Raw genomic sequence first — 112,381 nt, forward strand, 5'->3', positions numbered from 1 at the left:
CCAAGGCACGCGATGCGCGCACCGCCTACGCCAATGCAACTTGACAACAGAGATAGTCGCTCACCCGTCTCGCCGCTGCGCGGCGAGCCACCCTCTCCCACAAGGGGAGAGGGGAACGCACCGCCTGCGCGGCAAATCTACTCATGCCGATCTGCCTGCTTGCGTGCCTTCGTCAGCTTCGCTTCATCCGGGCTGCGCGCATCTTACCGCGTTTCGTGAGCGATGCGAGAGAGAAGGCGCTCGCTCACAGCCGCGTTGCCCGTAGCCGCAGCGCGTTTCCAACGACGCTGACCGAGGACAGCGCCATCGCGGCAGCGGCGATGATCGGCGAGAGCAGCACGCCGAAGGTCGGATAGAGGATGCCGGCCGCGATCGGAATGCCTGCGGCGTTGTAGATGAAGGCGAAGAACAGATTTTGCCGGATGTTGCTCATCGTCGCCTGCGACAGTTTTCGCGCCCGCACGATGCCGGTGAGATCGCCCTTCAGCAGCGTGACGCCGGCGCTCTCCATCGCCACGTCCGTGCCGGTGCCCATGGCAATGCCGACTTCGGCAGCGGCCAGCGCCGGCGCGTCGTTGACGCCGTCGCCGGCCATCGCGACGCTGCGGCCGGCCTTCTGCAGCTTTGTCACCACCGCGCTCTTCTGATCCGGCAGCACCTCGGCCTCGACGTCGGCGATGCCGAGCCTGCGCGCGACGGCCTCTGCCGTGGTGCGGTTGTCGCCGGTCAGCATGATGACCTTGATGCCTTCGGCCGCCAGTGCCTTCAGCGCCTCCGGCGTGGAAGCCTTGACCGGATCGGCGATCGCGAACAGGCCGGCAAGCCGGCCGTCGACCGCCATGTTGATCACGGTCGCGCCATCGCCGCGCAGCCGTTCGGCCTCGCTATCGAGCGCTTGAGTGTCGATGCCGATCGACGTCAAATATTTGGCATTCCCGAGCACGATGGTTTTGCCGTCGACCTTGCCGGTGGCGCCCTTGCCGGTCGGCGAATCGAATTGCTCGATCTGGCCCAGCGCGAGCTGCTTCTCCTTCGCCGCGCGCATGATCGCGTCGGCCAAAGGATGCTCGCTGGCGCGCTCGACGCTGGCGGCCATGCGGAGGATGTCGTCTTCCGCGAAACCGGCGGCCGGCACGATCGCGACCACCTTCGGCTTGCCCTCGGTCAGGGTGCCGGTCTTGTCGACCACCAGCGTGTCGATCTTCTCCATCCGCTCCAGCGCCTCGGCATTCTTGATCAGCACGCCTGCCTGCGCGCCGCGGCCGACGCCGACCATGATTGACATCGGGGTCGCGAGTCCCAGCGCACAGGGGCAGGCGATGATCAGTACGCTGACGGCGGCGACGAGGCCGAAGGCCAGCCGCGGCTCCGGCCCGAACCAGGCCCAGGCAGCGAAAGCGGCGACCGCGACCGCAATCACCGTCGGCACGAACCAGCCCGCGACCTGGTCGGCGAGACGCTGGATCGGCGCGCGCGAGCGTTGCGCGTCCGCGACCATCTGCACGATCTGCGACAGCAGCGTCTCGCGCCCGACCTTGTCGGCGCGCATGATGAAGCTGCCGGACTGGTTGAGCGTGCCCGCGATCACCTTCGCGCCCGTCTCCTTGGTCACCGGCATGGATTCGCCTGTGACGAGCGACTCGTCGAGCGAGGAACGGCCCTCGAGGATAATGCCGTCGACCGGCACTTTTTCGCCAGGGCGCACGCGCAAGCGGTCACCGGCATGAAGTGCGTCGATCTCGACCTCGTGCTCGCCGCCGTCGGTATCGACGCGGCGCGCGGTCTTGGGGGCGAGCTGCAGCAGCGCCTTGATCGCACCCGATGTCGCATCGCGGGCGCGCAGCTCCAGCACCTGCCCGAGCAGCACCAGCACGGTGATGACGGCCGCTGCCTCGAAATAGACCGCGACTGCGCCTTCGTGGACGCGGAATGTTGCGGGGAAGATCTGCGGCGCGATGGTGCCGATCAGGCTGTAGACATAGGCAACGCCCGTGCCCATCGCGATCAGCGTGAACATGTTGAGGTTGCGCGTCAGCAGCGACTGCCAGCCGCGGACGAAGAACGGCCAGCCGGCCCACAGCACCACGGGCGTGGCGAAGACGAGCTGGATCCAGTTCGACAGCGTCGCATCGATCCAGTTGTGCGGGCCCGCGAGATGGCCGCCCATCTCCAGCACGACGGCCGGCAAAGCCAGCGCGCCGCCGATCCAGAACCGCCGCGTCATGTCGGCAAGCTCGGGATTGGGGCCGGTCTCCAGGCTCGCCACTTCCGGCTCCAGCGCCATGCCGCAGAGCGGGCAGGTGCCGGGCCCGGCCTGGCGGATCTGCGGATGCATCGGGCAGGTGTAGATCGTGCCGGCCGGCATCTCGGGCTCGGGTGTCTTGTCCTTGGCGAGATATTTTGCGGGATCGGCGGCGAATTTGGCGCGGCAGCCGGCCGAGCAGAAATGGAAGGTCTCGCCGTGATGGTCGAAGCGGTGCTTGGACGTCGCGGGATCGACTGTCATGCCACAGACGGGATCGCGGATTTTTGCCGCGGCGCCGTGGTCATGCGCGTGACCGCCGTGCGCGCCGCAGCAGGACGCAGCCGCGGGCTGGTCGACCGGGGCAGCCTTACTGGAACAGCCGCATCCGGAATGTGTTTCCGCGTTGTGACGGTGCTCGTGTTCCGCGTTGTTCATTGCCACGCTCCGGCCTTGCAAGCTATACCCTGGGGGGGTATATAGTCCGCATGCGCAAGGACATCAAGGCATCTGTCGGAAAACGTCTCGGCCGGATCGAGGGGCAGGTTCGCGGCCTCTCGAAAATGGTCGAGGAGGACCGCTATTGCATCGACATCGTCACGCAGATCTCGGCGGTGCGCGCCGCGCTGCGCCGGGTCGAGGAAGAGGTTCTGAAAGATCACGTCGCCCATTGCGTCGAGCATGCGATCGCGAGTGGCGACAAGGCCGACCAGCGCGAGAAGATCGCAGAGCTGATGGCGGTGATTGGGCGGGCAGAGCGGTAGGTTTTACGCGTTTCGCCAATACTGGCGCGCGCAATCTCCCTTCACGTCGTCCCGGCCTTCGCCGGGACGACAGAAGTCCTACGCCGCCCTTTCGCACGCCCGACCGCGCCGCCTTGGGCGCTCCATGGCCAGCTTCTTCAGCCGCCGGAATCGCTCCGAGACGGTGATGCGATCGACTATCTCCGCTGGGTGCACGCTTACTTCTTCAGCCGGAAGCGGCGCCTCTTCGTCAATCGCTTCAGGAACGAGCGACGGCGCACGGAACGTTTCTGGAAACACACCGAAGGTGCCGGCTACCTCCTCGAGCGGCTTCTGCTTATCGGCCCAGTGCAAGGCGGTGTAGTCGAAACCGTGCACGATGGTGGGTTTGACGACTTCGAAATAGGGCGAGATGTCGAAGTCGCGGGGCATGTAGAGCGAGGAATCGCGGATATGCAGGATCTCGCGGCGGGCAGCACGGCTGCCGGCCTTGGTGATCTTCGGCAGGATCGGATAGCGCACGGCGTCGAAGGCCTGCGCGATTAGCGCCGAGCAGATGATCTTGGTGGGATCGCCCGAGCCGATCGAGATCATGCGGCGCCGCCAGCGTTGCGGGATCGGCAGCGGAAACAGAAAGCGCATCAGGTCGACGATGTTCTTGGTGTCGTAGCCGAAGCCGATGCGATTGATCGCATAGCGGCAGACCGTGGTGCGGTCCTCATAGGACAGCCCGACCGGGCGGCAAACGCGGGTATGATAGGGGAAATATTTCGACAGCGGCGCAGAGGTGACGCCTTCGCCGATATTGGCCTCGATCAGCACGTGCGGCTCGCCGTCGGGCTCTTCCGCGCCCTCGATCGGGCCGACATAGAGTGCGCCGTGGGACCAGGTCGACTGCGTCAGATATTTGATGATGCCCGAGATGCGGTTGTTGCCCTCGACCAGCAGCACGTCGCCGGGCTCGATGACGCCGCGCAGATGCTCGGGGTCGCTCGGCGTGAACGGCTCATAGCCCGGCACCTCCTTCGAGAGGTACGCGGCAATCAGCTTGCCGACTGAATCCAGGACCGTCCCCATTTCGAAACTCCCCCACGGCCTTTTCCGGCCGTCTTTTTCTCTTCTCTACCATGGTCGGAACGTGTTGCAATTCGGTTCATTGATCCGTGACGTCAAGTACGATTGATTCACCATGATGGTTGCCGCGCAACATCAGATACGGCAAGGTTCGCTAGCTGTTCCCGTTTGCTGCAAGTCTCCGGAAACCATGCCATGACAATCACGCGCCGCAGCTTCCTATCGGCATCGGCGGGCCTTGCCGCGATGCCGGTCCTGCGCGCAACCGCCGCAACCCTGCCGCGGGAGGCTGACATCGTCGTGATCGGTGCGGGCGCGGCCGGAATTGCCGCGGCGCGGCGCATCATGGCGGCCAATCGCAAGGTCGTGGTGGTGGAAGCTGCGTCGCAGATCGGCGGCCGCTGCATCACTGATACGACCACCTTCGACACGCCGTTCGATCGCGGCGCGCGCTGGATGCACAATCCCGACACCAATCCGATGATCCGGCTGGCGCGCAGCGCCGGGCTCGACGTTCTGCCGGCGCCATCAGGCCAGAAGATGCGCATCGGCCGCCGCAACGCACGGGCCGGCGAGACCGAGGAGTTCCTGGCGGCGCTGGTGCGTGCCAACCGCGCCATCGACGAGGCCGCGCGTGGCAAGCTCGATACCGCCTGCGCCTCGGTGCTGCCGAAGGATCTCGGCGACTGGGCCGGCGCGGCCGAGTTCATGCTGGGCGCGAGCTTCGCCGGCAAGGACCTGAAGGAGCTGTCTGCGATCGACAAGGCGCGGGCACAGGATCGCAACGCCGCGATCGCCTGCCGCCAGGGCCTGGGGACCCTGATCACCAAACTCGGTGAGCAGGCGCCGGTCGCGCTGTCGACGCCGGCGAGCCGGATCGTCTGGAGCAATCGCGACGTCAGCGTGGAGACACAGGCCGGCAGGATCGCCGCACGCGCCGCCATCATCACGGTCTCGACCAACGTGCTGATTTCGGGCGCGATCAAGTTCGGGCCTGACATTCCCAAGCGCACGCTCGATGCCGCCTCGAAGCTCACGCTCGGAAGCTACGATCACATCGTGCTGCAACTGCCGGGCAATCCGCTTGGTCTCGCGCGCGACGACATCCTGATCGAGCAGAGCAACTCGACGCGGACGGCGCTGATGTTCGCCAATATCGGGGGATCCTCGCTGTGCTCGATCGATGTCGGCGGCTCGTTCGGCCGCGATCTGTCCGGGCAAGGCGAGAAGGCGATGACGGCCTTCGCCAGAGAATGGATCACGAAGCTGTTCGGCAGCGAAGTCGCCGCCGCCGTGCAGAAGGCCAGCGTGACGCGCTGGAACGCCTCGCCTTTCGTGATGGGCGCGATGTCGGCGGCCTCGCCCGGCGGTCAGCTCTCGCGAAAAATCCTGGCCGAGCCGATCGGCAACATGTTCCTCGCCGGCGAAGCCACGCACGAGACGCTCTGGGGCACCGTTGATGGCGCCTGGGAAAGCGGCGAGCGCGCCGCGGACGCAGCGCTACGCAAGATCGGCGCGCTGAAGGACAAGCCGGCCGACGTGCCGACGCAGTCGACGAAGAAGCGGCGCGCGCCGCGGCAGCAGAGGAACTAATTCAGTCGTCGTCCTGGACAAGCGCAGCGAAGCGAAGCGCAGATCCAGGACCCATTACCCCAGGGCGCAGTTTGGCGAAGACTTGGGGCTGTCAGCTTCGCGCTATAGCGCTGACCGGGGTAATGGGTCCTGGCTTTCGCCAGGACGACTGTGGATGGCTTAGCGCAACACCCCATCCAGCGCCGGCAGCCCGGCGATCACCGCTATCGCGATCAGCCCGTAACAAATCGCACGAAACATTTTTTCGCTGGCACGGCCGAACAGCGACGCGCCGAAGGCGACGCCGATCGCATAGACCGGCCCGACGATGAGCGAGAGCACGAGCGATTCGCGGCTGATCAGGCCCGTCGTCGCGTAGCTGACCATCGAGAAAAAATCTGACGCGCCGAAGAACAGTAAGATGTTGGCGCGCGCGACGATCGGGGCGATGGGGCGACCGAGCCAGTAGCCGACGATCGGCGGCCCACCGGTCTGTGCGAGGCCGCTACAGAAGCCGGACAGGCTGCCGATGCCGACCGAGAGCCACGCGTGGTCCTTGCCGCGATAGCGCCAGCCCGACAGCAAGAGAAGCAACAGCGCGGCGACGAAGCAGGAGATGATCCATCGCGTCGTGACGGGCTCGAGCACGCTGAGGAAATAGGTGCCGACGGGGACGCCGACCAGCGCGCCCAGCACGATCACGGCGGTGGCCTTGCGGTCGGCCTTGCGCCAGGCGTCGGGCAGCAGCGGCGCGGCCGCGACGAAATCGATCACGAGGAGCAGCGCGGCAACCAGACGCGGCGCCGCGATGCTGCTCGCCAGCGGCATGAAGATCAGCGCCGAGCCGAAGCCGGAGAAGCCGCGCGCGGTGCCCGAAACGAAAGCGACGGCGCAGAGCGCCATCGCAATGGTGAGGCTGACGTCCTTCGGAAGAAAGTCAGTGAGATTCATGCTCTATGATTTCTCAAGCATGATCATGCTCTCAAAGTGCCGCCGGTCTTCTTCGTCACCTCCGCCACAATCTTCGCGGCGACGGCCTCGATCTCCTGGTCGGTCAGGGTCTTTTCGCGCGGCTGGATCGTCACTGCGATCGCGATCGACTTCTTGCCGTCGTCGATGCCCTTGCCTTCATAGACGTCGAACACGTTCACGGCGGTGATCAGCTTCTTGTCGACGCTCTGGGCCGCGCGCACGATGTCGCCGCCCTTCACGGTGCGGTCGACAATGAAGGCGAAGTCACGCGAGACGGGCTGGAAGGCCGACAGCTCGATCACGGGCTTGGCACGGGTCGGCTTCTTCTTCGCCTCGGGGACGCGGTCGAGAATCACCTCGAACACGACAAGCGGGCCGCCGGCGCCGAGCGCCTCGAGCGCGCGCGGATGCATCTCGCCGAAATAGCCGAGCACGTTCTGCGGCCCGATCTGGATCGTGCCGGAGCGGCCGGGATGCAGCCAGGACGGACCGCCCGCGACGATCTGAAGGGCCTGCATCGGCGCGCCGGCAGCGGCGAGCACCGCGAGCGCATCGGCCTTGGCGTCGAACAAGTCAGCCTGCGCCGAACCCGACCAGTGCCGTCCGAGACCTTGCGACGACGCAAAGCCGCGGCGGACGCCGCTTGCCGCCATGAATTGATCCTGCGGGCGGTCGCCCTTGAACACCTGCCCGACCTCGAACAGCGCGACATCGCCAAAGCCGCGGTCGGCATTGGCCTGCGCCGCCGCGATCAGGCCGGCCAACAGGGTCGGGCGCATGTCGGAGAGGTCCGCCGCGATCGGGTTGGCGACTTCGAGTTCGCGCTGGCCGCCGCCGAACAGCTTTGCGGCAGACTTGGTGATGAAGGACCAGGTCACCGCTTCGATGATGCCGCGGCTCGCCAGCGCGCGCCTGGCGCGGCGGGTGCGGAGCTGGAGCGGGGTCAGTACAGGTTTGCGTGCGTCCTCGCCGCGCTCGAACGGCGTCATCGGCACCTTGTCCACGCCGTGGATGCGGACGACTTCCTCGACAATGTCGGCCTTGCCGTGCACGTCGGTACGCCACGACGGCACCGCGACCTTCACGACCGGGCCCGGGCCCGCCATCATGAAGCCGAGATGGGTCAGGATACGCTTCATCTCCGGCATCGGCACCTCGATGCCCGACAGCCGCTTGACCTCGGTGACCGGAAAATCGATCACGCGGTCGTCGCCGAAGGTCTTGCCGACCACGACGTTCTCGGACGGCGTGCCGCCGCACATCTCCATCACCAGTTTCGTCGCAAGCTCCAGCCCCGGCACCATGAAGGCCGGATCGACACCGCGCTCGAAACGATAGCGCGCATCCGAATTGATACCGAGCTTGCGCCCCGTCTGGGCGATGTTGATCTCGTTCCACAGCGCCGATTCGATCAGCACGTCGGTGGTGGTCTCGTCGCAGCCCGAGGCCTCGCCGCCCATGATGCCGGCGAGCGATTCGACGCCGTGCTCGTCCGCGATCACGCAAATCGCGGGATCGAGATTGTAGCTGCGGCCGTCGAGCGCGAGCAGCGTCTCGCCGTCACGGGCGCGGCGCACCACGAGATTGCCCTTCACTTTCTTCGCGTCGAACACGTGCAGTGGCCGTGCGCGGTCGTATGTCATGAAGTTGGTGATATCGACCAGCGCGTTGATCGGGCGCAGCCCGATCGCAGTCAGCCGCTTCTGCAGCCATTCCGGCGTCGGGCCGTTCTTCACGCCACGCACGAGGCGCAGCGCGAAGCCCGGGCAGAGCGCGGCGTCTTCAACCGTGACCTTCACCGGACACGGGAATTCGCCCTTGATCGGCTTGATGGTCGGATCCTTGAACTTGCCCATGTCGGCGGCGGCAAGATCGCGCGCGATGCCGTGCACGCCGGTGCAGTCCTGCCGGTTTGGGGTCAGATTGATCTCGACCACGGGATCGCCGAGGCCGGCCCATGCGGCGTAAGCAGCGCCGATCGGCGCGTCCGCGGGCAATTCCATGATGCCGTCATGGTCGTTGGAAATCTGCAATTCGGCCGCCGAGCACAGCATGCCGCGGCTCTCGACGCCGCGGATGGTGCCGACACCGAGCGTGATGTCCTTGCCGGGAATGTAGGTGCCGGGCGGCGAGAACACGCTGACGAGACCCGCACGCGCATTCGGCGCGCCGCACACGACCTGCACCGGCGCGCCACCGTCGCCGGTATCGACCATGCAGACGCGCAGCCGATCCGCATTCGGATGCTGCTCGGCGGAGATCACCTTCGCGATGGTGAACGGCTTCAGCGCCTTCGCCTTGTCCTCGATGTTCTCGACCTCGAGCCCGATCATGGTGAGCTTCTCGGCGAGCTTCTCCAGCGGCTCGTCGGTGTCGAGATGTTCCTTCAGCCAGGAGAGAGTGAATTTCATGGCTGCGTGCCTCGGCTCTTGTCGGTTGAATTGCTTTGGTCGGTATTAGTGTTCCCTCCCCCCTTGTGGGGGAGGGTCAGGGAGGGGGGTAAGCCGCGGGCTCCGCCGGAAGCCGCTTGGCGAATTATCTCCACGACTCCCTCTAAACTCGTCATCACCTGCTCGTTGGTGAAGCGCAGAACCTGAAATCCTTCGGCAGCGAAGAACGCGTCGCGACGCTGATCTGCCTTTTGGCGCTCCTCGAAGTCGTGAGATTCCCCATCGACCTCAATGATGATCTTTGATGAGAAGCACACGAAATCGGCGATGTAGTTTCCGATCGGCGTCTGACGACGAATACCAACGCCATCCATCCGGTTAGCTTTTAGATATCGCCACAGCAGCGTCTCGGCGCGCGTCATCGCGCGGCGAAGCTGTTTCGCTCTGCTGCGCTGACGATCGCTGACGACTGCGTGCGGCATCCGCGGCTACCCCCCTCCCTGCCCCTCCCCCACAAGGGGGGAGGGAACGGAGAGAGCTTTCGTCGACGCAGATCCCATCACGAGCTCAGCCCTCCCGCGAGGGTCGGTACTTCGAGCGGCTTGAAGCCGTAATGGGACAGCCAGCGGACGTCGCTGTCGAACAGTTGGCGCAAATCGGCGATGCCGTATTTCAGCATGGCGATGCGGTCGATGCCCATGCCCCAGGCGAAGCCCTGGTACTCGTCGGGATCGATGCCGCAGGCGCGCAGCACGTTCGGATGCACCATGCCGCAGCCGAGAATCTCGAGCCAGTCCTCGCCCTCGCCGAAGCGGATCTCGCCCTTGTCGCGGCGGCACTGGATATCGACTTCCAGCGACGGCTCGGTGAACGGAAAGAACGAGGGCCGGAAGCGCATGTTGATGTGATCGACCTCGAAGAACGCCTTGCAGAACTCGTGCAGGATCCATTTGAGGTGGCCGAGATGGGAGTGCTTGTCGATGACGAGACCTTCGACCTGGTGGAATTGCGGCGTGTGGGTCGCGTCCGAATCGATGCGATAGGTGCGGCCCGGGCAGATCACGCGGATCGGCGGCTTCTGGCTCAACATGGTGCGCACCTGCACCGGCGAGGTGTGGGTTCGCAACAGCATGCGGGAGCCGTCCTCCTTCGGATGGAAGAAGAAGGTGTCGTGCATCTCGCGCGCGGGATGGCCTTCCGGAAAATTCAGCTTGGTGAAGTTGTAGTCGTCGGTCTCGATATCGGGGCCTTCGGCGACCGAGAATCCCATGTCGGCAAAGATCGTGGTCAGCTCGTCCCAGACCTGGCTCAGCGGATGGATGCGGCCGGCCTCAGCCGGCGCCTCGCGCAGCGGCAGGGTGACGTCGATGGTCTCCGACGCAAGCCGCGCGTCGAGCGCCGCCGATTTCAAGACGTCGCGCCGCGCGGCCAGCGCCTCGGTGACCTTGTCCTTGGCCTGGTTGATCGCAGCGCCTTGGGTCTTGCGCTCGTCCGGCGACATTTTTCCGAGCGTGGCAAGCAGCGCCGAGATCGAACCCTTCTTGCCGAGGGCAGCGACGCGTACCGCTTCGAGGGCGGCCTCGTCGCCGGCGGCGGCGATCTGGTCGAGGATGGATGTTTCGAGCATTGCGAGGTCGGACACGGTCAAATCCCTGCTGCCAAATTCGGCTGGGTTGTCGCCGCCAGAAGGCCGTAACGTCAAGCGAAAAGCCGGTCATTTCGGGCTGACGAGCGGCTGGGTTGAACCTCGCGCGGGGGCCTGGCACCAGGGGGATGCAAGGAGGCTTTCGCGATGCTCTCAAGATCCGGTCTGGCTGCTCTCGCGGTCGTTCTCTTGGTCGCGAGCACCCCGGCGCGCGCCATGGTCTGCATGGAGAAATCCATGACGCTGGACGAGGTCGTCGACACCATCGCTGCCCAGAAAGGCTGCGAAAGCGCGATGAAAATGTTTCAGGATTGCCAATTGACCGCGAGCGGCGATGTCCAGCTCGGTGCCGCCGTCGAGAAGAAATGCGAGGCGGACTTCATGCCCGGCCTCAACATGGCGCGGAAACAGGCTTACCAACACGAGATGCGCGTGTGCGACCGGAAGTACCGGAATAAATCCGGCACCATGTATCTGTCGTTCACGGCATCCTGCCGGGCGGAGATCGCCCAGCGCTACTCGCAACGCGTGCTGAAGGCCGGCGGAGCCGGCCGTTAGGCTTCAGGCCGCCAGAGCGGCCTTGGCCTTCTCGGCGATCGCCTGGAACGACGCCGGCTCGTTGATCGCGAGATCCGACAGCACCTTGCGGTCCACGGTGATCCCGGACTTGGCCATGCCGTCGATAAAGCGGCTGTAGGTCAGGCCGAACGGACGCACGGCAGCGTTGATGCGCTGGATCCAGAGCGCGCGGAACGTCCGCTTCTTGCGCTTGCGATCACGGAAGGCATACACGAGAGCCTTCTCGACCGCCGGCTTGGCGGTGCGGATCGTGTTCTTGCGGCGGCCACGGAAACCCTTGGCGGCCTTGTAGACTTTCTTGTGCTTGGCGTGGGCGGTCACACCGCGTTTGACGCGAGCCATGACAAAAATCCTTCGAAAGGTGACTTGATGTTCGGATCGCCGCGAAAGCTGCGGCGCGGGTGGCAATGATCTTGAACGATCTTGGACGCGATCAGGCGTTCGGCAAGAAGTACTTCTTGACGTTGTCGCCGTCGGTCTTGAACAGCACGGCGGTGCCGCGCAGCTGCCGGATCTGCTTCTTCGTCCGCTTGATCATGCCGTGACGCTTGCTGCGATGAGCGAACATCACTTTGCCGGTGGCAGTCACCTTGAAGCGCTTTTTAGCGCCCGATTTGGTCTTCAGCTTGGGCATTTGGCTCTCCTAATGGCCATAGAAATCCGCCCGCAAAGGCGGCTGGCCGTCAAAATGCTCGTTAGAGCGTTGATTGTGCTCAGGTTTTACGAACAAGCGCGAAACCCGCACGGACACCGCCACGGCAGCCCTTAATCAGCCGGGCAATGAAGGCTGGGCTTATGACAGAGGACGGGCGAATTGGCAACGATGAACCGGTGGAACCTAGCCGCCGACTATCCGGAATTGCTAACCTCATGTCCGAGCCGTGTCGCCCGGAGCAGGACCCAAAATGGCCCATTTTTCCCGATTGCTTTCGTTTTCGACTGATGTTGCCCGTCCACGCCGCTTGGCGCTATTGGCCGTGCTCGCCACGGCCGCCTTTCCTGCCACCGCCGACGCTCGCGGCTATGACGGCGTCTGGAACGTCACCTTCGCCACCACCCGCGGCAATTGCAGCTCGGGCTACAGCGTCCCCTTCACCGTCACCGGCAGCCGGGTGTCGTCCGCTGGCGGCGGCCGGGTCTCCGGCAAGGTCAATCGCAGTGGTGCCGTGGCGGTCCAGGTCTCGGTCGGGGCATCCCATGCCAGCGGCGGCGGCCGGCTCGCTGGTGTGAACGGCGCCGGTTCGTGGAGGGGTATCATCTCCGGCGATCAGTGCAGCGGCACCTGGCAGGCGACGAGAACGTAACTATCGCCAACAGGACGGGTGCCCATGAAAACAAAACGGCCCGCCGGACATCCGGACGGGCCGTTGAATTTGCGAATTCAAAGGATCGGCGTCAGCGCGGCGCCAACACCATGACGACCTGACGGCCCTCGAACCGCGCGTCCTGCTCTACCTTGGCGAGCTCGGCGACGTCGGTCTTGATCTTGTCGAGCAGCTTGGTGCCGATCTCCTGGTGCGCCATTTCGCGGCCGCGATAGCGCAGGGTGATCTTGACCTTGTCGCCTTCTTCGAAGAACCGCTGCATGGCGCGCATCTTCACTTCGTAATCGTGGTCGTCGATCATCGGGCGGAGCTTGATCTCCTTGATCTCGACGATCTTCTGCCGCTTGCGGGCTTCGGCGGCTTTTTTCTGCGCGGAATACTTATACTTCCCGTAGTCCATGATCTTGCAGACGGGAGGGCTGACGTTCGGCGAGATCTCGACCAGATCCATGCCGGCTTCCTGGGCCAGGCGGATAGCCGCGACGGTCTCGATGGTGCCCTTGTTGTCACCGGTCTGATCGATCAGCTGGATCTGCGCATTGCGAATATCGTCATTGATGCGCGGCCCGTCTTTGGCGGCAGTGGGCGGGGCTTTATTGGGACGGCGAATGGGTGGTTCTCCAAAGTTATGAAAAGAGGCGGCTATTTTGCAGGAAGATACGGTTGCCGGCAAGCAATCGCTCGTGCGGCGGTCGAAAAAGCCTCAAATGCGAGGCATTTTGGCCACGGCGGGGCACGCAGACCGACATAGACACCTTGCTTCTGTTCCGCAAGCGTCCCAAAGGGCGAATGTCGACCTCCGGCGGCGCTGCGGAGCACGACCGGACAGCTCAAACTGCATAGCCAGAGTAAACGTTCCATGACCCCTGCAATTCCCGATGCCGTGCTCGACTTCATCGATGTGGGCGAGGGCCCGTCCGCACGCCGGATCGCGGTGCGCCGCCGCGCGGCCCAAAAATCTGATCAAGAATCTGCTCAAGGACCGGGGCTGGTCTGGCTCGGCGGGTTCAAGTCGGACATGCAGGGCAGCAAGGCCGTCGCACTGGACGAATGGGCCCGGGACCACGGCCGCGCCGTGGTCCGTTTCGATTATTCCGGCCACGGCGAATCTGGCGGCGATTTCGTCGACGGAACCATCGGGCGCTGGCTCGAGGAAAGTGTCGCGGTATTCGAGCGGTTCTGCGACGGCCCGCAAGTCCTGATCGGCTCGTCCATGGGCGGCTGGATGGCGCTGCTGCTCGCGCGCGAGATCAAAAAGCGTTCTGGCAAGGCCTCGCTGGCGGGCCTGGTGCTGATCGCGCCGGCGCCCGACTTCACCGAGGAGCTGATGTGGAAGAATTTTCCGGCCGCGGTGAAGAAAGAGATCGAGACCAAAGGCGTCTGGCTGAGACCGTCGGACTATGGCGACGGCTCGCCCTATCCGATCACGCGGAATCTGATCGAGGAGGGGCGCAACCATCTCGTGCTCGGCAGCGCCATCGATCTCGGCTGTCCCGTTCGCATCTTGCAAGGCGCGCAGGATCCTGACGTACCCTGGCAGCATGCGTTCGCGCTGACCCATCGCCTGCCGGCCGACGACGTCGTGCTGACCATGATCCAGGACGGCGATCATCGCCTCTCGCGCCCGCAGGACATCGCCCGCATTCTTGCCGCCGTGGCCGAGATCGGGTGAAATCGCCACCTAGCACTCGGTGTCATCGCCCGACTTGATCGGGCGATCCAGTATTCCAGAGGCGCCCGTGCTCGAGCCGAGAAGCCGCGGCGTACTGGATGCCCCGGTCAAGCCGGGGCATGACTGAGAATGGGAGGGGAGAATCGCCGATGACCACCACCGCCATGCTGCGTGCCTTCTGCGACGCCGTCGAACAACGCAACGGAAAAGCCTTCGCGGATCTCTTCACCGAGGACGGCGTCTATCACGACGTGTTCTATGGCGCCTTCGCCGGCCGCGAGAAGATCGCCGCGATGATCGACGACTGGTTCTATCGCACGGCGACCGACTTCCGCTGGGACATGCACGACCCGGTGTCGAACGGCATCACGCTCTATGCGCGCTACACGTTCAGCTATCGCTCGACCTTGCCGGAGGCGAATGGCGCGCGGGCAATGTTCGAGGGCGTGGCAATCATGACGCTTCGCGACGGCAGGATCGTCAGCTATCACGAGGTCGCCAACACCGCGCCGGCGTTTGTCGATCTGAAGTTTGCGCCTGATAGAATCGCGAAGATCGTCGCCAGGCAGGGCGCGGAGCTCAAGGCGCGGCCGGAAATGAAGCGGCATTTTGGCTAGCCGTCGTTCTTGCGCACCTACCGCTTCGACGGATTTACCATCGGCTTGCGCTGCGCCAGCGCCGCGACCGTGGCGGTGCCGATCGGGCCCTGCTCGTCATAGAGCCAGCATTCGCCGATCGCGACACCGTCGGTGGCCTGGTGGTTCACCACCTCGAAGCCGATCCAGTTCGTCACCGGCAGGCGGTGCAGATAGATCGTGACGTCGCTGTTGATGTAGCCGAGCCCGTTGTCGCCGGCGTTCGCGAACGGACTGGCGAAGTCCGCGCTGGTGGCGACATGGACGAACGGCGTCATCGGCACGCCCGCGACCAGCTCGCGCACCTCGCTCATCCAGAGTTTTCGTGGCCCGACCGAGCCCATCTGGCCGACGATCGGTCGCGTGGTCCATTTGCCGTTCATACCGAGCCTGGGATCGGTGGGCTTGGGAATGTCGGCCGGCTTCGGCACGTCCCAGTTCGGCGGCGACCAGACATTGCCGTCCGGATTCTGTGTTCGCCGCAACAGCTGGCACGAGGCGCGCGCCATGCTGACGCCGCCGGAAAAGAACTCTGCTTCCACGATGCGGATGCGCAACCCGTCGCGCACCAGCCGTGTCGTCACCTCGATCGGCTTGTCGATAGTCGGCAGCCGAAACATGTCGACGGTCAGCCGCGCCGGCACGAGTTCGGGGCCGGAATGGCGTTCCTCGATGGCGAAGCCGAGCAGGCCGACGATGACGCGTCCGTGCAGCGATTTCGGATCCCAAGGGCCGTTGGCGACTTCCGTCGGATGGAATGTGTCGCCGTCGCGGGTGAAGAAAGGCATGTTTGTCATGATGCGCGAGCTTGAAGGAACGCGTGGGGAAATCAAGGGTGGCGGCGAGATGTCAGGGGCGCAGCACTGCGCTCTACACAACTGCTGTCATCGTCCGCGAAGGCGGACGATCCAGTACTCCGAGGCGGTTGTGATTGCATCGAGACGCCGCGGCGTACTGGATGCCCCGCTTTCGCGGAGCATGACAGCAGAGGATTAGGAGGCGGTGCGCCACTCCTCGCGCACGCTATTGTCGGACTCGCCAGCAATCGCATTCGTCTTGATCGCCTCGAACTCATCCCGTGGCACCAACTGCCCCAGCGCCCACACCGCGGCCCCGCGCACCAGGGCGCTCTCATCCTCCAGCAATCGCCGCGCCTCGTCCGCCAGTGCCGCATCGCCGGAGTTGCCGATCGCGATCAGCACGTTGCGCAAAAAGCGGTCGCGGCCGATGCGCTTCACCGGTGACTTCGTGAACAGCGCGCGGAACGACGCGTCGTCGAGCCGCGCGAGCTCGGCAAGACCTGGCGCGCGCAAAGCGTCACGTGCGGCGAGCTTGGCTTCGCGGCCCTCCTGCGCGAACTTGTTCCAGGGACAGGCGGCGAGGCAATCGTCGCAGCCATAGATGCGGTTGCCGATGCTTTTGCGAAATTCGCGCGGGATCGGTCCCTTGTTCTCGATGGTGAGGTACGAGATGCAGCGCCGCGCATCGAGTCTGTAGGGCGCGGGGAAGGCCGCGGTCGGGCAGATGTCGAGGCACGCCCGGCACGAGCCGCAATGATCGATCTCGCCATCGTCGCGCGGGAGCTCCAGTGTGGTGTAGATCGCGCCGAGAAACAGCCATGAGCCGAATTCGCGCGAGACCAGATTGGTATGCTTGCCCTGCCAGCCCAGATGCGCGGCTTGCGCCAGCGGCTTCTCCATCACGGCCGCGGTGTCGACGAACACTTTCACTTCGCAAGGCTTCACCTCAGAAGTTGCGGTCGCGACCAGCCATCGTGCGAGCGCCTTCAGGCGCTTCTTGATGAGGTCGTGATAGTCGTCGCCCTGCGCATAGACCGAGATCGCCGCGCGCGTGCGCTGTTGCAGGATCGCGAGCGGATCCTGGTCGGGGCCGTAATTGACGCCGAGCATGATGACGCTGCGCACGTCCTGCCACAGCCCGCGCGGATCGACCCGGCGCTCCGGCCGCGCGGCGAGCCAATCCATGTCGCCATGGCCGCCGGATGCGATGAATTCGAGAAAATGTTTTCCGGCGCTTTCGATCGTGCCGGGCTCCGTGATGCCGATGCAGTCGAAGCCGAGCGCGCGTGCTTCGTTTGCCAGCGCCGTACGAAGCTCATCAATGTCGATGCTGGATTTGATCATCGATGCATCCACGCTCGTCATGGCCGGGCTCGTCCCGGCCATCCACGTCCTTGCGTCGCATAACTGAAAGAACGTGGATGCCCGGGACAAGCCCGGGCATGACGTTCACCATCAGAAGTCGAGGTCCACGTAGGTCCGCGACGCCGGCACGCCGGCCAGCCATTCGCTCAGCAGCGGACGGAACGACGGGCGGGATTTCACCCGCGCGTACCACGCCTTTGCTGCGTCGTCCTCGCTCCATGGCACGTCACCCAGATAGTCGATCGCCGAGAGGTGCGCCGCGGCGGCGAGATCCGCGTAGCTGAGCCGGTCGCCGGCGAGGAAATTACGCGTCTGCGCCAGCCAGCCGATATAGGCCAGATGATAGCGCACATTTGCCTTGGCGGCGCGCATCACGTCGGCCGAGGGCGGGCCGCCGCCATTGTCCTCGCTCATGAAGCGCTTGTAGATGCGCTCGGTGACGAGCGGGTGGGAGACTTCCTCGAAGAACTTTTCGTTGAACCAGGCCATCAGCCGGCGAACCTCGACGCGCTCGCCGATCGTGTCCGGCATCAGGCGCTTCAGCCCCATCTCGGAGCCATAGGCCTCGTCGACATATTCGGCGACGATCGCCGCGCCCGGGATCGGCGGCTGCTCGTCGTCCACCAGGACGGGCGTCGTGCCCGCCGCATTGAGCAGCAGAAACGCTTCGCGCCGCTCCCAGCTGCGCTCTTCGATCAGCTTCAGCTCAAGCCCGTATTCTCCCGCGATCAGGCGGATGAACCGCGAATGCGGACAGAACGGATGATGAAACAGCGTAAACATGAAGCCTTTGACTATGTGATGGTGCTTAAGAATCCATCAATGTTTTGTGCGGCGCCACACTAGTCATTCAAAACCGCGAAGCAAGGGCGCGACGCCGCATTTTGCGATTGCAGCAAGGGAGCGGATGGGCGAGAAGAGCCCCGCTTTTCCAGCCGAAATGGACCGTAAATATGTCAGATGCAATACGGGCAGTGATCCTCGGCATCATCGAGGGTGTGACCGAGTTCCTTCCCGTGTCCTCGACCGGCCATTTGCTGCTCGCGGAGCGCTTTTTCCATCTCGGCGAGGGCGCGTTCTGGGATTCGTTTACGGTCCTGATCCAGCTCGGCGCGATCCTCGCGATCGTCGTGCTGTACTTCAAGAAATTGTGGGACGTCGCGATCGGCATGTTCACGGGCGACGCCTATGCGCGTCGCTTCGTGATCGGCGTGCTGGTGGCGTTCCTGCCCGCTGTCGTCGTCGGCCTCGTCGCCGGCAAGTACATCAAGAGCATGCTGTTCAATCCGTGGGTGGTGTGCTTCTCGCTGATCGTCGGCGGCGCCATCCTGCTCTGGGTCGACAAGCTCGATCTCAAGGCGCGCGAGCACGACGCCACCCGGTTTCCGCTGCTGATGTATCTCTATATCGGCATCGCGCAGTGCATCGCGATGATCCCGGGCGTGTCGCGCTCCGGTGCCAGCATCGTCGCGGCGATGTTCCTGGGGGCGGACAAGCGCGCGGCGGCGGAGTTCTCGTTCTTCCTCGCCATTCCCACCATGATCGGCGCGTTCGCCTACGATTTCTACAAGAACCGCTCCGAGATGACGATGGACCACATGGGCATCGTCGCGATCGGCTTCGTGGTGTCGTTCGTCACCGCGATCATCGTGGTGAAGACGTTCCTGGAATACGTCACCCGCCACGGCTTCGTGGTGTTCGCCTGGTGGCGCGTGATCGTCGGCACGCTCGGCCTGATCGCGCTGGCGCTGGGGCGGTAAACCCGAACGTCAAACGGCTGCGTTCCGGACGCGGAGCTCGTCATGCCGGGACAAGCCCGGCCATGACGGCGGAGATGGTTACGCGCTCTTGCGCTGGAACTGCCCGGCGGCGCGGAAACGCCAGAGATATTGCGGGGCGATCGCTTCCAGCGAGTCGGGCGTGATGCCGAGGCCTTCCAGCGTCAGGCCTGCGGCCTTCGCCGCGTCCGATACGACATTGTCGCGCGCGAGCAGCGTGACCTGGTCCGGGGTCAGCTTCAGCGCGCCCGGCGCGAATTGCAGGAAGTTGGCCTTGAAGCGGGCGAGGCCAAACGGCAGCGGCATTAGCATCCGCTTGCGATCGGCAATCTCGAGAATGGACTCGATGATCTCGCGCATGGTCAGCACTTCCGGGCCGCCGAGCTCGTAGGTCGCGCCCGCCTTGGCCTTGCCGTCAACGGCATCCGCGATCGCGGTGGCGACGTCGCCGACATAGACCGGCTGCATCCTGGTTTCACCGCCGATCAGCGGCACCACCGGCGACATCCGCGCCAGCGCCGCGAAGCGGTTGGTGAACTGGTCCTCGGGGCCGAACATCACGGAGGGGCGGAAGATCGTCGCCGACGGCACCGCGGCCAGGACCGCCGCTTCGCCGGCCGCCTTGGCTCTGGCATAGCGCGAGGGCGATTCCGCGTCGGCGCCGATCGCCGAGACATGGATCAGCTGTGCCCCCGCGGCAGCGGCCGCCTTGGCGATGGTCTCGGCGCCCTTGGCCTGGACCGCGTCAAAACTCTGCGCGCCGCCCTCGGCGAGGATGCCGACCAGATTGATCACGACCTGCGAATCACGCAGCGCCGCCTCGATCGAGGCCGGATAGCGCACATTCGCCTGCACGGTGTGGACCTGCCCGACCTTGCCGGAGGGCTGGAGGTACCCGGCCAGCTCCGGCCGCCGCACCGCGACCCGGACCCGGTAGTCGCGCCGGCACAGCGCGCGGACGACATTCCGGCCCAAAAACCCCGATCCGCCGAAAACCGTGACGAGCGTGTCCAGATTCGATGCCATGGGATCCATTCCTAGGGTCATTCCTGCGGGAAGAGTGCGTCTCGTCAGGCTTGTATCGGGCCGGTTTGCGATGCGCAATCCGCATCCCGAAGCGGGGTTCAAGCATGAATTGACAACCGCGTCACCGAACCGTAGTAACCGCCTCCGTGCCTAACCGGCATGCCCAGGTGGTGGAATTGGTAGACGCGCTGGCTTCAGGTGCCAGTGGCTTAACGGCCGTGAAGGTTCGAGTCCTTTCCTGGGCACCACCTCCTACTCAAGCGATTGAAATCGCTTTTGCAGGGAAATTTGAGCTGCTGACCGGTACACAAAACCGAGGCACGGCGCTCATGGCGTACCGAATGGCCTACATCGCTCGTCGGGTCGGCTCGGATCGCAGGCGATCTGGAGGCGGCTGGCTCCAGTCGCTCAGGCAAGCGCTACGCGCCGACAGCCGTTGCCCGGATGCTAGTTGAGCTATGAACGACGTCCACCGCGCTCGCGGCCGAAGCCGTCTTCGCTATTTGGGAAAAGGTCGGCAAAGCTGATGGCCCCAAGCGCCTGAGAGGTCTCAGTGCTCGTTGACCGCAGCGCCGAGCTTGATCAGGCTCAGCGAGCGGTTCGCGGTCTCGCGCAGGCGGCAGTAGCTCGCGTCGCCCGGGTACATGCCGGGCTCGACTTTGTCGAAGACCGCGCAGAAGCGATCACGCGAGGCGGCGAAAGTTTTCTGCGAGTCATTAACCGCCTGGATCACGTCGGCGAACCCGCCGGCCTGAACCTTCTTTAGCGCCTCACTGGTTTTCTGCGTCCAAATGGCGAGTTCGCGCGCCGCGCAGACTTTCCATTTGGCGACGTCGTCATTCGCGCCCTTTGCCGCTTTGATGCAGGGGTCGGCGACGAGCCCGACGCACGCGGCGCCGAAACCGCCGGTTTTCTCCGCGGTCTTCAGGCAGGCATCGATCACTGCAAGGTCGACTGGCGCGGTGCCTTGGGCGAAAGCCATCGATGCGAGCGGGAGGCTTGCCGCGAGCATCGCGGCGGCAAGTTTAAGCTTCATTGGAGACCTCCGTTCGGCGCATCGAAAATATGGAACACAATACCACTGCGAGCGCATGAAGCTCAGCGAGACGGTAGACCGGCGGGTGTGGCGGAAGGGCCGCACGGCGAGTGCGAAGGGAAAACGAGGGGGTATGCGGCTTCGGCTACGCCCTCTCCAATCAATGCCTTTGAATGCGCCTTGACCTGACTTGCGAGATTTTCGACCAATAGGTGATACATGCAACTTTGGTCATCGAAGGCCCAGCGTTGGTTCACCTGAATGTGGAACAGGAGCTACGCTGACGAATAATGACGGCGGGACCGGTTAAGGCACGCACGGGCTCTGCCTCTTGGCGTTGAAATTTTCAAGTCGGAACAGCCGCTTGGAGGCTTTCGAAGCCGGCCGTGGGGCCGATTCCGCCAAACCCCATCGATCGCACCGTCCGAATTTACCCCACTTTAGACAAACTGGCCCTAAGTCAGCGGGCAGGCTCGCATCCGGCCGTCGGCGAGCACGGAGCCATCGGGCTCGCTTTGTCGTGAGGGAAGCGGTGGATCAGCACCAGGTCTGGCACGAGCCGGCATTCGACAGGGTTGCGAACGCGATCAGCCCGTTCTTCCTGAGATCGGGAATTTATCTGTTCCTGGTCTCGTTCATCTGCCTGTTCTACGTCTTGAACGCACCGCTTCTGCTCGGTCACTACGATCTGGGCTGGCATCTGGCGGCCGGGGATCTGATCCGGGAACGCAACGCCATTCCGCTGCAGGACCCCTGGTCGTTCACCCACGGCGACAAGCCGTGGTTCAATCTGTCCTGGCTCTGGGACGTGCTTGCCAGTGCGACGCTTCAATACGCAGGCTTCGGCGGCCTCGTCCTGTCGACCGTGGCCTGTGGCGCAGCGATCGCCGGCATCCTGACTGCGATCTCTCTCGGCTATGGTGCGTCCGCGGTCGCGGTTTGCGTCTCGGTCTTCCTGGTCTGCCTGCTCTATCCCGCTTACGAAGTTGCGCCGAACATGTATCTCGCGGTCGCGCCGAATACATGCACGATGTTGTTCTGCGTCGTCTTCTATCGCGAATGCCTGCGACGAACGCGATGGTTCGTGCTTCCAGTGTTGATGGCGTTGTGGGCCAATCTGCACGGCGGCTTTCTGCTCGGTTTTTTCGTGATCGGCGTCTTCTGCGGCGCCGCCTTGCTCAGAGCGGCCTGGGCCGATCTCAGGGTCCTTGCTCTCGCGGGGATCGGGTGCCTTGCTGCGACATTCGTCAATCCGCTCGGCTGGAATATCTATGCCGGGGCCGCCGCGACGATGGGGCACTTCGTTCAGGGTAATATTACCGAATGGCGGTCCTACTACGACAACATTGAAATACCCGGCAGCATTCCGGGTATCCTGTACATGCTGGCCTTCGTCGCGCTCGAGCTTCGCTACAGAAACTCCAGGCCAATCCCGCTCGAACCGAGATTGATGTCCTGGCTGTTCCTGATTCTCGGACTGTATCAGTTCAGGTACATCGCGTTCTTCTTCATCTTCTCGACTGCGCCGATGGCGCTTCACCTCAGCCGCCTGCTGCCTCGGCGTCTCACCGCCGTTGACGTGCGGGGAGCGTTGCTGGCCGCCGGCATCGTCGGTCTCGGCACCTTGCCGCTGGCTTACTTGCGTGTCGCGCCGGCGCTCGCACTTCCGACGATGCTGTCGAGCGAAGATGCCAGCCATCTGCAAAAGCATTTCGCCGATGCGCGGGTCCTGAACCATTGGAATATCGGCGGCTACCTGATTTTCGCGACGCACGGCACCGTTCGCCCGTTCGTCGATGGCCGCGCCGCGACCGCCTATCCGGACGATTTGCTGCACGACTATTTCAAGCTGGTGAGCTGGGAGATCGACGAGTCCGCGTGGGACATGGTGCTCGACAAATACCGGATCGACGCCGTGCTGTGGGTCAGGGCACACGAACAGCTGCGGCAGTTCCTGGTGGAGCGACGAGGCTGGCGTGAGCAATACACTGGCGCTTACGTGACCGTTTACGTCAGGCCGCGATCCGGTTTCGATGGCGAAGCCAAGAGACAATGACGACCAGCGCCGCAGCTCTGTCCGCCATCGCGCCCGCCGTCAAAGCCGAGAGCTTCGCGACGCGGTACGGCGCCTTGTGCGCATTGCTGCTGCTGGCTGCGGCAGTCCGGCTGCCGCTCGCCTTCTGGCCGAACATCGTTCACGTCGACGAGCTGTATCAATATCTGGAGCCGGCCTGGCGCCTGCTTGGCCATCAGGGGGTCGTCACCTGGGAATGGCGCGACGGCATCCGGAGCTGGTTTCTGCCGACCTTGTTCGCAGGGCCGGTCGCTCTCGGCGACTGGCTTGCGCCGGGCGGATGGGGCGCCTTCGTCGTGCCTCGCCTGGTGGTCGGGCTTGCCTCGCTCTCGATCGTCGTGACGGCCTGGCATTTCGGCGAACGCATCTCGAGGTCGCATGCCGTCGTTGCGGCGTTTGCCGCCGTGGTCTGGTTCGAGCTGGTCTACTACGCGCCTCACACGCTGAGCGAACCGCTGGCGACGGCCGCGATCCTGCCGGCGGCTTATCTGCTGACCGGCGAGCTCGCGCGAAACCGGCTCTTCGCCGCAGGCGCATTGCTCGCTCTCGCCTGTGTCTGGCGCTTTCAATATGTGCCGGCTTGCGCGGTGTTTGCGTTGGCGGCGTGCTGGCGCGACCTGCGAAACGCGATTGCCCTGGTCGCGGGCGGATGCGCCGTCCTGGTGCTGTCCGGCGCCATCGACCTGGCCCACGGCTCAACGCCGTTTGCGTGGCTCGTCTACAATATTCAGCAAAATCTCCTGCATGACCGCGCATCGGAATTCGGTGACGCGCCGGCGGCCGCTTACGTTCTGCAGGCTTCGATTCTATGGTCGGGCACGACGCTGCTGATGCTGCTGGCGCTCTGGCGCGGCTGGCGACATGCCCCCCTGCTGATCGTCGCGGCTGTCGTGAACGTCGCGTTTCACAGCATGATCGTGCACAAGGAATACCGGTTCATTTTCCTGTCGATCGCGCTGCTGATCATCGCGGCGGCACTTGGCTCCGCCGATTGGGTCCGGATGATGCGTCGGCAAAGCGCATGGCGCTCCCGGGCACTTGCCGTCGTGTGTGGCGGCTGGCTGCTGCTCTCGCTCGGTCTGTCGGGCGCAACGCTCATCATGCGTGACAACTGGATGCGCGGCATCGGCGTCGCCCAGCTGATGGCGGAGCTCGAGGCCGATCCTGAATTTTGCGGGCTGGCCCTGTACGCGATCAACTATCCCTTTGTGCCCGGACGTGGGCAGCTCGCGGCCCGCAAGCCGATCTATTCCTTTTATCGGGACGACCCGCTGGCCAAGGGGCGACTTCCGGCTGTGGTGAAGACGCACCAGGCCGGGTTCAACCGCATCATCGGCCCGGCGAGCCTGGCCAGCGAATTGCCGGCGGATTTCTCGCCACGAAGTTGCGCAATGATGAGCGATGACAAGCCGGCCTGCGTCTTCGCGCGGCGCGGCGCTTGCGATGCGCCCGCTAGCCCCTTCGGCGTCAACGACGTGCTCGTGCGCGTGAACTACTAGCCGCGTCTGACGCTTGCGCCGGCGGCTGCCAGCGGATACATCGCGGCCGGCCCTCGCCAGCGTCTGTCCCGGGGATTAGCCTGCAACGCGCACCGATTCGATTGAGGTTTGAAACGCCATGACCGTACGCCTGCACCGCGGTGACCTGCCCGATCTGTCCCGCTACACCGGAGCGGTGGCGATCGACACCGAGACCATGGGCCTGAACCCGCATCGCGACCGGCTTTGCGTGGTGCAGCTTTCGCCCGGCGACGGCAGCGCGGACGTGGTGCAGATTCCCAAGGGTCATACCGATGCGCCGAACCTGAAGGCCCTTTTGGCCAATCCGGCGAACACGAAAATCTTCCACTTTGCGCGGTTCGACGTCGCTGTGCTGTACCAGACGTTTGGCGTCATGACCGGGCCGATCTACTGCACCAAGATCGCCTCCCGCCTGATCCGCACCTATACCGATCGCCATGGCCTCAAGGACCTCGTGCGCGAGGTGCTCAATGTCGACCTCTCCAAGCAGCAGCAATCGAGCGATTGGGGTTCCGACAGCCTGACCGAACCGCAGCTCGCCTACGCCGCCTCCGACGTGCTGCATCTGCACGGCCTGCGCGAGCGGCTCGATGCCATGCTGGTGCGGGAAGGCCGCACCGCGCTGGCCAAAGCCTGCTTCGACTTCCTGCCGACCCGCGCCTTGCTCGATCTCCAGGGCTGGGCCGAAGAGGACATTTTCGCGCATTCCTAGCGTTTCCCGTGGCGGCAGGTGGGGCGCCGGATTGGGCGATCGCCCCGTTTCAGACACTTTCGTAACGGCCTGTCGCTGGCTGCATATTTTGGCGTTGCCGGCTACAATGGGGCGCCCGCCAGCCGGACAAGGCGGGCGACACCTCAGGAGCCCAGGTGAATTCGGCCCATAATCCCACCTACGACGCCGCGCTTGCGGCGAAGTTCGCCAGCGCGGCGCGCCACAGCCGCCTGGTGCGGATTCTGCGCGTCGCGGTGCCGGCGACGGTGGCCGCGGCAATGGGTCTGCTCGTCCTCATCTCGACCATCTTCAACCCGTTCCAGATCCCCGTGAAGCTCGACTCCGGAAATCTCGTGGTGACAGGCACCAAGATCACGATGGAATCGCCGCACATGTCCGGCTTCACCCCGGACCAGCGGCCCTACGAGCTCTGGGCCAAGACCGCGACCCAGGACATCACCGATCCCGATCATGTCGATCTCCACGATTTGCGCGCGAAGGTGCTGATGGAAGACCAATCGACCCTGTTCCTCGATGCCCGCACCGGACGGTTCGACAACAAGCAGCAGCAGCTCGACCTGCACAAGGACATCTTCCTGCGCACCTCGAGCGGCTACGAGGCGCGGCTGAACTCGGCCTTCGTCGACATGGGCAAGGGCACGGTCTCCTCGGACGAGCATGTTGACGTCAAGCTGACCAACGGAACGCTGACCGCGGACCGGCTGCGGATCACGGAGGGCGGAGACGTCATCCGCTTCGAAGGCAATGTGGTGATGCACCTCGACAAGCTGGACGACCCCGCCGCCGCCCAGCCTGCGCCGGCCGAGCCTGCGTCGCCGGCGAAGACACGTACGCCTCAGAACAAGTCTGCCAATTCAAAGTGATTTTCATGATCAGGTTTTTTCCGCGCAACAATGACAAGCGGCGCGTCCTCCCTGGTGCGGCCGCGCTCGCCGTCGGCGTCGCGCTGATCGCAACGGGTGCGGCGATCGCGCAGAGCACGATGCAAGGCGTGCCCAACGCCATGCAGGGCTTCTCGCAGAACCGCGATCAGCCGATCCAGATCGAAGCCGCCTCGCTCGAGATGCGCGACAAGAAGAAGGAAGCGACCTTCTCCGGCAATGTGAAGGTCATCCAGGGCGACACCACCATGACCTCGAAGACGCTGGTGGTGTTTTACGATTCGGGCGGCGACAAGCCGGCCGCGCCGCAGCCTGCGGCGAAGACGGCAAAGGGTGCGCCGATGCAGTCGGCGACGCCGGGGCCGGGGGGGAACTCCTCGATCAAGCGGCTGGAGGCGCGCGGCAATGTCGTCGTCACCCAGAAGGACCAGGTGGTAACGGGCGAGACCGCCGTGTTCGACACCCGGACCAACCTCATCACCATGCTTGGGGGCGTCGTCTTGACGCAGTGCAAGAACGTGCTGCGCGGCGACCGGCTGGCGGTCGACATGACCACGGGCGTGTCGCGTGTGGAATCCGACAGCGGCCGGGTGCAGGCGCTGCTGCCGCAGGGCGGCGGCAATGATTGCGGATCCGGAGGCGCGGGCAAGCCCGGCGCGGGACCTCTGCAATTGCCTGGCGCAACCAAGCCCAAGTGAGCTGAAGCCAGTCAAAGTAAATTTGAAGAATGATTTCAGATGCTTGGGTTGATCACTCCCGATCCGAGGTTGAAGCTTGCGCGCCGAGACTGTATCTAGCGCGAAGGGCTTTCGAAGCGGGGTTCGCCGCTTTTCGGGCGTGTTTCACTGGGCATGAGACATCCCTTCATTCATGCTGCGTCGGCGAATCCTGAGGCCGGCGCGGCAGTTCGCGCGAAAACCGCGCAGGATCGTCGCGAAAGGCTAGAAGGCGGGGATGGTCGATCTCTTCAGCATGTTCCGTCGGCGCCCCGCCAAACGCGGCCGGCCAGGATTTGCGCGTCAGGACATCACCGCGCTCGGTGACAGCGTCGGCGGTCTTGTGGCCAGCCCGGTCAGGGACGCGCCGCCGATCGCCCGTAACCAACCGATGCATGCACCCGATCAGTTCCAAGGGGACTATCAGGGCGACTATCAGGCCGAGCCGCCCCGGGCTCAGGCGGTTCACCCGGTCAGGGCTGCCGGCAGGCCCAACGGTTCCGGCGGGCCTCAGCTCTTGAAGCGCCCGGGCTTCCTGGCTGTGCATAGCGTGGAAAAGAGTTTTGGCAGCCGCCAGGTCGTGCGCGGCGTCAGCATCTATGTGCGCCGCGGTGAAGCGGTCGGCCTGCTCGGCCCCAACGGCGCCGGCAAGACCACCGTGTTCTACATGATCACCGGCCTGATCAAGGCGGATCGCGGCGCGATCGAGCTCGACGGCCACGACGTCACCAAGCTGCCGATGTATCAGCGCGCGCGCCTCGGCATCGGCTATCTGCCGCAGGAGGCCTCGATCTTCCGCGGTCTCACCGTCGAACAGAACATCCGCGCCGTGCTCGAAGTGGTCGAGCCCTCGCGCAAGAAGCGCGAGCAGCAGCTCGATTCGCTGCTCGAGGAGTTCAACATCACGCGCTTAAGGAAATCGCCGTCCATCGCGCTGTCCGGAGGTGAGCGGCGCCGCGTCGAGATCGCGCGCGCGCTGGCGACGCGTCCGAACTACATGCTGCTCGACGAGCCCTTTGCCGGCATCGATCCGATCGCGGTCGGCGACATCCAGGACCTCGTCCGCCACCTCACCAACCGCGGCATCGGCGTGCTGATCACCGACCACAATGTGCGCGAGACGCTCGGCCTTACCGATCGCGCCTACATCGTCTATGCCGGTGAAATCCTGACCGAGGGCAGCCCGGAGGAGATCGTCGCCGATCCGGACGTGCGCCGCCTTTACCTTGGCGAGGAATTCCGCCTCTAGCCCGTTTTTCGATTTCGTCAAGACGTGTACATCGGGCTCGGACTAAGATAAGCAAAAATCGGACCAACTTTTTGGGATCGGTTCTTGCTTCATGGCGCTTTCGCAGAGATTAGAGTTCCGGCAATCGCAGTCGCTGGTCATGACGCCGCAGTTGATGCAGGCGATCAAGCTGCTGCAATTGTCCAATCTCGATCTCACGACGTTCGTCGAAGAGGAACTCGAGCGTAACCCGCTGCTAGAACGGGCCAATGACGAGCCGCCCGCCGGCGAGGGCCCGGCCGAGACCGGCCAGTTCAACGACAGCGACGGTGGCCACAACGACGAGCCCGGCGGCGGCCCGGGCGAAGCCTTCGAGCCAGGCCAGGAAGAGTGGATGAGCAAGGATCTCGGCACCCGCGCCGAGATCGAGCAGACCATGGACACCGGGCTGGACAATGTCTTTTCCGAGGAACCGGCCGAAGCGGCCGCGCGCAACGCCCAGGATGCGGCGCCGACCACCTATACCGAATGGGGCGGCGGCGCCTCCGGTGACGAGGATTACAATCTCGAAGCCTTCGTCGCCGCAGAGACCACGCTCGGCGACCATCTCGCCGAGCAGCTCTCGGTTGCCTTCACCGGGGCCGCGCAGCGCATGATCGGCCAGTATTTGATCGACCTCGTCGACGAGGCTGGCTATTTGCCGGGCGATCTCGGCCAAGCCGCCGAACGGCTGGGGGCATCGCAGCAGGACGTCGAGAACGTTCTTGCCGTGCTGCAAAAATTCGATCCGCCCGGCGTCTGCGCGCGCAATTTGAGCGAATGCCTGGCGATCCAGCTCCGCGAGCTCGACCGCTACGATCCCGCGATGCAGGCCCTGGTCGAGCATCTCGACCTCCTCGCCAAGCGCGACATCGGAGCCTTGCGCAAAGTCTGCGGCGTCGACGACGAGGACATCGCCGACATGATCGGCGAGATCCGCCGGCTCAATCCCAAGCCGGGCATGAAGTTCGGCTCGGCCCGGCTCCAGACCATGGTGCCCGATGTCTATGTCCGCCCGGGTCCCGACGGCGGCTGGCATGTCGAGCTCAACAGCGACACCTTGCCGCGCGTGCTGGTCAACCAGACCTACTATTCGCAGCTCTCGAAGAAGATCGGCAAGGACGGCGACAAATCCTATTTCACCGACGCGCTTCAGAACGCGACCTGGCTGGTGCGCGCGCTCGACCAGCGCGCCCGCACCATCCTGAAAGTCGCAACCGAGATCGTGCGCCAGCAGGACGGCTTCTTCACCCATGGCGTGGCGCATCTGCGACCGCTGAATCTGAAGGCCGTCGCCGACGCCATCCAGATGCATGAATCCACGGTGTCGCGCGTCACCGCCAACAAATACATGGCGACCAATCGCGGCACGTTCGAGCTGAAATATTTCTTCACGGCCTCGATCGCCTCGGCCGATGGCGGCGAAGCGCATTCGGCCGAAGCCGTGCGTCACCACATCAAGCTGCTGATCGATGCGGAGGCGCCGTCCGCGATCCTGTCCGACGACACCATCGTGGAACGCTTGCGCGGCTCGGGCATTGATATCGCCCGCCGCACGGTCGCGAAATACCGCGAAGCCATGCGCATTCCTTCCTCGGTGCAACGCCGTCGCGACAAGCAGAGCGCTCTTGGTAACGTCCTCTCCACCGCCATGGCCGATCGCTCCCGCAATCCCGAACCGGCCTGATTGCGCCGGCGCCAAATCGCGCTACTCTCGATCCGCTATCGGGCCCGATCCTGGCCAGGCACGAACCAAGCGAGGTTCACATGACTCTCCGCATCTCGGGAAAGAGCGTCAATGTCGGCGAGGCCCTGCGCGGCCGGGTCACCGACCGGACTGAAGAGGTCCTGCGCAAATATTTTGATGGCAATTATTCCGGCCACATCACGCTGAGCAAGGACGGCTTCGGCTTCCGCACCGACTGTGCGCTGCATCTCGATTCGGGAATCACGCTCGAGGCCGACTCGAACGCGCCGGACGCCTATGCCAGTGCCGACCAGGCGCTTCTGATGATCGAGAAGCGGCTCAAGCGCTACAAGAGCCGGCTCAAGGACCGCTCTGCCCGCAAGGCTCATGTCGCCTCCGCGGCGCTGGCCGCCATGGATGCCACCAGCTACGTGCTGGAGGCACCGGGCGAAGGTGAGGACGAGGACGAGATCACCGGCTACAGCCCCGTCATCATCGCCGAGGCCACCACCTCGCTGAAGCCGCTGTCCGTGAGCGAAGCGGTCATGGAACTCGACCTCAGCGGGGCGCCCTGCCTGGTGTTTCAGCACGGTTCCTCGGGCCGGGTGAACATCATTTACCGCCGGGCGGACGGCAATGTCGGCTGGATCGACCCCCCGGGGGCCAAGGCGGATGGCAAGGCCTGAGGGGCCATTGGGCGGCACCCTGGAACCCCGCCCCGGGGCTCCTTTCCGCCTTAACAATGACCGGGGCAAAGCTGCACGCGGGAGTTGGCACCGGGATTGCGTTGGAGTAGAAGCCCCCCACATCAGGGGCGAGCTAAGTCCGCCTCCTGCTTGAACTTCTCGACGTCGGCCCGCCCAGGTTCTTTGTCCAGGCTGGCCAATTCGGAACCTGACGTTTTCATTCACCTCGGAAGACTTCCATGCCGATTACCGATCTGGTCGCGCCCGAGGCGATTCTCCCGGCATTGAAGGTCAACAGCAAGAAGCAGGCGCTTCAGGAACTCGCGGCCAAGGCCGCCGAGCTGACCGGGCAGAACGAGCGTTCCGTGTTCGAGGTGCTCCTGCAACGCGAGAAGCTCGGCACCACCGCGGTCGGCTACGGCGTCGCCATCCCCCACGGCAAGCTGCCCAAGCTGGAAAAGATCTTCGGCCTGTTCGCCCGTCTCGATCGTCCGATCGATTTCGAATCGATGGACGGCCAGCCGGTCGACCTCGTCTTCCTGCTGCTCGCCCCCGAAGGCGCCGGCGCCGATCATTTGAAGGCGCTGGCCCGCATCGCCCGTCTCCTCCGCGACCAGGACATCGCCAAAAAGCTCCGCGCCTCGCGCGATGCCCAGGCGATCTATTCGGTGCTGGCGCTGCCGCCGGCGACTGCGGCGTAACCCTTCTCCGTCGAACCGACGCAGCGCCGTCTGCGACCTATTGTGCAGCCGGGCGCTGCGATATTTCGTCTCCGGCACTGTTTCGGCGCGGGGATTTTGCAAGATGATTTGCGGTTCGATCGGGCGGGTCTTCGGTCTGCTTTGCTCCGTCACCATTGTCGCCACCGCCGTGGCCCGCGCCGACGAGGCGTCCAACGACCGCGTCATCGCGGAGAAGACCGAGATCATTGCAGCCGATGCGACCAATGCGGTTGCTTACGAGCTGCGCGGCGAAGCCTGGTACATGAAGCGAGACTGGAATCGCGCCTTCGAGGATTGCAGCGCCGCGATCCGGATCGATCCAAATTTCGGGCGGGCCTATCACTGCCGCGGGCGGGCCTATTCCGCCAAAGGCGATCGCGATCACGCCATGATCGACTACAACGAGGCCATTCGCCTCGACCCAAATTATGGGCCGTCCTATACCTCGCGCGCCGAGGAGTATTTCAACAGGGGCGATTTTGATCGCGCGATCGCAGGCTTCACCGAGGCCATCGAACGCAGCCCCAAGCAGGCTTACCGTGCGCTCGTCATGCGAGGGGAGGCGTATGCAGCGAAGGGCGACACCGATCACGCCGTCGCCGACTACAGCGAGGCGATGCAGCGCAATCCGGCCGCCGCCTGGCCCTACGAGTTGCGAAGCACCATTCGCTCCCACAAGGGCGAGATCGATGCGGCTCTGGACGACTGCGACAGCGCAGTCCGTCTGGAGCCCGGAAGGGCCGGCGGCCACTATTGCCGGGCCATGGTGTTTCTGAAGAAGGACGATGCTGACAGCACCATCCGGGAGCTGGATGACGTTACCAGGATTACGCCGTCTTTCGCAAAGGCCTATCTCGTTCGCGGCGTCGTCCTGCACGGAAAGGGCGACGACAAACGTGCCCTTGCCGATTTTGACGAAGTGATCCGGCTACAGCCGGGGAATTCGGAGGCCTACAACAGTCGCGCCGGTCTGTTTCGGGACATGGGACAGCACGATCGCGCGCTCGCCGACTATAACGAGGCGATCCGGCTCGATCCCAAAAGCCAGCTCGCCCTGGTCAATCGTGCCCTCCTCTACATGATGATGTCCGACCCAAAACATGCGCGCGCGGATTTCAACAGCGTGCTCGCGCTGCCACTGAGCGACAAATGGGCCGTGGACACGGCGCGCGAAGGACTTGGCTTTGTGAAGTGATGGCGGAGCCGGGCTGCTAAAAGCAAAACGGGCACGCCTTCCTGCGAAGGCATGCCCGCTTGAAACCCTATTCGTGCGACGTGCGCGTGCTCAGTGCACGCTCACCGCTTGCAGCTCGTTGCTCCAGGCGTTGGCGATCGCGGCTTCGCGGCTGTCGGTCAGCATGATCGGCGTGCCGTCGGCGGCGTGGAGCGCGAAGAGCTTGAGGCCCGGCGCGATCTTCGGCGCTTCGGGAAACAGGCCCGGCACATCCTCGGAGCGGATCTGCTTCACATAGGCGATATGGCCTTCGCCGAGGGTTGCCAGCGTCTCTGGCGAGACGTTCTTGGCTTCGTATTCGAACGCAACGTGACCTTCACTCATGGTCTCGACTCCTCTGGAACACTAAGCGGTCGAGTCCGCTACTCGTTCCATTATTCGTGCTCATTGATAGCGATTGTCTTAACGATCCTCTCCGGTTCCGGCCGGGCAAGATCGATCGCCAGCAATCCGTTCTTCAGATCCGCACCCAGCACCAGCATCCCCTCTGCCAGCACGAAAGTGCGCTGGAAGTGGCGCGCGGCGATGCCGCGATGGATGTATTGCCGGGTCTTGTCGTCCTGCTGCCGTCCGCGAATGACGAGCTGGTTTTCCTCAATGGTTACATCGAGTTGGTCGCGGGTGAATCCGGCGACCGCCAGCGTGATTCGCAAACGCTCGGGCTGGCCCTCCGATCGGTCGCACCTCTCGATATTGTAGGGAGGGTAACCGTCGGCGCCTTTGACGACCCGATCGAGCACGCGCTCGATCTCGTCGAAGCCCAGCAGGAACGGACTGGAAAGCGTGGGAACACGAGACATAGTTTACAAAGTCCTCTCGAAGCGACTTTGGTGCATCAGGGCCCGTACAGGCACCCCTTGATCAGCAATATGGGCATATCCGCGTGTAGGTTCAAGGACGTAGCGGGGGGCTGTGGATGGGCAGCTCACCCGCTCTGCCATGCACGAAAGCTGACTTGTCGTCATGGCGCGAAACGCCTGCGACAGGCCCGGCACGACGAAATCGCGGCGCGATTTTTCTCAACAAAAACAAACCCCCTTCTACTGTGCATGGGGTTGTTTTCGCGGTTTTTAATCGACGGCCCTGTGGAACCAGGTCAGGCCTCGATCCGCGTCCGGCCGTCGCCGCTGAACAGATGCAGCTTTTGGCGCGTCGCTGCGACGCGGATCTTCGCGCCGATCGGCGGCGCCTCGGAGCCGGGAATGCGCACGATGACCTCGCCGGGCGGCAGTTCGCCGGGGTTGGCGGCGATGCGCTGCTCGTCCTGAGCCCGCGTGCCGTAGACGAAGGTTTCGGCGCCGACGCGCTCGATCGCTTCCACGGTGAGCGGGAGCGCGACGCCGCCCGCCGGGGTCTGGTCGGTGATGACGAAGTCTTCCGGGCGGATGCCGAGGATGCCGGCGTCGGTGCTGCCGAGCTGCGATTTGATCTCGTCGGCGCGAATTGACATCAGATTCATCGGCGGCGCGCCGATGAAGGAGGCGACAAAGGTCGTCGCCGGCTTCTCGTAGATCGCGAGCGGATTGCCGACCTGCTCGACCTGGCCGCCGTTCATCACCACGAGAATGTCGGCGAGCGTCATCGCCTCGAGCTGGTCGTGGGTGACGTAGATCGACGTGGTGTTGAGCCGGCGCTGCAATTTGCGGATCTCGACCCGCATCGCGATGCGGAGTTTGGCGTCGAGGTTGGACAACGGCTCGTCGAACAAAAACACTTTGGGCTGGCGCACGATGGCGCGGCCCATGGCGACGCGCTGGCGCTGGCCGCCGGAGAGCTGGCGCGGTTTGCGCTCCAGCATCGATGTGAGCTCGAGCACGCGCGCGGCTTCGTCGACGCGGGTCTTGACCTCCGCCTCCTTCATGCCGCGGTTGCGCAGGCCGTAGGCCATGTTGTTGAAGACGCTCATATGCGGATAGAGCGCGTAGTTCTGGAACACCATCGCGATGTCGCGGTCGGCGGGCTCGATCTGGTTGACGATGCGGCCGCCGATGTCGATCTCGCCGCCGGTGACGGTTTCGAGGCCTGCGACCATGCGCAGCAATGTCGACTTGCCGCAGCCGGAGGGGCCGACCAGCACGCAGAATTGGCCGTCGCCGACATCGACGTTGACGCCCTTGATGGCCTCGAAGCCGCCGGGATAGGTCTTGCGGACGTTGCGCAGGGTGACGTTAGCCATGGGATTTACTTTTCCGTCTCCACGAGTCCGCGCACGAACAATTTCTGCATCACGACGACGACGAACACCGGCGGCAGCATCGCCAGCACGGCCGTCGCCATCACGATCGGCCATTCGGTCAGCGCGTCGGTGGTGGTGATCATCTTGCGGATGCCGACCTGGATGGTCTGCATGTCGTCGCGGGTGGTGATCAGCAGCGGCCAGAGATATTGATTCCAGCCGAGGATGAAGAGGATCACGAACAGCGCCGCCATATTGGTGCGCGACAGCGGCAGCAGCGTATCCCAGAAGAAGCGCAAGGGACCGGCGCCGTCGATGCGCGAGGCCTCCAGCAGCTCGTCCGGCACGGTCATGAAGAACTGGCGAAACAGCAGCGTCGCGGTGGCCGAGGCGATCAGGGGCAGCGCCAGGCCCGCATAGCTGTCGAGCATGTGCAGATCTGCGACGATCTTGTAGGTCGGATAGATGCGCACCTCGACCGGCAGCATCAGGGTGATGAAGATGATCCAGAAGATCGGCATCCGGAACGGAAAGCGGAAATAGACGATCGCATAGGCCGAGATGATCGAGATCGCGATCTTGCCGACCGCGATCAAGAGCGCCATCACCAGCGAGTTCAGCATCATGTTGCCGACGGGCTCGCGGGTGGAGCCGCTCGTGCCGACGAAAATGGTCTGGTAGTAGACCTCGAAGAAATGACCGCCCGGCAGCAGTGACATCTGTCCGTTGGCGATCAGCGCGTTGTCCTGGGTCGAGGCGACGAACGCGATGTAGACCGGGAAGGCGACGATCGCGATCCCGATCCAGAGGATGATGTGGGCGATGTAGCGCCGGAAGCCCTCTTCCTCGACCATCAGTAGGTCACCTTGCGTTCGACGAACCGGAACTGGATTCCGGTGAGCACGATGACCATGACCATCAGGATCACCGACTGCGCCGCCGAGCTGCCGAGATTGCCGCCGAGCAGGCCGTCGGAATAGACCTTGTAGACCAGCGTGACCGTCGACGTTCCCGGACCGCCGCGGGTCATGGTGTCGATGATGCCGAACGTGTCGAAGAAGGCGTAGACGATGTTGACCACCAGCAGGAAGAAAATGGTCGGCGACAGTAGCGGGAAGGTCACGGTCCAGAAACGCCGCATCGGGCGGGCGCCGTCGATCGCGGCGGCCTCGAACACGCTCTTCGGGATCGCCTGCAGGCCGGCGAGGAAGAACAGGAAATTATAGGAGATCTGCTTCCATGCGGCGGCGAGGATGATCAGCGCCGCGGCTTGGTCGCCGTCGAGCAGCGGATTCCAGTCGATGCCCATGTTGCGCAGATAGCGCGAGAGCACGCCGAGCGAGGGATGCAGCATGAAGATCCAGAGCACGCCGACCACGGGCGGCGCCACCGCATAGGGCCAGATCAGGAGCGTGCGGTAGAGCATCGAGCCACGCAGCGGCTTGTCCGCCATCACGGCGAGCAGCAGCGCGAAGGACAGCGAAGAGACGGCGATCGCGAACGAGAACAAGAACGTTCGGACGATCGCCTCGAAATAGGCTGCGTCCTTGAACAGCTCGATGTAATTCTCGAACCAGACAAAGGTGGTCGACAGCCCAAACGCATCCTGCAGCAGGAAGGACTGGATCACCGCCTGCAGGGCCGGCCAATAGAAGAAAATCAGGACGATCGCGAGCTGCGGCGCAACCAGCGCGTACGGTAACAGCCTTGACTGGAAAATGGCTTGCTTTTGCATGATGCCAGCAGAGCGGCAGGCCGGGTCGCGGCCTGCCGCTCATTGCCTCACTTGACGGCGGTCTTTTCGAACTGCCGCAGCATCGTGTTGCCGCGCTCAACCGCGGAGTCGAGTGCCTGCTTGGCGGTCTTCTTGCCGGCCAGCGCCTGCTCGATCTCTTCCGACCAGACGTCACGCAGCTGCACCATGTTGCCGAGGCGCAGACCGCGCGAGTTCTCGGTCGGCTCCTTGTTGGTCAGCTCGAGCAGCGGCGTTTCGAGATAGGGCTGATCCTTGTAGAAGCCCTCTTCCTTTGCCTTCGCATAGGCCGCCTTGGTGATCGGCAGATAGCCGGAGGCCTTGTGGATATAGACCTGGCGATCAGTGTCCGAGAGGAAGGTCAGGAACTTCGCGACGCCCTTGTATTCCTCGGCCGACTTGCCGCCCATCACCCACAGCGAAGCGCCGCCGATGATCGAGTTCTGCGGTGCGCCCTTGACGTCGGGATAATAGGGCATCGGCACGGCTGTGAAGTTGAACTTGGCCTGCGCCTTGACGTTGCCGAAGAACGCGGACGAGGTCAGGTAGATCGGGCATTCGCCGGAGGTGAAGCGACCCTCGCCGGTGTTGGTGCGGCCGGCGTAGTCATAGGTCTTGGTCTTCTGCAGCTCGACCAGGGTTTCGAGATGCTTGACCTGAAGCGGTCCGTTGAACTCGAGCACGGTGTCGAAGCCGTCGAGGCCGTTGGCCTTGCTGGCGAGCGGCAAATTGTGCCAGGCCGAGAGCTGTTCGAGATTGACCCAGGTGACCCAGGAGCCCGAGAAGCCGCAGGTGTCGTGACCCGCAGCCTTCAGCTTCTTGGCGGCCTCGAACGTTTCGGGCCAGGTCTTCGGGATCTCGACATTCGCCTTCTTCAGCTCGTCGAGGTTGACCCACATCACGGTCGAGGACGAGTTGAAGGGGAAGGACAGCATTTCGCCCTTCGACGTCGAATAATAGCCGGTGATGGCGGGCAGGTAGATCTTGGGGTCGAACTTCTCGCCGGCGTCGGCCATCAGCTTGTAGACGGGCTTCACGGCGCCGGTCGCGGCCATCATGGTCGCGGTGCCGACTTCGAACACCTGCATGATGTGCGGGGCATTGCCGGCGCGGAACGCCGCGATGCCGGCGTTCATCGTATCGGGATAGTTGCCCTTGTAGGTCGGGATCACCTTGTAGTCGCTCTGCGACGCGTTGAAGTCGGTGGCGAGCTTGACGATGACGTCGTTGTTGGCCCCGGTCATCGCGTGCCACCACTGGATTTCGGTCGCGGCCAAGGCCGGCGAGGCCGATAGTCCTACCGTGAGTGCAATAGCGGCAGCCGCTCCAAACTTTCTAAGAGCCATCAAGTAAACCTCCCTTGGCCGTTCTCTTGGGCCGTCAAAAATGATCGCTTGCGCTAGCAGCGCCATATGACGTTCACATGACTGTGTAAGCGGGCGAAACGAAAGCGGCAAGCGCTGGAAAAGGGAAGCCGTCAAATAGGCGAATGCCGCGCGCGCGGCGTCCTCCATTCGCGTTGCACAGAGCGCCCGCGCCGCAGTGCGGCATTGGACGTCATCGCGGAATGGCAGTGGAAGATCGCCGATGCCGCTGCGAGCTCGAAAACCTCTCCCGCTTGCGGGAGAGGTCGCGCCGAAGGCGCGGGTGAGGGCTCTCTCCGCTTGGGGATTGTCCCGTTGCGGAGACACCCTCTCCCCAACCCTCTCCCGCAAGCGGGCGAGGGAGCGCGCCTACGGTGAGGCTCGATCTTCGTCTTATCTCAGCGCTTGCGTTCCGGGCCGCAGACCGTGCCCTGCTCGACCATCGCGTCGATCTCGGACCTGGAGTAGCCGAACTCGCCGAGCACCTCGGCTGCGTGCTGGCTGAATTTCGGCGGCAGGCGATGCAGGCTCGGCTTGCTGCGGTCGAGCCGGATCGGGGACGCCACGCCCTTGTACCAGTCCTTCTCGATAATATCGCCGCGCGCGATCGTGTGCGGATTGGTCAACGCCTGGTCGATCTTCTGCACGGGGCCTGCGGGCAGGCCCGCGGCGAGCAGGCGATTGCACAGCGGCTCGGCCTCGTGCTGGCTGAACACGGCGGCGAGTTCGGCCCGCAGCGCTTCGCGATTGGCGATGCGGTCCTTGTTGCGCGCAAAGCGTGGATCGGTGCCGAGCTCGGGCTTGCCGATCTCCTTGGCGAGCTTGCGGAAGGTGCCGTCATTGCCGACGCCGATGAAGATGTCGTCGGTCTTGGTCGGGAAGATCGCATAGGGCACGAGGTTGGGATGCTCGTTGCCGGTCAGCGCCGGCGGCTTGCCATGCATGAAATAATTCGCGGTGTGCGGATGCATGATGGCGAGACCGGTCTCGTACAGCGTGGTCTCCAGGAACTGGCCCTGGCCCGAGCGCTGCCGCTCCGACAGCGCCATCAGGATGCCGATCGCCGCATAGAGGCCGGTGCCGATGTCGACCAGCGGCACGCCGATCCGCATCGGTCCGCTCTCGGGCGAGCCGGTCGCCGCGATCATGCCGGTCATGGCCTGGATGATGGCGTCATAGCCGGGATTGCCGCCGCGCGGGCCGTCGGCGCCGAAGCCGCAGATCCGGCAATGCACGAGGCGCGGGAATTTCTCGCGCAACACGTCGTTGCCGATGCCCCATTTCTCCAGCGTGCCCGGCTTGAAGTTCTCGATCAGGACGTCGGCGCTCTCCAGCATCTTGAGCAGCACGGTCCGGCCGCCCTCGGAGGCGAGGTCGAGGCCGATCGAGCGCTTGTTGCGGTTGATGCCGATGAAATAGGCCGCGTCTTCCTCGTGGAAGGGAGGGCCCCAGTCGCGTACCTCGTCGCCTGCGGGCGGCTCGACCTTGATCACGTCGGCGCCGTGGTCGGCGAGGATCTGGGTGCAATAGGGACCGCCGAGCACGCGCGTGAGATCGATGACGCGCAGGCCGCTCATTGCACCCGTGGCGGCTCCAGAACTGGCGGCTTCAGTCATGCCTTCGCGTCCCCTGTGTCGATGTGATCACAGGCCTAACGAGGTTCGTCCGAGCCGGCAATGGCTTCCCGCGTAGGGCCTCATGCAGGCCCGTCGCCGCAATCCCGTGGGATGGCAAATCAAGGGAAGCGGCCGGCCCGAGGGATCCCGGGTCGGCCGCTTCAGCTAACCGATCAGACGACCGTCAGGCGAACGTCGACATTACCGCGCGTCGCGTTGGAATAGGGGCACACCTGGTGCGCCTTCTCGACCAGCGCCTCGGCTTCCGCGCGGGCGAGGCCCGGCAGCGATACGGCAAGGTCGATGTCGAGACCGAAGCCGCCGGCCGCGCGCGGGCCAATGCCGACGGTCGAGGTCACGGAGGCGTCGGCCGGAACCTTGGGGCCGCCCTGCGAGGACACGAACTTCATCGCGCCGATGAAGCAGGCGGCATAGCCCGCCGCAAACAGCTGCTCGGGATTGTTGCCGGCGCCGCCGCCGCCGCCGAGCTCCTTCGGCGTGGTGAGCTTGACGTCGAGCGCGCCGTCGAGGGTCGCAGCATGGCCGTCGCGGCCGCCGGTGGCCTTAGCACTGGTCTTGTAGAGGACATTCACTGACATTTTCGTCTCCCTGTGTTTTCGGGTGGGGTGCGATCCTTATTGCAAACAATTAGATTGTGGGCAATTGAAATCATGGCGTCTCACATTTAATTGTTCGCAATTGAATGTGGCGACGGCCGGCCCCAGAATGGAGCTGGTCCTGTGAGATTCTCGATGCCCCGGAAACATTCTGCAGCGGACACGCCGCTTCGCCTCGACAACCAGATCTGCTTCGCGGTCTACTCGGCCGCGCATGCCTTCAACCGCGTCTACAAGCCGCTGCTGGACCGGCTCGGCCTGACCTATCCGCAATATCTGGTGATGCTGGTGCTGTGGGAGCGCGACGACGTGCCGGTCAAGACCATCGGCGAAAAGTTGTTCCTGGATTCGGGAACGCTGACGCCGCTGCTCAAGCGGCTCGAGGCGGCCCACCTCGTCAAGCGCACGCGCTCGAGCGAGGACGAACGTCAGGTGCTGATCGCGTTAACCCCGCAGGGCCACGCCCTGAAGGACAAGGCGCGCGCCGTGCCGCAATCGATCCTGGCGGCGTCGGACTGCTCGGTCTCGGAACTGGTCGCGATGAAGGATGAAATCGTGGCGCTGCGCGATAGGTTGAATGCGGTGATCGGGGAGTAGGGTTAGAAGTGCTTCTTCGCGAAAGCGCGACCCGAGCCAGATTTCAGGTATCGCTCGAAGGCGACAGCGCGTGCCGCGTCATCAAACGCGAAATAGGTCCGAATTCGCCAAGGTCCGTACTTCGACGTGTGTGGCACCTCACCGGCGTTATGTTTTGCCAAACGGGCTCGTAAGTCGTCGGTAATGCCAACGTAGAAGTGCTCGGAATCAAGGCTTTCGAGAATATAGACGTATTTCATTCCGCTTCCTCCCTGAGGGCAGGATAGCAGTTCCCAGGAGCCTTGAGGTGCTTGCCTCGTCCGCCGTCGCCCTCCGGGCTATGGCGAGACAGCCTTCGCTCACTTCGCTACGAGGGACTTCCCGGGCTTGCCCAGCCGAAGCTCGCGAAGCGAGCGAAGGCTGGTGGAGCCAGGCGGGATCGAACCGCCGACCTCTTGCATGCCATGCAAGCGCTCTCCCAGCTGAGCTATGGCCCCTTAACCGTCCGACGCGCCTTGGGCGACGCGTCGGGAAAGACCCAGAACCACAGTTCTGGAATTATCTCAAGTCTCTTCGTCACCGCCGACATCACCAATGATGTCGGTGACGTCCTCATCGCCTTCTTCGTCGTCGGCGATAAAGGTCGAATCATCGTCGTCATCGTCCTCGATGGTCTCATCGACTTCGATGTCGTCCTCGGATTCGGGCACGACCGCCTTGACCTTGCCGGTGTTCTCCTCGGCATCGGCCTCCTCGAGCGAGACCTCCTCGACCTCCGCCGGCTCCGGCGTGGCGTCGGCGGCAGCGGCTGCGTGGCGGGCTTCGGCGCCACGGGGTGCGCGAGCCGGCGCGATGGGCGCGATCGGCACGACTTCTCCGGTATAGGGCGAGATCACCGGATTCTTGTTGAGGTCATAGAACTTTTTGCCCGTGGTGGGGCAAATACGTTTAGTTCCGAGTTCGGACTTGGCCACGGCAGAGGAATCCTGGGAATGTCTGAAAAGCGGTGCTTCACTTGGCTAGTTGGCGGCCCGCTGTCAATAGCGCATTACGGGAGAACGACATGCCCGTGACGGCGGGGAGACCATGTGGTACCTGCCCCGCGACTCCCGCAGGGACGTTTCGGGCCTATCCAAGGACACAAACTTGACCGATTCCGACAAGCCGACGCCGCTCCAGTCGCGCGCCAGCGGTCCCCTGACCGGGAAAGTACGGGTGCCCGGAGACAAGTCGATCTCCCACCGTGCCCTCATCCTCGGTGCGCTCGCGGTTGGAGAGACGCGGATTTCGGGCCTCCTGGAGGGCGAGGACGTCCTTAACACCGCCAAATCCATGCAGGCACTTGGCGCCAGGGTCGAGCGCACCGGAGATTTCGCCTGGAAGGTGAACGGCGTGGGTGTCGCGGGCTTCGCGGAGCCCAAAGCGCCGCTGGATTTTGGCAACTCCGGCACCGGCTGCCGGCTCGTCATGGGCGCCGTCGCCGGCTGCCCGATCTCTGCGATTTTCGACGGCGATGCCTCGCTGCGCAGCCGGCCGATGCGCCGGATCCTGGATCCGCTGGAAAAGATGGGTGCGAAGGTCGTCGCCGGCGGCGAGGGCGGTCGTCTGCCGCTGACCGTCCAGGGCGCGCGCGATCCGCTGCCGATCACCTACAAGACGCCGGTGGCGTCGGCCCAGATCAAATCCGCCGTCCTGCTCGCGGCCCTGGCCGCGCCGGGCACCACCACCGTGGTCGAGACCGAGGCCAGTCGCGACCATACCGAGCTGATGCTCAAGCATTTCGGCGCCGAGATCACCTCGGTGCAGGAAGGTCAGCACGGCCGCCGTATCACGCTCGTGGGCCAGCCTGAGCTGCATGGCGCCAATGTCGTCGTGCCCGCCGATCCCTCGTCGGCGGCGTTCCCCATCGTTGCTGCGCTGATCGTCGAAGGCTCCGAAATCATCCTGTCCGATGTCATGACCAATCCGCTGCGGACCGGTCTTTTCACCACGCTGCGCGAAATGGGTGCCTCGATCGAGGAAAGTGAAGTTCGCGGCGACGCCGGCGAGCCGATGGCGAAGCTGCGCGTACGCGCCTCGAAATTGCGCGGTGTCGAAGTGCCGCCGGAGCGCGCACCGTCGATGATCGACGAATATCTGGTGCTGGCGGTGGCGGCCGCCTTCGCCGAGGGAACGACCATCATGCGCGGCCTCCAGGAGCTGCGTGTCAAGGAATCCGACCGTCTCGAAGCCACTGCCGCCATGCTCCGCGTCAACGGCGTCAAGGTCGAGGTCTCCGGCGACGATTTGATCGTCGAAGGCCGCGGCCACGTTCCGGGCGGCGGCGTTGTGGCCACCCACATGGACCATCGCATCGCGATGTCCGCGCTGGTGATGGGCTGCGCGTCGGACCAGCCGGTGACCGTCGACGACACCGCCTTCATCGCCACCAGTTTTCCGGATTTCATCCCAATGATGCGTTCGCTTGGGGCCGATTTTTCATGAGGAAGCTGCCATGAGCGCAGCCTTCGATCGCGATGCCTTGCTGGACGCTTTCGATTCGATAGGCCGTGCTGCGGCCGAGGCTGGAACGAAGCTTCAGATCGCGGTCTATGGTGGCTCCGCCCTCATGCTTGCCAGCAACTTTCGTTTCGCGACGGAAGACGTCGATGTCTCGAAGCTCGAGCGTCCGCTGCCGGATTGGCTGGAGGGGATCACAGCCGAAATCGCCGCAAGGAATGGATGGGGTGCCGACTGGTTCAACGATCACGTGGTGTTTCATCTCAGCCCACTGGCCGACCGGGCCGCGGATCATCTCGAATTCGGCACTTTCCCGCGTGACGGCACGCCACCGGGACTTGAGGTCTCAGTGCCCTCCGCTGCATATCTTCTCGCGTTGAAACTGAAGGCTTTCCGGGTCACGGATCCCGTTCTCGGGGAGACGGAACGGCTCGATATCCTGAACTTCATGAAAGTGGTTGGAATCGCGACCGTAGAGGAAGCCATCGCACTGCTTGGCCGGTATTTTCCGGTGAGCGCGGCCTCCTCGGAAAAGCAGCGCTTCCTTTTGAAGAACATGAACCCGGAGGGAGGAGCGGATGCGCCCAAATACCCTCGCTGAGGCCGTCGATCGCATCCGCGCCGGCGCGCCGCAGGACGTCACGCTGGCCGAATTCATCGACACATTCGATCTTGCCGGGACGAGCAGGGCCCAGTACCAGGCCATCGAAGACGAACCAGTATTGACGCGAAACGATCGGCTGGACGCCCTTGTCGGCGCGATCGCCGAATATCTGGCAAAGCAGCGTCGCCTCGGGCGGGTGCCGGCGTGGGTCTGCGATCCGGCGCGGCGTCTCGCCGAGCCGTGGTTCACCGCGTCATCCCCATCGGATGCGATGCGAGAATATTTGACTTACGCGAGCCCCGCCGAATTCGCGTCCCGCAACATCTTCACGGAGGAGCGGCCATTGCGACGCGCCCGTAGTCCCCACGCAGTCAAGGTTTGAGTGATATGATCATCGCCATCGACGGGCCCGCGGCTTCGGGCAAGGGCACGCTCGGCAAGCGCCTTGCCCACCATTACGGCTACCGTCACCTTGATACCGGCGTGATCTATCGCGCGGTGGCCTATTCCCTGATGCAGTCCGGGCATGATCTCCGGGACGAGGCGGCGGCGGTCGCTGCGGCGCTGGAACTCGATCCCGAAAAGTTCGGCAATCCGGCCCTGAAGACCCAGAAGGCGGGCGAGGGCGCCTCCATCGTCTCGGCGATCCCCAGAGTGCGCGAGGCCCTGATCAACTTTCAGCGGCAATTCGCCGCCGATCCGCCCGGCGCCGTGCTTGACGGACGGGATATTGGAACCGTGATCTGCCCCCATGCCGACGTGAAGATCTTCGTCGTCGCCGATCCCAAGGTCCGCGCCCGCCGCCGGACCATGGAGGCCAAGGCGCGGGGCGAGGAGGCCGATGAGGCGGCGGTGCTTGCCGACATCATCCAGCGCGACGAACGCGACAAGAACCGCCCCATTGCGCCTTTAAAACCGGCCGCGGATGCTTACTTGCTAGATAACTCCCAACTGGATATAGAAGGCGGCGTCCGGGCCGCCATCGACATTATCGAGGCTGTCCGAGCGGGCCGGTCGCGGGGTTAAGCCGCTGCCGTCATTGGAGGAAGCGCCCGCTCCCGCTCTTTGAGGTCGATACTCTCGGTCCCTGCTTGGGGCCGACGCGATCCAGGCTCCGGACAAAAGATTTCCACGTATCGCACGCGCGGGCCTCAGCCGGCCCGCTTCCGCTGTTCCGCCTCCAGGTCGGAGCAGCGAGCGGTCGCTCGAAGGTTCTGCGGACCTTCCGACACTGCGCGTACGATGCGCCCAAGAACCCAACGGCCGGCATGACATCCGCAACTGGAGAACAAATGGCTTCGACTTCTGCTGATACCTATAGCCCGTCGCGCGACGATTTCGCCGCGATGCTCGACGAGTCCTTTGCAGGCGGCAACCTGCAGGAAAGCTCAGTCATCAAGGGCAAGGTTGTTGCAATCGAAAAGGACATGGCCGTCATCGACGTCGGCCTGAAGACCGAGGGCCGCGTTGCCCTGCGCGAATTTTCCGGCCCCGGCCGCGACAGCGAGCTCAAGGTCGGCGACGAGGTGGAAGTGTTCCTCGACCGGATCGAGAACGCCCTCGGCGAAGCCGTGCTGTCGCGCGACAAGGCGCGCCGCGAAGAGAGCTGGGGCAAGCTCGAGAAGGCTTTCCAGAACAACGAGAAGGTCAACGGCGTCATCTTCAACCAGGTCAAGGGCGGCTTCACCGTCGACCTCGACGGTGCCGTGGCCTTCCTGCCGCGTTCGCAGGTCGACATCCGTCCGATCCGCGACGTTGCGCCGCTGATGAACAACTCGCAGCCGTTCCAGATCCTCAAGATGGACCGTCGCCGCGGCAACATCGTCGTGTCGCGCCGCACGGTTCTCGAAGAGACCCGCGCCGAGCAGCGTCAGGAGCTGGTGCAGAACCTCGAAGAGGGTCAGGTCATCGACGGCGTGGTCAAGAACATCACCGATTACGGTGCGTTCGTTGATCTCGGCGGTATCGACGGTCTGCTGCACGTCACCGATATCGCGTGGCGCCGCGTCAACCATCCGACCGAGGTGCTCTCGATCGGCCAGACCGTGAAGGTCAAGATCATCAAGATCAACCACGAGACGCACCGCATCTCGCTGGGCATGAAGCAGCTGTTGGACGATCCGTGGCAGGGCATCGAAGCCAAGTACCCGCTGGGTGCCCGCTTCACCGGTCGCGTCACCAACATCACCGACTACGGCGCGTTCGTCGAGCTCGAGCCGGGCATCGAAGGCCTGATCCACGTCTCCGAGATGTCGTGGACCAAGAAGAACATGCACCCCGGCAAGATCGTTTCGACCTCGCAGGAAGTCGAAGTGCAGGTGCTGGAAGTGGATTCCGTCAAGCGCCGCATCTCGCTCGGCCTCAAGCAGACCATGCGCAACCCGTGGGAGGTCTTCGTCGAAGGTCATCCGACCGGTTCGACGGTCGAGGGCGAAGTCAAGAACAAGACCGAGTTCGGTCTGTTCCTGGGCCTCGAGGGCGACGTCGACGGCATGGTCCATCTCTCCGACCTCGACTGGAAGCAGCCGGGCGAGCAGGTGATCGACAACTACAAGAAGGGCGACATGGTGAAGGCCGTGGTGCTCGATGTGGACGTCGAGAAGGAGCGCATTTCTCTTGGAATCAAACAGCTTGAAGGCGACCCCTTCGCCGAGCCGGGCGATGTCAAGAAGGGCGCGGTCGTGACCTGCGAAGTGATCGACGTGAAGGAGAGCGGCATCGAGGTGAAGATCACCGGTACCGACTTCACCACGTTCGTGAAGCGCTCGGAGCTCGCCCGTGACCGCAACGATCAGCGCGCCGAACGCTTTGCCGTCGGCGAGAAGGTCGATGCCCGCGTGATCCAGTTCGACAAGAAGGCCCGCAAGGTGCAGGTGTCGATCAAGGCGCTCGAAGTCGCCGAAGAGAAGGAAGCCATCGCGCAGTATGGCTCCTCCGATTCGGGAGCGACGCTCGGCGACATCCTGGGCACGGCGCTCAAGAACCGCGACACCAAGTAAGCGAACCGCAGGTTTCGCTGCATCAAAGCCCCGGCGTGAGCCGGGGCTTTTTTGTTGTTGAGGTCGTAGCCCGGATGGAGCGAAGCGAAATCCGGGATTCGTGCGGCTGGGGGGATTCTCTCGGATTGCGCTTCGCTCCATCCGGGCTACGCGGCTACCGGCCTTGTTTTCTTCTAATTGCGCCGCAATTGATGTATCCAGATAAGCCAATGGTGACGCTGCGACGGCAACAACGCGCCTGGCCTTTCACTTGGAGACATTGAGATGTCGCTCGATTCGGACATCATCGTCGATCGCCGCAGGATCCGCCGCAAGCTGACGTTCTGGCGCGTATTGGCCGCGCTGATCGCGATCGCGGCGATCGCAGGCTTCGCGCTGGTCGCGACGCCGGGTGCGCGCGGCACGTTCGCGTCCGCCGGCTCGATCGCGCGGGTCCAGATCGATGGCCTGATCCGCAGCGATTCCGATCGCACGCAGGCGCTCGAGCGGCTGGAGAATTCGCAGGCCGCCGCCGTCATCGTTCACATCAATTCGCCGGGCGGCACCACCGCCGGCTCCGAGCAGCTCTACGATTCCCTTGTGAGTCTGAAGGCAAAGAAGCCGCTCGTCGTCGTCGTCGAAGGCCTCGCGGCTTCCGGCGGCTACATCACCGCGATCGCCAGCGATCACATCATCGCCCAGCAGAGTTCGCTGGTCGGCTCGATCGGCGTGCTGTTCCAGTTTCCGAACGTCTCGGAGCTGTTGAAGACCGTCGGCGTCAAGGTCGAGGAGGTAAAATCCACGCCGCTGAAGGCCGCGCCCAACGGTTTCGAGCCGACCAGCCCCGAGGCACGGGCCGCGCTCGATGCGCTGGTGAAGGATTCCTATGCCTGGTTCAAGGGATTGGTGAAGGACCGGCGTGGCATGGATGACACGCAGCTCGAGAAAGTGGTTGATGGCCGTGTCTTCACCGGACGCCAGGCCATCGATCTCAAGCTGATCGACCAGATCGGCGACGAGAAGACCGCCGTAACCTGGCTGGTCGAGCAGAAGGGCGTCAAGAAGGGGCTCTCCGTGCGCGATTACAAGCTGCAGCCGCGCTTCAGCGATCTGCCGTTCCTCAAGACAGCGGCCGCAGTAACGCTGGAAGCACTGGGTTTAGGCTCGATTGCGCATCAAATCGGACAAACCGGCGTCGCACAGGCGGTCGATCGGCTCGGAATGGATGGAATGCTCGCCTTGTGGCAGCCGGCGGCGTCGAACTGACGGAACCGGGCGAGTCCCGGAGGTTTTTCCCGTTCGGCGCGTGCAGGGCCAGCCTGCTTTTTTGGCATTTGTCACGTATTTTCACGACGCTCAACCTTCATTTAGCGTCTTGACAGATCACGGTATTTTCACGGAAATGGTCGTCCGCACGCTCCCGGGTCCTATCTCTCGATGATCAAATCCGAACTTGTTCAGCGTATCGCCGAGCACAACCCGCATCTGTACCAGCGGGATGTCGAGAACATTGTGAATGCGATTCTCGAAGAGATCGTAGCGGCTCTCGCGCGCGGTGACCGCGTCGAGTTGCGCGGCTTCGGTGCCTTCTCGGTCAAGCACCGCCCTGCACGCGCAGGGCGCAATCCGCGCACCGGCGCCCATGTCCCTGTCGATCAGAAGAGCGTTCCGTTCTTCAAGACCGGCAAGGAAATGCGCGAACGGCTGAATCGCGACCATCCGGATCCAGGCGCGCCAGACTGAGGTCCACCTCAGGGTTTCCCGCGGTCGCCAGTGATGCGGCCGCAACCTTGATTCAAGGCGAGCGAGCCGAGATGCGAAAATTCCTGACCGCACTGGTTGTGATTCCGCTGGGCCTGATCCTGATGGTCTTTGCCGTCGCCAACCGGCATTTCGTCACGGTCTCGTTCGATCCCTTCGTGTCCAACGACCCGTCATTCTCGGTCACGCTGCCGCTGTTCCTGCTCCTGATCGTGGTGGCCGCGCTTGGGGTCCTCGCGGGCGGTTGTGCCGTCTGGTTCGGCCAGCGGCACTGGCGGCGTGCGGCGCGCCGACATGACGCGGATGCCCGCGCCGCGCGAGGCGAACTGGCCGATCTGCGGGCCCAGGCGGCCGCAGCAAGGCCCGAGTCCCAGCGCCTCCCCGTTCCCTCCGGGGTGGGGCTTTACGGGCCCGTCGGGCGAGACAAGCAGCGCGCGACGTTGTAGAAGCGGCCGCAACCGAAAAGCCCGTTTTCCGGCCGCGGACCTGCGGCCTCCATTTGCTTTGAGCCCATATCCCTCGAGAACATGTCCCTGCTCGTCAAAATCTGCGGCCTGTCCACACCCGAGACGCTCGAAACGGCGCTCGATGCGGGTGCCGACATGGTGGGCTTCGTGTTCTTCCCGCCGTCGCCGCGGCATTTGTCGCTGGAAGCCGGCCGGGAGCTCGGACGACAGGTGAAGCGGCGCGCGCTCAAGGTCGCGCTCACCGTCGATGCCGACGATGCGACGCTCGACAACATCATGGACGCGCTGTCCCCGGACATTTTCCAGCTTCATGGCACGGAGAGCGTGGCCCGGCTGCGCGACATCAGGCAACGGTTCGGTCGTCCGGTGATGAAGGTCGTGCCGGTCGCAACGTCAGCCGATCTCGCTGTGCTGCCCGGTTACGCAGAGGTTGCCGAGCGCATCCTGTTCGACGCGCGCGCACCGAAGGACGCGACGCGGCCGGGCGGCCTCGGTGCACCGTTTGATTGGCATCTGCTCGGAAACCTGGAGCTTGCGTCGCCGTATATGGTTTCGGGTGGCCTCAGCGCCGACAACGTCGCCGAAGCCGTTCGCGTCACCCGCGCCGGTGGTGTCGACGTCTCCTCCGGTGTCGAGAGCGCCCCGGGCCTGAAGGATCCCGAGATGATCAAGGCCTTCATTCGCGCCGCGCGCGCAAGCCAAGATGCAAGTCAAGAGTTGAGCGTCCGATGAATGTTGTAAAACCAAATTCCTATCGCAGCGGTCCTGACGAGCGCGGCCATTTCGGCATTTTCGGCGGACGTTTCGTTGCCGAAACCCTGATGCCGCTGATCCTCGATCTGGAGAAGGCCTACACCGAGGCCAAGGCCGACCCGGCCTTCCAGGCCGAGATGAACGGCTATCTCAAGAATTATGTCGGCCGGCCTTCGCCGCTCTATTTCGCCGAGCGTCTGACCGAGCATCTGGGCGGCGCCAAAATCTATCTCAAGCGTGAAGAGCTGAACCACACCGGCTCGCACAAGGTGAACAACGTGCTCGGCCAGATCATGCTGGCGCGGCGGATGGGCAAGAAGCGCATCATCGCCGAGACCGGCGCCGGCCAGCACGGTGTTGCCACCGCGACGCTGTGCGCGCGTTTCGGGCTTGAATGCATCGTCTATATGGGCGCCGTTGACGTCGAGCGGCAGCAGCCCAACGTCATCCGCATGGAGATGCTGGGCGCAACGGTGGTCCCGGTGCAGTCGGGCACCCGTACGCTAAAGGACGCCATGAACGAGGCGTTGCGCGACTGGGTCACCAACGTGCACAACACCTTCTACTGCATCGGCACGGTCGCGGGTCCGCATCCCTACCCGACGCTGGTGCGCGACTTCCAGTCGATCATCGGCAACGAGACCAAGGCGCAGATGCACGAGATCGAAGGCCGCCTGCCGGATTCGCTGGTCGCCTGCATCGGCGGCGGCTCCAACGCCATGGGCCTGTTTCATCCGTTCCTCGACGATTCCACCGTCGAGATCTTCGGCGTCGAAGCGGCGGGCCACGGGCTGACGCAACTGCATGCGGCATCGATCGCGGGCGGCCGTCCCGGCGTGCTGCACGGCAACCGCACCTATCTCCTGATGGATGCCGACGGCCAGATCCAGGACGCGCATTCGATCTCCGCGGGCCTCGACTATCCCGGGATCGGCCCCGAGCACTCCTGGCTGCACGAGATCGGCCGCGTGAACTATCTCTCCGCGACCGACGACGAGGCGCTCGCAGCGTTCCAGTTGCTGTCAAAGCTGGAAGGCATCATCCCCGCGCTCGAACCGGCACATGCCATCGCCAAGGTGATGGAGCTCGCGCCGAAACGGACGAAAGATCACCTGATGGTCGTCAACCTGTCCGGCCGCGGCGACAAGGACGTCCCGCAGGTGGGCGACATCCTGAGGGGCAAGAGCAAGTGACCACGCGTATCGACACCCGTTTCGCCGAGCTGAAAAAACAGGGCCGCGCGGCCTTCGTGACTTATGTGATGGCCGGCGATCCCGATCCCACGACATCGCTCAATATCGTCAAGGCGTTGCCCAAGGCAGGAGCCGACGTCATCGAACTCGGTATTCCCTTCACTGATCCGATGGCGGATGGTCCCTCGATTCAGGCTGCCGGTCTGCGCGCGCTCAAGGCCGGCATGACCTTGAAGAAGACGCTGGAACTGGTGCGTGATTTCCGCAAGGACGACAACGTCACGCCGCTGGTGCTGATGGGCTATTACAATCCGATCTACATCTACGGCGTCGACAAGTTTTTGGCTGATGCCAAGACGGCCGGGATCGACGGTCTGATCATCGTCGATCTGCCGCCGGAGGAAGACGAGGAGCTCTGCGTTCCCGCGCTGAAGGCAGGCCTGAACTTCATTCGCCTCGCGACCCCGACCACCGACGACAAGCGCCTCCCCGCGGTGCTCGCGAACACGTCAGGCTTTGTCTATTATGTCTCTATCGCCGGCATCACCGGTGCAGCGGCGGCGGACGCCGATGCCGTCGGCGAAGCGGTCGCGCGCATCAAGCGGCATACCAAGCTGCCGATATGCGTCGGTTTTGGCATCCGCACGCCGGAGGCGGCGCGCGCCATTGCCGAAAAGGCCAATGGCTCGGTAGTCGGCACCGCGCTGGTCGATGCGCTCAAGAACAGCCTCGATGCGGACGGGCGCGCCACCGGCAAGACCGTCAACGCCGTCGCTGAGCTGACGGCGGCACTGGCCCAGGGCGTCAAAGGCGCGCAACAGGCGGCGGAATAGGCCATAATTCCGCTGCCAAGTCCGATGAGCAAGTCCGACGATACGGCGGCTTGCCGGGCCGGGTCCCGGCCGCCATATATCCCTTCAGGCGGTCCCCAGGCGGGATCGCACATCGGAGCAAACCATGAACTGGCTTACCAATGTGGTCCGGCCGAAGATCCGCAACATGCTGCGGCGGGAGACGCCGGAGAATCTGTGGATCAAGTGCCCGGATTCCGGACAGCTCGTGTTCTACAAGGATGTCGAGGCCAACCAGTTCGTCATTCCTGGCTCGAACTATCACATGCGCATGAACGCGGTGGCGCGTCTGAAGTCGATTTTCGACAACGAGACCTGGTACGACGTCGCGCTGCCCGACGTCACGCCCGACCCGCTCAAGTTCCGTGACGAGAAGAAGTACGTCGATCGCATCAAGGATGCGCGCGCGCGAACCAACCTGAACGACGCGATCAAGGTCGGCTACGGCAAGCTCGAAGGTGCCGCCGTCGTCGTCGCCGTGCAGGATTTCGACTTCATGGGCGGCTCGCTCGGCATGGCCGCAGGCGAAGCCATCGTGCGCGGGCTCGAGCTTGCGGTCGAGAAGAAGTCACCCTTCATCGTGTTCGCCGCCTCAGGTGGCGCGCGCATGCAGGAAGGCATCCTGTCGCTGATGCAGATGCCGCGCACCACGGTCGCGGTGCAGATGCTGCGTGAAGCAAAACAGCCCTACATCGTCGTGCTGACCAACCCGACCACCGGCGGCGTCACCGCGTCCTATGCGATGCTCGGTGACGTGCAGATTGCCGAACCGGGCGCGCTGATCGGTTTTGCCGGCGCGCGCGTGATCGAGCAGACCATTCGCGAAAAACTCCCCGAGGGTTTTCAGCGCGCCGAATATCTCAAGGAGCACGGCATGGTCGACATGGTCGTGCATCGTCACGAATTGCGTCCGACCCTGGCGCGGCTCTGCCGATTGTTGACCAGGGCGCCGGCGCTTGAGACCGCGTCAAAGCCGGTACAGCCGGTCGTCAGTCCGGCGCAGATCGTATCGGCTCCCGAAACGGCGCCGGCCGCGCCGCACGCGTGAACGCTTCCTCTGAGAGCGCAAAGCCGCCGCTCGACGAATTGATCGGGCGGCTGTCGGCGCTGCATCAGAAACGCATCGATCTCGGGCTGGAGCGGATGCACCGCCTGCTCGAGCGGCTCGGTCACCCCGAGCGCAAGCTGCCGCCGGTGATCCACATCGCCGGCACTAACGGCAAGGGCTCGACGCTGGCTTATCTGCGCGCGACGCTGGAAGCCGCCGGCCTGCGCGTCCACGCCTACACGTCGCCCTATCTCGTTCGCATCAACGAATGTTTCCGGCTCGGCCGCGTCGGTGGCGGCGTGCTGGTCGGTGACGACGAGTTGCGCGCGGCGCTGGAAAAGGTCGAGCGTGTCAATGCCGGCGAGCCGGCCACCGTGTTCGAGCTCAAGACGGCGGCTGCATTTCACCTGTTCGCGCAGAACCCGGCCGATGTGGTTCTGCTGGAGGTCGGCCTTGGTGGCCGGCTGGATTCAACCAACGTGGTCGATACACCGGCGGCCTGCGTGATCACGCCTGTCAGCATGGACCACATGGATTTCCTCGGCGACACCTTGACGTCGATCGCCGGCGAAAAGGCCGCGATCATCAAGCGCGGTGTGCCCGTGGTTTGCGCCGAACAGCCGACTGAAGCGATGGCCGCGATCGAGGCGCAGGCCAGGCGCATGCGCGCGCCGTTGTTTGCCGCGGGCGAGAGCTGGCATGTCAATGTCGAGCATGGGCGGCTGGTTTATTCCGATGAGCGCGGCTTGATGGACCTCACCGCGCCGCGTCTGTTTGGTCGCCACCAGTTCGACAACGCCGGTCTCGCCATCGCGGCGTTGCGGGCCACCAATGCCTTCAAGGTCAACCAGGCGGCGTTCGAGGCCGGGATTGTCGGGGCCGAATGGCCGGCACGGATGCAGCGCATCGCTTCGGGCGAGCTACTCGCTCTCGGCCCGCAGGGGTCGGAGATCTGGCTCGACGGCGGCCATAATGCGGAAGGCGGCCGCGTCGCGGCGGCCGCGCTCGGCGATCTCGAAGAACGGGTGTCGCGGCCGCTGGTCGTGATCGCGGGTATGATGGCCAACAAGGACGCGCAGGGTTTTCTCGCCAATTTCGCCGGTCTGACCCGCCACATCATCGCGGTGCCGATTCCCGACACCGACAACGCCATGCCGGTCGACCGCCTCACGGATGCCGCCCGCAACCTCGGCATGCGCGTCGAGCCCGCGCCCGGCATCGAAGCCGCACTGCGCGCCTTGGCGAAGCTCGCCTACGAAGTGCCGCCGCGCATCCTGATCACCGGCTCGCTCTATCTCGCCGGCCACGTGCTCGCCATCAACGGCACGCCTCCTACATAGAAGTTGCGTAGCCCGGATGGAGCGGAGCGCAATCCGGGACTGTACAAGCGATAAAGGCCCCGGATCACGCTTCGCTCCATCCGGGCTACAGGAATCTCCATGCGCTTTGCAGCGATCGCCGACGTCCACGGAAATTACCTCGCGCTGGAAGCTGTGCACGCCGACATCCGCGCGCAAGGCGTCTCCGACATCGTCAATCTCGGCGACATGCTGAGCGGCCCGCTCGATGCGCGCCGGACCATCGAGATCCTGATGCAGCTCGATGCCGTGCACGTGCTCGGCAATCACGACCGCTATCTGCTCGACCGTCCGCCGGAGAAGATGGGTTCGTGGGATCGCCCGGCCCATGCAGCGCTCGATGCCGCGCAACTCGACTGGCTGCGTGCGCAGCCGATGACGCGCGTCTTTCGCGATCAGGTGTTCCTCTGCCACGCGACGCCCGACAATGACGAAGTCTATTGGCTCGATACCGTGCATCCCGATGGCGCGATGGCGCTGTCGCCGCTCGATCGCATCGAGCAATTTGCGCAAGGCATCGCGCAATCGCTGATCCTGTGCGCCCACACCCATCTCGCCCGTGCCGTACGACTTCGCGACGGAAGGCTGATCGTCAATCCCGGCAGCGTCGGCAGCCCCGGCTATCGCGACAAGCATCCGTTCCCGCATGTCGTGGAGGCCGGTACGCCGCACGCGCGTTACGCGATCCTCGAGCTGGCCGATGGTGCCTGGCAGGTCACGTTCCGCCATGTCGTCTACGATCATGAGACGATGGCCGCGCTCGCTAGCCGCAACGGCCAGCCGGAGCTGGCGAACGCGCTGGCGACGGGATGGCTTGCCTAGCGGCTACCGGCTACAGCTGTTTCAGCAGCTTCTTCGGGTCCACCGCCTTCTGCTTCAGCTGTTCGAAGCTGCATTGTCGTGGGGCCTTGTCGGGACGCCAGCGCAGGATCGAGGTGCCGTGGCGAAAGCGCTCGCCGCTGAAATGGTCGTAGCAGACCTCGATCACGAGCTTCGGCTTGAGCGGACACCATTTTGCCGAGCGCTCGGTGGACCAGCGGCTCGGGCCGCCCGGCGCGTTGCCGGTGAAGCCGGGCTCGCCGATCAACGCCTCCAGCCGATCGGTCAGCTCGGGCTTTTCCGTCGCCTTAATTGCCGAGGTAAAACCGACATGATGCAGGAGACCTTCGTCGTCATAGAGTCCGAGCAGCAGCGACCCGACCACCTTGCGGCCGGCGATCTTGTTGGTGGCATAGCGGAAGCCGCCGACCACGCAATCGGCACTGCGGAATTTCTTGATCTTCTGCATGCCGTCGCGATTTCCCGCCTGGTAGGGCAGGTCGATGCGCTTGGCGATGACGCCGTCCGAGCCGCCGCCGGATTGCGCCAGCCATTTCTTCGCAACGGCATAGCTCGTCGTCGCCGGTGAGAGGCGGAAGAGACTGCTTTTCAGATTGGCCTTGGCAAACGCTTCCAGCGCCGGTCGTCGTTCGCTCAGCGGCTGCCCGGCAAGCTGCTTCTCCCTGGCCGTCGCAAGCAGATCGAACGCGAGATAGAGCGCCGGCGTTTCCTGAGAGAGCTTATTCACGCGGCTCGAAGCGGGATGAATACGCTGCAGCAGCGCATCGAAGGAAAAACCCTTGCCCTGCGGCACCACGATCTCGCCGTCGAGCGTGAAGCGATCCGCCTTCAGCTTCAGCGCTGCGGCGACGATCTCGGGGAAATAGCGCGCGAGGTCCTCGCCGGATTTCGAGCGCAGATCAATGCTGCCGCCGTGGCGCGACAGCAGGCAGCGGAAGCCATCCCATTTCGGCTCGTATTGCCACTCCTTGCCGCGCGGGATCGCGTCGACCGAGCGCGCCTCCATCGCCACGAGAGATGTCGATTTTCGCGCGCGTCTTGCAGGGGGAGGCACAGGCAGGGACTCGTCTTACGCTGGAACTGTCCCATCAACGCAAAACGGCCGGCTTTCGCCGGCCGTTTCCAAAAATTATTTTGTGCGAGGCGGATCAGACCGCAGAGGTGATCCACTGCTGCAGCTTCGCCTTCGGCGCCGCGCCGACCTGGCGGGAGGCCATCTCGCCACCCTTGAAGATCATCAGGGTCGGGATCGACATCACGCCATATTTCGACGCGGTCTTCGGGCTCTCGTCGACGTTGAGCTTCACGATCTTGACCTTGTCGCCCATCGCGCCGGCGATCTCGTCGAGCGCGGGTGCGATCATGCGGCAGGGGCCGCACCATTCGGCCCAGAAATCGACGACCACGGGGCCGTTTGCCTTGAGCACTTCGGCTTCGAAATCGGTGTCAGAAACCTTACCAACGGCCATGGGAGTACCTCGTACCTGAGAGAAGGGCGCGACGGGAATCGCGCCCGAGATCATGGCGTCAACCTATGAATGGCTCCTTGCCGGGTCAAGGACGCTCACACCGAGATGAAGAGATGCCAGCGCCGCGTCCAGCGCGGGCGCCGAAATCTCCATATATTCAAGGGCCTCGGTCCAGAGCAGGACGGCGCGGACTGGCTTTTGGGGATAAAGCCTCGATAGCACCGCCCGGTACAGCGCCAGCTGCCGGACATAGGCGACGGGCGCCGCGGCGGCGCTCTTGGGAGCCGCCTGATTGGTCTTGAAATCGACGATCAGGATCTCATCCGGCCGAACGACCAGCCGGTCGATCTGGCCCGACACCAGCGCTGGGGGACGGCCCGGCCGCTCCAGCCTGCCGACGATCGCGACCTCCGCCCGGCTGCCGGCGGCAAACACCGGCGCGAATCGTGGCTCGGCGATCAAAGCGAGCACCTTGTCGACCAGCGCGGCACGGTCGGCCTCCGCCCAGTCCGCGGCATTGCGCGCCATGAAGCCGAGCGCGGCGTCGCGTCGGCGCTCGGTGGCGATGTCGGGGAGCGATTGCAGCAGCCGATGCACCAGCGTGCCGCGTTGCAGCGCGAGCGCGCGGGACTGCACTGATTCGCCCGACAGCACGGTGCGGCCTTCCCCGGACGGCTGGCCGGAGGGGCGCACCGGATCGTCGTCGATGGTCTCGTGCGGTGCCGGCGTCCGCAGCCAGTCCGGCAGCGCGGTCGTCTGGTCCAACGAGGTCGCGGGCGTGCCCAGCGCCACGACATCCTCCGGTCGGGAGAAGCGCGTCACTTTTCCCAGCGGCGTCCCGATCGTCTCTTTCGCCAGGCCCGAGCCGGCGAGCCCGGTGTCGACCAGATCGTACCAGCTCAGCTTGCGGACCGTCTTCATGTTGCCGGGCATGCAGCCGCCGACGATGAGCCGGTCGGCGGCGCGCGTCATCGCGACGTAGAGCAGGCGCCGGTATTCGTCCTCGGTCTCCTCGAGCATCGCCTTGCGGGCGTCGGCGACGGGCTTGGGATCGTCCGCCTTGCGTCCGGCCCAGACCACCACCTCGCCGCCATTGCCGCGCGGGACGTGGATCAGCCGCAGCCGCTGCGAATCCGCAGGCGACGATGTGGTGTCCACCATGAACACAACCGAGGCTTCCAGGCCCTTGGCGCCGTGCACGGTCATCACCCGCACCTCGTCGCGCGAGATCTCCATGTCGCGCTTCACCTCGGTATCGGCCGAGCGCAGCCAGGCCATGAAACCCTGCAGCGAGGCCGGCGCCTTGCGCTCGTAATTCAGCGCCAGCTCCAGGAACTCGTCGAGCGCGTCATTGGCCTCATGACCGAGCCGGCGCAGCATGCGCGCGCGTCCGCCGTCGCCTCCGAGCAGCCAGGCGTAAAAGGCGAACGGCGTCTCCTCGCGGGCGCGGATTTCGCAGGCTTCGAGGCGTCGCAACGCCGCGGTGAATTTTTCGCTTGTCGCGGCATACTCGCCAAGCGCGCGGCGCAGCGATCCCTTGCGGTCATGGGCCAGCTGGAACAGATCGTCGTCATCGAGCCCGAACAGCGGGCTCTTCAGCGCCACCGCGAGCGCGAGATCGTCCTGCGGCAGCAGCAGCGCGTCCGCAAGGTTCATCAGGTCGATGATTCCGATGTGCTCGGTCAGCTTGAGCCGATCGGCGCCGGCGACCGGAACATTGGCGTGTTTCAGCGCCTGGATCACCGCGTCGAACGCATTGCCGCGCCGGCGCACCAGGATCAGCATGTCGCCATAGCGTAGGGGACGCCGCTCGCCCTCGTGCCCGGTCAGCGTGCCGCTCTCGACCAGCCGCTTGATTTCGGTCTGGATGCGGCGCGCGAGCTTCACCTCGGGGCTGGTGGCGGCGACGCCGTCGAACGGCGCGCGCCAGCCCTCGATCTCCTGCCTGTCGTCGGCTTCCGCAAGGTCCCATAGTTCGATCACGCTGGGGGCGGCATCGCCGAGTGCATTGTGCAGGGGATGGCCGGTCTCGATCGAATGAATGCTCTTGTAGATCGCGGGCTCACGGAAGACGTGGTCCACCGAATGCAGGATCGCGGCGCCGGAGCGGAACGAATAGGTGAAGGCGACCGGATCGAATTTCAGTCCAGCCGCCGTGAACTTGCGGTGCAGCTCGCGCCGGCGTGCGTCGAACTCTCGGGGCTGCGCGCCCTGGAATGAGAAAATCGACTGCTTCTCATCGCCGACAGCAAAGACGGTGCGGTTCAGCCCCTCGCGCGCGCCTTCGCCGGAGGTGAATTCCGAGATGATGTGCGCGACGATGTCCCATTGCCGCGGGCTGGTGTCCTGGGCTTCGTCGATCAGCACGTGATCGACGCCGCGGTCGAGCTTGTAATGCACCCAACCCGAGGAAACGCGATCCAGCATCGCCAGCGTCTTGTCGATGAGGTCGTCATAGTCGAGCAGCCCGCGCTCCTGCTTCTCGCGGCGGTAGTTCGCGGCAGCCGCCGTCGCGATATGCAGCAGGGCCGCGGTGCGGTCCCGCATGGTCACCGCACGGCGCTTCTCGATCAACCCACTGACGCGCTGCGCCTCGTTCTCGAACAGGCGGGCGACGGACGGGTTGTGATCGCAGAATTTCTTGGTCAGTACCGCCTTGCGCGGCAGCTTTTCGTCGGTCAGGAAAACGCTGAGATAGGCATCGACCTGCGCGGCGCCGGAAAACACCTTTGCCTCGCGGAGCCGACAGGCCTGGTCCTTGTCGGACTTGCTGCCGTCCTCCAGTGCAAAAGCGATGTCGTCCCAGCGCGATCGCGGCAGGAACGGACCGTCGACAATCTCGGTCTCGATGTCCTCGATGCGATCGTTCGCGTCCACGCCCAACGCCGCTGCCATCTGCGCGGCAGCCAGCTCTGCGCTGCCGGCTTCATCGGTCCAGGCCATGAAATGATCGCGGCTTAGACATGCCTCGCGGACGACTTCCTTGAAGGTGACATCGGCGGCGCTCGCCATCGCGGTCAGCAGCGCGCGGCCGGTCACGCTGTCAGGGTCGCGGGCTGCCTCCAGCAGCACCTTCAGATTGGCGCGTTCCATCATGTCGGTCTGGTCGCGCTCGTCGATCACGGCGAAGCGCGCGGGGACATTGGCCTCGAACGGAAACTGCTGGAGCAAACGCGTGCACAGGGCGTGGATGGTCTGCACCTTCAGCCCGCCCGGCGTCTCCAGGGCACAGGCGAACAGCTTTCGTGCGTCGCGCCGCAATTTTGCAGTGGGATGCGGGATGCCGACCGCCTTGATCGCTGCATCGAGTGCGGTATCATCGAGCGTCACCCAATGCCCGAGCGTGGTGAACACGCGCTCGGCCATGTTGGCGGCAGCCGCCTTGGTGAAAGTGATGCAGAGTATCTTTTCCGGCGGCACGCCCGAGAGCAGCAGGCGGATCACCCGCTGCACCAGCACGTGCGTCTTGCCCGAGCCGGCATTGGCCGACACGAAGGCCGATGCGGTCGGGTCCGATGCGCGCGCTTGCCTGGCGCGCACCTCATCCGGGATGGGGCGTGGTGCCTTCACCATTCCTCGATCCCCAATCCGCCGGCCGCGGACCATTCCTTGATCCGGGCGAGATCGTCATAGGCGCCGTAGCGGTTGGTCCACATCGGCAGGTTCAACGAGGTGTAGGGCTGGTTCTCGTCCTCGAAGGCGCGGATGAGCGCCTCGAGCTTTGCCCGTGCTTCGGCGGCAGCCGTATCAGGCGGCTGTGGCTCGTCACCCTGCTTGAACTTGAGCTCGAGAATGCGTTCTTCGCCCGGCGGATTGTTGCCGCTCAGGCGAACATAGACGAGCTGGCTCACGGACGCGCCGGCGTCGATGTCGGGAAAACCGCCCTCGCGCAGGATCGCGGCTTCCAGCGTGAGCTGCGGCGACAGGCCCATGCGGACCTGCTTGCCGGTCGGTGGCTGGCCGGTCTTGTAGTCGAGGATGGCGTAGCCGCCGCCCTGGCGCCGTTCGATGCGGTCGGCGCGCGCGGAGAGACGGAAGCTGCGCCCATGGTCGAGCGGGATCGAGATCTCGCCGCGGGTTTCCGCGGCGATCGCCTCGATCACGCCGCGCCGCGCTGTCTCCCATTCGCCGAACCAGCGCGCGATACGCTGGAAGCGCGGCCACCAAAGCGCCCGCGCCTCGGGTCGCTCCATCAGCGGCCCAAAGTATTTTTCGCCGATCGCGCGCAGCACGGGCGCGGGATCGTCGGGCAGATTCGTGGGGTAGCGTTCCGTGAACTCGCCGAGTGCATCATGGATCGCCGAGCCGCGGTCGGCGGCCGACAGCGGCATGTCGACGGGATCGAGCGCGTCGAGCCGCAAAATGTGTTTTGCGTAGATCGTATAGGGATCGCGCAGCCAGTCCTCGATCCCGGTCACAGACATCCTGAGCGGCCGGGTCGCGCGTGGCGGTCGCGGCTCCGGCTGCTTGATCGGTCTGACCTCGTCGGGCTGGTCCAGCGCGGCTGCGAACTGCACGTATGTCTCGCCCGCGCGAATCGCGGCCTTCCAGTGCGCATCGCCAGCGACCGCCTCCAACCGGTGCAGGAAGCGCGAGGCGACCGCGGGCGCACCGCCGGCCTTGGCGGAGTGGGTGAGGATGACCTCGTCGCCGCCGAGCAGTTGCGCAAAGTCGTGCGCGGAGAGGCCGATACGGCGTTCCGGCAGATCGAGGCCCAGCTGGTGCCGCATCGGCCGGCTCAACCACGGATCGATACGCGGCGCCGGTGGCCAGACGCCCTCGATCAGCCCACCGACGATGATTCGGTCGGCTTGCATCAGGCGCGATTCCAGCGGACCGTAGATCTGGAGCCGCGCGCCCGGCCTGTCCCGCCGCCGCACCGCGCGATCACCGAACGCGGTCTGGAACACGTCTGCGTAGTCGGGCAGCGTGACCATCAATCCGCTGGTGGTGCCGCCGCGCAGGAGATCGTCGAAGGCGCTGGCGAGTGCGAGGCCTTCGCGCTCCTCGAACGCCAGCGGGATGCCCTGCTCGTCGCGCGACAGCTCGATCATGATCTCGCGATGCCGATGCGCGAGTTCGGCGAAGTCATACGGTCTTGATGACGCAAGACTCTCGATCGGCGCCAAGGCTTGTCGCAAGCCATCGATCAGCGCCTGAATGCGATCGAGGTCTTCCGCCTTGAGACGTGCACGCGGCTCGGCCTTATGCAGCGCGGAGACCTCGCTGCGCCACAGCTTTGCCAATTCCTCGCGAAAGCGATTGAATTCGCGCAACAGGCCGGCGGTGCCCGCAGGCGGACGCGTGCCGCGCAACAGCGCGAGCTCCAGGCTTTCGATCGCCGCCTTCCATGCGCCAGGCGCCCGGCCGAGCCGACACAGCGGATGCTTCAGCATCGCGAGCAGCGTCGGCGGCTCCAATCCCTTGGTCGTAGCCTCCGCTGTCAGTCGCGCAAAGACGCCGGCGGAGGTTTCCATCAGGACGTCGCCGCCGGAATCATCGAATGCGAGATCCCACCGGGTCAGCGCAGCCATCACCCGCCGCGCCAGCGCGCGATCGGGCGTGACCAGCGCTGCGGATTTATCGAGGTGCCGCGCCTCGCGCATCGCGATTGCGATCGCGAGCGCTTCCATCTCGGGGTTGGGAGCTTCGACAACCGCGAGGTTCTTCATGCCGCCGGTGATCTTCGCGGCCACATCCGGCTGCTTCAGCCGGTCGTGCCAGATCTCGGTCTTGGCTGATGGCCGCATCGATTCGGAGGCGAGCAGATCGCGACCGCCTTCCGCCGGCGGCTTGAGGATATCGACGTCGCTGCGCTTGATACCAAAACGATCCAGCAGCGCGTGCATGGCATATTGCGGATGGTTCGAGACCGGGTGCTCCGCGAACTTGCCGAGCGAGTCGCGTACGCCGCCGATGCTGCGCCAGGCATCGTCGTCGAGATCAGTGTCGAGGCCGGGCAGCACCACGGCCCCATGCGGCAGCGAGGCGACTGCGTGGAGAAATCTTGCCGTGGCCGGCATCGAGCCGGTCGAACCGGCCGCGATCACGGGGCCATGGGGATGCGCGGTCAGCCGCCTGGCTTCGGCATCGATCAGAAGGTCGCGGCGGGCAGCGGGCTCGATCCGATTGATCTCGGCGAGATGACCGGGCCAGGCGATGCGCGCGATGCGCAAAAATTCAAGCGAGTGCTGCCAGTAGCGGTCGAGCATATCTGGCACGAGGCCGTCGAGCGCGCTCCAGTCGACGCCGCGCGTGACCATGTCGTCGATCAGGCGCGCGAGATCGGACGCCAGTGCCAGCGTCGAAGCGGGGCCGCCGACGACCAGCGGAGACAGCACCGGGCCCTTGGCCCAGGCTGCGACGAGCTGCGCCAGTGTCAGCCGCCGTTCGAGCTCGCCGAGCCGCGGCGGAATGTCGAGCTGCGTTGCGCCGGAAAACTGTTCGCCCTCATCGGCGAAAGCGAGCTCATCCTCGTCGATGTCGCCGAGCGCGACGATGCGCGGCAGCACGACGGCGTCCGCCTTCATCTCGTCGAGGAAGATCTCGCGGACGACACGCATGGCGCGCCGTGTCGGCAGGTACAGGGTGACATCCGCCAGCCGTGCCGGCTCGTTGCGCGCCTCGAAGCCCTCGACGAGCCGGCCGTCGAGCAGGCTTGAGACGACGGTGCGCAGGAACGGAACTGAGATGGGAACGCTGAAAACGCGCATGAGCTGCCTGATTCGGGAATCAGGCGCCAATATAGGGAGGCGGACTCAAATGGATATGGGTGGAGGGGAGATAGTCCCCGCTGTTCGCCGGACCTGGACTGGTGTCATCATCCGCGAAGGCGGATGATCCAGTATTCCAGAGACGGGGGAGATTCAGCCGAGAAGCCGCGGCGTACTGGATGCCCCGCTTTCGCGGGGCATGACGGCGCAGTCCTACGCCACGCTCTCCAGAAACGCCTCTTCGGCCGCGTGGACGGCATCAGGCGTGCCGACATGCATCCAGACGCCGTCGAGGCGAAGGCCGAACAGCCGCTCCTGCTCGTTGGCACGGTCGAACATCTTGGTCAGCGAGAACTCGCCCGTCGGGGCATCGGCGAAGATCGACGGCGACAGGATGGCCGCGCCGGCATAGACGAACGGAACGACTTCTTTTTCCTTGCGCTTGCGCAGGGCGCCGTCGGCCAGCATGCCGTAATCTCCGCGGCCGCTATAGCCGATGCTGGTTGCCGTCGGCGCCATCAGCAGCAAAATGTCCATCCGCGCGGGATCGAAGTTTTCGGCGAGCCGCGTCAGGTTCGAGCGCACGCCGTCGATCCATAGCGTGTCGGAATTGACGTGAAAGAACGGTGCGTCCCCGAGCAGCGGCAGTGCCTTGACCACGCCGCCGCCCGTGCCGAGTACCTGGTCGCGCTCGTCCGAGATGGTCACGCGCGGATGCTGGCGGGATGCGGTGTGATCGATGATCTGGTCCGGCAGGTAGTGCACGTTGACCACCGCCTCGCTCACGCCGGCCTGGCCGAGCTTGTCGAGCACGTGGTCGAGCAGCGGCTGGCCGGCCACCGGAACCATCGGTTTCGGCATCTTGTCCGTCAACGGACGCATGCGCAGGCCGAACCCCGCGGCGAGCACCATGGCTTTGGTCGGTTTGACGGACATCCTTCGCTTTCTCAGACCCACTGATTTCGCGTTCGCAGCAATCCTAACACGAGGTTTGACTGACCGCACCGCGTCTTAACCGCCTTAACCATCTGCCGTGACGCTTGTACGACGGGTGTTGCCGTTACGCCCCGATGGATGTGGAACGCGCCTTTTTCTTCTTGTCGCCGAGCTTGAGAAAGTTGACGCCGATCTGGTCGCCATTGACCCAGGCGAGCTCGCAGCGTCGGTACGCAAGTCCGGTGGACGACAGCAGCAGAAAAAACTCCTTCAGATGCAAGCCTTCGACCGAGCCCTCGATGGTCAATTTGGCGCCGCTGTCGGAGACGTCCTCCATGGTGCAGTCGCGCCGCCAGGTGCCGTCGATACCCATCATCTGGGCCGCGATCCCGCGCTCGAAAACAACCCGGCTGTTGCCGCGCTGGTCCGTCTTCACCGCCATCTGCCCTGCTCCAGCCCCGTATTCATCCGGCTGCCTCGCCGCCAGATTACCGGTCTCTTGGCTAACAGCCGGTAAATCGGCCCCCGAATCAGCCCCGACTAGCCTTTTCAGCCTTGGGCCTCAGGCTTGCGCCGGCCTTTGGGGCGGCGGGACGTTGGCGAGATACCAGTCGCGCAGATGGGCGAGCGCGGGATGCGCCAGGGAGCGCTGGAGATAGGTCCAGATCCGCGGCTGGTGACGCAGATAATGCGGCTTGCCGTCGCGGCGGTTGAGGCGGGCGAAAGTGCCGAGCAGACGCGTGTTCCGCTGCGCCGACATGATGGCGTAGAGCTCGGCGAAGCCGGCCGCGTCGAAGCTCCCGTCGCTCGTGCGGCGCGCCTTGATGTAGCGCGACAGCAGCGTCAGTTCGATCGCCTCGGGCACGTCGATGCGGGCGTCCTGGAGCAGCGACACCACGTCGTAGGATTGCGGCCCCAGCACGGTGTCCTGGAAATCGATCACGCCGACGCGTTCGATGTCGGTGCGATTCCCGAGCCAGATCAGGTTCGGCGAGTGATAGTCGCGGATGATCCAGGTCTTCGGCGAGGCCTGCGGTTTCTGCAGCAGCTCCCGCCACATCGCGAAAAACTCGGCGCGCTTCCCCTCGTCCAGCGGCGCGTTGCGATCGGGCAGGTACCATTCCGGCATCAAGCCGATTTCGATCAGCAGCGCCTCGGCATCGAAGACGGGAATGGCATAGGACTGCCCCGCGAGCGGCAGCGTTTCCGGCAACGTCTTGCCGTGCAGCACGGCCAGCAAATCGGTTGCGGCTTCGTAGCGTTCGGCGATCGGGCGCGGCGGATCGCCCTCGATCACGCCTTCGCTGCCGAAGTCTTCGCTGATCAGGAATCCGTGGTCGAGGTCGCAATGATGGATCGCGGGTGCGGAGATTCCCTGCGCGCGCAGGCCCTCGTCGATGGCGACGAAGGGTTTGATGTTTTCGGCGAGATGCACCGCGGCGCTGTAGGATTTTCCGTTGTACATCGCAGCACCATCGGGGCGCTGCGGAGAATTCATGAGGATCACGACCTCGTCGCCGCGCAGCAGCCGCGCATAGGAGCGCGTCGAGGCGTCGCCCGCCATCCGTTTGCGCGTTGCCTCCATGTAGCCGGATGCATTGAGGAAATCGCGCAGCGCCTGCAGCCGCGCGACGATGGCGGCGGCCTTGCCATGGCCGGTGATGTCGGCGGCGCGCGCATTCGAGCCCAGCGCCGGCCGGTGCGTCAGCGCGATGTCGATGCGGTCTTGAGGCATCGCCGACGGTGCGCGCTCCGGCCATTCGATCAGGACGAGGGTTGCTTCCGGCAGCGGCGACAGCCCGATCTCTTCGAGCTCGCTCTCGTCCTCGACGCGGTAGAGGTCGGCATGCATCACCGGGAATGGCGGCAGCTCGTAGCCTTGCACCAGCGTGAACGTCGGGCTCGGTACTTCCAGTGCATCATCGCCGGCGAGGTAGCGGATCATGGCCCGCGCCGCCGCGGTCTTGCCGGCCCCGAGATCGCCGGTGAGCGTGATGACATCGCCGGGGCCGACCAGCAGCGCGAGGTCGGCCATCAGTTGCGCAGTGGCCGTCTCGTTGTGGAGCGCGACGGAGAATGTGGTTGGCGCAGTCATTCGGCGGCGTCGCGATGCGCCGCCTGATCGGTCGGGAAATCACAGATCACGACCGTGCCCCTGCCCACGATCGAATCGACCCGGATGTTGCCGCCATGCAGCTCGACGAAGGAGCGCACCAGCGACAGGCCGAGCCCGGCGCCGCGATGGCGCGAGCCCTGCGAGCGGCTTTCGAACCAGTTGAACACCTTGTCCTTCATGTCGGCAGGTATTCCAGGCCCGGAATCTGTCACGGTGAAGACCACACTGCGTTCGGTGCGGCGGGCGCTGATGCCGACGGTGGAATCCGGTGGAGAAAACCCGACGGCATTGGCAAGGAGGTTATAGAGCACCTGCACCACGCGCTTCTCATCGCCGGTGAAGCTGCCGACATCGGGCGCGATCTCGACCTTGAGGCGGATGCGGTCGGTGGCGAGCCGGTCCTGGAGACCCTCGGCGGCGAGCTCGATGGTCTTGCTGACGTCGACCGGGCCGAGTTCCAGCTTCATGGCGCCGGCGTCGATGGTGGCGAGATCCAGGATGTTGTTGGTCAGCGCCAGCAGTGCATTGGTCGATTTGGTGACGTAGTCGAGATATTCGGCCTGTTTTGGCGTCAGCGGCCCGGTCGAGGGATCGCTGAGGAAATGCGCGAAGCCGATGATGGTGGTGAGCGGCGACCGCAGCTCGTAGGAGACGTGGTGGACGAAATCCACCTTCATCTGGTCGGCGGCCTCCAGCGCCTCGTTGCGCTCGCGCAGCGCGCGCTCGACGTTCTCGGTGTCGGTGATGTCCTGGAACGTCAGCATCGTGGCGCCGTCGTGCAGGGGCCGGATCATGCCGTCGAGCACGCTGCCGTCCTTGCGCTCCAGCTTCAGCGGAATGTCGGCGCGGCTCTCGATCGAGGTGACGGCCTCGCGGATCTGGCGCCAGACGATCGCGTCGTCGAACAGCTGATGGCACCAGCCCTCGACCGTCTGGATGTGCGGCTCGTCGCGCATGGCGTCAGCGGACAGCTTCCACATCCGCACGAAGGCCGGGTTGAACAGCTGCGCCTTGCCGTTGCTGCCGAACACCGCGACGCCCTCGGCGAGGCTGTCCAGCGTCTCGCGCTGGACCCGGATCATGCCGTCGAAGCGGCGGGCAAGCTCAAGGCTCTCGGTGACGTCGTCGAACAGATAAGTGACGCCGCCTTCGGGATTCGGCGTGGTGACGACGGAGAGCGCGCGCCCGTCGGGCAGGTACCAAGTGTCCTTGGCGGCCTCGACCGCGCGATAGGCCTCGTGCAGCTTGGCCTTCCAGGCGCGGAAGTCCGGCTGCTCCGGCAATTTGCGCGCGGCGCGGAGCTTGTCGAGCACGCTGGAATCGTCAGGGTTGGCGTCGAGAAAGCTGCGGTCGAGGTCCCACAGCTGGCGGTAGGAATCATTGTAGAACGCGAGCCGCCGCTGGCCGTCGAACACGGCAACGCCGGAGGAGAGCTGGTCGAGCGTGCGGCGATGCGCTTCCGCCATCCGCACCAGCGCCGAGCTCAAGGCATCCGCCTCGCTGGCATCGATGGCAACGCCGACATTGCCACCGCCGACATTGACGGCGCGCACGTCATAGATGCGCCGCTCGCCGCCGATCACGATCGGCAGCCGCGAGGTGAAATTGGCCGCTTCCTTCAGTCCCCGCTCCATCGCGGTCCGGTCGGCGCTGTCGAGCAGTTCGAGCTTGCGCTCCTGCGCGTCGGTGATGCTGGCCGCCTCGGTCGCACGGACATAGGCGGGGTTGGCGTAAGCCAGCGCGCCGTTCTCGCCCTTGGCCCAGATCGGCCAGGGTGCGGCGGTCGCGAAACCGCGCAGCATTTCCGTCTCGTCGGAGAGTGCCTTGTAACGGAGATTGGTCTCGGCGAGATCGCGGCGGAGCCCTGAGAGTTCGCGAATCCTGACGATGGCCTGGCCGCCGATGGCGCGACCGATAGCCTCCAGCGTGTGGCCATGCGCGGTGGTGAGCGTCAGCTGGAAGCCGTCGCCGCGGTCGCGCAGCGCATCGACGGCGTGATCCATCCGGAGCGCCGGTTCCGGCGGCAACCAGGTTCCAAACGCCAGCACGCGCTGTGGAGAGGAGTCGCGCGGCAGCACCATGGAGGTGTCACCGGAGATCTGCGCGCGATTGTCGCCGGCCGGCCAGGAGATCAGGATCTGCGGCTCGGCGAACAGCAGTGCGCCGAAGCGGTCGGCCTGGAGCTGGAGTTCCCCGATCCGTGCGCGCAGCCGCGCCTCGTTCTTCGCCGTGCGCACGCGCGTGCGCATCAGGAGGATCGCGGCCACCACCGAGAAGCCGAGCAAGGCCAGCGCGGTGGCCAGCACCGCGAGCTCCTGCCGGTTGAAATCCAGCAACGATGAGAGTGTGTCGACGAGGTCGGCGGCCTCAGCCGGCGCAGCCGGCAGCAGCGCCGCGAGAGCGCTTCCCAACAAGCCGTTGCGCACGAGCGATGTGCACGACAGCAGCGTCCGACGCATCGACACGATCACGCCCGACATAGTTGCCCCAAGATCGCACGAATTTGCGCGCGGCGACCCCCGTCGCGCGCGAATCAAACGACAATACCCTCACCGTGACTCCACCGGTAAGAGTCCAGATCGTGAACGCAAAGGCGACCCCAAAAAAATGCGGGCGCGGTGTTCCAATTCACGTAGTTCCTCGGGTGATTCGGCGGGAATTGCCGAGCGCTAGCGGCCGGTCGAGCCGAATCCGCCGGCGCCGCGGTCGGTCGCGGATAATGTCGCCACTGGAACCAGCGCGGCCTGCACCATTGGCGCGATCACCATTTGCGCGATGCGCTCGCCGCGCTTGACCACGAAGGCGGTCTGGCCGTGATTGATCAGGATCACCTTGATCTCGCCGCGATAGTCCGCGTCGATCGTGCCCGGTGAGTTCAGCACAGTGATGCCGTGCTTGGCGGCAAGCCCCGAGCGCGGCCGCACCTGCGCCTCGTAGCCGGGCGGCAACGCGATCGCGAGGCCCGTCGGCACCAGCGCGTATTGGCCGGACGCGAGCGTCAGGGGCTCGTTTTCGGGCACCGCCGCCATCAGGTCGAGACCGGCGGCATCATTGGTCTGATAGGCCGGCAGCGGCAGCCCCTCCGCATGGGGCAGGCGTTGCAGTTCGACGGTGATTTTGGTGCTCAAGATGCGGGCTCCCGGGATTTGCCGGTCACGCTTTTTGCGATATGCGCGACCAGTTCAATGGCGACCTGTTCCTTGGTCATCGCCGGCCAGGAATCAACTGCAATCTCGCCATCCTTCTCATCGTTCTTCTCACCGCCCTTGCGACTGATGAGGTGCACGGTGTTGCGGTCCCCGCCCATCACGCCGGTTGCGGGAGAGACGTCGTTGGCGACAATCCAGTCGCAGCCCTTGCGGGCAAGCTTCGACTTGGCGTTGTCGATGAGGTGCTCGGTCTCGGCGGCAAAGCCGATCACCAGCGGCGGCCGCTTATCGGTCAGCTTGGCGATCGTGGCGAGGATGTCGGGGTTCTCGACCAGCTGGAGCGGCGGCATGCCGGCCGAACTCTTCTTCAGCTTCTGCTCGCCTTCATTGGCGACCCGCCAGTCGGCGACGGCGGCGGCGAAGATCGCGATGTCAGCGGGAAGCGCGGCCTGCACCTGCTCCAGCATCTGCCGCGCCGATTCCACATGCTTGACCGTCACGCCGGGGGGATCGCTGAGATCGACCGGGCCGCTGACCAGGATCACCTCGGCGCCGGCGGCCTGTGCGGCGGCAGCGATCGCAAAGCCCTGCTTGCCGGAGGATCGATTGGCGATGTAGCGCACCGGATCGATCGGCTCGTGGGTCGGACCCGCGGTGATCAGCACGCGCTTGCCGGCGAGGGGGCGCGGCACCGGCGGCCGCAGCAGGCGCTCGGCGGCGGTCGCAATTTCGATCGCCTCGGACATGCGGCCGATCCCGGCTTCACCGGCTTCCGCCATCTCGCCGGAATTCGGCCCGATCAGCATGATGCCGTCGCGTTGAAGCTGCGCCACATTGCGCCGGGTCGCCGCGTTGTTCCACATCAGCGGATTCATGGCCGGCGCGAGCAGGACCTTGCGGTTGGTCGCGAGCAGGATGGCGCTGGCGAGATCGTCGGCATGGCCGTTGGCCATCTTGGCCATCAAATCCGCGGTCGCAGGCGCCACAATGATCAGGTCGCACTCGCGCGCCAGCCGGATATGACCAGCGTCGAACTCGCTCTGGGGATCGAACAGGTCGGTGTAGACGCGCTCGTGCGAGAGCGCGCTCACGGCCAGCGCGGTGACGAATTGCTGCGCCGCCTTGGTCAGCACGCAGCGGACCTCGATCCGCCGCTCCTTGAGCCTTCGGATCAGGTCGAGCGATTTGTAGGCCGCGATCCCGCCTCCGATGATCAGGGTGACACTGGCTTCTGGAACGGCGCCGGTGCGTTGGGGCATCGCGGCGGTGGAGGCCGCGGGCGGCGCCGTGAACGGCGTCAGGGGCTCCTCACGGCCTTCGATCAGCTCTCCGAGGATGACCCGGACCTCTTCCTCGACCGACCGGCGGTTCTTGGCCGAGCGCAGCCTGAGGTAAGTTTTGATGCCTTCATCGAGCTTGCGGATGGTCAGACTTGCCATGGCACTCTCCGGCGCGAAATGATAGCGATGCTATCATTCGTATGATTGCACTGCAATCAAAGATTCCGGACGGCGATCAGGATGCCGATGAATGTCGCGGCGATGATCCAGAGCGCCACGGTGCGCCAACGGTTCTTGCGGCCCTCGCTGCGGCCCATCGCCGCGATGCTCTCCGGCGACAGCCGGATGCCCTCCCGGGTCATGGTCTCCAGCTGTTCGAGCACCGCAACCGAGCGCGCGGCGATGTCAGGCAGACGCATCAGGATGCGCGCGAGATCGCCGGTGCCGGAGATCGCGCCCTGGACCCGGCCGATCGGACCGAGATTGCGCTCGATCCATTCCCGCACCACGGGGTCGGCGACTTTCCAGATGTCGAGCTTGGGATCGAAGCCGCGTGCCACGCCCTCGACCACCACCATGGTCTTCTGCAGCAGGATCAGCTCGGGTCGCGTGGTCATGTCGAACAGGCCGGTGACCTCAAGCAGCAGCGTCAGCAGCCGCGCCATCGAGATCTCTTCCGCCGTGCGGTTGTGAATGGGCTCGCCGATGGCGCGGATCGCTTGCGCGAAGTTCTCGACCGAGTGATGCGCGGGCACATAGCCTGCCTCGAAATGCACTTCCGCGACGCGGCGATAGTCGCGGGTGATGAAGCCGAGCAGGATTTCGGCGAGGAAGCGCCGCTCCTTCATGCCGAGCCGGCCCATGATGCCGAAATCAACCGCGACGAGACGGCCCGCGTCATCCAGGAACAGATTGCCCGGGTGCATGTCGGCGTGGAAGAAGCCGTCGCGCAGCGCGTGGCGCAGGAAGCTCTGAATCACCTTGCGACCGAGATCGGGCAGGTCGACCTGCGACTCCGCCAGGCGCTTGTGATCGTTCAGCGCAATGCCGTCGATCCACTCCATCGTCAACACGTTGTGCGTGGTGCGGTCCCAGTCCACGGTCGGGACGCGGAAATCAGGATCGTGGCGCGTGTTCTCCGCCATCTCCGATAGCGCCGCAGCCTCGAGGCGCAGGTCCATCTCCATCGCGACCGAGCGCGACATGGTGTTGATGACCTCGATCAGGCGCAGGCGCCGCGCCTCGGACGAATAGGATTCGGCCTTGTATGCGACAAAGAAGAAGTCGGAGAGGTCGCGGCGGAAGCGTGCGGCCACGTTGGGCCGCAGCACTTTCACGGCGACCGCCTTGTGGATGCCGTCGCGCAGGACCTCTCCGCGATGCACCTGTGCGATCGAGGCGGCTGCGACCGGCGCACTGAGGCTCACGAACACGTCGGTCAGCGGCCGTTCCAGCGACGTCGCGATCACGGCTTCCGCTTCGACTTGCGAAAACGGCGGCAGGCGATCCTGCAGGCTTTCCAGATCACGCGCCATGGCAACGCCGACCACATCGGGGCGAGTCGCCAGAAATTGTCCGAGCTTGAGATAGGCCGGGCCCATCCGGGTCAGCGCGCGCGACAGCCGCGGGCCGTGCTTCGGGCCGCGCCGCTCGATGATGCGCGCAAGCTTCAGCGCGAGCTGTCCGGGCGGCGGCACCAGGCTCGGATCGACGGCGCCGAACACGCCCTCGCGCGCAAAGACGAACGCGGCGCGCATCAGGCGCGCACTATGGGTTATGGCAGAGATCACAAACGCCAGCCCGAATGCAGTGCGACGATGCCGCCGGACAATATTTGCCAGTTCACGCGGGCGAAGCCGGCGTCACGGATCATGTCGGCGAAGGCGTTGGGTCTTGGAAACTTGCGGATCGACTCGACCAGATATTGGTAGGACTCGGCGTCACCCGTAATCATGCGGCCGAGCGGCGGGATCACCTTGAACGAGAACAGGTCATAAAGGCGATCGAGCCCGGGCATCTCGACGGTGGAGAATTCCAGACAGAGGAAGCGGCTGCCTGGCTTGAGCACGCGATAGGCCTCGGCCAGTGCGAGATCGATCCGCGGCACGTTGCGAATGCCGAAAGCGATCGTATATGCGTCGAAGCTGCGGTCGGCGAAGGCGAGCGCTTCGGCATTGCCCTCAACGAAATCGACCTGCGTCTCGAGACGCCGCTTTGCGGCGCGCTCGCGGCCTACCTCCAGCATCCCGGAATTGATGTCGCAGACGGTGGCATGGAAACCCGCGCCTGCGGCCTTGGTAGCGCGGAACGAGATGTCGCCGGTGCCGCCGGCAACGTCGAGCAGCGCGAACGGCCGGTCGCCTCTGGGCGGGTCGAGCGCGGTGATCATGATGTCCTTCCAGACCCGGTGCAGCCCGCCGGACATCAAATCGTTCATCAAATCATAGCGCGACGCCACGCTGTGAAACACGTCGTTCACCAGCGTCTGCTTGTCGCCCAGGGGAACGTCCCTGAAGCCAAAATGCGTGGTTTCGCCCGGCCGATCCATTACTCTACTCCACGAGGCGGACCATAGCGCGCCCGCCGCAATGGCGCTATCACACCGCCCTCATAAGGTGAATGCCTGACCATGCCCGAATTGCCCGAAGTCGAGACCGTCCGCCGCGGCCTTCAGCCTGTCATGGAGGGTGCGAAAATCCTGGCCGCGGAGGCCCGCAGGCCCGATTTGCGCTTTCCCTTCCAGCCGGATTTCGTGGCCCGGCTGAAGGGGCAGGTCGTCACGGGGCTCGGCCGCCGTGCAAAATATCTCATGGCTGATCTCGCCTCCGGCGACGTGCTGTTGATGCATCTGGGCATGTCGGGCTCGTTTCGCGTCATCAAGCCGGACAACGAGGCGGCGCCCGGCGAGTTTCACTATCCGCGAGCCAAGGACTCCACGCACGACCACGTGCTGTTTCGGATGTCCTCCGGCGCCGACATCGTCTTCAACGATCCGCGCCGCTTCGGTTACATGAAAGTGATCGCGCGCAGTGCGCTCGACGAGGAGCCGCTGCTGCGCGGGCTCGGCCCCGAGCCGCTCGGCAACGAATTCGACGCTGCGATGCTGGCACGGTCCTGTGCGGGCAAGACCACGAGCCTGAAAGCCGCGCTGCTCGATCAGCGCGTGGTCGCCGGGCTCGGCAATATCTATGTCTGCGAAGCCCTGCATCGCTCCCATCTGTCGCCGCGCCGGATCGCCGCGACACTGTCGACCAAAAAGGGTGAGACGACGGACCACGCAAAGCGGCTGGTCGGTGCGATTCACACCGTGCTGAACGACGCCATCAAGGCCGGCGGCTCGTCACTGCGCGATCATCGCCAGACCTCCGGCGAGCTCGGATATTTCCAGCACTCGTTCAAGGTCTATGATCGCGAAGGCGAGAAATGCACGACGCCGCGCTGCGGCGGCACCGTCAAGAGGTTTACGCAGAACGGCCGGTCGACGTTCTGGTGTCCGAAATGTCAGAAATAACGATCAAGTCCGCAGCCGCGAGACCGCGAGTTTCTGCGCTCACAATGATGGTGTGAAGGCAATACGCCCCTATTTATCCCCGTCATCCTGAGGTGCTCGCCTCTTCGGCGAGCCTCGAAGGGCGACGGCCCAGCTGCATCGGGGCCGCTCATCCTTCGAGGCTCCGCTCGCGATGCATTCGCATCACAAGCGTCGCATCTCAGGATGACAGCACGACTATTTCGATATTGCGATGGAGCATTCAAGAACGCGAAGCGAAGCAATCCGGCCGGGCTGGTGGCCGGATTGCTTCGTCGCTAAAGGCCCTTCCGGATGGCGAAGGGCCGCCTGGCGTCTGAGCGATTGCCCCGCTCAGGACGCTAGTGTCGTGGTCTCGTCGGCCGCCAGCTCGGCGGCGACGTGCAACATGCCGTCCGCGGCCGCGATGACCTGGTCGATCAAGACGTTGGTGGTGGCGGCGAGCTCGAGCCGGGTCTCGATCCAATGCCAGAGGCCGCGGATCTCCTCGGTCGACTTGCCGTTCCGTGCGAATTCGCTGACGGCAAGGCCGCTTGCGAGCGAGTCCTGGTGGTCGTTGCGCATCACGATCAGGGGACGTGCAAGCACCTCGACGAGATCGAGCGCCGCTTCCTCGGCGAGTGTGTTGGCGGCGTTGTCGATGCGCTGACCGCGGATCGGAGTCTGGTTCAACACGAAGCTGTAAGGCCGCTTCCAGGCGCGCGCGACGCTGAGCGTCGAAACGGTCGCCTCGATGTCGGCGACGCTCGGGCGGGCCGGGATCAGGCAGAGGTCGCAATGGCGGATCGCAGCGGTAGTCGCGGCGCTGAGGCCGGCGGCGGTATCGACGATCGCGAGCTGGAGGCCGCTGTCGGCTAGCATTTTCAGGCGCGGCTCGATGTCGGCGGCGTGATAGATCGGCTCGACGACGAGATCGTCGGCGGTGCGGCGGCGCTGCCAGTTGGACAATGTGCCCTGCGGGTCGGTTTCGATCAGGCGAACGGTGAAGCCGGCCTGCTTGGCTGCCAGCGCGAGGCCGATGGCGAGCGTGCTCTTGCCGCTGCCACCCTTTTGGGTGGCCAGTGCGATCGTGTGCATTGAAGATCAATCCTTTGGAGTGCTTGGGTCTCGGGAAACGCCACGCGAACGTGCATCGATCTCGATGCTGAGCTCTTCTCGCTCAGGACGTGCCGGCCCGATCCAAAGGGGATCGCGTAGGTCCGAATCAGCAGTCACGATGATGGCGCAATCGGAAATGCCAGCGAATCCGTACCATTACTGGACCCGTACTCGTACGTATGATGTGCTTGCTGACGAGTTGATCGCGTGCCCCCGACGCAGCGCAGGGCTTCTTCAGCGGTGCGCTGCAGAGCCGGGGCCCAGCACTTGGTGCATGCGGTGTGGATGCATGGGTCCCGATTCAGCGAAGCGGCATTCATGCCGCATCGCGCCCGGGACATGAGAGTTACTTGCGCACGCAGATCACGCGCACGACGGCGGCTTTCGCATCCGCCGAGGTGCCGTTCGCGGTGACACCGTTTGTCTTCAGGAAATCGCGCACCGTCTCCGCGGAGACCATCACCGCCTGCGACGCCGGTACCGACGTCGCGGCGCCCGCAACCATCGCCGGCTTCAACAACGCGATGCCGGCGAACTTGCCGTCGCCGTCGATGGCGGCGCTGCCGGAGAAGCCGACAGCCGGTGGGGGTGAGAGCGGGGAATCGCCGCCACCGACAGATGCCAGCGCAGCCTTGAGGCTCGACACACCGGCGGCTCCGCCCTGGCTCTGCGGATCCGCGATACCGATGATATCGACACTCGTCTTTGCCGCGCCGCTACCGAGGCCGAACGGGTTCAGACCGCGGGCCCCGTAGATATGCAGCAGCGCGAGATCGTGTTCCCGGTCCTCGGCGAGACGGTCGGCGCTGCCGTAGCCGGCGATCGTGATCGCGAGACAGGAATCGGTCACGAGGCGGTCGGTGATGATCGCGCCATCGTCGCTGACGACGAGACCTGTGCCATATTCAACGGTCTTGCGCGGCGGCGGCCCGGCTTGCGGCCCCGACGGAAATGCATTGAACGCGCTCGACATCGCGATCACGACCGGCTCGACCGTGTTCTCGGTCGCTTGGTCGTAGAGGATCGTCATGATACGGACTTCGTCACCCCGAGAGGTGCCGCGCACGTAAAATTTCTTCAGGCCCTGCAAACCCGACAGCACGAAGAAGTCGGGCTTCACCACGGTGTAGTCGACCTTGCGACCCGGCTCTTTCTTCTCCGCTTCGGCAAGCTTGGCTGTGGTCGGGTTCGCCTCCTTGCGGCGGCTGAGCAGCACCTGCACCGTGCCAGTGGGCGATGTCCATTTCGAGCCGTTGGCGTCGGTCGCCTGCTGCGGCACCAGCTTTGAGGGAATGCCAAGCCGCGCGCCGCTGGTCATCTCCGTCACGATCTTCCAGCCGACGCTTTCCTGCTTTCGCCGCGCGGTCTCGGCCAGCGCGGCGCGTTCCTGCGGATTGAGCACGCCGGTCGGCTTGCCGCCCTTGGCTTTCTGATACTCCTTGATCGCCTCGACCAGGCGTGCGCTGACGTCGCCGGTGATGGCGCCGTTATATTGGCCGACCCAGGCAAGGTCGGACTGCAGCGACAGCCGCTCCGCCTGCGCCATGGCATCGGCCGTCGCAGCCGGCGTCTGCAATGCAGGAGGCCGGATCGGAACGGTCTGAACCGGCTTCGGCTTGGTGCCGGAAATCTGCGGTGTCGTCGTCTGGGCGTGTGCGCCTGTCGCAGCCGCAAACATCAGTGTTGCCGCAAGCATCGATCTCATGACAAATCCAGCCAGCCCATTGAACGCGATGCCATTGAAGCACATCTCGTTGGTCGCGAACAATCTCGGGGTGGTTCAGCCGGGCGATATCGGTGCCTGCATGGTTCGAGACGCGCGTTCCGCGCACCATGAGGGTTGAGAGAACGAAGGATAACGATGCTGAGCCCGGACGAACTCGAACGTTATGCCCGCCATATCGTGTTGCGCGATGTCGGTGGTCCCGGCCAGGCTGCGCTGAAGCGGGCCTCTGTGCTGGTGATCGGCGCCGGCGGGCTTGGTGCGCCCGCCTTGATGTACCTGGCGGCCGCCGGCGTCGGGACGCTCGGCGTGGTCGATGACGATGTGGTATCGCTGTCGAACCTCCAACGCCAGGTCATTCACACCACACCCGATATCGGCCGGCACAAGGTCGAGAGCGCGGCCGAAAGGATCATGGCGCTCAACCCGCATGTCCGCTTCGTCGGCCACGCCACCTGGCTCAATGCCGACAATGCGCTGTCCCTGATCGGTGACTATGACCTCGTGCTCGACGGCTCCGACAATTTCTCGACCCGCTATCTGGCCTCGGACGCCTGCTTCTTCGCCAAGAGGCCGCTGATCACAGCGGCGCTCGGCACCTTCGATGGCTCACTGACCACCATCCGCGCGCATGAGAAGAACGAGCAGGGCGAATTCAATCCGACCTATCGCTGCCTGTTTCCGGAGGCGCCACCGCCCGGGACCGTGCCGGCGTGCGCCGAAGCCGGCGTCATGGGCGCGCTGGCGGGCGTGATGGGCTCGATGATGGCGCTGGAGGCGATCCGCGAGATCGTCGGCTTTGGCGATGGCCTGGTCGGCCGTCTCCTGATGATCGATGCGCGCGCGATGCGCTTCGAGACGCTGCGCTACGCGCGCGATCCGGCCAATCCGCTCAATGGCGATGGGCCTGTGATCACTGACCTCAGCGCCCATCGCACCTGAGCGCAGCCGCTACGCCGTGGCCGGCTTCTCGCTATCGAGGTGCGCCATCTGCTCGGCGGCGTAGCGCGTACCGGCGGCGACATCGGGCGGGAAGGCCTTTGCCAGCACCGCGAGATGAGCTGGCGTCAGCGTGACCCTGGCCGCACCGAGTGCCTCGCTGAGGCGGTTGCGGGTGCGGGCGCCGACCAGCGGCACGATCTCCTTCCCTTGCGCCGCCACCCAGGCGATCGCAACTTGTGCCGGCGTTGCGCCAATCTCGGCGGCGATGGCGCGCAGCTGCTCCACCAGCGCCAGATTGGCATCGAGATTCGACCCCTGGAAGCGCGGCGTCATCAGCCGGTAATCCTTGCCTGTCTTGCCGGAGTCCTTCGACCAATGGCCGCTGATGAGGCCGCGCGCCAACACGCCGTAACCCGTGATGCCGATGCCGAGCTCACGGCAGGTCCTCAGGATGTCGCGTTCGATGCCACGCTCGATCAGCGAATATTCGATCTGGACATCGGCGATCGGGTGCACGGCATGCGCGCGGCGGATGGTGTCGGAGCCGACCTCGGACAGGCCGATATGTTTGATGTAGCCGGCCTTCACGAGATCGGCGATGCAGCCGATGGTGTCCTCGATCGGAATGCTAGGATCGAGCCGCGCCGGACGGTAGATGTCGATGTAGTCGGTGCCGAGCCGCTGCAGTGAATAGGCCAGGAAGTTCCTCGTTGCGGCCGGCCTCGTGTCCATGCCGGTGAATTCGCCGGCAGGACCGCGCAGCGCGCCGAACTTGACGCTGATCTGCACCTTGTCGCGCGGCACGCCCTTGAGCGCTTCGTGCACCAGCATTTCATTGTGGCCCATGGCGTAGAAATCGCCGGTGTCGACCAGGGTGATGCCGGCATCCAGCGCCGCGTGGATCGTGGCGATGCTCTCGCCGCGATCGGCGGGGCCGTAGACCTCGGACATGCCCATGCAGCCGAGACCGAGAGCGGAGACGGTGGGGCCGGTTGAACCGAGTTTGCGTTGTTCCATGGTGGCTCTCCTCGAAAGGGCGCTGACTGCGCCGGGTGACGAGGCCTGATATGCCCCCGATGGATTGCGCCGATAAGCTGGACAATCGAGAATGGCTTGTTCACATTGGCGAACAATGGCCGAGCCTGACCTGCGCGATCTCGATGTCTTTGTGGCGGTGGCCCGTACCCGCAATTTCCGGCGCGCGGCGATCGATATTCGCGTGTCGGTGTCGAGCCTTAGCCAGCGATTGCGGGACCTGGAGGAGCGCCTCGGCGTTCGCCTGATGAACCGCACCACCCGCAGCGTCGCCCTGACCGAGGCGGGCGAGTTGCTGCTGTCGCGCGTGGCGCCGGCGCTGCGCGATGTCGGCGATGCCCTGGATCAGGTCCGGGGCCTGCGCGAAGTGGCCTCGGGCCGGCTGCGCATCAACGCGCCGCCGCCCGCGGTCGATCTCGTGCTGGCGCCGATGATCGGGCCGTTCCTTCAGGCCTATCCGCAGGTCGACCTCGACATCGTCTCCGAGAGCGGGTTCGTCGATATCGTCAGCGCGGGCTTCGATGCCGGCGTGCGCTATGGCGAGCATCTCGCGCAGGACATGGTCGCGATCTCGCTCAGCGGCCCGCAGAGCTATGTCGTGGTCGCTTCACCCGATTACCTCGCTCGCCGCGGCAAGCCTGAGCATCCGAAGGATCTGCTCGACCATGATTGCATCCGCGCCCGCTACTCCAGCGGTGTCATGCATGATCTGGAGTTCGAGAAGGCCGGTCAGCTGGTGAAAGTCGATCCGCCGGCAAAGCTGATCTCGACCAACATGGGCCTCTCCATGCGCGCTGCGCTCGACGGCGCCGGTATCTGGGCGACGCTTGATGGATATGTCGGCGAAGCCCTGAAGTCGGGCGCGCTGGTCAGGCTGCTTGAAGACTGGTGCGAGCCGTTTCCGGGCCCGTTCCTGTATTATCCAAGCCGGCGCCAGACGCCGCCGGCGCTGCGGGCCTTCATCGATTTCGTCGCCGACTGGCGCAGGCGCGAAACTCGCAGCAAATAGACGTCAAAGCATGCTCGGCAGCACGCGATCCGGCGGCTTGTGCGCGTCGAGGAAGGTGCGGATGTTGATGATCACCTTCTCGCCCATCTCGACGCGGCCCTCGATCGTGGCCGAGCCCATATGCGGCAGCAGCGTCACCTTGCCGGCCTTGGCGAGCCGCACCAGCTTCGGGTTCACCGCGGGCTCGTGCTCGTACACATCGAGGCCGGCGCCGCCGATCTCGCCGCCTTCGATCAGCTTGATCAGCGTGTCCTCGTCGGTGACGCCGCCGCGCGCGGTGTTGACGATGTAGGCGTCCTTGCGGATCAGCTTCAGCCGGCGCGCCGACAGCAGATGGTAGGTCGCGGGCGTGTGCGGACAGTTCACCGAGATGATGTCCATCCGCGCCAGCATCTGGTCGAGGCTTTCCCAATAGGTCGCGCCCAGCTCTTCGGCGATCTTCGGCGCCACCGGCCGGCGGTTGTGATAGTGGATCTGCAAGCCGAAGGCGCGGGCGCGGCGAGCGACCGCCTGGCCGATGCGGCCCATGCCGATGATGCCGAGGCGCTTCCCGCCGATGCGATGGCCGAGCATCCAGGTCGGCGACCAGCCCGGCCAGGGTTTTCCTTCCGTCAGGATCGAGGCGCCTTCGATCATCCGCCTGGGCACGGCGAGGATCAGCGCCATGGTCATGTCGGCGGTGTCTTCGGTCAGAACTTTCGGCGTGTTGGTGACGGTGATGCCGCGGGCGTGCGCGGCCTCGACATCGATGTTGTCGACGCCGTTGCCGAAATTCGCGATCAGTTTCAGCCTGCAGTCGGGCTGGTTGACGATATCGGCGGAGATGTGATCGGTCACGGTTGGGACCAGCACGTCGGCCGTGCGTGCGGCTTCCGCGATCTGCTCGCGCGACATCGGCGTGTCGTCGAGATTGATCCGCGCGTCGAACAGCTCGCGCATCCGGGTCTCGATCGAGTCCGGAAGCTTGCGCGTCACCACGACGAGGGGCTTTTTCTTCACCGACATGTCCTGCCCTCATGAGGCGTTGCGAGCCGCCTCTGTCGCCAAAGGCCGGCCGTTGAGGCCTCATTAACCCGGTTGTTCGACACTGCGTTTGCCGTGTCGTCCCCGGCGTTTCCTTCAAGCTCTCCCGACATTTCCGGCCGGAAAATCGGGACAAACCGGTTGTTCAGACGTCCGTCCTCTCTAGCAGAAGGCCGGGCCAAGACAAGAACCACGGGCAAAGGGCTCGGGAACACCCGCGTGGGGCGGGTCAGGGGCGACAGCGGCCTGGTTTTGGAATTTTGAAGTGAGGGGGCCCGGCTCGGCCGGACCTTCGACAGGAGACGGGTTGATGGCGTTGGGGCGTTTTTGTTCTGTGATGGCGCTCGTTTGCACCTGGTTGAGCGCTTCGGTCAGCCCCGGGCATTCGGCGAAGGACAACACCCCTCAGACGGCCTCGGGCCTCCCGGTGCCGCGCTACGTCAGCCTGAAATCGGATCACGTCAACGTCCGCGCCGGCCCGACCAAGGACAATGACGTCGCCTGGGTCTACACCCGCTCCGGCCTGCCGGTCGAAATCACCGCCGAGTTCGAGAACTGGCGCCGGGTCCGCGATTCCGAGGGCGCCGAGGGCTGGGTCTATCACTCGCTGCTGTCGGGTCGCCGTACCGCCGTCGTCACGATGAAGCACAAGGACGAGCTTGCGCCGATCTACGATCGCGCCGATCCCGACAGCGCGGTTGCGGCGAGGCTCCAGGCCGGCGTCGTCACACAGGTGAAGAAGTGCACTGCAAACTGGTGCCACGTCCTCGGCAACGGCTTTGACGGCTGGATCCAGCAGGAGCGCCTCTGGGGCGTGTACTCCGACGAGCAGGTGAACTGACGGGGTTGGGAGCGGAGCTGTTGATCCACCGTCATGCCCGGGCTCGTTCCGGGCATCCACGCGCTTCTCGACCAGTCCAAAAACGTGGATGGCCGGGACAAGCCCGGCCATGACGACGAATTCAGCAGTTTTAGACGATCTCAGCGCTTCTTGCGCAGCCGCACGACCATGTCGATGCGGGCGATCTCGTAACCCGCGGGCACCTCCGGCATCTTGGACAGCGCCAAATGCGGATCCTCGATGTCGACCAGCTCATGGCTGTTCTCGAGGTAGTAGTGATGGTGGGTCGTGACGTTGGTGTCGAAATAGGTTTTGGTGCCGTCGACGCTGACCTGACGCAGCAGACCGGCGTCGGTGAGCTGGTTCAGCGTGTTGTAGACGGTCGCCAGCGAGACCGGCACCTTGGCCAGCGTCGCTTCTTCGTAGAGCATTTCAGCTGTGAGGTGACGTGCACCCTTGCCGAACAGCAGCCAGCCGAGCGCCATGCGCTGGCGCGTCGGGCGAAGCCCGGCGGACTGGAGCATTTCGTTGACGTCGTGCCACGGGCAACCGGTCAAAGCCGGCTGGCGGCCGGACATAAGAGCCGCCGCATGGGCCTCTTCGTCGCGATGGGGCGCGTTATTTTCGTTCATTTCCAGCTTCGGGCACGCGTGAACACTGTGATCCTGCAACATATATGGAGAGATAGATGCAGATGCAAGTTTCTCGCAACTAGAGTGGTTCTAATCAGCGAGGGAACCGGTCCCGCGGCCCGTCATTTTACCTTCATGAGAGCGCTTTGCTACCCGAAATGGCCTGTGTTAGAGAGCCCGCGGTTCCGCTTAACCGATTTTGGCGCGACCCGGCATTGAGGGCCGCTCGCTATCCATCCAGGGTCTTTCGGTATTCTCGTCTGACAATGGCAACAGATGTTGCCTTTCGAACAGGATGGGGCCCATTTTCGCCGGAAACGCCGCTCAATCGGGGTTTGAACACAAAGGCTTCCGCATGCTGAACAGGCGCAACGGTTACGAATATGAAGATCTGCTGGCATGTGCCCGCGGCGAGATGTTCGGCCCTGGCAATGCGCAATTGCCGCTGCCGCCGATGCTGATGTTCGACCGCATTACGGACATCAGCGAGACCGGCGGTGAATTCGGCAAGGGCGTGGTGCGCGCCGAGCTCGACGTGAAGCCCGATCTCTGGTTCTTCGGCTGCCACTTCAAGAACGATCCGGTGATGCCCGGCTGCCTCGGGCTCGATGCGCTGTGGCAAATGGTCGGCTTTTATCTGGGCTGGAGCGGTGGTGAAGGTCGCGGTCGCGCGCTTGGCCTGAACGAGCTGAAGTTCAGCGGCCAGGTGCTGCCGGAAGCCCGCAAGGTTGTGTACAACATCGATATCAAGCGCGTGATGCGTTCAAAGCTGGTGCTCGGCATCGCCGACGGATGGCTTTCGGTCGATGACCAGATTATCTATCGCGCGAAGGATTTGAAGGTCGGCCTGTTCAAGCAGGGCACGAGCCTGGGCTGAGCGCATCACCACGAAGACAACGATTGAGGCGAGGCTGTCATGAGGCGGGTTGTGGTCACCGGGATGGGCATTGTCTCCTCCATCGGAAACAACACCCAGGAAGTGCTTGCGAGCCTTCACGAGGCGAAGTCGGGCATTTCGCGGGCTGAGAAATATGCCGAGCTCGGCTTCCGTTCGCAGGTGCAAGGTGCGCCGACACTCGATCCTTCGACGGTGGTCGACCGCCGCGCCATGCGTTTCCTCGGTCAGGGCGCGGCGTGGAATCACGTCGCGATGGAACAGGCGATCCAGGATTCCGGTCTGTCGCCTGACGAAATTTCCAATATTCGCACCGGCATCATCATGGGCTCCGGCGGCCCGTCGGCGCGCACCATCGTCGAGGCCGCCGATATCACCCGCACCAAGGGACCGAAGCGCGTCGGGCCGTTTGCAGTGCCGAAGGCGATGTCCTCCACGGCCTCCGCAACACTTGCGACCTGGTTCAAAATCAAGGGCGTGAACTATTCGATCTCGTCGGCCTGCGCCACGTCGAACCATTGCGTCGGCAACGCCTATGAGACGATCCAGATCGGCAAGCAGGACGTCATCTTCGCCGGCGGCTGCGAGGAGTTGGACTGGTCGCTGTCGGTGCTGTTCGATGCGATGGGCGCGATGTCCTCGAAGTACAACGACACGCCCGCCACGGCTTCGCGTCCCTACGACGTCAATCGCGACGGCTTCGTGATCGCCGGCGGCGCCGGCGTGCTGGTGCTGGAAGAGCTCGAGCATGCCAAGGCGCGTGGCGCGCGCATTTACGGCGAGATCGTCGGCTATGGCGCGACGTCCGACGGCTACGACATGGTCGCACCGTCAGGCGAGGGCGCCGAGCGCTGCATGCGCATGGCGATGTCGACCGTGAAGACCAAGGTCGACTACATCAATCCGCACGCGACATCGACGCCGGCCGGCGATCCGCCGGAGATCGACGCGCTTCGCAGGGTGTTCGGAAGCGGCGAGAAGTGCCCGCCGATCTCGGCGACCAAGGCGCTGACCGGCCACTCCCTGGGCGCAACCGGCGTGCAGGAAGCGATCTATTCGCTACTGATGATGAACAATGGTTTCATCTGCGAGAGCGCCCACATCCAGGAACTCGACCCCGTGTTCGCCGACATGCCGATCGTGCGCAAGCGCATCGACAACGTCAAGATCGGCACCGTGCTGTCGAACTCCTTCGGCTTCGGCGGCACCAACGCCACGCTGGTGTTCAGCCGGCTGGATGCGTGACACCATTGTCGGCGCAGCGTTGATTTCGTCGTCATGGCCGGGCTTGTCCCGGCCATCCACGTCTTGGCCTTAGGCTTCGAAGGCGTGGAAGCCCGGGCATGACGAAAGCGGAACGTGAAAGGTGACCGTGAAATGGAAGGTTTGATGAAAGGCAAGCGTGGTCTGATCATGGGCATCGCCAATGATCATTCGATCGCCTGGGGCATGGCGAAGACGCTGCACGCCCATGGCGCCGAGCTTGCCTTCACCTTCCAGGGCGAGGCGCTGGGCAAGCGTGTCAAGCCGTTGGCGGAATCGCTCGGTGTGGACCTGGTGCTGCCCTGCGACGTCGAGGACATCGCCAGCGTCGATGCCACGTTCGATGTGCTCCGCGAAAAATGGGGCAAGCTCGACTTCGTGATCCACGCGATCGGTTTCGCCGACAAGAACGAGCTCAAGGGCCGCTACGCCGACACCAGCCGCGACAATTTTTCGCGCACCATGGTGATCTCCTGCTTCTCGTTCACCGAGGTCGCAAAACGCGCCGCCGAGCTGATGACCGAGGGCGGCAGCATGATCACGCTGACCTTCGGCGCCTCGGAGCGCGCGATGCCGAACTACAACGTGATGGGCGTGGCCAAGGCGGCGCTGGAAGCCTCGGTGCGCTATCTCGCCTCGGATTTCGGACCGCGCGGCATCCGCGTCAACGCGATCTCGGCAGGCCCGATCCGCACGCTCGCCGGCTCCGGCATCGGCGAGGCGCGGGCGATGTTCGCCTTCATGCAGAAGCATTCGCCGCTCCGCCGCGGCGTCACGCTGGACGAGCTCGGCGGCTCGGCGCTGTATCTGCTGTCGGATCTCTCTGGCGGCGTGACCGGCGAGATCCATTATGTCGATAGCGGCTACAACATCGTCCTGATGCCGCGGCCGGACGATCTGAAGACGGAAGACTAGCCCGCCGCGATCTTCTCCGCGCGCTGGAACGCCGGCCGCGCCATGCAGCGGGCGAGATAGGCCTCGAAGGCCGGGCGCGACGGCACCATCTTGAACAGGCGCACCGCGAAGTTCAGGCCGGAGCCGATCGTGATGTCGGCGGCGGAAAATTCCTGCCCGAGAATCCACGGTTCCTTGGCAAGCGCGGTTTCCAGCACGTCGAACACCTGCGTCGCGCTGCCCCAGGCTGCGGTCGACGTCGGGATCTCGATCTTGGTGAAGATCTGGATGATGGCGGGTTCGATGCAACCTGGCGAGAAGAACAGCCATTGCAGGTAACGCGCGCGGCGCGGATCGGTCACGGCCGGCGCCAGCCTGGTCTCGGGATAGCGATCCGCAATGTAGGCGCAGATGGCGGCGGCCTCGCCCAGCGCTGCATCGCCGTCGGTCAGCGCCGGAACCTTGCCCATCGGATTGACCTTGAGAAAATCCGGCGCTTTCTGCGCACCGGTCGAAATGTCGGTCAACACGCGCTCATAGGGCAGGCCACTCTCTTCCATCAGCCAGAGCGTCGTGAACGAGCGCGAGCGGGACGACCAGTAGAGTTTGATCATCGGGCTTTTCCGTCTTTCTTCCACCGATAATACTTCATCATGAACCCGTTCGAGGGCTCGATCTCTTGCTTCTCGAACACAAAGCCCTCGCGCTCGTACCAGCGCCAGGCTTTTTCGTTCTCGCGGACGCAGCGCAGATACATCTCGTCCGGCATTTGCGTGCGCGTGAAGGCGAGCATTTGACGGCCGAGCGATTGGCCCTGATAGGCGGGTGCGACGAACAGCATGTCGAGATAGAGTTTTGGCAAATGCAGCGCCAGCATTGCGGCGATCGTGCCGTTGTCGTCGGCGACGAACAGGCTCCAGCCGTCCTCGATCTCGCGCCGGATGCGTGCACGCAGGTTTGCCAGCATGAATTCGCTCGCCTCGCCGAGCCCGGTCGAGACCCAGCTCTCCATCCAGACACGGCCGATCTCGTCGTATTCGTCCGCGCGGGCCGGGCGGATGATGGGATGCGACATCGAGGCCTCAGGTTGGCTTGCTGCGCACGGAGGGGCGTGCGCGCACCTTGCCGGCCGACAGGCACACCACCTCGGAGATTTGCAGGAGTTGCCGCGCCAGCGGGCTAGTCTTGCGCCAAACCATGCCGATGGTGCGCGACGGCTGCGGATCACGGAAGCGCGCGAGCGAGACCGAGGCCGATCGCGTTTCCACCGACACGGCCATCTCCGGGATCAACGTGACGCCGATGCCGGCGCTGACCATCTGGACCAGCGTCGACAGCGAATTGGCATCCAGCATCTCGCGTGGCGGCGCCGATTGCATGTTGCAGAATGACAGTGCCTGATCGCGGAAGCAGTGCCCCTCCTCGAGCAGCAGCAGCCGCATCTCGCGCATCATCTCCCGCGATGGTGCCGGCGTTCCCTCATCCGCGCTCGGCCGCACCAGCAGGAATTTTTCCTCGAACAGGGCGACCTCGGTGAGCGAGGGCTCGGACACCGGCAACGCCACGATGGCGGTATCGAGCCGGCCTTCCACCAGTTCCTGGATCAGCCGCGGCGTCATCGTCTCGCGCACGCGGATGTCGAGCTCCGGATGCATGCGCGTCAGATTCTTGGTGATCGTCGGCAGCAGATAGGGGGCGATCGTCGGAATCATGCCGATCCGCAGCCGTCCCGAGAACCGGTCCTGCGAGGCGCGGGCGAAATCGCCGAGCTCGTCGACCGAGCGCAAGATGTCGCGGACGCGCTGCGCGAGCTCCTCGCCAAATCGGGTCAACGCCACCTGCCGGGCGCTGCGCTCCAGCAGCAGGCCGCCGAGCGCCTCCTCCAGCTCCTTGATCTGCATCGACAGGGCAGGCTGCGAGATCGAACAGGACTCAGCCGCGCGGCCGAAATGATTGTGACGCGCCAGGGCGTCAAAATAGCGGAGCTGGCGCAGGGTGAGGTTTAGCATCAGAAAATCTTATCGCTGCGATCATTAAAGTCAACTTCCCCTGATCGAACGTGAAGCCTAGAGTGCTTCTACCTGGTCAAAGGCGCGAGTTCGACGCCACCAGAGGAGGTATTCATGGACGACACTTCAAAGTGCCCGTTTTCGGGTGGAAAACGTGTGCCGGCGAACCGCGATTGGTGGCCGACCCAGCTCAGCATCGAGATGCTGCACAAGAATTCCGCCAAGTCCGACCCGATGGACAAGGACTTCGACTACGCCAAGGAATTCAAGTCGCTCGACTTGAATGCGGTCATCAAGGACCTGACCGCTCTGATGACCGAATCGCAGGAATGGTGGCCCGCCGACTTCGGTCACTACGGCGGCCTCATGATCCGCATGGCATGGCACAGCGCGGGCACCTATCGCACCACCGACGGTCGCGGTGGCGCCGGCGCCGGACAGCAGCGTTTCGCGCCGCTCAACAGCTGGCCCGACAACGCCAATCTCGACAAGGCACGCCGTCTGCTCTGGCCGATCAAGCAGAAATACGGCCGCAAGATCTCCTGGGCCGATCTGATGGTGCTGGCCGGCAACGTCGCGCTGGAGTCGATGGGCTTCAAGACGTTTGGCTTTGCTGGCGGCCGCGTCGACGTCTGGGAGCCGGAAGAACTGTATTGGGGTCCCGAAGGGACGTGGCTGGGCGATGAGCGCTACAGCGGCGAACGCCAGCTCGCCGAGCCGCTCGGCGCGGTGCAGATGGGCCTCATCTACGTCAATCCGGAAGGCCCGAACGGCAAGCCGGATCCGATCGCCGCGGCCAAGGACATTCGCGAGACCTTCTTCCGTATGGCGATGAACGACGAGGAAACCGTCGCGCTGATCGCCGGCGGCCACACCTTCGGCAAGACCCATGGCGCCGGCGATCCGTCGCTGGTCGGACCGGAGCCGGAAGCGGGCGCGCTCGAGGATCAGGGCCTCGGCTGGAAGAGCAAGCACGCTTCGGGCATTGCCGGCGATTCCATCACCAGCGGTCTCGAGGTGACCTGGACGACGACGCCGACGAAGTGGAGCAACAACTTCTTCGAGAACCTGTTCAAGTACGAATGGGAGCTGACAAAGAGCCCGGGCGGTGCGCAGCAGTGGACGGCCAAGGGCGCCGAGGCGATCATTCCCGACGCCTTCGACAAGTCCAAGAAGCATCGCCCGACGATGCTGACGACGGATCTCTCGCTGCGTATGGATCCGGCCTATGAGAAGATATCGCGCCGCTTCCTGGAGAATCCGGACCAGTTCGCGGACGCCTTCGCGCGCGCCTGGTTCAAGCTCACCCATCGCGACATGGGTCCGGTCGTGCGCTATCTCGGCCCGCTGGTGCCGAAGGAAACGCTGATCTGGCAGGACCCGATCCCCGCCGTGAATCACGAGCTGGCCAGCGAGCAGGATATCGCCTCGCTGAAGACCAAGATCCTGGCTTCGGGTCTGTCGGTCTCGGAGCTGGTCTCGACCGCCTGGGCGTCGGCCTCGACGTTCCGCGGCTCGGACAAGCGTGGCGGCGCCAACGGCGCGCGCATCCGCCTCGCCCCGCAGAAGGATTGGGAAGTGAACGAGCCGGCTCAGCTCTCGAAGGTCCTGAGCAAGCTCGAAGCGATCCAGAAGGACTTCAACGCGTCATCCGGTGCGAAGAAGGTCTCGCTGGCGGACCTCATCGTGCTCGGCGGCACCGCCGCGGTCGAGAAGGCCGCGAAGGATGCCGGCGTCGACGTCAAGGTCGGCTTCACGCCGGGCCGCATGGATGCCTCGCAGGAGCAGACCGACGCTGCTTCGTTTGCTCCTCTGGAGCCGCGGGCCGATGGCTTCCGCAACTTCATCGGCAAGCGGCAGCAGTTCATGATGCCCGAGGAGGCTCTGGTCGATCGTGCGCAGCTGCTCCGGCTTACCGGCCCGGAGATGACGGCGCTCGTCGGCGGTCTGCGCGTGCTCGGCGCCAATGCGAACGGTTCGAAGAACGGCGTCCTCACCTCGAAGGTGGGAACGCTGAGCAACGACTTCTTCGTCAACCTGCTCGACATGAGCACGCAGTGGACGCCGGCCGGCACTGACGGCACCTATGAGGCCCGCGACCGCAAGACCAACGCGGTCAAGTGGACCGGCACGCGCGTCGACCTGATCTTCGGCGCGCACTCGCAGCTTCGCGCCTACGCCGAGGTCTATGCCACGTCGGATTCCAAGGAGCAGTTCGTCAAGGACTTCGCCAAGGCCTGGACCAAGGTGATGAACCTCGACCGGTACGACATCGCGGCCTGATTCCGAAGCTCGGCAAGCGACAAACAAAAAGGGCGGCCGCGAGGCCGCCCTTCGTGTTTCTGGAAGGTCGCGAGATTTACTCGCCGGCCGCTTCGCGTGCGGGCTGCTGGCTCTCGCCCTTGCCCTCGAGGTCTTCGCCGGTCTCTTGGTCGACCACCTTCATCGACAGGCGGGTCTTGCCGCGGTCGTCGAAGCCGAGCAGCTTGACCTTGACCTTGTCGCCTTCCTTGACGACGTCGGAGGTCTTCTGCACGCGCGCCGAGGCGAGCTGGCTGATGTGGACGAGACCGTCCTTGGAGCCGAAGAAGTTCACGAAAGCGCCGAACTCCATCACCTTGACGACGGTGCCGTCATAGATCTGCCCGACTTCCGGATCGGAGGCGATCGACTTGATCCACTTGATCGCGGCCTTCATGGCCTCGCCGTCGTTGGAGGCGACCTTCACGGTGCCGTCGTCCTCGATGTTGACCTTGGCGCCGGTCTTCTCGACGATCTCACGGATCACCTTGCCGCCGGTGCCGATCACTTCGCGGATCTTGTCGGTGGCGATCTTGAAGGTCTCGATTCGCGGTGCGTATTCGCCGAGCTCGGCACGGGCGTTGGTGAGCGCCTTCGACATCTCGCCGAGGATGTAGATACGCCCATCCTTGGCTTGGCCGAGCGCGACCTTCATGATCTCCTCGGTGATGCCCTCGATCTTGATATCCATCTGGAGCGAGGTGATGCCCTGCTCGGTGCCGGCGACCTTGAAATCCATGTCACCGAGATGGTCCTCGTCACCGAGGATGTCCGAGAGAACCGCAAAGCGCTTGTCTTCGAGGATCAGGCCCATCGCGATGCCCGCGGTCGGCCGCTTCAACGGCACGCCGGCGTCCATCAGCGCGAGCGAGGCGCCGCAGACCGAAGCCATCGACGAGGAGCCGTTGGATTCGGTGATCTCCGACACCACGCGCGTGGTGTAGGGGAATTCGTGGTGCGGCGGCAGCACCGGGTGGATCGCGCGCCAGGCGAGCTTGCCGTGGCCGATCTCGCGGCGCTTGGTGCCGCCGAGGCGACCGGTCTCACCGACCGAGTAGGGAGGGAAATTGTAGTGCAGCAGGAACGTCTCTTTGTACGTTCCCGACAGCGCGTCGATGTACTGCTCGTCCTCGCCGGTGCCGAGCGTGGTCACGACCAACGCCTGGGTCTCGCCGCGGGTGAACAGCGCCGAGCCGTGGGCGCGGGGCAGCACGCCGACTTCGGCGACGATGTTGCGCACGGTCTTGGAATCGCGGCCGTCGATGCGCTTGCCGGTGTCGAGAATGTTCCAGCGAACGATCTTGGCTTCGAGCTCCTTGAACACGCCGCCGATGCGCAGCTTGTCGTATTTCGGCTCCTGGCCTTCCGGGAAGTAGTGAGCGATCACCTTTTCCTTGACCTTGCCGACCGCAGCGTAGCGATCCTGCTTGACCGGAATGGCGTAGGCGGCGCGCAGTTCCTGCTCGACCATGCCGAGCATTTCCTTTTCGAGCGCCGAATTGTCGATCGTGGTAACCTCGCGCGGCTCCTTCGCGGCCTTTTCGGCGAGCTCGATGATCGCATTGATCACCGGCTGGAAGTGGCGGTGACCGAACATCACGGCGCCGAGCATGATCTCTTCGTTCAGCTCCTTGGCTTCCGATTCCACCATCAGCACGGCGTCCGCGGTGCCGGCGACGACGAGGTCGAGCTGGGTGTCGACCATCTCGTCGAGCGTCGGGTTGAGGATGAACTCGTCATTGGCGAAGCCGACGCGCGCGGCGCCGATCGGGCCCTTGAAGGGGGCGCCCGACAGGGTCAGCGCAGCCGACGAGGCCACCAGCGCGACGATATCCGGATCGTTTTCCATGTCGTGCGAGAGCACGGTGACGATCACCTGGGTCTCGTTGCGCCAGCCGTCGACGAACAACGGACGGATCGGACGGTCGATCAGGCGGGAGACCAGCGTTTCCTTCTCGGTCGGACGACCCTCGCGCTTGAAATAGCCACCGGGAATGCGGCCGGCTGCGTAGGTCTTCTCCTGGTAGTCGACGGTCAGCGGCAGGAAGTCGACGCCTTCGCGGGGCGACTTCGCGGCAACGACGGTGGCGAGCACCACGGTCTCGCCGTAGGTCGCGACGACGGCGCCGTCGGCCTGGCGGGCGATCTTGCCGGTTTCGAGCTTGAGAGGGCGTCCACCCCAGTCGATCTCGACTGAATGCTTATTGAACATAGTGGTCTTCTTTCATGGGTTCTCGAAAGAAGGACGGGTCGAAAAACAAAAACCATGCGCAAGATTGCGGGACGTTGATCGAAGCGGGCGATCAGCGTCCTGCGATCCTGCCATGGTTTTTGGATTTCGGATGGCGTCCATCCCTTCGGGTCATACGGGCGCCTTGCCCGTTGTGCCCAGCCGCCGGATTGCTGCTGGACTGTCAGTCGGCACGAACGCGAACACCGAAGCGCGGTGTTCGCCCATCATGCCCGGATGCTCGCCGTCAACGGCTCGCATCCGACGCGCACGCAGCCTCGACGAAAAACCTTTAAACAAACGCTTTCGTTCGAAATCACGCGCGAAAACGCGCGCCGGTTGGCGCGCGCAAGAACTCTTAACGACGAATGTTGTGCTTCTCGAGCAGCGCCTTGTAACGCGCCTCGTCCTTCTTCTTCACATAGTCGAGGAGCGAGCGGCGGGTCGAGACCAGCTTCAAGAGACCGCGACGCGAATGGTTGTCCTTCACGTGGGTCTTGAAATGGTTGGTGAGGTTGGCGATGCGTTCCGACAGGATCGCGACCTGAACCTCTGGCGAGCCGGTATCGCCGGCCTTGTTGGCATTCGTCTTGATGACTTCCGCTTTGCGTTCTGCGGCAATCGACATCGGTCAATTTCTCTCGTTGCGATCGGCGCTGGCAGTCAGGCCGGTCAGGTTGAACACACGCTTGGGGATGATTTCGCCATTGCCGACTTCGGCAAGCGCGAGAAGCCGGCCTGCCACCGTGACATAGACTGTGCCGCTACAAGTGGGCGCATCCCGTCCGCGCAACAAAACGGCCTGGCCCCGATGGAGCCTTGCCGCATCAGCCCGAGTGACGGCCAGTGCCGGGATGTCGTCCAGCGCGGTCTCAACGGGCATAAGCGCGTCGGCGAGGCTACCCTCGCCGGACGCGGCTCTATCGCACAAAGCCTCCAACTGATCCAGCGGAATCATGTCGTTCTCGCCAAATGGGCCGACCAGGGTCCGCCGCAGCGCGCAGATATGGCCGTAAGTGCCGAGAATCCGGCCCATATCGCGGGCCAGCGCGCGGACATAGGTGCCCTTGCCGCACTCGGCCTCGAACACGGCCCGGTCGTTATCTGGTTGATCTACAAGGCTTAAACGGTGAATCTCGACGGGACGGGGGGGCAATTCCACGATCTCGCCGTCGCGGGCGAGGTCGTAGGCGCGCTCGCCCTGGACCTTGATTGCGGAGTAGCGCGGCGGGATCTGCTGGATCACGCCGGTGAAACGGGGCAGCAGCGCCTCGATGGCCTCCCGGGTCGGGCGCTGGTCCGAGGTTGCGGTCGCCCGGCCCTCGATGTCGTCGGTGTCGCGTTCCTCGCCCCAGCATACCGTGAACCGGTAGCGCTTGCGGCCGTCCATGACGAAGGGGACGGTCTTGGTGGCCTCGCCGAGCGCGATCGGCAGGCCGCCGGAGGCCAGCGGATCGAGCGTGCCGGCATGGCCGGCGCGCTTGGCATTGAACAGGCGCTTGAGCACGGCAACCGCCTGCGTCGAGGTCATGCCGATCGGCTTGTCGAGCACGACCCAGCCGTGGACGTCGCGGCGGTCGCGGCGCGGCTGGTTGCCCTTCTGCTTGTTGGCGCGCGGATCGTTGTTGACGCGGCGCGGCTCCTGATGCGGCTGAGAATTGCCGCTCATGTCCGCAAAATTATTTTTCTGCACGTCGAGCTGATCGGCCTCTTCGCCGCCGATCGTGCCGTGAGCCGGGTCCATCGTCATCGTTCTTCTTCCCGATCCGAATCCGGATCCTGTTCCAAGTCCTGTTCGAGGTCCTTCTGCACCGCGGGTGTTCGCAAAAGCTTCTCGATCCGTTCCGCTTCGTCGAATCGTTCGTCGACGCGGAAGCGAAGGTCAGGTGCAAATTTCAGGTTAACGCGCCGCGCGACCTCGCCGCGCAGGAATTTCTTGTTGCGCTCGAGCGCAGCGAGGACGATCTCGGTGTCGCGGCCACCGAGCGGCATCACATAGACTGTCGCGAGCTTCAGGTCGGGCGACATCCGCACCTCCGGCACGGTGATGATGTGACCTTCGAGGTCTGCATCATGCACGCTGCCTTGCGCCAGAATCTCGGCTATCGCATGGCGAACCTGCTCGCCGACCCGCAACTGACGTTGCGAGCCGCCGGACGCGGAACTCTTTTTCTGATGATGGCGGGGCATGGTCTGAAAATCACCTCGTCATGCCCGCGTTTGGGGCACTGGCACTGTCATTTGTCTTGTTGAAACGAAGAGGGGTGGATGGCCGGAAAAAATCCGGCCATCGCACTCCCGCAATTCAGTTCAAAAAAGATCCAGGCGCTTCGGTAAGATTTGGACTTACAGGGAGCGCTGGATCGTCTCCACGCGGTAACACTCGATGACGTCACCGGCGCGCATGTCGTGATAGTTCTCGAAGGCCATGCCGCATTCCTGACCGGACTGGACTTCCTTCACTTCGTCCTTGAAGCGCTTCAGCGTCGACAGCTTGCCTTCGTGCACGACGACGTTGTCGCGGATCAGACGCACGTTGGCGCCACGCTCCACGGTGCCGTCGGTGACGCGGCAGCCGGCGACCTTGCCGACCTTGGAGATGTTGAAGATCTCCAGGATCGCGGCATTGCCGAGCATGGTTTCGCGCAGGGTCGGCGCGAGCAGGCCGCTCATGGCCTTCTTCACGTCGTCCACGAGGTCGTAGATGATGTTGTAGTAACGGATCTCGATGCCGTTGCGCTTGGCGGCCGCAGCGGCCTCCTTGTTCGCACGAACCGAGAAGCCGATGATCGCGGCGTTGAAGCCTTCCGCGAGCGTCACGTCCGATTCCGAGATGCCGCCGACACCGGCATGCAGGATGCGCGCGGCGACTTCGTCGGTGCCGAGCTTCTCCAGCGAGCCGAGGATCGCTTCCAGCGAGCCTTGCACGTCGGCCTTGATGATCAACGGGAATTCCTTGCGGCCCGCCGTCTTCAACTGCGACATCATCTGCTCGAGCGAGCCGCGCATGCCGGAGATCGAGGCAGCCGCGTTCTCGCGCTTCTGGTGCGCGCGGTAGCTGGTGACCTGGCGGGCGCGGGCTTCGTTCTCGACCACGGCGAGACGATCGCCGGCTTCCGGCGGACCGTTGAAGCCGAGCACCTCGACCGGCACCGAGGGACCTGCCTCCTGCACCGTCTCGCCCTGATCCGAGATCAGCGCGCGGACGCGGCCCATTTCGGCGCCGGCGACGATGATGTCACCGACACGGAGCGTGCCGCGCTGGACCAGAACGGTCGCGACCGGACCACGGCCACGATCGAGCTTGGCTTCGATCACGGTGCCTTCGGCCGGACGATCCGAATTGGTCTTGAGGTCGAGGATGTCGGCCTGAAGCGCGATCATCTCGAGCAGCTTGTCGAGATTGGTCTTGTTCTTCGCCGACACTTCGACGTCGACGACTTCGCCGCCGAAGGATTCCACCTGCACCTCGTGCTGGAGCAGCTCGGTGCGCACGCGCTCGGGCTTGGCGTCGGGTTTGTCGATCTTGTTGATGGCAACAATGATCGGCACCCGCGCCGCCTTGGCGTGGTTGATGGCTTCGATCGTCTGCGGCATCACGCCGTCGTCGGCCGCAACCACCAGCACAACGATGTCGGTCACCTTGGCGCCGCGGGCGCGCATCGCGGTGAACGCGGCGTGGCCGGGCGTGTCGATGAAGGTGATCTTCTTGCCGCTTTCGGGCGACAGCACCTGATAGGCGCCGATATGCTGGGTGATGCCGCCGGCTTCGCCGGAGACCACGTTGGCATGGCGGAGCGCGTCGAGCAGCGAGGTCTTGCCGTGGTCGACGTGACCCATCACGGTCACCACCGGCGAGCGCGGCTCGGTGTCGGTGGAATCATCGATGGCGTCGAACAGGCCTTCTTCAACGTCGGACGCGGCAACGCGCTTGACGGTGTGACCAAGCTCCTCTGCGATCAGCTGCGCGGTGTCGGCATCGATCACGTCGGTGATCTTGTGGATCGCGCCCTGCTTCATCAGCATGCGGATGATCTCCACCGCGCGCTCCGACATGCGGTTGGCGAGCTCCTGGATGGTGATCGCTTCCGGGATGACCACCTCGCGGATGAGCTTTTCTTTCGGCTCGTTCGCGGCATGGCCCTTCAGGCGCTGGGTGCGGCGGCGGAACGAGGCGATCGAGCGCTCGCGGACGTCGTCGGCATTGAAGGCGGTGACGACCGTCAGGCGGCCGCGCTCCTTCTGCGGGCCGGGCTTGTGGGTGGGCTTGGGAGCGACCACAGGCCGCGCAGCGCCGCCGGGGCCGCGACGGATCTGGCGCGGACCCTCGTCCTCGTCCGGTCCGGCTGCGACCGCGGGGGCGCGGCCCACCGGGCCTCCCGGCCGCTGCGTGGTCGTTCCGGGCCGCGCGGTTGTTGTTCCCGGGCGTGCCGTGGTGGTTGTGCCGGGTCGCGCCATCGGCGCTCCGGGCCGCGCTGCAGGAGCGGCCGAGGTTGCCGTTGCGGGGCGCGCCGCGGATTGCGGTTGCTCGCCTTCGCCAAAACGCTTCTTGGCCTCGGTTTCGGCCTTCCGCTTGGCTTCCTCTTCGTGACGGTGACGCTCCTCCTCGGCCTTGCGGCGGGCTTCGGCGGCCTCGCGATCGGCACGCTCGGCGCTTTCGCGGACCGCGCGGCGCTGGGCCTCTTCCTCGGCATGGCGGCGCTCTTCGACTTCGCGCACCTTGGCGTCGGCCAGCGCGCTGGCGCGGGCGGAACGTTCGTCCTCGGTCAGCGTGCGCAGCACCACGCCGGAGCCGGCGTTGCGCGGCGGCGCGGGGCGGGCCGGAGCAGGCTTGGGTGCTGCGGCCGGCGCGGGTTTCGCCACCTCGGCCACCTGCGGCTCGGGGCTGCCGTCGACACGGCGCTTGCCACGCTTCTCGACCACGACCTGTTTGCTACGGCCATGACTGAAGCTCTGGCGCACGGTGCCCGTTTCGACGCGCGGCTTGAGCGATAGCGTCTTGCTCGGAACGCTCAGCTTCTTGTCGCCAGGGGTCTTGGTATCAACCATTAAGCAGTCCTAATCCTGATCTTGTTGTCTTGTGCGTTGCCGCACCGTGCTATCGGGTGGTCGTTGTCTCTCAGAAATCCTGGCCGGGCTTTTCGGCAGTCCTGTCAGCGTCCGCCATCCGGTATCGGACCAGCATCTGGCTACGTGACAGGAATGACTTGCTCGCCGGGCCCGCGAGCAGGGCAGCATGTATCACATTTGACCGGGTAAGTGCCAAATCCAATTCTGTCGATTTTAGTGCGGTGACGACGGGAATCGACGGCTTGGCGCCGCGATTTCCCTCATTTTGACGCGCCAGCATGTCCAATTTGCGGATTCCGTCCGCGGCCCCGTCGCTGGCATGGATCAGGACCTCGACCGTACCTTCCCGAAGCGCGCTTTCGACCTTGCCGAAACCGGCCACGATCTGGCGCGCTTTGGCGGCAATCCCAAGGGCTTCGACCACGCTCCGGACCAGGAGCGCCTCGAGGTCGGCGGGAAGCGTCTGAGGGATGCGCAGCTCGCGCTTGAAGGCTTTGGTAAAATGGTGACGCCGAACGGCTTCCGCAACCACCTCGCGCGAGGCGGTGACCCACATACCGCGTCCGGGCAGCTTGCGCTTGAGATCGGGAACTACGTGCCCTTGGGGCGAGACGACGAAGCGGATCAGCTCGTCGATCGGCCGGACCTCGCGGCTGACCGCACACATCCGCACGGTCGCGGACCTTTCGGTCCGCGGTCCATGGTCGAGTTCGGGGTCAGTATCGGCGAGCATCCGGGTGACATCCTCCTTCGCCCTAAGCCGGCTGATCTTCGGTCGCCTCGGCCTCTTCGGCGGGCTTGGCGAGATCGGCCTCGGTGATCCAACCGGCCTTGACGCGGGCCTGCATGATCATCGCTTCAGCATCGTCACGGGAAATTTCGAGGCCGTCGAGCGCGCCCGGATATTTGGTCTGCTCGCCGCCTTCCTTGCGCTCGGTCCAGCCGACCAGATCGTCCGTGGCGCAGCCGGCGAGGTCGTCGACCGTCTTGATGTCGTTCTCGCCGAACTTCACCAGCATCTTCGAGGTGACGCCGGGCACGTCCTTCACGGCGTCCTCGACGCCGAGTTCCTTGCGCCTGGCCTCGAGCTCGGCTTCCAGTTGTTCGAGATATTCACGGGCGCGGTTCTGGAGTTCCTGTGCGGTCTCCTCGTCGAAACCTTCGATCCCGGCGAGTTCCTTGACGTCCACCATCGCGAGTTCCTCGACGGAGGTGAAGCCTTCGGACGCCAGCAATTGGCCGACCACTTCGTCGACATTGAGCGATTCCATGAAGACGCGGGTGGAGTTCTCGAAATCGGCCTGGCGGCGCTCCGATTCCTCCTGCTCGGTCAGGATGTCGATGTCCCAGCCGGTGAGCTGCGAGGCCAGTCGCACGTTCTGGCCGCGGCGGCCGATCGCCAGCGAGAGCTGGTTGTTGGTGTCGGGCACGACGACCTCGATGCGCTCGCGGTCTTCGTCGATGACGACCTTGGAGACTTCGGCCGGCGCCAGCGCGTTGACCACGAAGGTCGCGATGTCGGGCGACCAGGGGATGATGTCGATCTTCTCGCCCTGCAATTCGTTCACCACCGCCTGCACGCGCGAACCGCGCATACCGACGCAGGCGCCGACCGGATCGACCGAGGAATCACGGGAAATCACGCCGATTTTTGCGCGCGAGCCGGGATCGCGGGCGACCGCCTTGATCTCGACGATGCCGTCATAGATCTCGGGCACTTCCTGCGCAAACAGCTTTGCCATGAACTGCGGATGGGTGCGGGAGAGGAAGATCTGCGGCCCGCGGGTCTCGCGGCGGACATCGAAAATGTAGGCGCGGACGCGGTCGCCGTTGCGGAACACTTCGCGCGGCAGCATCTCGTCGCGGCGGATGATGGCCTCGCCGCGCCCGAGATCGACGATCACGCTGCCATATTCGACGCGCTTGACGACGCCGTTGACGATGTCGCCGATGCGGTCCTTGAATTCCATATATTGCCGGTCGCGCTCGGCTTCGCGCACCTTCTGCACGATCACCTGCTTGGCGGATTGCGCGGCGATGCGGCCATATTCAAGCGGCGGCAGGGTGTCGGCGATGGTGTCGCCGACCTGGGCACCGGGATTGGCGCGCTGCGCATCCACCAGCGAGATTTGGTTGGAATGGTTTTCGACCGTATCGACCACCAGCATGTGGCGCGACAGCCGCAGCTCGCCCTTCTTCGGGTCGATCTCGGCGTGAACGTCGGTCTCACTGCCGTAACGGGCCCGCGCCGCCTTGGCGATGGCATCCTCCATCGCCGCGATGACGATGCCGCGGTCGATCGATTTCTCGCGCGCAACGGCGTCGGCGATCTGAAGCAATTCAAGTCGATTGGCGCTGACTGCCATGGCTAGTCTCCTTCGTCAGGATCGATCTCACCCCGACGCGCGCGTTCGGCGGCCAGGCGATGTTTCTTGGTATTGGTCGGAGCCGGCTTCTTCGTAGTGGCCGGCGCTGGCTTCTTAGCCGGCTTGGTGTTCTTGGTCGTTTTTTCGCTGATGCTGGCGTGCGGCGCCGCCGGCGGCTCAAGGCCGAGATTGCGGCGCATTTCGCGTGCCTGGGCCTTGCCGCGGCGCATGGATTCCGCGATCAGCTCGTCGGTCAGCACCAGCCGCGCCTCGGCGATGTCTTCCATCGTCAGGAGAACGTCGGCAGCCTCGCCCGCCTTGACGTCGTCGCGATGCAGATGCACGCGGTCGCCTTCGACGGGGCCGATCGTGCCGCGGAACCGCTTCCGGCCCTCATGGGCGACCGCCATCTCGACCTTCACCAGATGGCCGGCATAACGTTCGAAATCGGAGCGGCGCACTAGCGGGCGGTCGATCCCCGGTGAGGAGATTTCCAGCCGGTAGGCGCGATCGACGGGATCGGCGACGTCGAGCACGGGCGACAGCGCCCGCGAGATCGCCTCGCAATCCTCGATCTGCATCGAGCCGTCCGGCCGCTCGGCCATAACCTGCACGGTGCAGCCGGATTCCCCGGAAATGCGGATCCGCACCAGGCGGTAGCCCATGCCTTCGAGCACCGGCCCGGCGACCGCGGACACCCGTGCCGCGACGCCCGGCTCGACTACGAGTCTCGGCTCGGCCAGCAATTCGGCATCCGTGGAACCAGGGTTCGGTTCGGTCATGTCAGAGGTCAAGGCGCTCGATATGGTTAAGGCTTGGTTTAAGATCTCAAAGCTCGCTTCGGAAATCTCCCGACAGATCGCCGGGCCGCATATCTTCCACCAAGCCGCGTTCAGGTAATAAAAAAGAGCGGGTCCTTTCGGGCCCACTCTCACTACGCGGATCGTATGAGAAGATGAATTGGCGCTGATATAGCCCTTTCCGCCTTCCCGGACAAGGCCCATGCAGGGCAGGCCGGGCTTTTTGCGCCGGGCCTGCGGCCCCGCGCAACGCTTCCTTCACCTCCGAGGCCTAAATTCCCTGATTGTGGGGCGGCTTGGACCAAGGGCGCACCCGCGGCGTGCCCCGTACGAGTTTGCGTTTTCATGACCGTTGCCACGTCGCTCATTCCCGGACTGGACGATATCGTCAAACGCGGCGACCCGCGGCGTCGCGGCGAGATCGCGCACGCTATCTCCCAATTGTTCTTTCAGGACGCCGAGAAGCTTCGTCCCGATGTCATCGATCTCTTCGACAATTTGCTGATCGATCTTGTCCCGCATGCCGAGCTCGCCTCGCGCGTCGATCTCGCCGAACGCTTCTCGCGCCTGAACAACGCGCCGCGGCACCTGGTGAGCCAGCTCGCGCGCGAAAACGAAATCGCGGTGGCGGGCCCCGTGCTGCGCCATTCGCCCGTGCTCGACGACGCCGCTCTCGTCGAGATCGCGCGACAGAAGGGCCAGGGCCATCTGCTGGCGATGAGCGAGCGCCCCACGCTGTCGGCTGTCATCACCGACGTGCTGGTCGAGCGCGGCGATCGCGACGTGGTACGCCGCGCCGCGGGCAATTCCGGCGCGGTGTTCTCGCCGGGCAGCTATTCCGAGCTGATCAAGCGTGCCGCGCAGGATGGCGTGCTGACGCTCAGGATCGGCCAGCGTAGCGATCTTTCGGGTGAGAACCTGAAACAGCTTCTCGACGGCACGCTCGACGTCATCCGCCGCCGTCTCTCGAGCGTGGTCAATCCCGCGCGCCAGGTCGAGATCAAGCGGGCCATGACGGCCATCGAGGAAGCCACGCTGCCGCCGGGTCCGCGCCGCGATTTCTCGGGGGCGCAGCGCACCGTCCTGGCCTTGCATCGCGAGGGTCATCTTGGCGAGAGCGCACTGCTTGGCTTCGCGAAGGCCCACAAATACGAGGAGGCGATCGCCTCGCTTTCGGCGATGTCCGGCGTCCGCCTCTCGGTCCTCGACCGCCTGATCACGGGTGACCGCTACGATCCAATTCTGGTTCTGGGGCGTGTGCTGAATCTCGGCTGGCCGACAGTGCGGGCGCTGATCCTGATGTGGTACGGCCCGAATCGCACGCCAGCCGACGCGGATCTTGAGCAGGCGCGCGCGAACTTCACGCGGCTGATGCCGACGACCGCCGAGCGCGTCGTGAATTTCTGGCGCAACCGGCAGACGATCTAGACCCGCCTGAATCGCAGATACGCGGCCTTGCGGCCTTCGCGCGTTGCCTTTCGGCCGTAGCGCGTCATCGTGTATCCGTCCCACGGCAGGCGAAAATCATCGGCTCGCTCCGCGAGCCAGACAAAGTCCTGCGAGCGCGCCAGATGCGACAGCGTCCAGGCGCAGTAATCGTCGATGTCGCAGACGAAGCGAAATTCGCCGCCGGCTTTCAACACGCGCGCCATCGCTGCGATGGTCCGGTCCTGGACGAAGCGCCGCTTCCAGTGCCGCCGTTTCGGCCAGGGATCGGGGTGGATCAGGTCGATCCGCGAGAGCGAAGCCTTCGGCAGCCAGGCCAGGAGCTCGGCGGCATCGCCCGCGAATAGGCGGATGTTGCCGATCTCGGCAGCCTCGATCTGCGCGAGGATCTTCGCCATGCCGTTGACGTAAGGCTCGCAGCCGATGAAGCCGATCGTGGCGAAGTGCTGTGCTTCCGCCGCGAGATGCTCGCCGCCGCCGAAGCCGATCTCGAGCCGCAAATCGTCGACTGCGGGGCCGAAGATCTCGCGGGCATCCGCCGGTGCTTCGCGGTCGATGGCGAGCGCAAGACGCGGCAGCAAATGATCGATCAGCTCGGCCTGGTGCTGCCTGAGCTTGTGGCCCTTGCGGCGTCCGAAGAAAGCGCGCTCGCTGTCCTCGCGATCGGGATCTGATTTGCGCTCACTCATCGTAGCGTCTGGTACAGGCGATGGAGCAGCCGCGCGCGCGGTTCGAGCGACGAGACATAGAGCTGCTCATAATGGGTGTGCGCGCCCTTGCCGTCGACGCCGAGCCCGTCGAGCGTCGCGGTGTGGGCGGCGGTGAAATTGCCGTCCGAGCCACCGCCGGTGTGAACGTCGACCAGCTCGAAGCCGATCTCCGTGGCCACGGTCTTTGCATGTTCGTACAACGAGGCGCCTGCATTGCTCTTCTCGTAGGGCGGACGATTGAGCCCGCCGGTGACCTTGACGGTGACGCCATCCGTCTTCGATGTCAGGGCGAGGATCTTGCCGACGAATTCATCCGCGTCCTTGAGGCTCAGCACGCGCAGATCGATTTCGGCATGGGCTTCTTCCGGTGTCACGTTGGGCCGCGTGCCGCCGCGCACCACGCCGACATTGACGGTGACGCCGCGCGCCAGATCGTTCATCGCTTCCAGCGCCAGGATGACGTTGGCGAGCTCGCGGATCGCGCTGCGGCCATCCTGGGGCCGCGTGCCGGCATGCGCGGGCACCCCCTTGATGAACACTTCGAATCGCCCGACGCCCTTGCGGCCGGTGACGATCTTGCCGCCATCGCGGGCCGGCTCCGTCACCAGCACGTACTTCGCCTTGCGCCCTTCGGTCTCGATGAGTGCGCGAGAGGTGGGGCTGCCGATCTCCTCGTCGGAGGTGAACAGATGGGTGATGCCGAGCGGCGGGCGATCGGCCGTGGCACAAAGCGCGCGAAAGGCGTGATGGGCGATGTAGGCGCCGCCCTTCATGTCGTAGATGCCGGGACCGAACGCGCTGTCGCCTTCGACCTTGAACGGCAGGCGCTCGATGAATCCCATGGGATGAACGGTATCGAGGTGGCTCAGCACCAGGATGCCGGGCCGGTCCTGGCCCCAGGTCGAGCGCGCTACGAGATGATCGCCGCAGCCGTCGACGCCGGCGATGCGCTCGAGCGCAACAGGGAGATCGCGGTATTGCTCCGCGACCATTGAGACCAGCTTGTTGACCTGTTCAGGTGCGTCCGTTGGCGTCTCGACCTCCACCCAGCGGCGGATGCCATCGAGAATAGTTTGAGAATCGAACCAATTGGAGTCCGTCATGAGCGCATCTGTGCCTTTGAATCGCATCATCGAGGAAGACGCGCATCAAAGCGCGGCCACAAATGACGACATAGGCCAGATTTGACGCAGTCTCAAATCGGATTGAGACGGCGCCTCAGCGCTTGTCGGGGCCTTCGCGGGCCGCGATCTGCTCGACGAGATCGACGATCGAGCGGCGCATCTTGGAATCGCTGATTCGGGTGAACGCCTTGGTCAGGGCGAGTCCTTCGGAAGTCGCGAGAAAGTCCGAAACATAGGAGGGCGATGCGCCTTCTGCGAAGCCGTCCGGCCCCGCCACGCCGCTCGGACCGCCCTCGAACAGGAACGACACCGGCACCTGCAGAATTTCGGCAATTTGCTGGATGCGGCTCGCGCCGACCCGGTTTGTGCCCTTCTCGTATTTCTGAACTTGTTGGAAAGTCAGGCCCAAAGCTTCACCGAGCTTTTCCTGGCTCATGCCCAACATGATGCGGCGCATCCGCACGCGACTGCCGACATATTTGTCAACAGGGTTGGGCGCTTTCGACATTTCCTCAGCCCTCCAAACATCACCTTCGGCGCAATCAGGAATGCCTCAGGTGTAAGCAACGTCAAAATCAGACCCTGTTATTGGAAAACATTGCGGAGAAATTTAGCAATGCCCACTGTCTTTTGCAGCCGGTGCAGAATGAGGAGGCCGCGTGCAGTCTGTCAACCGTGGGACTACGGTTGTCAAAAGTTATCGGCCGCGGCTGCGTGATCAGGGGTGCCGTTTGGCAACACGTCGGCGGACCGCCAGAAACACGGCGAGCGCGACAAGCATGGCCGCGGGTACATCGCCCACGCGCGCATAGATGGTCGGCGGGATCGCGGCGGGCAGATTTGCGTCCAAAACGCCTTCGATCCCGAGACCGAGACTGGCGACGATGCGCCCCACCGGATCGATCACTGCGGAAACGCCGGTATTGGCGGAGCGAACCAGCGGCAATCCGAGCTCGATCGCGCGCATCCGCGCCTGTTCGAGGTGTTGGTAGGGGCCGGTCGAGATTCCGAACCAGCCGTCATTGGTGAGATTCACGATCCAGCCCGGACGTTCGTTGCGTCCAGCCACCTCGCCCGGAAAGATTGCTTCGTAGCAGATCAGCGGCAGCGCGGACGGCGCGCCGGGGACCGGCAGCGCATGCCGCACGGTGCCGGGAATGAAGCCGCCGCGCACACGCGTGAGTTGCTCGAACCCGAGCTTTTCCATCAGGCCCTGGTAGGGAAGAAATTCGCCGAACGGCACCAAATGCAGCTTGTCGTACACAGAGAGCACGCTGCCGTCGTGGTCGATCACGTAGATCGAGTTATAGGCGCGGGTGATCGGCGTGCCTCGCGGCAGGTCGGGCGCGCGGACCGAGCCCGTGATCAGCACCGTGCCCTTGGGCAGAAGCTCCGCGATTTGCGCCATCGCATCGGCTTCGCGCGTCAGGAAGAACGGAAAGGCGGATTCCGGCCAGATCAGGATGGTGGCATCGCGCACGCCGGTCGATTGCGGTCCGGAGGCGCGGTCCGACAAGGCCAGATATTTCTTCATCACCTCCGCCTTGGCGGCGTAGTTGAATTTCGCGTCCTGCTGGAGATCCGGCTGCATCAGGCGCAATTTGGTGCCGGCGACCATCGTGGTCGGATGCAGCGACAGGCGGATCGCGCCGAAGATACCCATGACAAGCAGGAGCGCCAGGGCCGCGGCCGGTGCGCGCCACGCCAGGCGGCGATCGGGCGTGCGGTCGATCAGCGCCGCGGGGCTCGCGAAGATCGCAACCGTCAGGAACGTCATGCCCCACAGGCCGATCAGCGACGCCGTTTGTGCCAGCGGCAGCGGCTCGGACAGCGCATAACCGAACGCGTTCCAGGGAAAGCCGGTCAGCGCATGACCGCGCAGCCATTCCGTGATGGTGAGGCTTGCCGCGAGCGCAAGCACGCGTGTCGCGCTCTTGGTCCAGAGCAGGCGGGCGAGCGCAAAGCCCATTGCCGTGAAGATGGACAGATAGGCCGGCAGGCCCAGCACGGCGAACGGCGTCAGCCAGGCGAATACATCGGCGTCGACGAAGAAGGCGTAGCCGATCCAGTAGAGGCCGGGCACGAAATAGCCGAGGCCGAACCAGTAGCCGGTCAGCGCCGCGGCGGGGACGCCGCCATATCGTCCGGCGCCGGCGCCGTCGATCAGCCAGACCAGCACCGGGAAGGTGATGAACAGCACCGGGAAGGCGTTGAAGGGCGCCAGCGCCAGCACCGAGAGCGCGCCGGCAGCCATCGCGACGAGCGCGCGCTTCCATCCCCAGGTCAGGATGATGGCAAGCGCGATCTGGCGAAATCGCTGGAAAGGGCTCACTGCGGACCGGTCCCGTCGCTTGGCGGCGGGGTGGGCGTGTCGCTGGCTGTCTGCTGGCTGCCGTCCGGCGCAGCCTCGCGGCGCCGGCTCTCGCGCTGGGTGCGCGGTGCAGGACGCTCCTTTCGCGTCGAGATCCGCAGTCGCTTGACCCGGCGCGGATCGGCATCGAGCACCTCGATCTCGTAATGGCCCGGGCCCGAGATCACCTCGCCGCGCACCGGCAGGCGCCCGACGAAGCTGACGAGATAGCCGCCCAGCGTCTCCACTTCCTCGCCGGCCTCGCCGGTGACGAAGTCCTCGCCGATCACGGTGCGGACGTCGTCGAGGCTGGCGCGGGCGTCGGCGATGAAGGCGTTGTCGGGCAGCCGCACGATCGAGGGCGGCTCGTCGCTGTCATGCTCGTCGTCGATCTCGCCAACGATCTGCTCGACGATGTCCTCGAGCGAGACCAGCCCGTCGCTGCCGCCATATTCGTCGACCACCAGCGCCAGATGGATGCGGGTGGCCTGCATCTGCGCGAGCAGGTCGATCGCCCGCATCGAGGGCGGCACGTAGAGCAGCTTGCGGATGATGCGAGCTTCTTCGAGCGGCAGCGCGAGATCGACCGTGCGCAGATCGAGCCCGGCCGGCAGCGGCTTCTTGCGCTTGGTTTTCGTGACCCCCGACACGCGCGCACGCGCGGTCATGAAGGCGAGCAGATCGCGGATATGGACGATGCCGACGGGATCGTCGAGCGTCTCGTTGTAGACCACAAGGCGCGAATGGCCGGCGCTCTCGAAGCGGTCCATCAACTCGCCGAGCGGGATGTCGCGCTTCACCGCGATGATGTCGGCGCGATGCACCATGACGTCGGCGATGCGGCGCTCGTGCAGGCCGAGGATGTTGCGTAGCATGGTGCGCTCGACCGTCGAGAAGCCGGTGTCGTCCGGCGTCGTGGCGTCGAGCACGACCTGGAGGTCGTCGCGTACCGAACCCGCCTTCCAGCCGAACAGGCTGCGAATGGCACGCAGCAGCCAGCCTTCCGCGGTCGGGCGCATCACCTCGCCGGGCGTTACCACGACGGGCAAATTGGCCGTGGTGCGCGGATTGTCTTGAATCGGGTCGGAATCCGGCATCTCAATGCGTCCCTGGGCGGTCGGCATAGGGGTCGGGAATGCCGAGATGAGCCAGGATCTCTCGTTCGAGCGCTTCCATTTCCTCGGCGTCGTCTTCGTTTTCGTGGTCGTAGCCGACCAGATGCAGGAAACCGTGCACGGCGAGATGGCTCAAATGATGATCGAAAGGCTTTTGTTCCTCGTCCGCCTCACGTCGCATGGTCTCGTAGGCGATCGCGATGTCGCCGAGCATGCGCGGGGCATCGCCCTGTTTCCATTCGCCTTCCGGCTGTAGCGCGGGAAACGACAGCACGTTGGTCGGCTTGTCGATGCCGCGCCAGTTGCTGTTCAGCGTACGGATGCCGGCATCATCGGTCAGCATTACCGCCACTTCCGCCTCCGCAACGTCTTCGTCGACATTCTCGGCGGCGGCCGCCACGGCGCGCTGGATCACGGCTTCGGATTCGGGCTCCCGCTGCCAGCAATCGGCGACGACGAGGACCTCGGTGATGGGAAGGTTGGGGTGTGACATTGTCCTTGTTCCGAACGAAGGGGCGTCGTGTCCGCGCCCATATGGTCCGGTTGCTGCCTCGTCAGGATTTACCGGCGGCCGGCCGCTGCGGCGCCCCTTCGTAGGCGGAGACGATCCGCGCCACGAGTTCGTGGCGGATTACGTCTTCGGCCTTGAAATGAACTTGCGCAATACCTTCGACGCCGCTCAGCAGGCGCGTCGCCTCGGCGAGGCCCGAGGTCTGGCCGTTCGGCAAGTCGATCTGCGAGGGATCGCCCGTGACGATCATGCGGCTGTTCTCGCCAAGGCGGGTCAAAAACATCTTCATCTGCATCGACGTGGTGTTCTGCGCCTCGTCCAGGATGATGGCCGCGTTGGTCAGCGTGCGGCCGCGCATGAAGGCGAGCGGCGCGATCTCGATCTCGCCGGTCTGCAGCGCGCGCTCGACGATGCGCGCGTCCATCAGGTCATAGAGCGCGTCGTAGATCGGGCGAAGATAAGGATCGACCTTCTCGCGGAGATCGCCGGGCAAAAAGCCGAGCCGCTCGCCGGCTTCTACCGCCGGTCGGGACAGGATGATCTTGTCGACCTCCTTGCGCTCGAACAGTTGCGCGGCATGCGCGACCGCGAGCCAGGTCTTGCCGGTGCCGGCGGGGCCAATGCCGAACACCAGCTCGTGGCGCTTCAGCGCGCGGATGTAGGAATCCTGCGCCGCCGTGCGCGCACGCACCGGGCGCTTGCGCAGATTGATGCTGTCGAAGGTGGATTTGGCCGACTTGGCGTCGAACTCGAACAGCGAGCCCTGCGCGATCACGGCACGGATCGCGCCCTCGACCTCGCCTTGGTCGAGATCCTGCCCTTTCACGGCCTGGGCGTAGAGCGTCTCCAGCACGCGGCGCGCGGCATCGCAGCCGTCGCGCGAGCCGCCAATCGTGATGTGGTTGCCCTTGGAATCGACGACGACGCCGAGCCGCCGTTCGATCTGTGCCAGATGCTGGCCGTAAGGGCCGACCAGCGCCGACGCGGCACGGTTGTCGTCGAAGTCGATGACGACCTGGGTCTCGGGCGGAACCTGCATGTCGCGGTCAAATTTGCGGCTGGGAGCGATGGAAGAAGACGAATCCGATGCGCTTTTGGGCAAGGGTTCAGGCTCCAGTGGCGATGGGCGATAAAGCGGGCTCGTGCGCCATGGCGAGCTCACCGAGGAAGCTGTAGCGTTCAAGGCTGTCGATCCGGACCGGCAGGATTTGTCCGATGATGTCGGGCGAGGCCATCACATGCGCGGGCTGGAGGAAGGCGGTGCGGCCGACGATCTGGCCGTCCTTGCGGGCCGGACGCTCGAACAGCACATCGACCGTTGAGCCAATCGCGGCCTTGTTGAAGGCCGATTGCTGGCTGTCGATCAGTTCCTGGAGCCGCTCCAATCGCTGGTCCATCTCGGAGGGGGACACCGTCTCCTGCATGTCCGCGGCCGGCGTTCCCGGCCGGGCGGAGTATTTGAACGAATACGCCGCAGCGTAGCCGATTTGCGTGACAAGCGCGAGGGTCGCGAGAAAATCTTGCTCGCTTTCGCCCGGGAAGCCGACGATAAAATCTGATGAAAAAGCAATGTCTTGGCGTGCCGACCGGAAACGGTCGACGACACGCCGATAATCATCGGCGGTATGTTTCCGGTTCATGGCGGCCAGAATCCGGTCCGAGCCCGACTGCACCGGCAGGTGCACGAACGGCATCAGCGCGCCGAGATCGCGATGGGCTGCAATCAGACTGTCGTCGACATCGCTGGGATGGCTGGTCGAATAGCGCAGCCGCGCGATGCCCGGGAGCGCCGCGAGGTGCTCCAGCAGCCTGCCGAGCGGCCAGCTTTTTCCGTCCGGCCCCTCGCCGTGATAGGCGTTGACGTTCTGTCCGATCAGCGTGAGCTCGCGGACGCCGTTCTCAGCGAGCCGCTTCACGTCGTCGACGATCTTTGCCACCGGCCGGGAGACTTCCGAGCCACGCGTGTAAGGCACGACGCAGAAGGTGCAGAACTTGTCGCAGCCTTCCTGCACCGTGACGAAAGCGGAAATGCCGCGGGCGCGGATCGCGCCGGGCTTGGGCTGGGCGAGGAAGCCGAACTTGTCCTGGGCTGGGAATTCGGTCTCGATGGCGCGACCTTCATTGCCGGCGCGCTTCAACAGTTGCGGCAAATGATGATAGCTCTGCGGTCCCACCACGACGTCGACCGCGGGTGCACGGCGCACGATCTCCTCGCCTTCGGCCTGTGCCACGCAGCCCGCGACCGCGATCTGCATGGTGCGCCCATCACGCGCGGCGGCGTCCTTGGCGACGCGCAGGCGGCCGAGCTCCGAATAGACCTTTTCCGAGGCCTTCTCGCGGATATGGCAGGTATTGAGGATGACGAGATCGGCGTCATCAGCGCTGGCCGTCTCCACGAATCCTTCCGGGGCCAGCGTGTCCACCATGCGCTGGGCATCGTAGACGTTCATCTGGCAGCCATATGATTTGATGTGCAGCTTGCGCGGCGGCGTCATGGAACCCGGAATTGAGATGGGAAGACTGCCCTCAGATATAGGCTGGGGCTGCGGAAATCCAGCGATTGGGGTCTTTTCGGTCGTCATTCCGGGACGCGACGCAGTCGCGAATCCGGAATCCAGAGGTTTTGGCACGAGATTCCGGGTTCGCTGCCGGCGCATCGCCCCGGAATGACGCCGGGAGGAGGGATTCAGCCCGTCAGGGTCTCCGCCGCGACCCGCCGGACCAGCTCCGGTAATTGCCGCATATCGTCGAACGTCAATCCGGCCCCGGCGGCCCGTAGTCTTTCAGCGTGGCCCGGCGGGCAATGGCTGCCACCGTGAAACCCCACCACGGTCATCCCGGCGGCCTGCGCGCCGGTCACCCCGGGGACGCTGTCCTCGATGACGAGGCACCGCTCCGGCGCGACTTTCATCTGCACGGCGGCGAACAGAAAAAGATCGGGCGCGGGCTTGCCGCGTGCGACCTGGCTCGCGGAAAAGATGTTCGGAGCGAGCAGCTCGTAGAGACCGGCGCAGGTCAGGCCGTGGTGGATCTTCTCCGGCGTGCCGCTCGACGCAACGCATTTGGGCAAATCGATTGCGCCAATCGCTGCGGCCACATGGGTGATCGGCTGCAAATCGCTGGCATAGAATTGCAGCGTCGCCGCATTCACTTGGCTCTCGAGATCGTCGGGAAGATTGCGGCCGATCTCCTGTTCGACCATTCGCCGTGCGTCTTTCTCGGATACGCCGAGAAAGCGGACCAGCACCTGCTCCGACGTGATCGGATAGCCGTGTCTGGACAGCACATCAGCATGCGCGCGACAGGAGATCACCTCGCTGTCCACGAGCACGCCGTCGCAATCGAAGATGACGAGATCGATCGCCACTTAACTTGTGGGTTTGTCGTCGTCGAGCGGGACGCAATAGAGTTCGAGCCGATGATCGACCAGCTTGTAACCTAGCTTGCGCGCGATCTCCGCCTGGAGCTTCTCGATCTCCTCGGAGGTGAACTCGATCACCTTGCCGTCGCGCAGGTTGATGAGGTGGTCGTGATGGCTGTCGCGCATCTGCTCGTAGCGCGCGCGGCCTTCGCGGAAATCGTGGCGCTCGATGATGCCTGCATCCTCGAACAGTTTGACGGTACGATACACCGTCGAGATCGATATCTTGTCGTCGACGGCGACACAGCGGCGGTACAGTTCCTCGACATCGGGATGATCGACCGCCTCCGCGAGCACGCGGGCGATGACACGGCGCTGCTCGGTCATGCGCATGCCTGTGGCGGCACAGCGCGCCTCGATGCCGGACGCCTTGGAAGCGGGGGAAGGTTTAAGACCAGTCATGTGATGTCCGCCTGACGGGGCGCTTTCTGCCATCGATGTTACGACAAGTCACGTCGCATCAGAAGTGCGTTCAATTGTTCCCCGTTCGGCTGCTTATAGTAGCGTTCGCGGCGTCCGACCACCATGAATCCGGTTCGATCGTAGAGCCGTCGCGCCGGCTGGTTATTTTCCTCGACTTCGAGAAATATTGTGCGCACGCCGCGGCCTGCCAGGTGGCCGAGATGGGTCATCAGCAGCGTGCGAGAGAGGCCGCGGCCGCGATGGGCCTGGTCGACCGCGATCGAGAGGATCTCCGCTTCGTCCGCACCGATCCGCGACACCGCGAAGCCGACGATCTTGCGGCCGAGGCGCAACCGGTGCACCAGCGTGTTGCGCTCGCTGAGCATGCTTTCGAACTCGCCTTCGCCCCAACCGCGCGCGAAGGAGGCGCCGTGGAGTAGCGCGAGCCGTGCGACGTCGCGCGCGACAGCCGGCTCGACGACGGCCGTGCCGCCGCGCCACCATTCCGAGAACCATTTCATCATGAGCTTGCGGCTTGTGCTGCAAGCGGCAGTTGTGCGGACGGCTTTGCGTCGGGCGCCCGCAGATAGAACGGCCGCGCCGGATTTGTCGCGGGATCGGCGGCCGCGCCAAGCCATGCGACCCAGCCGATGTCGGGCGCGGGCTGCGCGTCCACCGCGACCGGCTGCGGCATGTCTTTCGGCCAGCGCTCGGCGAGGATCTTCGCGGCATTGCCGACCAGATGCGGTGCGCCGAATTGCGAAGCCGCGATCGCCTCGTCGACGGGAACGACGCCCGGCGGCACCAGCTGGCTGCCGTCACCGGCCACGATCTGGAAATAAATGTGGTCGTGCCGCGCGTCGATCGCCGAGATCACCGGTGCCGTTCCGCTCAGGCCGACGACGGCGGCGGCATAGGCCGACAAGGTGGTCAGGCCGACGGCGGGCCGCTTCGCAGCAAGTGCAAGGCCGCGAGCCGCCGAAATGCCGACACGCAGGCCGGTGAAACTTCCGGGGCCCATGGTGACCGCGATGCGGTCGAGCACAGTGAAGGCGAGATCGGCTGACTGCATCACGCGCGCGATCATCGGCATCAGCGCTTCGGCGTGGCCGCGCTTCATCAGAAGCTGCTCCTGTGCGAGGAGCTGGCCG

105 protein-coding genes and 2 tRNA genes (1 of these 107 cut by a window edge) are annotated in these 112,381 nt (G+C 64.6%); 42 read left to right on the forward strand and 65 right to left on the reverse strand.

All coding sequences use genetic code 11. The annotated features are described in order from the left end of the window. Positions 1–244: 244 nt before the first annotated feature. Positions 245–2,680 carry a heavy metal translocating P-type ATPase gene (locus tag AC0L3C_RS11920; RefSeq protein WP_473408080.1) on the reverse strand — a complete coding sequence of 812 codons (2,436 nt, stop codon included), beginning with the start codon at positions 2,678–2,680 and terminating at the stop codon, positions 245–247. Positions 2,681–2,730: 50 nt separating this feature from the next. Here AC0L3C_RS11920 and AC0L3C_RS11925 point away from each other — a divergent pair, with 50 nt between their 5' ends. Further along, entirely contained in the window at positions 2,731–3,006 is a 276-nt protein-coding gene (locus tag AC0L3C_RS11925; protein WP_007598521.1) for a metal-sensitive transcriptional regulator, read from the forward strand. Between the two features lie 78 nt (positions 3,007–3,084). Here the strand turns inward: AC0L3C_RS11925 and AC0L3C_RS11930 are convergent, their stop codons facing one another. Beyond that, positions 3,085–4,062, reverse strand: coding sequence for a YiiX/YebB-like N1pC/P60 family cysteine hydrolase (locus AC0L3C_RS11930; RefSeq protein WP_473408081.1), 978 nt, complete (start codon positions 4,060–4,062; stop codon positions 3,085–3,087). Between the two features lie 192 nt (positions 4,063–4,254). On the opposite strand from AC0L3C_RS11930, the gene AC0L3C_RS11935 reads away from it, so the two are divergent. Beyond that, positions 4,255–5,652 carry a flavin monoamine oxidase family protein gene (locus AC0L3C_RS11935; protein ID WP_473408082.1) on the forward strand — a complete coding sequence of 466 codons (1,398 nt, stop codon included), beginning with the start codon at positions 4,255–4,257 and terminating at the stop codon, positions 5,650–5,652. 159 nt (positions 5,653–5,811) lie between these two features. Here the strand turns inward: AC0L3C_RS11935 and AC0L3C_RS11940 are convergent, their stop codons facing one another. The 4 genes from AC0L3C_RS11940 to pheS all read right to left on the reverse strand — a co-directional run bounded on the left by AC0L3C_RS11940 (position 5,812) and on the right by pheS (position 10,635). Next, positions 5,812–6,582 (reverse strand): sulfite exporter TauE/SafE family protein, encoded by a 771-nt coding sequence (locus tag AC0L3C_RS11940; protein ID WP_473264331.1) that lies wholly within the window; start codon positions 6,580–6,582, stop codon positions 5,812–5,814. A 23-nt stretch (positions 6,583–6,605) separates the two neighbouring features. Beyond that, a complete protein-coding gene (gene pheT / locus AC0L3C_RS11945) occupies positions 6,606–9,014 on the reverse strand; it encodes a phenylalanine--tRNA ligase subunit beta (RefSeq protein WP_473408083.1) in 2,409 nt (802 codons plus the stop codon). Beyond that, positions 9,011–9,475 carry an endonuclease domain-containing protein gene (locus AC0L3C_RS11950; protein ID WP_473264333.1) on the reverse strand — a complete coding sequence of 155 codons (465 nt, stop codon included), beginning with the start codon at positions 9,473–9,475 and terminating at the stop codon, positions 9,011–9,013. Before AC0L3C_RS11950 ends, pheT begins: the two co-directional genes overlap by 4 nt. A 77-nt stretch (positions 9,476–9,552) precedes the next feature. Continuing rightward, positions 9,553–10,635, reverse strand: a complete 1,083-nt coding sequence (pheS, locus tag AC0L3C_RS11955; RefSeq protein ID WP_473408084.1) for a phenylalanine--tRNA ligase subunit alpha — start codon at positions 10,633–10,635, stop codon at positions 9,553–9,555. Positions 10,636–10,785: 150 nt separating this feature from the next. On the opposite strand from pheS, the gene AC0L3C_RS11960 reads away from it, so the two are divergent. Continuing rightward, complete coding sequence (locus AC0L3C_RS11960; protein WP_473408085.1) at positions 10,786–11,196, forward strand: hypothetical protein; 411 nt, start codon at positions 10,786–10,788, stop codon at positions 11,194–11,196. Between the two features lie 3 nt (positions 11,197–11,199). Here AC0L3C_RS11960 and rplT read toward each other — a convergent pair whose 3' ends face one another. Next, on the reverse strand, positions 11,200–11,559 hold the full coding sequence (gene rplT, locus AC0L3C_RS11965) for a 50S ribosomal protein L20 (RefSeq protein ID WP_007598538.1): 360 nt from the start codon (positions 11,557–11,559) through the stop codon (positions 11,200–11,202). A gap of 91 nt (positions 11,560–11,650) precedes the next feature. Further along, entirely contained in the window at positions 11,651–11,851 is a 201-nt protein-coding gene (gene rpmI / locus AC0L3C_RS11970; RefSeq protein ID WP_007598540.1) for a 50S ribosomal protein L35, read from the reverse strand. A 271-nt stretch (positions 11,852–12,122) separates the two neighbouring features. Here rpmI and AC0L3C_RS11975 point away from each other — a divergent pair, with 271 nt between their 5' ends. Continuing rightward, entirely contained in the window at positions 12,123–12,521 is a 399-nt protein-coding gene (locus AC0L3C_RS11975) for a hypothetical protein (protein ID WP_473278525.1), read from the forward strand. A 91-nt stretch (positions 12,522–12,612) separates the two neighbouring features. Here AC0L3C_RS11975 and infC read toward each other — a convergent pair whose 3' ends face one another. Next, the gene (infC, locus tag AC0L3C_RS11980; protein ID WP_085349942.1) at positions 12,613–13,152 is read right to left on the reverse strand and encodes a translation initiation factor IF-3; all 540 of its coding nucleotides are present in this window, start codon (positions 13,150–13,152) and stop codon (positions 12,613–12,615) included. A gap of 249 nt (positions 13,153–13,401) precedes the next feature. On the opposite strand from infC, the gene AC0L3C_RS11985 reads away from it, so the two are divergent. Continuing rightward, positions 13,402–14,214 (forward strand): alpha/beta hydrolase, encoded by an 813-nt coding sequence (locus AC0L3C_RS11985; protein ID WP_473278524.1) that lies wholly within the window; start codon positions 13,402–13,404, stop codon positions 14,212–14,214. 149 nt (positions 14,215–14,363) lie between these two features. Continuing rightward, on the forward strand, positions 14,364–14,831 hold the full coding sequence (locus tag AC0L3C_RS11990) for a nuclear transport factor 2 family protein (RefSeq protein ID WP_473278523.1): 468 nt from the start codon (positions 14,364–14,366) through the stop codon (positions 14,829–14,831). Between the two features lie 17 nt (positions 14,832–14,848). Here the strand turns inward: AC0L3C_RS11990 and AC0L3C_RS11995 are convergent, their stop codons facing one another. The 3 genes from AC0L3C_RS11995 to AC0L3C_RS12005 all read right to left on the reverse strand — a co-directional run bounded on the left by AC0L3C_RS11995 (position 14,849) and on the right by AC0L3C_RS12005 (position 17,797). Next, positions 14,849–15,646 (reverse strand): acyl-CoA thioesterase domain-containing protein, encoded by a 798-nt coding sequence (locus AC0L3C_RS11995; RefSeq protein ID WP_473278522.1) that lies wholly within the window; start codon positions 15,644–15,646, stop codon positions 14,849–14,851. Between the two features lie 195 nt (positions 15,647–15,841). Then, the gene (gene queG / locus AC0L3C_RS12000) at positions 15,842–16,993 is read right to left on the reverse strand and encodes a tRNA epoxyqueuosine(34) reductase QueG (RefSeq protein WP_473408086.1); all 1,152 of its coding nucleotides are present in this window, start codon (positions 16,991–16,993) and stop codon (positions 15,842–15,844) included. Between the two features lie 111 nt (positions 16,994–17,104). Beyond that, the gene (locus AC0L3C_RS12005) at positions 17,105–17,797 is read right to left on the reverse strand and encodes a glutathione S-transferase family protein (protein ID WP_007598553.1); all 693 of its coding nucleotides are present in this window, start codon (positions 17,795–17,797) and stop codon (positions 17,105–17,107) included. A 170-nt stretch (positions 17,798–17,967) separates the two neighbouring features. Between AC0L3C_RS12005 and AC0L3C_RS12010 the strand changes: the two genes are divergently transcribed. Then, complete coding sequence (locus AC0L3C_RS12010) at positions 17,968–18,774, forward strand: undecaprenyl-diphosphate phosphatase (RefSeq protein ID WP_027566187.1); 807 nt, start codon at positions 17,968–17,970, stop codon at positions 18,772–18,774. Positions 18,775–18,852: 78 nt separating this feature from the next. On the opposite strand, the gene AC0L3C_RS12015 is transcribed toward AC0L3C_RS12010, so the two are convergent. Beyond that, positions 18,853–19,818, reverse strand: a complete 966-nt coding sequence (locus AC0L3C_RS12015) for a complex I NDUFA9 subunit family protein (RefSeq protein ID WP_473408087.1) — start codon at positions 19,816–19,818, stop codon at positions 18,853–18,855. Between the two features lie 161 nt (positions 19,819–19,979). Between AC0L3C_RS12015 and AC0L3C_RS12020 the strand changes: the two genes are divergently transcribed. Further along, positions 19,980–20,066: transfer RNA gene (locus AC0L3C_RS12020), tRNA-Leu, on the forward strand. 302 nt (positions 20,067–20,368) lie between these two features. Here the strand turns inward: AC0L3C_RS12020 and AC0L3C_RS12025 are convergent. Beyond that, complete coding sequence (locus tag AC0L3C_RS12025) at positions 20,369–20,800, reverse strand: lysozyme inhibitor LprI family protein (RefSeq protein ID WP_473408088.1); 432 nt, start codon at positions 20,798–20,800, stop codon at positions 20,369–20,371. Between the two features lie 586 nt (positions 20,801–21,386). Between AC0L3C_RS12025 and AC0L3C_RS12030 the strand changes: the two genes are divergently transcribed. From AC0L3C_RS12030 to AC0L3C_RS12075, 10 genes are all read left to right on the forward strand, one after another. Beyond that, positions 21,387–22,910 carry a hypothetical protein gene (locus AC0L3C_RS12030; RefSeq protein WP_473408089.1) on the forward strand — a complete coding sequence of 508 codons (1,524 nt, stop codon included), beginning with the start codon at positions 21,387–21,389 and terminating at the stop codon, positions 22,908–22,910. Continuing rightward, positions 22,907–24,427, forward strand: coding sequence for a glycosyltransferase family protein (locus AC0L3C_RS12035; protein ID WP_473408090.1), 1,521 nt, complete (start codon positions 22,907–22,909; stop codon positions 24,425–24,427). Before AC0L3C_RS12030 ends, AC0L3C_RS12035 begins: the two co-directional genes overlap by 4 nt. Positions 24,428–24,545: 118 nt before the next feature. Further along, positions 24,546–25,160 (forward strand): ribonuclease D, encoded by a 615-nt coding sequence (locus tag AC0L3C_RS12040; protein ID WP_007603964.1) that lies wholly within the window; start codon positions 24,546–24,548, stop codon positions 25,158–25,160. A gap of 155 nt (positions 25,161–25,315) precedes the next feature. Further along, positions 25,316–26,044 carry an LPS export ABC transporter periplasmic protein LptC gene (lptC, locus tag AC0L3C_RS12045; RefSeq protein WP_473264345.1) on the forward strand — a complete coding sequence of 243 codons (729 nt, stop codon included), beginning with the start codon at positions 25,316–25,318 and terminating at the stop codon, positions 26,042–26,044. A 5-nt stretch (positions 26,045–26,049) separates the two neighbouring features. Further along, positions 26,050–26,760 carry an LptA/OstA family protein gene (locus tag AC0L3C_RS12050; protein ID WP_473264346.1) on the forward strand — a complete coding sequence of 237 codons (711 nt, stop codon included), beginning with the start codon at positions 26,050–26,052 and terminating at the stop codon, positions 26,758–26,760. A 256-nt stretch (positions 26,761–27,016) separates the two neighbouring features. Then, positions 27,017–28,027 carry an LPS export ABC transporter ATP-binding protein gene (gene lptB / locus AC0L3C_RS12055; RefSeq protein ID WP_473408091.1) on the forward strand — a complete coding sequence of 337 codons (1,011 nt, stop codon included), beginning with the start codon at positions 27,017–27,019 and terminating at the stop codon, positions 28,025–28,027. A gap of 91 nt (positions 28,028–28,118) precedes the next feature. Further along, positions 28,119–29,732, forward strand: coding sequence for an RNA polymerase factor sigma-54 (gene rpoN / locus AC0L3C_RS12060; RefSeq protein WP_473264348.1), 1,614 nt, complete (start codon positions 28,119–28,121; stop codon positions 29,730–29,732). 80 nt (positions 29,733–29,812) lie between these two features. Further along, on the forward strand, positions 29,813–30,418 hold the full coding sequence (gene hpf, locus AC0L3C_RS12065; RefSeq protein WP_473264349.1) for a ribosome hibernation-promoting factor, HPF/YfiA family: 606 nt from the start codon (positions 29,813–29,815) through the stop codon (positions 30,416–30,418). Between the two features lie 239 nt (positions 30,419–30,657). Beyond that, complete coding sequence (gene ptsN, locus AC0L3C_RS12070) at positions 30,658–31,119, forward strand: PTS IIA-like nitrogen regulatory protein PtsN (protein ID WP_027514736.1); 462 nt, start codon at positions 30,658–30,660, stop codon at positions 31,117–31,119. Between the two features lie 103 nt (positions 31,120–31,222). After that, positions 31,223–32,335 carry a tetratricopeptide repeat protein gene (locus tag AC0L3C_RS12075; protein ID WP_473408092.1) on the forward strand — a complete coding sequence of 371 codons (1,113 nt, stop codon included), beginning with the start codon at positions 31,223–31,225 and terminating at the stop codon, positions 32,333–32,335. Positions 32,336–32,425: 90 nt separating this feature from the next. On the opposite strand, the gene AC0L3C_RS12080 is transcribed toward AC0L3C_RS12075, so the two are convergent. The 8 genes from AC0L3C_RS12080 to AC0L3C_RS12115 form a co-directional block, all read right to left on the reverse strand. Beyond that, positions 32,426–32,698 (reverse strand): BQ00720 family protein, encoded by a 273-nt coding sequence (locus AC0L3C_RS12080; protein WP_007598581.1) that lies wholly within the window; start codon positions 32,696–32,698, stop codon positions 32,426–32,428. Between the two features lie 50 nt (positions 32,699–32,748). After that, positions 32,749–33,174, reverse strand: coding sequence for an Hsp20 family protein (locus AC0L3C_RS12085; RefSeq protein WP_007598583.1), 426 nt, complete (start codon positions 33,172–33,174; stop codon positions 32,749–32,751). A 296-nt stretch (positions 33,175–33,470) separates the two neighbouring features. Next, complete coding sequence (locus AC0L3C_RS12090) at positions 33,471–34,550, reverse strand: sn-glycerol-3-phosphate import ATP-binding protein UgpC (RefSeq protein WP_473408093.1); 1,080 nt, start codon at positions 34,548–34,550, stop codon at positions 33,471–33,473. 5 nt (positions 34,551–34,555) lie between these two features. Beyond that, positions 34,556–35,404, reverse strand: coding sequence for a sn-glycerol-3-phosphate ABC transporter permease UgpE (ugpE, locus tag AC0L3C_RS12095; RefSeq protein ID WP_063992189.1), 849 nt, complete (start codon positions 35,402–35,404; stop codon positions 34,556–34,558). Then, on the reverse strand, positions 35,404–36,285 hold the full coding sequence (gene ugpA / locus AC0L3C_RS12100) for a sn-glycerol-3-phosphate ABC transporter permease UgpA (RefSeq protein ID WP_007603953.1): 882 nt from the start codon (positions 36,283–36,285) through the stop codon (positions 35,404–35,406). Before ugpA ends, ugpE begins: the two co-directional genes overlap by 1 nt. Before the next feature lie 47 nt (positions 36,286–36,332). Then, positions 36,333–37,649 (reverse strand): sn-glycerol-3-phosphate ABC transporter substrate-binding protein UgpB, encoded by a 1,317-nt coding sequence (ugpB, locus tag AC0L3C_RS12105; protein ID WP_473278512.1) that lies wholly within the window; start codon positions 37,647–37,649, stop codon positions 36,333–36,335. A 416-nt stretch (positions 37,650–38,065) separates the two neighbouring features. Next, positions 38,066–39,283 (reverse strand): CaiB/BaiF CoA transferase family protein, encoded by a 1,218-nt coding sequence (locus AC0L3C_RS12110; protein WP_473278511.1) that lies wholly within the window; start codon positions 39,281–39,283, stop codon positions 38,066–38,068. 173 nt (positions 39,284–39,456) lie between these two features. After that, entirely contained in the window at positions 39,457–39,882 is a 426-nt protein-coding gene (locus AC0L3C_RS12115; protein ID WP_007598424.1) for an organic hydroperoxide resistance protein, read from the reverse strand. Positions 39,883–40,035: 153 nt separating this feature from the next. On the opposite strand from AC0L3C_RS12115, the gene AC0L3C_RS12120 reads away from it, so the two are divergent. Continuing rightward, positions 40,036–40,497 carry a MarR family winged helix-turn-helix transcriptional regulator gene (locus AC0L3C_RS12120; protein WP_473264354.1) on the forward strand — a complete coding sequence of 154 codons (462 nt, stop codon included), beginning with the start codon at positions 40,036–40,038 and terminating at the stop codon, positions 40,495–40,497. Positions 40,498–40,499: 2 nt separating this feature from the next. Here the strand turns inward: AC0L3C_RS12120 and AC0L3C_RS12125 are convergent, their stop codons facing one another. From AC0L3C_RS12125 to AC0L3C_RS12135, 3 genes are all read right to left on the reverse strand, one after another. Further along, positions 40,500–40,736 (reverse strand): GIY-YIG nuclease family protein, encoded by a 237-nt coding sequence (locus AC0L3C_RS12125; protein WP_018645072.1) that lies wholly within the window; start codon positions 40,734–40,736, stop codon positions 40,500–40,502. Positions 40,737–40,897: 161 nt separating this feature from the next. Next, a tRNA-Ala gene (locus AC0L3C_RS12130) sits at positions 40,898–40,973 on the reverse strand. A gap of 66 nt (positions 40,974–41,039) precedes the next feature. Continuing rightward, positions 41,040–41,450, reverse strand: coding sequence for a TIGR02300 family protein (locus AC0L3C_RS12135; protein WP_007598417.1), 411 nt, complete (start codon positions 41,448–41,450; stop codon positions 41,040–41,042). A gap of 112 nt (positions 41,451–41,562) precedes the next feature. Here AC0L3C_RS12135 and aroA point away from each other — a divergent pair, with 112 nt between their 5' ends. From aroA to AC0L3C_RS12205, 14 genes are all read left to right on the forward strand, one after another. Further along, positions 41,563–42,960: a 3-phosphoshikimate 1-carboxyvinyltransferase gene (gene aroA / locus AC0L3C_RS12140; RefSeq protein ID WP_473408094.1), complete on the forward strand. Its 1,398-nt coding sequence runs from the start codon at positions 41,563–41,565 to the stop codon at positions 42,958–42,960. Positions 42,961–42,970: 10 nt separating this feature from the next. Further along, positions 42,971–43,576 (forward strand): hypothetical protein, encoded by a 606-nt coding sequence (locus AC0L3C_RS12145; RefSeq protein ID WP_473408095.1) that lies wholly within the window; start codon positions 42,971–42,973, stop codon positions 43,574–43,576. Then, on the forward strand, positions 43,554–43,961 hold the full coding sequence (locus tag AC0L3C_RS12150) for a hypothetical protein (RefSeq protein ID WP_473264358.1): 408 nt from the start codon (positions 43,554–43,556) through the stop codon (positions 43,959–43,961). Before AC0L3C_RS12145 ends, AC0L3C_RS12150 begins: the two co-directional genes overlap by 23 nt. Before the next feature lie 5 nt (positions 43,962–43,966). Further along, complete coding sequence (cmk, locus tag AC0L3C_RS12155; RefSeq protein WP_473264359.1) at positions 43,967–44,605, forward strand: (d)CMP kinase; 639 nt, start codon at positions 43,967–43,969, stop codon at positions 44,603–44,605. Between the two features lie 266 nt (positions 44,606–44,871). Further along, the gene (gene rpsA / locus AC0L3C_RS12160; protein ID WP_007598413.1) at positions 44,872–46,578 is read left to right on the forward strand and encodes a 30S ribosomal protein S1; all 1,707 of its coding nucleotides are present in this window, start codon (positions 44,872–44,874) and stop codon (positions 46,576–46,578) included. 264 nt (positions 46,579–46,842) lie between these two features. Further along, complete coding sequence (gene sppA / locus AC0L3C_RS12165; protein ID WP_007598412.1) at positions 46,843–47,823, forward strand: signal peptide peptidase SppA; 981 nt, start codon at positions 46,843–46,845, stop codon at positions 47,821–47,823. A 171-nt stretch (positions 47,824–47,994) separates the two neighbouring features. Continuing rightward, positions 47,995–48,300 carry an integration host factor subunit beta gene (locus tag AC0L3C_RS12170; RefSeq protein ID WP_007598410.1) on the forward strand — a complete coding sequence of 102 codons (306 nt, stop codon included), beginning with the start codon at positions 47,995–47,997 and terminating at the stop codon, positions 48,298–48,300. Between the two features lie 71 nt (positions 48,301–48,371). Beyond that, positions 48,372–48,764: a lipopolysaccharide assembly protein LapA domain-containing protein gene (locus AC0L3C_RS12175; protein WP_473262525.1), complete on the forward strand. Its 393-nt coding sequence runs from the start codon at positions 48,372–48,374 to the stop codon at positions 48,762–48,764. An 81-nt stretch (positions 48,765–48,845) separates the two neighbouring features. Next, on the forward strand, positions 48,846–49,517 hold the full coding sequence (locus AC0L3C_RS12180; protein ID WP_473408096.1) for a phosphoribosylanthranilate isomerase: 672 nt from the start codon (positions 48,846–48,848) through the stop codon (positions 49,515–49,517). Then, entirely contained in the window at positions 49,514–50,731 is a 1,218-nt protein-coding gene (gene trpB, locus AC0L3C_RS12185; RefSeq protein WP_473262523.1) for a tryptophan synthase subunit beta, read from the forward strand. Before AC0L3C_RS12180 ends, trpB begins: the two co-directional genes overlap by 4 nt. Then, positions 50,728–51,564 (forward strand): tryptophan synthase subunit alpha, encoded by an 837-nt coding sequence (gene trpA, locus AC0L3C_RS12190; RefSeq protein ID WP_473408097.1) that lies wholly within the window; start codon positions 50,728–50,730, stop codon positions 51,562–51,564. The genes trpB and trpA overlap by 4 nt, the downstream gene beginning before the upstream one ends. Positions 51,565–51,688: 124 nt before the next feature. Continuing rightward, positions 51,689–52,630, forward strand: coding sequence for an acetyl-CoA carboxylase, carboxyltransferase subunit beta (accD, locus tag AC0L3C_RS12195; RefSeq protein WP_456766997.1), 942 nt, complete (start codon positions 51,689–51,691; stop codon positions 52,628–52,630). Further along, complete coding sequence (locus AC0L3C_RS12200; protein WP_473408098.1) at positions 52,627–53,970, forward strand: bifunctional folylpolyglutamate synthase/dihydrofolate synthase; 1,344 nt, start codon at positions 52,627–52,629, stop codon at positions 53,968–53,970. The genes accD and AC0L3C_RS12200 overlap by 4 nt, the downstream gene beginning before the upstream one ends. Positions 53,971–54,069: 99 nt before the next feature. Continuing rightward, complete coding sequence (locus AC0L3C_RS12205) at positions 54,070–54,810, forward strand: metallophosphoesterase family protein (protein WP_473262520.1); 741 nt, start codon at positions 54,070–54,072, stop codon at positions 54,808–54,810. Between the two features lie 10 nt (positions 54,811–54,820). On the opposite strand, the gene AC0L3C_RS12210 is transcribed toward AC0L3C_RS12205, so the two are convergent. The 12 genes from AC0L3C_RS12210 to ubiE all read right to left on the reverse strand — a co-directional run bounded on the left by AC0L3C_RS12210 (position 54,821) and on the right by ubiE (position 73,039). Next, a complete protein-coding gene (locus tag AC0L3C_RS12210) occupies positions 54,821–55,834 on the reverse strand; it encodes an ATP-dependent DNA ligase (RefSeq protein WP_473408185.1) in 1,014 nt (337 codons plus the stop codon). 142 nt (positions 55,835–55,976) lie between these two features. Continuing rightward, complete coding sequence (trxA, locus tag AC0L3C_RS12215; protein WP_007598398.1) at positions 55,977–56,297, reverse strand: thioredoxin; 321 nt, start codon at positions 56,295–56,297, stop codon at positions 55,977–55,979. A 63-nt stretch (positions 56,298–56,360) separates the two neighbouring features. Continuing rightward, on the reverse strand, positions 56,361–59,870 hold the full coding sequence (gene addA / locus AC0L3C_RS12220; RefSeq protein ID WP_473408099.1) for a double-strand break repair helicase AddA: 3,510 nt from the start codon (positions 59,868–59,870) through the stop codon (positions 56,361–56,363). Beyond that, on the reverse strand, positions 59,864–63,010 hold the full coding sequence (gene addB, locus AC0L3C_RS12225; protein ID WP_473408100.1) for a double-strand break repair protein AddB: 3,147 nt from the start codon (positions 63,008–63,010) through the stop codon (positions 59,864–59,866). The genes addA and addB overlap by 7 nt, the downstream gene beginning before the upstream one ends. A gap of 213 nt (positions 63,011–63,223) precedes the next feature. Beyond that, positions 63,224–63,946 carry a nucleotidyltransferase family protein gene (locus AC0L3C_RS12230; protein ID WP_027566154.1) on the reverse strand — a complete coding sequence of 241 codons (723 nt, stop codon included), beginning with the start codon at positions 63,944–63,946 and terminating at the stop codon, positions 63,224–63,226. Between the two features lie 124 nt (positions 63,947–64,070). Next, complete coding sequence (locus tag AC0L3C_RS12235) at positions 64,071–64,388, reverse strand: PilZ domain-containing protein (RefSeq protein ID WP_473262516.1); 318 nt, start codon at positions 64,386–64,388, stop codon at positions 64,071–64,073. A gap of 120 nt (positions 64,389–64,508) precedes the next feature. Then, positions 64,509–66,041, reverse strand: coding sequence for a tRNA (adenosine(37)-N6)-threonylcarbamoyltransferase complex ATPase subunit type 1 TsaE (gene tsaE, locus AC0L3C_RS12240; RefSeq protein ID WP_473408101.1), 1,533 nt, complete (start codon positions 66,039–66,041; stop codon positions 64,509–64,511). Continuing rightward, on the reverse strand, positions 66,038–68,542 hold the full coding sequence (locus tag AC0L3C_RS12245; RefSeq protein WP_473262511.1) for a sensor histidine kinase: 2,505 nt from the start codon (positions 68,540–68,542) through the stop codon (positions 66,038–66,040). The genes tsaE and AC0L3C_RS12245 overlap by 4 nt, the downstream gene beginning before the upstream one ends. A 189-nt stretch (positions 68,543–68,731) precedes the next feature. Next, positions 68,732–69,190, reverse strand: a complete 459-nt coding sequence (gene dut, locus AC0L3C_RS12250; protein WP_473278501.1) for a dUTP diphosphatase — start codon at positions 69,188–69,190, stop codon at positions 68,732–68,734. Further along, positions 69,187–70,650 carry a bifunctional phosphopantothenoylcysteine decarboxylase/phosphopantothenate--cysteine ligase CoaBC gene (coaBC, locus tag AC0L3C_RS12255; protein WP_473408102.1) on the reverse strand — a complete coding sequence of 488 codons (1,464 nt, stop codon included), beginning with the start codon at positions 70,648–70,650 and terminating at the stop codon, positions 69,187–69,189. The genes dut and coaBC overlap by 4 nt, the downstream gene beginning before the upstream one ends. 56 nt (positions 70,651–70,706) lie before the next feature. After that, positions 70,707–72,281: a 2-polyprenylphenol 6-hydroxylase gene (gene ubiB, locus AC0L3C_RS12260; RefSeq protein ID WP_473408103.1), complete on the reverse strand. Its 1,575-nt coding sequence runs from the start codon at positions 72,279–72,281 to the stop codon at positions 70,707–70,709. Beyond that, positions 72,278–73,039: a bifunctional demethylmenaquinone methyltransferase/2-methoxy-6-polyprenyl-1,4-benzoquinol methylase UbiE gene (gene ubiE / locus AC0L3C_RS12265; RefSeq protein WP_473408104.1), complete on the reverse strand. Its 762-nt coding sequence runs from the start codon at positions 73,037–73,039 to the stop codon at positions 72,278–72,280. The genes ubiB and ubiE overlap by 4 nt, the downstream gene beginning before the upstream one ends. An 81-nt stretch (positions 73,040–73,120) precedes the next feature. On the opposite strand from ubiE, the gene mutM reads away from it, so the two are divergent. Beyond that, positions 73,121–74,002: a bifunctional DNA-formamidopyrimidine glycosylase/DNA-(apurinic or apyrimidinic site) lyase gene (gene mutM / locus AC0L3C_RS12270; RefSeq protein ID WP_473278497.1), complete on the forward strand. Its 882-nt coding sequence runs from the start codon at positions 73,121–73,123 to the stop codon at positions 74,000–74,002. A 351-nt stretch (positions 74,003–74,353) separates the two neighbouring features. On the opposite strand, the gene AC0L3C_RS12275 is transcribed toward mutM, so the two are convergent. Next, positions 74,354–75,097 carry a nucleotide-binding protein gene (locus AC0L3C_RS12275; RefSeq protein ID WP_473408105.1) on the reverse strand — a complete coding sequence of 248 codons (744 nt, stop codon included), beginning with the start codon at positions 75,095–75,097 and terminating at the stop codon, positions 74,354–74,356. A gap of 367 nt (positions 75,098–75,464) precedes the next feature. Then, entirely contained in the window at positions 75,465–76,823 is a 1,359-nt protein-coding gene (locus AC0L3C_RS12280) for a peptidoglycan-binding protein (RefSeq protein WP_473408106.1), read from the reverse strand. Between the two features lie 156 nt (positions 76,824–76,979). Here AC0L3C_RS12280 and AC0L3C_RS12285 point away from each other — a divergent pair, with 156 nt between their 5' ends. Beyond that, the gene (locus AC0L3C_RS12285; protein ID WP_473408107.1) at positions 76,980–77,783 is read left to right on the forward strand and encodes a HesA/MoeB/ThiF family protein; all 804 of its coding nucleotides are present in this window, start codon (positions 76,980–76,982) and stop codon (positions 77,781–77,783) included. A gap of 9 nt (positions 77,784–77,792) precedes the next feature. On the opposite strand, the gene AC0L3C_RS12290 is transcribed toward AC0L3C_RS12285, so the two are convergent. Then, the gene (locus AC0L3C_RS12290; RefSeq protein ID WP_473408108.1) at positions 77,793–78,800 is read right to left on the reverse strand and encodes an aldo/keto reductase; all 1,008 of its coding nucleotides are present in this window, start codon (positions 78,798–78,800) and stop codon (positions 77,793–77,795) included. A gap of 115 nt (positions 78,801–78,915) precedes the next feature. Here AC0L3C_RS12290 and AC0L3C_RS12295 point away from each other — a divergent pair, with 115 nt between their 5' ends. Further along, complete coding sequence (locus tag AC0L3C_RS12295) at positions 78,916–79,827, forward strand: LysR family transcriptional regulator (RefSeq protein WP_473408109.1); 912 nt, start codon at positions 78,916–78,918, stop codon at positions 79,825–79,827. A 3-nt stretch (positions 79,828–79,830) separates the two neighbouring features. On the opposite strand, the gene AC0L3C_RS12300 is transcribed toward AC0L3C_RS12295, so the two are convergent. Next, complete coding sequence (locus AC0L3C_RS12300) at positions 79,831–80,832, reverse strand: 2-hydroxyacid dehydrogenase (protein ID WP_007603918.1); 1,002 nt, start codon at positions 80,830–80,832, stop codon at positions 79,831–79,833. Between the two features lie 328 nt (positions 80,833–81,160). Here AC0L3C_RS12300 and AC0L3C_RS12305 point away from each other — a divergent pair, with 328 nt between their 5' ends. Beyond that, positions 81,161–81,691, forward strand: a complete 531-nt coding sequence (locus tag AC0L3C_RS12305; RefSeq protein WP_473262484.1) for an SH3 domain-containing protein — start codon at positions 81,161–81,163, stop codon at positions 81,689–81,691. 140 nt (positions 81,692–81,831) lie between these two features. Here AC0L3C_RS12305 and irrA read toward each other — a convergent pair whose 3' ends face one another. After that, positions 81,832–82,323, reverse strand: coding sequence for an iron response transcriptional regulator IrrA (gene irrA / locus AC0L3C_RS12310; RefSeq protein ID WP_018455787.1), 492 nt, complete (start codon positions 82,321–82,323; stop codon positions 81,832–81,834). A gap of 355 nt (positions 82,324–82,678) precedes the next feature. Between irrA and fabA the strand changes: the two genes are divergently transcribed. The 3 genes from fabA to fabI all read left to right on the forward strand — a co-directional run bounded on the left by fabA (position 82,679) and on the right by fabI (position 85,396). Then, positions 82,679–83,200, forward strand: coding sequence for a bifunctional 3-hydroxydecanoyl-ACP dehydratase/trans-2-decenoyl-ACP isomerase (gene fabA, locus AC0L3C_RS12315; protein ID WP_007603915.1), 522 nt, complete (start codon positions 82,679–82,681; stop codon positions 83,198–83,200). A gap of 39 nt (positions 83,201–83,239) precedes the next feature. Further along, positions 83,240–84,463 (forward strand): beta-ketoacyl-ACP synthase I, encoded by a 1,224-nt coding sequence (gene fabB / locus AC0L3C_RS12320; RefSeq protein ID WP_026233025.1) that lies wholly within the window; start codon positions 83,240–83,242, stop codon positions 84,461–84,463. Between the two features lie 132 nt (positions 84,464–84,595). Then, positions 84,596–85,396 (forward strand): enoyl-ACP reductase FabI, encoded by an 801-nt coding sequence (gene fabI / locus AC0L3C_RS12325; RefSeq protein WP_473262478.1) that lies wholly within the window; start codon positions 84,596–84,598, stop codon positions 85,394–85,396. Here the strand turns inward: fabI and AC0L3C_RS12330 are convergent. From AC0L3C_RS12330 to AC0L3C_RS12340, 3 genes are read right to left on the reverse strand one after another with little or no spacing between them, the layout of a single operon-like run. After that, positions 85,393–85,989: a glutathione S-transferase family protein gene (locus tag AC0L3C_RS12330; protein ID WP_473278492.1), complete on the reverse strand. Its 597-nt coding sequence runs from the start codon at positions 85,987–85,989 to the stop codon at positions 85,393–85,395. The genes fabI and AC0L3C_RS12330 overlap by 4 nt on opposite strands. After that, positions 85,986–86,450: a GNAT family N-acetyltransferase gene (locus AC0L3C_RS12335; protein WP_473278491.1), complete on the reverse strand. Its 465-nt coding sequence runs from the start codon at positions 86,448–86,450 to the stop codon at positions 85,986–85,988. Before AC0L3C_RS12335 ends, AC0L3C_RS12330 begins: the two co-directional genes overlap by 4 nt. Before the next feature lie 7 nt (positions 86,451–86,457). Beyond that, positions 86,458–87,384 carry a hydrogen peroxide-inducible genes activator gene (locus AC0L3C_RS12340; RefSeq protein WP_275168783.1) on the reverse strand — a complete coding sequence of 309 codons (927 nt, stop codon included), beginning with the start codon at positions 87,382–87,384 and terminating at the stop codon, positions 86,458–86,460. A gap of 114 nt (positions 87,385–87,498) precedes the next feature. On the opposite strand from AC0L3C_RS12340, the gene katG reads away from it, so the two are divergent. After that, positions 87,499–89,667 carry a catalase/peroxidase HPI gene (katG, locus tag AC0L3C_RS12345; RefSeq protein WP_473408110.1) on the forward strand — a complete coding sequence of 723 codons (2,169 nt, stop codon included), beginning with the start codon at positions 87,499–87,501 and terminating at the stop codon, positions 89,665–89,667. A gap of 76 nt (positions 89,668–89,743) precedes the next feature. On the opposite strand, the gene pnp is transcribed toward katG, so the two are convergent. The 8 genes from pnp to rimP all read right to left on the reverse strand — a co-directional run bounded on the left by pnp (position 89,744) and on the right by rimP (position 100,133). Then, positions 89,744–91,897: a polyribonucleotide nucleotidyltransferase gene (gene pnp / locus AC0L3C_RS12350; RefSeq protein WP_007598347.1), complete on the reverse strand. Its 2,154-nt coding sequence runs from the start codon at positions 91,895–91,897 to the stop codon at positions 89,744–89,746. A gap of 376 nt (positions 91,898–92,273) precedes the next feature. After that, entirely contained in the window at positions 92,274–92,543 is a 270-nt protein-coding gene (gene rpsO, locus AC0L3C_RS12355) for a 30S ribosomal protein S15 (protein ID WP_007598346.1), read from the reverse strand. A 3-nt stretch (positions 92,544–92,546) separates the two neighbouring features. Then, the gene (gene truB / locus AC0L3C_RS12360) at positions 92,547–93,665 is read right to left on the reverse strand and encodes a tRNA pseudouridine(55) synthase TruB (protein ID WP_473262469.1); all 1,119 of its coding nucleotides are present in this window, start codon (positions 93,663–93,665) and stop codon (positions 92,547–92,549) included. After that, complete coding sequence (gene rbfA / locus AC0L3C_RS12365; RefSeq protein ID WP_473345850.1) at positions 93,662–94,105, reverse strand: 30S ribosome-binding factor RbfA; 444 nt, start codon at positions 94,103–94,105, stop codon at positions 93,662–93,664. Before rbfA ends, truB begins: the two co-directional genes overlap by 4 nt. 156 nt (positions 94,106–94,261) lie before the next feature. Continuing rightward, complete coding sequence (infB, locus tag AC0L3C_RS12370; RefSeq protein ID WP_247285121.1) at positions 94,262–96,964, reverse strand: translation initiation factor IF-2; 2,703 nt, start codon at positions 96,962–96,964, stop codon at positions 94,262–94,264. A gap of 70 nt (positions 96,965–97,034) precedes the next feature. Continuing rightward, positions 97,035–97,718, reverse strand: a complete 684-nt coding sequence (locus AC0L3C_RS12375) for an RNA-binding protein (RefSeq protein WP_473408111.1) — start codon at positions 97,716–97,718, stop codon at positions 97,035–97,037. A 22-nt stretch (positions 97,719–97,740) separates the two neighbouring features. Then, positions 97,741–99,351, reverse strand: coding sequence for a transcription termination factor NusA (gene nusA / locus AC0L3C_RS12380; RefSeq protein ID WP_473262461.1), 1,611 nt, complete (start codon positions 99,349–99,351; stop codon positions 97,741–97,743). A 2-nt stretch (positions 99,352–99,353) separates the two neighbouring features. Then, positions 99,354–100,133: a ribosome maturation factor RimP gene (gene rimP / locus AC0L3C_RS12385; protein ID WP_473262535.1), complete on the reverse strand. Its 780-nt coding sequence runs from the start codon at positions 100,131–100,133 to the stop codon at positions 99,354–99,356. Between the two features lie 363 nt (positions 100,134–100,496). Here rimP and AC0L3C_RS12390 point away from each other — a divergent pair, with 363 nt between their 5' ends. Then, positions 100,497–101,579 carry a DUF2336 domain-containing protein gene (locus tag AC0L3C_RS12390; RefSeq protein ID WP_473408112.1) on the forward strand — a complete coding sequence of 361 codons (1,083 nt, stop codon included), beginning with the start codon at positions 100,497–100,499 and terminating at the stop codon, positions 101,577–101,579. Here AC0L3C_RS12390 and AC0L3C_RS12395 read toward each other — a convergent pair. The 12 genes from AC0L3C_RS12395 to tsaB all read right to left on the reverse strand — a co-directional run. Continuing rightward, entirely contained in the window at positions 101,576–102,286 is a 711-nt protein-coding gene (locus tag AC0L3C_RS12395; protein ID WP_473408113.1) for a tRNA (guanine(46)-N(7))-methyltransferase TrmB, read from the reverse strand. The two genes, AC0L3C_RS12390 and AC0L3C_RS12395, sit on opposite strands and share 4 nt — an antisense overlap. Beyond that, positions 102,283–103,440, reverse strand: a complete 1,158-nt coding sequence (locus tag AC0L3C_RS12400) for a M20 family metallopeptidase (protein ID WP_473408114.1) — start codon at positions 103,438–103,440, stop codon at positions 102,283–102,285. Before AC0L3C_RS12400 ends, AC0L3C_RS12395 begins: the two co-directional genes overlap by 4 nt. Positions 103,441–103,525: 85 nt before the next feature. Continuing rightward, a complete protein-coding gene (locus AC0L3C_RS12405; protein ID WP_473262450.1) occupies positions 103,526–103,939 on the reverse strand; it encodes a helix-turn-helix domain-containing protein in 414 nt (137 codons plus the stop codon). Positions 103,940–104,149: 210 nt separating this feature from the next. Continuing rightward, positions 104,150–105,763: an apolipoprotein N-acyltransferase gene (lnt, locus tag AC0L3C_RS12410; RefSeq protein WP_473408115.1), complete on the reverse strand. Its 1,614-nt coding sequence runs from the start codon at positions 105,761–105,763 to the stop codon at positions 104,150–104,152. Further along, on the reverse strand, positions 105,760–106,878 hold the full coding sequence (locus tag AC0L3C_RS12415; RefSeq protein ID WP_473262446.1) for a hemolysin family protein: 1,119 nt from the start codon (positions 106,876–106,878) through the stop codon (positions 105,760–105,762). The genes lnt and AC0L3C_RS12415 overlap by 4 nt, the downstream gene beginning before the upstream one ends. Before the next feature lies 1 nt (position 106,879). Further along, positions 106,880–107,389: an rRNA maturation RNase YbeY gene (gene ybeY, locus AC0L3C_RS12420; RefSeq protein WP_473278481.1), complete on the reverse strand. Its 510-nt coding sequence runs from the start codon at positions 107,387–107,389 to the stop codon at positions 106,880–106,882. Positions 107,390–107,450: 61 nt separating this feature from the next. After that, positions 107,451–108,509 (reverse strand): PhoH family protein, encoded by a 1,059-nt coding sequence (locus AC0L3C_RS12425; RefSeq protein ID WP_219678884.1) that lies wholly within the window; start codon positions 108,507–108,509, stop codon positions 107,451–107,453. Between the two features lie 4 nt (positions 108,510–108,513). Further along, on the reverse strand, positions 108,514–109,902 hold the full coding sequence (gene miaB, locus AC0L3C_RS12430; RefSeq protein WP_473408116.1) for a tRNA (N6-isopentenyl adenosine(37)-C2)-methylthiotransferase MiaB: 1,389 nt from the start codon (positions 109,900–109,902) through the stop codon (positions 108,514–108,516). Between the two features lie 191 nt (positions 109,903–110,093). Next, complete coding sequence (locus AC0L3C_RS12435; RefSeq protein WP_473408117.1) at positions 110,094–110,774, reverse strand: HAD family hydrolase; 681 nt, start codon at positions 110,772–110,774, stop codon at positions 110,094–110,096. Beyond that, positions 110,775–111,230 (reverse strand): Fur family transcriptional regulator, encoded by a 456-nt coding sequence (locus AC0L3C_RS12440; RefSeq protein WP_007598312.1) that lies wholly within the window; start codon positions 111,228–111,230, stop codon positions 110,775–110,777. 38 nt (positions 111,231–111,268) lie between these two features. After that, positions 111,269–111,754 (reverse strand): ribosomal protein S18-alanine N-acetyltransferase, encoded by a 486-nt coding sequence (gene rimI, locus AC0L3C_RS12445; protein WP_473278478.1) that lies wholly within the window; start codon positions 111,752–111,754, stop codon positions 111,269–111,271. Continuing rightward, a protein-coding gene (tsaB, locus tag AC0L3C_RS12450) for a tRNA (adenosine(37)-N6)-threonylcarbamoyltransferase complex dimerization subunit type 1 TsaB (RefSeq protein WP_473408118.1) crosses the window boundary here: on the reverse strand, positions 111,751–112,381 show its 3' portion. The gene runs 65 nt beyond the window's last position; the window shows 631 of its 696 coding nt (coding positions 66–696); the start codon falls outside the window, past its right edge — the gene reads right to left on this strand; the stop codon is at positions 111,751–111,753. The genes rimI and tsaB overlap by 4 nt, the downstream gene beginning before the upstream one ends.

This window comes from Bradyrhizobium sp. WSM4872 (assembly GCF_055811715.1).

What these genes read in the sequence shown, in the direction of transcription:
- AC0L3C_RS12145 (WP_473408095.1), top strand. Translation starts at nt 42,971, where the DNA reads ATGAGCGCAGCCTTCGATCGCGATGCCTTGCTGGACGCTTTCGATTCG.
- fabI (WP_473262478.1), top strand. Translation starts at nt 84,596, where the DNA reads ATGGAAGGTTTGATGAAAGGCAAGCGTGGTCTGATCATGGGCATCGCC.
- sppA (WP_007598412.1), top strand. Translation starts at nt 46,843, where the DNA reads ATGTCGCTCGATTCGGACATCATCGTCGATCGCCGCAGGATCCGCCGC.
- AC0L3C_RS12025 (WP_473408088.1), bottom strand. Translation starts at nt 20,800, where the DNA reads ATGGCTTTCGCCCAAGGCACCGCGCCAGTCGACCTTGCAGTGATCGAT.
- AC0L3C_RS12110 (WP_473278511.1), bottom strand. Translation starts at nt 39,283, where the DNA reads ATGACTGAAGCCGCCAGTTCTGGAGCCGCCACGGGTGCAATGAGCGGC.
- AC0L3C_RS11925 (WP_007598521.1), top strand. Translation starts at nt 2,731, where the DNA reads ATGCGCAAGGACATCAAGGCATCTGTCGGAAAACGTCTCGGCCGGATC.
- AC0L3C_RS11935 (WP_473408082.1), top strand. Translation starts at nt 4,255, where the DNA reads ATGACAATCACGCGCCGCAGCTTCCTATCGGCATCGGCGGGCCTTGCC.
- AC0L3C_RS11960 (WP_473408085.1), top strand. Translation starts at nt 10,786, where the DNA reads ATGCTCTCAAGATCCGGTCTGGCTGCTCTCGCGGTCGTTCTCTTGGTC.
- AC0L3C_RS12300 (WP_007603918.1), bottom strand. Translation starts at nt 80,832, where the DNA reads ATGTCGGTGAAGAAAAAGCCCCTCGTCGTGGTGACGCGCAAGCTTCCG.
- AC0L3C_RS12305 (WP_473262484.1), top strand. Translation starts at nt 81,161, where the DNA reads ATGGCGTTGGGGCGTTTTTGTTCTGTGATGGCGCTCGTTTGCACCTGG.
- AC0L3C_RS12230 (WP_027566154.1), bottom strand. Translation starts at nt 63,946, where the DNA reads ATGTCCGTCAAACCGACCAAAGCCATGGTGCTCGCCGCGGGGTTCGGC.
- cmk (WP_473264359.1), top strand. Translation starts at nt 43,967, where the DNA reads ATGATCATCGCCATCGACGGGCCCGCGGCTTCGGGCAAGGGCACGCTC.
- tsaE (WP_473408101.1), bottom strand. Translation starts at nt 66,041, where the DNA reads ATGACTGCGCCAACCACATTCTCCGTCGCGCTCCACAACGAGACGGCC.
- AC0L3C_RS12235 (WP_473262516.1), bottom strand. Translation starts at nt 64,388, where the DNA reads ATGGCGGTGAAGACGGACCAGCGCGGCAACAGCCGGGTTGTTTTCGAG.
- AC0L3C_RS12040 (WP_007603964.1), top strand. Translation starts at nt 24,546, where the DNA reads ATGACCGTACGCCTGCACCGCGGTGACCTGCCCGATCTGTCCCGCTAC.
- rplT (WP_007598538.1), bottom strand. Translation starts at nt 11,559, where the DNA reads ATGGCTCGCGTCAAACGCGGTGTGACCGCCCACGCCAAGCACAAGAAA.
- AC0L3C_RS12170 (WP_007598410.1), top strand. Translation starts at nt 47,995, where the DNA reads ATGATCAAATCCGAACTTGTTCAGCGTATCGCCGAGCACAACCCGCAT.
- ugpA (WP_007603953.1), bottom strand. Translation starts at nt 36,285, where the DNA reads ATGCAAAAGCAAGCCATTTTCCAGTCAAGGCTGTTACCGTACGCGCTG.
- AC0L3C_RS11920 (WP_473408080.1), bottom strand. Translation starts at nt 2,680, where the DNA reads ATGAACAACGCGGAACACGAGCACCGTCACAACGCGGAAACACATTCC.
- AC0L3C_RS12010 (WP_027566187.1), top strand. Translation starts at nt 17,968, where the DNA reads ATGTCAGATGCAATACGGGCAGTGATCCTCGGCATCATCGAGGGTGTG.
- AC0L3C_RS12075 (WP_473408092.1), top strand. Translation starts at nt 31,223, where the DNA reads ATGATTTGCGGTTCGATCGGGCGGGTCTTCGGTCTGCTTTGCTCCGTC.
- hpf (WP_473264349.1), top strand. Translation starts at nt 29,813, where the DNA reads ATGACTCTCCGCATCTCGGGAAAGAGCGTCAATGTCGGCGAGGCCCTG.
- AC0L3C_RS11940 (WP_473264331.1), bottom strand. Translation starts at nt 6,582, where the DNA reads ATGAATCTCACTGACTTTCTTCCGAAGGACGTCAGCCTCACCATTGCG.
- AC0L3C_RS12295 (WP_473408109.1), top strand. Translation starts at nt 78,916, where the DNA reads ATGGCCGAGCCTGACCTGCGCGATCTCGATGTCTTTGTGGCGGTGGCC.
- accD (WP_456766997.1), top strand. Translation starts at nt 51,689, where the DNA reads ATGAACTGGCTTACCAATGTGGTCCGGCCGAAGATCCGCAACATGCTG.
- truB (WP_473262469.1), bottom strand. Translation starts at nt 93,665, where the DNA reads ATGACGATGGACCCGGCTCACGGCACGATCGGCGGCGAAGAGGCCGAT.
- AC0L3C_RS11985 (WP_473278524.1), top strand. Translation starts at nt 13,402, where the DNA reads ATGACCCCTGCAATTCCCGATGCCGTGCTCGACTTCATCGATGTGGGC.
- pnp (WP_007598347.1), bottom strand. Translation starts at nt 91,897, where the DNA reads ATGTTCAATAAGCATTCAGTCGAGATCGACTGGGGTGGACGCCCTCTC.
- lptB (WP_473408091.1), top strand. Translation starts at nt 27,017, where the DNA reads ATGGTCGATCTCTTCAGCATGTTCCGTCGGCGCCCCGCCAAACGCGGC.
- AC0L3C_RS12400 (WP_473408114.1), bottom strand. Translation starts at nt 103,440, where the DNA reads ATGATGCGATTCAAAGGCACAGATGCGCTCATGACGGACTCCAATTGG.
- AC0L3C_RS12210 (WP_473408185.1), bottom strand. Translation starts at nt 55,834, where the DNA reads ATGGAGGCGCGCTCGGTCGACGCGATCCCGCGCGGCAAGGAGTGGCAA.
- AC0L3C_RS12175 (WP_473262525.1), top strand. Translation starts at nt 48,372, where the DNA reads ATGCGAAAATTCCTGACCGCACTGGTTGTGATTCCGCTGGGCCTGATC.
- AC0L3C_RS12335 (WP_473278491.1), bottom strand. Translation starts at nt 86,450, where the DNA reads ATGTCGCATCCCATCATCCGCCCGGCCCGCGCGGACGAATACGACGAG.
- rimP (WP_473262535.1), bottom strand. Translation starts at nt 100,133, where the DNA reads ATGACCGAACCGAACCCTGGTTCCACGGATGCCGAATTGCTGGCCGAG.
- aroA (WP_473408094.1), top strand. Translation starts at nt 41,563, where the DNA reads ATGTGGTACCTGCCCCGCGACTCCCGCAGGGACGTTTCGGGCCTATCC.
- mutM (WP_473278497.1), top strand. Translation starts at nt 73,121, where the DNA reads ATGCCCGAATTGCCCGAAGTCGAGACCGTCCGCCGCGGCCTTCAGCCT.
- miaB (WP_473408116.1), bottom strand. Translation starts at nt 109,902, where the DNA reads ATGACGCCGCCGCGCAAGCTGCACATCAAATCATATGGCTGCCAGATG.
- AC0L3C_RS12015 (WP_473408087.1), bottom strand. Translation starts at nt 19,818, where the DNA reads ATGGCATCGAATCTGGACACGCTCGTCACGGTTTTCGGCGGATCGGGG.
- AC0L3C_RS12120 (WP_473264354.1), top strand. Translation starts at nt 40,036, where the DNA reads ATGCCCCGGAAACATTCTGCAGCGGACACGCCGCTTCGCCTCGACAAC.
- ugpE (WP_063992189.1), bottom strand. Translation starts at nt 35,404, where the DNA reads ATGGTCGAGGAAGAGGGCTTCCGGCGCTACATCGCCCACATCATCCTC.
- katG (WP_473408110.1), top strand. Translation starts at nt 87,499, where the DNA reads ATGGACGACACTTCAAAGTGCCCGTTTTCGGGTGGAAAACGTGTGCCG.
- rimI (WP_473278478.1), bottom strand. Translation starts at nt 111,754, where the DNA reads ATGATGAAATGGTTCTCGGAATGGTGGCGCGGCGGCACGGCCGTCGTC.
- trxA (WP_007598398.1), bottom strand. Translation starts at nt 56,297, where the DNA reads ATGGCCGTTGGTAAGGTTTCTGACACCGATTTCGAAGCCGAAGTGCTC.
- AC0L3C_RS11995 (WP_473278522.1), bottom strand. Translation starts at nt 15,646, where the DNA reads ATGACAAACATGCCTTTCTTCACCCGCGACGGCGACACATTCCATCCG.
- AC0L3C_RS12080 (WP_007598581.1), bottom strand. Translation starts at nt 32,698, where the DNA reads ATGAGTGAAGGTCACGTTGCGTTCGAATACGAAGCCAAGAACGTCTCG.
- AC0L3C_RS11930 (WP_473408081.1), bottom strand. Translation starts at nt 4,062, where the DNA reads ATGGGGACGGTCCTGGATTCAGTCGGCAAGCTGATTGCCGCGTACCTC.
- fabA (WP_007603915.1), top strand. Translation starts at nt 82,679, where the DNA reads ATGCTGAACAGGCGCAACGGTTACGAATATGAAGATCTGCTGGCATGT.
- fabB (WP_026233025.1), top strand. Translation starts at nt 83,240, where the DNA reads ATGAGGCGGGTTGTGGTCACCGGGATGGGCATTGTCTCCTCCATCGGA.
- rpsA (WP_007598413.1), top strand. Translation starts at nt 44,872, where the DNA reads ATGGCTTCGACTTCTGCTGATACCTATAGCCCGTCGCGCGACGATTTC.
- AC0L3C_RS12340 (WP_275168783.1), bottom strand. Translation starts at nt 87,384, where the DNA reads ATGCTAAACCTCACCCTGCGCCAGCTCCGCTATTTTGACGCCCTGGCG.
- rpsO (WP_007598346.1), bottom strand. Translation starts at nt 92,543, where the DNA reads ATGTCGATTGCCGCAGAACGCAAAGCGGAAGTCATCAAGACGAATGCC.
- AC0L3C_RS11950 (WP_473264333.1), bottom strand. Translation starts at nt 9,475, where the DNA reads ATGCCGCACGCAGTCGTCAGCGATCGTCAGCGCAGCAGAGCGAAACAG.
- AC0L3C_RS12390 (WP_473408112.1), top strand. Translation starts at nt 100,497, where the DNA reads ATGACCGTTGCCACGTCGCTCATTCCCGGACTGGACGATATCGTCAAA.
- AC0L3C_RS12285 (WP_473408107.1), top strand. Translation starts at nt 76,980, where the DNA reads ATGCTGAGCCCGGACGAACTCGAACGTTATGCCCGCCATATCGTGTTG.
- ugpB (WP_473278512.1), bottom strand. Translation starts at nt 37,649, where the DNA reads ATGGCTCTTAGAAAGTTTGGAGCGGCTGCCGCTATTGCACTCACGGTA.
- pheT (WP_473408083.1), bottom strand. Translation starts at nt 9,014, where the DNA reads ATGAAATTCACTCTCTCCTGGCTGAAGGAACATCTCGACACCGACGAG.
- AC0L3C_RS12290 (WP_473408108.1), bottom strand. Translation starts at nt 78,800, where the DNA reads ATGGAACAACGCAAACTCGGTTCAACCGGCCCCACCGTCTCCGCTCTC.
- AC0L3C_RS12395 (WP_473408113.1), bottom strand. Translation starts at nt 102,286, where the DNA reads ATGAGTGAGCGCAAATCAGATCCCGATCGCGAGGACAGCGAGCGCGCT.
- ubiE (WP_473408104.1), bottom strand. Translation starts at nt 73,039, where the DNA reads ATGGATCGGCCGGGCGAAACCACGCATTTTGGCTTCAGGGACGTTCCC.
- AC0L3C_RS12050 (WP_473264346.1), top strand. Translation starts at nt 26,050, where the DNA reads ATGATCAGGTTTTTTCCGCGCAACAATGACAAGCGGCGCGTCCTCCCT.
- addA (WP_473408099.1), bottom strand. Translation starts at nt 59,870, where the DNA reads ATGGTGAAGGCACCACGCCCCATCCCGGATGAGGTGCGCGCCAGGCAA.
- rpoN (WP_473264348.1), top strand. Translation starts at nt 28,119, where the DNA reads ATGGCGCTTTCGCAGAGATTAGAGTTCCGGCAATCGCAGTCGCTGGTC.
- queG (WP_473408086.1), bottom strand. Translation starts at nt 16,993, where the DNA reads ATGATCAAATCCAGCATCGACATTGATGAGCTTCGTACGGCGCTGGCA.
- coaBC (WP_473408102.1), bottom strand. Translation starts at nt 70,650, where the DNA reads ATGGCAAGTCTGACCATCCGCAAGCTCGATGAAGGCATCAAAACTTAC.
- infB (WP_247285121.1), bottom strand. Translation starts at nt 96,964, where the DNA reads ATGGTTGATACCAAGACCCCTGGCGACAAGAAGCTGAGCGTTCCGAGC.
- AC0L3C_RS12115 (WP_007598424.1), bottom strand. Translation starts at nt 39,882, where the DNA reads ATGTCAGTGAATGTCCTCTACAAGACCAGTGCTAAGGCCACCGGCGGC.
- AC0L3C_RS12085 (WP_007598583.1), bottom strand. Translation starts at nt 33,174, where the DNA reads ATGTCTCGTGTTCCCACGCTTTCCAGTCCGTTCCTGCTGGGCTTCGAC.
- AC0L3C_RS12090 (WP_473408093.1), bottom strand. Translation starts at nt 34,550, where the DNA reads ATGGCTAACGTCACCCTGCGCAACGTCCGCAAGACCTATCCCGGCGGC.
- AC0L3C_RS12330 (WP_473278492.1), bottom strand. Translation starts at nt 85,989, where the DNA reads ATGATCAAACTCTACTGGTCGTCCCGCTCGCGCTCGTTCACGACGCTC.
- AC0L3C_RS12035 (WP_473408090.1), top strand. Translation starts at nt 22,907, where the DNA reads ATGACGACCAGCGCCGCAGCTCTGTCCGCCATCGCGCCCGCCGTCAAA.
- AC0L3C_RS12405 (WP_473262450.1), bottom strand. Translation starts at nt 103,939, where the DNA reads ATGTCGAAAGCGCCCAACCCTGTTGACAAATATGTCGGCAGTCGCGTG.
- AC0L3C_RS12275 (WP_473408105.1), bottom strand. Translation starts at nt 75,097, where the DNA reads ATGCACACGATCGCACTGGCCACCCAAAAGGGTGGCAGCGGCAAGAGC.
- ybeY (WP_473278481.1), bottom strand. Translation starts at nt 107,389, where the DNA reads ATGTCACACCCCAACCTTCCCATCACCGAGGTCCTCGTCGTCGCCGAT.
- nusA (WP_473262461.1), bottom strand. Translation starts at nt 99,351, where the DNA reads ATGGCAGTCAGCGCCAATCGACTTGAATTGCTTCAGATCGCCGACGCC.
- AC0L3C_RS11990 (WP_473278523.1), top strand. Translation starts at nt 14,364, where the DNA reads ATGACCACCACCGCCATGCTGCGTGCCTTCTGCGACGCCGTCGAACAA.
- AC0L3C_RS12280 (WP_473408106.1), bottom strand. Translation starts at nt 76,823, where the DNA reads ATGAGATCGATGCTTGCGGCAACACTGATGTTTGCGGCTGCGACAGGC.
- AC0L3C_RS12375 (WP_473408111.1), bottom strand. Translation starts at nt 97,718, where the DNA reads ATGCTCGCCGATACTGACCCCGAACTCGACCATGGACCGCGGACCGAA.
- addB (WP_473408100.1), bottom strand. Translation starts at nt 63,010, where the DNA reads ATGCGCGTTTTCAGCGTTCCCATCTCAGTTCCGTTCCTGCGCACCGTC.
- rbfA (WP_473345850.1), bottom strand. Translation starts at nt 94,105, where the DNA reads ATGCCCCGCCATCATCAGAAAAAGAGTTCCGCGTCCGGCGGCTCGCAA.
- AC0L3C_RS12415 (WP_473262446.1), bottom strand. Translation starts at nt 106,878, where the DNA reads ATGCCGGATTCCGACCCGATTCAAGACAATCCGCGCACCACGGCCAAT.
- rpmI (WP_007598540.1), bottom strand. Translation starts at nt 11,851, where the DNA reads ATGCCCAAGCTGAAGACCAAATCGGGCGCTAAAAAGCGCTTCAAGGTG.
- ptsN (WP_027514736.1), top strand. Translation starts at nt 30,658, where the DNA reads ATGCCGATTACCGATCTGGTCGCGCCCGAGGCGATTCTCCCGGCATTG.
- AC0L3C_RS12180 (WP_473408096.1), top strand. Translation starts at nt 48,846, where the DNA reads ATGTCCCTGCTCGTCAAAATCTGCGGCCTGTCCACACCCGAGACGCTC.
- irrA (WP_018455787.1), bottom strand. Translation starts at nt 82,323, where the DNA reads ATGAACGAAAATAACGCGCCCCATCGCGACGAAGAGGCCCATGCGGCG.
- AC0L3C_RS12440 (WP_007598312.1), bottom strand. Translation starts at nt 111,230, where the DNA reads ATGACTGGTCTTAAACCTTCCCCCGCTTCCAAGGCGTCCGGCATCGAG.
- AC0L3C_RS12245 (WP_473262511.1), bottom strand. Translation starts at nt 68,542, where the DNA reads ATGTCGGGCGTGATCGTGTCGATGCGTCGGACGCTGCTGTCGTGCACA.
- AC0L3C_RS12150 (WP_473264358.1), top strand. Translation starts at nt 43,554, where the DNA reads ATGCGCCCAAATACCCTCGCTGAGGCCGTCGATCGCATCCGCGCCGGC.
- AC0L3C_RS12125 (WP_018645072.1), bottom strand. Translation starts at nt 40,736, where the DNA reads ATGAAATACGTCTATATTCTCGAAAGCCTTGATTCCGAGCACTTCTAC.
- AC0L3C_RS12005 (WP_007598553.1), bottom strand. Translation starts at nt 17,797, where the DNA reads ATGTTTACGCTGTTTCATCATCCGTTCTGTCCGCATTCGCGGTTCATC.
- AC0L3C_RS12205 (WP_473262520.1), top strand. Translation starts at nt 54,070, where the DNA reads ATGCGCTTTGCAGCGATCGCCGACGTCCACGGAAATTACCTCGCGCTG.
- trpB (WP_473262523.1), top strand. Translation starts at nt 49,514, where the DNA reads ATGAATGTTGTAAAACCAAATTCCTATCGCAGCGGTCCTGACGAGCGC.
- AC0L3C_RS11975 (WP_473278525.1), top strand. Translation starts at nt 12,123, where the DNA reads ATGGCCCATTTTTCCCGATTGCTTTCGTTTTCGACTGATGTTGCCCGT.